General features: G+C 55.5%; 105 protein-coding genes. 38 read left to right on the forward strand and 67 right to left on the reverse strand.

Annotated features, from left to right (window positions below; all coding sequences use genetic code 11):
- The first annotated feature begins 138 nt into the window (after positions 1-138).
- Entirely contained in the window at positions 139-999 is an 861-nt protein-coding gene (gene tesB / locus SPH27_RS09710) for an acyl-CoA thioesterase II (RefSeq protein ID WP_182071804.1), read from the forward strand.
- A gap of 192 nt (positions 1,000-1,191) precedes the next feature.
- Here the strand turns inward: tesB and amtB are convergent, their stop codons facing one another.
- The 5 genes from amtB to SPH27_RS09735 all read right to left on the reverse strand — a co-directional run bounded on the left by amtB (position 1,192) and on the right by SPH27_RS09735 (position 7,111).
- A complete protein-coding gene (gene amtB, locus SPH27_RS09715) occupies positions 1,192-2,481 on the reverse strand; it encodes an ammonium transporter AmtB (RefSeq protein ID WP_094934752.1) in 1,290 nt (429 codons plus the stop codon).
- A 35-nt stretch (positions 2,482-2,516) separates the two neighbouring features.
- Positions 2,517-2,855, reverse strand: a complete 339-nt coding sequence (gene glnK, locus SPH27_RS09720; RefSeq protein WP_008503304.1) for a P-II family nitrogen regulator — start codon at positions 2,853-2,855, stop codon at positions 2,517-2,519.
- Between the two features lie 220 nt (positions 2,856-3,075).
- Positions 3,076-4,857 carry a SmdB family multidrug efflux ABC transporter permease/ATP-binding protein gene (locus SPH27_RS09725; RefSeq protein ID WP_182071806.1) on the reverse strand — a complete coding sequence of 594 codons (1,782 nt, stop codon included), beginning with the start codon at positions 4,855-4,857 and terminating at the stop codon, positions 3,076-3,078.
- Positions 4,850-6,622, reverse strand: coding sequence for a SmdA family multidrug ABC transporter permease/ATP-binding protein (locus SPH27_RS09730; protein WP_047173816.1), 1,773 nt, complete (start codon positions 6,620-6,622; stop codon positions 4,850-4,852). The genes SPH27_RS09725 and SPH27_RS09730 overlap by 8 nt, the downstream gene beginning before the upstream one ends.
- A 30-nt stretch (positions 6,623-6,652) precedes the next feature.
- The gene (locus SPH27_RS09735; protein ID WP_023310581.1) at positions 6,653-7,111 is read right to left on the reverse strand and encodes an Lrp/AsnC family transcriptional regulator; all 459 of its coding nucleotides are present in this window, start codon (positions 7,109-7,111) and stop codon (positions 6,653-6,655) included.
- A gap of 112 nt (positions 7,112-7,223) precedes the next feature.
- Here SPH27_RS09735 and SPH27_RS09740 point away from each other — a divergent pair, with 112 nt between their 5' ends.
- Positions 7,224-8,273, forward strand: coding sequence for a PLP-dependent cysteine synthase family protein (locus SPH27_RS09740; RefSeq protein WP_219773467.1), 1,050 nt, complete (start codon positions 7,224-7,226; stop codon positions 8,271-8,273).
- Between the two features lie 40 nt (positions 8,274-8,313).
- Here SPH27_RS09740 and cof read toward each other — a convergent pair whose 3' ends face one another.
- Positions 8,314-9,132, reverse strand: a complete 819-nt coding sequence (cof, locus tag SPH27_RS09745) for an HMP-PP phosphatase (RefSeq protein WP_047061242.1) — start codon at positions 9,130-9,132, stop codon at positions 8,314-8,316.
- Positions 9,133-9,233: 101 nt separating this feature from the next.
- Between cof and SPH27_RS09750 the strand changes: the two genes are divergently transcribed.
- Positions 9,234-10,934: an SgrR family transcriptional regulator gene (locus tag SPH27_RS09750; RefSeq protein WP_182071808.1), complete on the forward strand. Its 1,701-nt coding sequence runs from the start codon at positions 9,234-9,236 to the stop codon at positions 10,932-10,934.
- A gap of 66 nt (positions 10,935-11,000) precedes the next feature.
- Positions 11,001-11,696, forward strand: a complete 696-nt coding sequence (queC, locus tag SPH27_RS09755; RefSeq protein WP_045143097.1) for a 7-cyano-7-deazaguanine synthase QueC — start codon at positions 11,001-11,003, stop codon at positions 11,694-11,696.
- Positions 11,697-11,698: 2 nt separating this feature from the next.
- On the opposite strand, the gene SPH27_RS09760 is transcribed toward queC, so the two are convergent.
- From SPH27_RS09760 to bolA, 11 genes are all read right to left on the reverse strand, one after another.
- Positions 11,699-12,028, reverse strand: coding sequence for an addiction module antidote protein (locus tag SPH27_RS09760; protein ID WP_048978937.1), 330 nt, complete (start codon positions 12,026-12,028; stop codon positions 11,699-11,701).
- Positions 12,015-12,368: a type II toxin-antitoxin system RelE/ParE family toxin gene (locus SPH27_RS09765; RefSeq protein WP_047061239.1), complete on the reverse strand. Its 354-nt coding sequence runs from the start codon at positions 12,366-12,368 to the stop codon at positions 12,015-12,017. The genes SPH27_RS09760 and SPH27_RS09765 overlap by 14 nt, the downstream gene beginning before the upstream one ends.
- Positions 12,369-12,416: 48 nt before the next feature.
- The gene (locus SPH27_RS09770; RefSeq protein ID WP_023310574.1) at positions 12,417-12,815 is read right to left on the reverse strand and encodes a YbgC/FadM family acyl-CoA thioesterase; all 399 of its coding nucleotides are present in this window, start codon (positions 12,813-12,815) and stop codon (positions 12,417-12,419) included.
- 99 nt (positions 12,816-12,914) lie between these two features.
- The gene (locus tag SPH27_RS09775) at positions 12,915-13,295 is read right to left on the reverse strand and encodes a helix-hairpin-helix domain-containing protein (protein ID WP_064673450.1); all 381 of its coding nucleotides are present in this window, start codon (positions 13,293-13,295) and stop codon (positions 12,915-12,917) included.
- 148 nt (positions 13,296-13,443) lie between these two features.
- Positions 13,444-15,315: a peptidylprolyl isomerase gene (gene ppiD, locus SPH27_RS09780; RefSeq protein ID WP_182071810.1), complete on the reverse strand. Its 1,872-nt coding sequence runs from the start codon at positions 15,313-15,315 to the stop codon at positions 13,444-13,446.
- Positions 15,316-15,527: 212 nt separating this feature from the next.
- Positions 15,528-15,800, reverse strand: coding sequence for a nucleoid-associated protein HU-beta (gene hupB / locus SPH27_RS09785; RefSeq protein ID WP_002444653.1), 273 nt, complete (start codon positions 15,798-15,800; stop codon positions 15,528-15,530).
- A 210-nt stretch (positions 15,801-16,010) separates the two neighbouring features.
- Positions 16,011-18,365, reverse strand: a complete 2,355-nt coding sequence (lon, locus tag SPH27_RS09790; RefSeq protein WP_023334706.1) for an endopeptidase La — start codon at positions 18,363-18,365, stop codon at positions 16,011-16,013.
- A 182-nt stretch (positions 18,366-18,547) separates the two neighbouring features.
- Complete coding sequence (clpX, locus tag SPH27_RS09795) at positions 18,548-19,822, reverse strand: ATP-dependent protease ATP-binding subunit ClpX (protein WP_023310570.1); 1,275 nt, start codon at positions 19,820-19,822, stop codon at positions 18,548-18,550.
- A gap of 126 nt (positions 19,823-19,948) precedes the next feature.
- Complete coding sequence (gene clpP / locus SPH27_RS09800) at positions 19,949-20,572, reverse strand: ATP-dependent Clp endopeptidase proteolytic subunit ClpP (protein ID WP_010428105.1); 624 nt, start codon at positions 20,570-20,572, stop codon at positions 19,949-19,951.
- A 260-nt stretch (positions 20,573-20,832) separates the two neighbouring features.
- Positions 20,833-22,131: a trigger factor gene (gene tig / locus SPH27_RS09805; protein WP_023310569.1), complete on the reverse strand. Its 1,299-nt coding sequence runs from the start codon at positions 22,129-22,131 to the stop codon at positions 20,833-20,835.
- A gap of 330 nt (positions 22,132-22,461) precedes the next feature.
- Positions 22,462-22,779, reverse strand: a complete 318-nt coding sequence (bolA, locus tag SPH27_RS09810; protein ID WP_021241655.1) for a transcriptional regulator BolA — start codon at positions 22,777-22,779, stop codon at positions 22,462-22,464.
- 305 nt (positions 22,780-23,084) lie between these two features.
- On the opposite strand from bolA, the gene SPH27_RS09815 reads away from it, so the two are divergent.
- The 8 genes from SPH27_RS09815 (at position 23,085) to SPH27_RS09850 (ending at position 31,957) form a co-directional block, all read left to right on the forward strand.
- Positions 23,085-23,663 carry a lipoprotein gene (locus SPH27_RS09815; RefSeq protein ID WP_023310568.1) on the forward strand — a complete coding sequence of 193 codons (579 nt, stop codon included), beginning with the start codon at positions 23,085-23,087 and terminating at the stop codon, positions 23,661-23,663.
- A gap of 46 nt (positions 23,664-23,709) precedes the next feature.
- Positions 23,710-25,185 (forward strand): muropeptide MFS transporter AmpG, encoded by a 1,476-nt coding sequence (ampG, locus tag SPH27_RS09820; RefSeq protein ID WP_033144772.1) that lies wholly within the window; start codon positions 23,710-23,712, stop codon positions 25,183-25,185.
- 477 nt (positions 25,186-25,662) lie between these two features.
- The gene (cyoA, locus tag SPH27_RS09825) at positions 25,663-26,610 is read left to right on the forward strand and encodes a cytochrome o ubiquinol oxidase subunit II (protein ID WP_014882770.1); all 948 of its coding nucleotides are present in this window, start codon (positions 25,663-25,665) and stop codon (positions 26,608-26,610) included.
- Positions 26,611-26,626: 16 nt separating this feature from the next.
- Positions 26,627-28,618, forward strand: a complete 1,992-nt coding sequence (gene cyoB / locus SPH27_RS09830; protein ID WP_014168864.1) for a cytochrome o ubiquinol oxidase subunit I — start codon at positions 26,627-26,629, stop codon at positions 28,616-28,618.
- The gene (locus SPH27_RS09835; protein ID WP_023334703.1) at positions 28,608-29,222 is read left to right on the forward strand and encodes a cytochrome o ubiquinol oxidase subunit III; all 615 of its coding nucleotides are present in this window, start codon (positions 28,608-28,610) and stop codon (positions 29,220-29,222) included. The genes cyoB and SPH27_RS09835 overlap by 11 nt, the downstream gene beginning before the upstream one ends.
- The gene (locus SPH27_RS09840) at positions 29,222-29,548 is read left to right on the forward strand and encodes a cytochrome o ubiquinol oxidase subunit IV (RefSeq protein ID WP_006176899.1); all 327 of its coding nucleotides are present in this window, start codon (positions 29,222-29,224) and stop codon (positions 29,546-29,548) included. The genes SPH27_RS09835 and SPH27_RS09840 overlap by 1 nt, the downstream gene beginning before the upstream one ends.
- A gap of 11 nt (positions 29,549-29,559) precedes the next feature.
- Complete coding sequence (cyoE, locus tag SPH27_RS09845) at positions 29,560-30,447, forward strand: heme o synthase (protein ID WP_013095848.1); 888 nt, start codon at positions 29,560-29,562, stop codon at positions 30,445-30,447.
- 148 nt (positions 30,448-30,595) lie between these two features.
- Entirely contained in the window at positions 30,596-31,957 is a 1,362-nt protein-coding gene (locus SPH27_RS09850) for an MFS transporter (protein ID WP_045887932.1), read from the forward strand.
- Between the two features lie 32 nt (positions 31,958-31,989).
- On the opposite strand, the gene SPH27_RS09855 is transcribed toward SPH27_RS09850, so the two are convergent.
- Positions 31,990-32,481 (reverse strand): YajQ family cyclic di-GMP-binding protein, encoded by a 492-nt coding sequence (locus SPH27_RS09855; RefSeq protein ID WP_023334701.1) that lies wholly within the window; start codon positions 32,479-32,481, stop codon positions 31,990-31,992.
- Positions 32,482-32,602: 121 nt separating this feature from the next.
- On the opposite strand from SPH27_RS09855, the gene panE reads away from it, so the two are divergent.
- On the forward strand, positions 32,603-33,514 hold the full coding sequence (panE, locus tag SPH27_RS09860; RefSeq protein ID WP_064673452.1) for a 2-dehydropantoate 2-reductase: 912 nt from the start codon (positions 32,603-32,605) through the stop codon (positions 33,512-33,514).
- The gene (yajL, locus tag SPH27_RS09865) at positions 33,477-34,067 is read left to right on the forward strand and encodes a protein deglycase YajL (protein WP_182071812.1); all 591 of its coding nucleotides are present in this window, start codon (positions 33,477-33,479) and stop codon (positions 34,065-34,067) included. Before panE ends, yajL begins: the two co-directional genes overlap by 38 nt.
- Before the next feature lie 61 nt (positions 34,068-34,128).
- Here the strand turns inward: yajL and thiI are convergent, their stop codons facing one another.
- Complete coding sequence (thiI, locus tag SPH27_RS09870) at positions 34,129-35,577, reverse strand: tRNA uracil 4-sulfurtransferase ThiI (RefSeq protein ID WP_048978945.1); 1,449 nt, start codon at positions 35,575-35,577, stop codon at positions 34,129-34,131.
- A gap of 191 nt (positions 35,578-35,768) precedes the next feature.
- On the opposite strand from thiI, the gene xseB reads away from it, so the two are divergent.
- The 4 genes from xseB to SPH27_RS09890 all read left to right on the forward strand — a co-directional run bounded on the left by xseB (position 35,769) and on the right by SPH27_RS09890 (position 39,836).
- Positions 35,769-36,011 (forward strand): exodeoxyribonuclease VII small subunit, encoded by a 243-nt coding sequence (xseB, locus tag SPH27_RS09875; RefSeq protein WP_008503331.1) that lies wholly within the window; start codon positions 35,769-35,771, stop codon positions 36,009-36,011.
- A complete protein-coding gene (gene ispA, locus SPH27_RS09880; protein ID WP_008503332.1) occupies positions 36,012-36,911 on the forward strand; it encodes a (2E,6E)-farnesyl diphosphate synthase in 900 nt (299 codons plus the stop codon).
- 24 nt (positions 36,912-36,935) lie between these two features.
- Entirely contained in the window at positions 36,936-38,798 is a 1,863-nt protein-coding gene (dxs, locus tag SPH27_RS09885; RefSeq protein WP_207167949.1) for a 1-deoxy-D-xylulose-5-phosphate synthase, read from the forward strand.
- A 63-nt stretch (positions 38,799-38,861) separates the two neighbouring features.
- Positions 38,862-39,836 (forward strand): aldo/keto reductase, encoded by a 975-nt coding sequence (locus SPH27_RS09890; protein ID WP_182071898.1) that lies wholly within the window; start codon positions 38,862-38,864, stop codon positions 39,834-39,836.
- Between the two features lie 61 nt (positions 39,837-39,897).
- Here SPH27_RS09890 and thiL read toward each other — a convergent pair whose 3' ends face one another.
- The 5 genes from thiL to nrdR form a co-directional block, all read right to left on the reverse strand.
- A complete protein-coding gene (thiL, locus tag SPH27_RS09895) occupies positions 39,898-40,869 on the reverse strand; it encodes a thiamine-phosphate kinase (protein WP_033144764.1) in 972 nt (323 codons plus the stop codon).
- A gap of 77 nt (positions 40,870-40,946) precedes the next feature.
- Positions 40,947-41,366, reverse strand: a complete 420-nt coding sequence (nusB, locus tag SPH27_RS09900) for a transcription antitermination factor NusB (protein ID WP_006809908.1) — start codon at positions 41,364-41,366, stop codon at positions 40,947-40,949.
- A 21-nt stretch (positions 41,367-41,387) separates the two neighbouring features.
- Complete coding sequence (gene ribE, locus SPH27_RS09905; protein ID WP_006176874.1) at positions 41,388-41,858, reverse strand: 6,7-dimethyl-8-ribityllumazine synthase; 471 nt, start codon at positions 41,856-41,858, stop codon at positions 41,388-41,390.
- Between the two features lie 87 nt (positions 41,859-41,945).
- Positions 41,946-43,049 (reverse strand): bifunctional diaminohydroxyphosphoribosylaminopyrimidine deaminase/5-amino-6-(5-phosphoribosylamino)uracil reductase RibD, encoded by a 1,104-nt coding sequence (gene ribD / locus SPH27_RS09910; protein ID WP_182071896.1) that lies wholly within the window; start codon positions 43,047-43,049, stop codon positions 41,946-41,948.
- 4 nt (positions 43,050-43,053) lie between these two features.
- Complete coding sequence (nrdR, locus tag SPH27_RS09915) at positions 43,054-43,503, reverse strand: transcriptional regulator NrdR (protein WP_008503337.1); 450 nt, start codon at positions 43,501-43,503, stop codon at positions 43,054-43,056.
- Between the two features lie 152 nt (positions 43,504-43,655).
- On the opposite strand from nrdR, the gene SPH27_RS09920 reads away from it, so the two are divergent.
- The gene (locus SPH27_RS09920; protein WP_048978949.1) at positions 43,656-44,195 is read left to right on the forward strand and encodes a DUF3251 domain-containing protein; all 540 of its coding nucleotides are present in this window, start codon (positions 43,656-43,658) and stop codon (positions 44,193-44,195) included.
- A 267-nt stretch (positions 44,196-44,462) separates the two neighbouring features.
- On the forward strand, positions 44,463-45,326 hold the full coding sequence (locus SPH27_RS09925) for a nucleoside-specific channel-forming protein Tsx (protein WP_028015691.1): 864 nt from the start codon (positions 44,463-44,465) through the stop codon (positions 45,324-45,326).
- 145 nt (positions 45,327-45,471) lie between these two features.
- On the opposite strand, the gene SPH27_RS09930 is transcribed toward SPH27_RS09925, so the two are convergent.
- From SPH27_RS09930 to queA, 7 genes are all read right to left on the reverse strand, one after another.
- Positions 45,472-46,152 (reverse strand): helix-turn-helix transcriptional regulator, encoded by a 681-nt coding sequence (locus SPH27_RS09930; protein ID WP_033144762.1) that lies wholly within the window; start codon positions 46,150-46,152, stop codon positions 45,472-45,474.
- Positions 46,153-46,166: 14 nt separating this feature from the next.
- Positions 46,167-46,532 carry a VOC family protein gene (locus SPH27_RS09935; RefSeq protein WP_182071894.1) on the reverse strand — a complete coding sequence of 122 codons (366 nt, stop codon included), beginning with the start codon at positions 46,530-46,532 and terminating at the stop codon, positions 46,167-46,169.
- 142 nt (positions 46,533-46,674) lie between these two features.
- The gene (gene secF, locus SPH27_RS09940) at positions 46,675-47,646 is read right to left on the reverse strand and encodes a protein translocase subunit SecF (RefSeq protein ID WP_033144760.1); all 972 of its coding nucleotides are present in this window, start codon (positions 47,644-47,646) and stop codon (positions 46,675-46,677) included.
- Between the two features lie 10 nt (positions 47,647-47,656).
- Complete coding sequence (secD, locus tag SPH27_RS09945) at positions 47,657-49,504, reverse strand: protein translocase subunit SecD (protein WP_071884810.1); 1,848 nt, start codon at positions 49,502-49,504, stop codon at positions 47,657-47,659.
- Between the two features lie 27 nt (positions 49,505-49,531).
- Positions 49,532-49,864 (reverse strand): preprotein translocase subunit YajC, encoded by a 333-nt coding sequence (yajC, locus tag SPH27_RS09950; RefSeq protein ID WP_003859109.1) that lies wholly within the window; start codon positions 49,862-49,864, stop codon positions 49,532-49,534.
- Between the two features lie 22 nt (positions 49,865-49,886).
- Entirely contained in the window at positions 49,887-51,014 is a 1,128-nt protein-coding gene (gene tgt, locus SPH27_RS09955) for a tRNA guanosine(34) transglycosylase Tgt (protein WP_003859110.1), read from the reverse strand.
- Between the two features lie 53 nt (positions 51,015-51,067).
- Positions 51,068-52,138 carry a tRNA preQ1(34) S-adenosylmethionine ribosyltransferase-isomerase QueA gene (gene queA / locus SPH27_RS09960; protein ID WP_039263914.1) on the reverse strand — a complete coding sequence of 357 codons (1,071 nt, stop codon included), beginning with the start codon at positions 52,136-52,138 and terminating at the stop codon, positions 51,068-51,070.
- 92 nt (positions 52,139-52,230) lie between these two features.
- Here queA and acpH point away from each other — a divergent pair, with 92 nt between their 5' ends.
- A complete protein-coding gene (gene acpH / locus SPH27_RS09965; RefSeq protein ID WP_182071892.1) occupies positions 52,231-52,812 on the forward strand; it encodes an ACP phosphodiesterase in 582 nt (193 codons plus the stop codon).
- Positions 52,813-53,063: 251 nt separating this feature from the next.
- The gene (locus tag SPH27_RS09970) at positions 53,064-53,666 is read left to right on the forward strand and encodes a peroxiredoxin (protein WP_014168840.1); all 603 of its coding nucleotides are present in this window, start codon (positions 53,064-53,066) and stop codon (positions 53,664-53,666) included.
- A gap of 43 nt (positions 53,667-53,709) precedes the next feature.
- Here the strand turns inward: SPH27_RS09970 and SPH27_RS09975 are convergent, their stop codons facing one another.
- From SPH27_RS09975 to phoB, 7 genes are all read right to left on the reverse strand, one after another.
- Positions 53,710-55,095: a DUF3999 domain-containing protein gene (locus SPH27_RS09975; protein ID WP_182071890.1), complete on the reverse strand. Its 1,386-nt coding sequence runs from the start codon at positions 55,093-55,095 to the stop codon at positions 53,710-53,712.
- Positions 55,092-57,707 carry a DUF2339 domain-containing protein gene (locus tag SPH27_RS09980; protein ID WP_182071888.1) on the reverse strand — a complete coding sequence of 872 codons (2,616 nt, stop codon included), beginning with the start codon at positions 57,705-57,707 and terminating at the stop codon, positions 55,092-55,094. The genes SPH27_RS09975 and SPH27_RS09980 overlap by 4 nt, the downstream gene beginning before the upstream one ends.
- Positions 57,708-57,795: 88 nt before the next feature.
- A complete protein-coding gene (malZ, locus tag SPH27_RS09985; RefSeq protein ID WP_096150004.1) occupies positions 57,796-59,613 on the reverse strand; it encodes a maltodextrin glucosidase in 1,818 nt (605 codons plus the stop codon).
- A gap of 139 nt (positions 59,614-59,752) precedes the next feature.
- Positions 59,753-61,126: a proline-specific permease ProY gene (gene proY, locus SPH27_RS09990; protein WP_029739758.1), complete on the reverse strand. Its 1,374-nt coding sequence runs from the start codon at positions 61,124-61,126 to the stop codon at positions 59,753-59,755.
- Positions 61,127-61,207: 81 nt separating this feature from the next.
- Positions 61,208-62,527 carry a branched-chain amino acid transporter carrier protein BrnQ gene (brnQ, locus tag SPH27_RS09995; protein ID WP_024906795.1) on the reverse strand — a complete coding sequence of 440 codons (1,320 nt, stop codon included), beginning with the start codon at positions 62,525-62,527 and terminating at the stop codon, positions 61,208-61,210.
- Positions 62,528-62,936: 409 nt separating this feature from the next.
- Positions 62,937-64,232 (reverse strand): phosphate regulon sensor histidine kinase PhoR, encoded by a 1,296-nt coding sequence (gene phoR, locus SPH27_RS10000; protein WP_048975262.1) that lies wholly within the window; start codon positions 64,230-64,232, stop codon positions 62,937-62,939.
- Positions 64,233-64,253: 21 nt separating this feature from the next.
- Entirely contained in the window at positions 64,254-64,943 is a 690-nt protein-coding gene (gene phoB / locus SPH27_RS10005; RefSeq protein ID WP_008503265.1) for a phosphate response regulator transcription factor PhoB, read from the reverse strand.
- 187 nt (positions 64,944-65,130) lie between these two features.
- Between phoB and sbcD the strand changes: the two genes are divergently transcribed.
- A complete protein-coding gene (sbcD, locus tag SPH27_RS10010; RefSeq protein WP_182071886.1) occupies positions 65,131-66,336 on the forward strand; it encodes an exonuclease subunit SbcD in 1,206 nt (401 codons plus the stop codon).
- Positions 66,333-69,464 carry an exonuclease subunit SbcC gene (gene sbcC / locus SPH27_RS10015; RefSeq protein ID WP_182071884.1) on the forward strand — a complete coding sequence of 1,044 codons (3,132 nt, stop codon included), beginning with the start codon at positions 66,333-66,335 and terminating at the stop codon, positions 69,462-69,464. Before sbcD ends, sbcC begins: the two co-directional genes overlap by 4 nt.
- Positions 69,465-69,620: 156 nt before the next feature.
- On the opposite strand, the gene mak is transcribed toward sbcC, so the two are convergent.
- Positions 69,621-70,526, reverse strand: coding sequence for a fructokinase (gene mak, locus SPH27_RS10020; RefSeq protein WP_023310541.1), 906 nt, complete (start codon positions 70,524-70,526; stop codon positions 69,621-69,623).
- Between the two features lie 123 nt (positions 70,527-70,649).
- Here mak and rdgC point away from each other — a divergent pair, with 123 nt between their 5' ends.
- The gene (gene rdgC, locus SPH27_RS10025; protein WP_023310540.1) at positions 70,650-71,564 is read left to right on the forward strand and encodes a recombination-associated protein RdgC; all 915 of its coding nucleotides are present in this window, start codon (positions 70,650-70,652) and stop codon (positions 71,562-71,564) included.
- Between the two features lie 48 nt (positions 71,565-71,612).
- Here rdgC and ppnP read toward each other — a convergent pair whose 3' ends face one another.
- The 5 genes from ppnP to SPH27_RS10050 all read right to left on the reverse strand — a co-directional run bounded on the left by ppnP (position 71,613) and on the right by SPH27_RS10050 (position 74,249).
- Positions 71,613-71,900, reverse strand: coding sequence for a pyrimidine/purine nucleoside phosphorylase (gene ppnP / locus SPH27_RS10030; RefSeq protein ID WP_008503270.1), 288 nt, complete (start codon positions 71,898-71,900; stop codon positions 71,613-71,615).
- A gap of 71 nt (positions 71,901-71,971) precedes the next feature.
- Positions 71,972-72,649 carry an AroM family protein gene (locus SPH27_RS10035; RefSeq protein ID WP_182071882.1) on the reverse strand — a complete coding sequence of 226 codons (678 nt, stop codon included), beginning with the start codon at positions 72,647-72,649 and terminating at the stop codon, positions 71,972-71,974.
- Positions 72,650-72,886: 237 nt separating this feature from the next.
- Positions 72,887-73,078 carry a protein YaiA gene (gene yaiA, locus SPH27_RS10040; RefSeq protein WP_032638425.1) on the reverse strand — a complete coding sequence of 64 codons (192 nt, stop codon included), beginning with the start codon at positions 73,076-73,078 and terminating at the stop codon, positions 72,887-72,889.
- A 44-nt stretch (positions 73,079-73,122) separates the two neighbouring features.
- The gene (gene aroL, locus SPH27_RS10045; RefSeq protein ID WP_032639634.1) at positions 73,123-73,647 is read right to left on the reverse strand and encodes a shikimate kinase AroL; all 525 of its coding nucleotides are present in this window, start codon (positions 73,645-73,647) and stop codon (positions 73,123-73,125) included.
- A gap of 143 nt (positions 73,648-73,790) precedes the next feature.
- Positions 73,791-74,249, reverse strand: coding sequence for a YaiI/YqxD family protein (locus SPH27_RS10050; RefSeq protein ID WP_033144747.1), 459 nt, complete (start codon positions 74,247-74,249; stop codon positions 73,791-73,793).
- Positions 74,250-74,346: 97 nt separating this feature from the next.
- Between SPH27_RS10050 and proC the strand changes: the two genes are divergently transcribed.
- Positions 74,347-75,156: a pyrroline-5-carboxylate reductase gene (proC, locus tag SPH27_RS10055; RefSeq protein ID WP_023310536.1), complete on the forward strand. Its 810-nt coding sequence runs from the start codon at positions 74,347-74,349 to the stop codon at positions 75,154-75,156.
- 14 nt (positions 75,157-75,170) lie between these two features.
- On the opposite strand, the gene adrA is transcribed toward proC, so the two are convergent.
- From adrA to SPH27_RS10085, 6 genes are all read right to left on the reverse strand, one after another.
- Positions 75,171-76,274 (reverse strand): diguanylate cyclase AdrA, encoded by a 1,104-nt coding sequence (gene adrA / locus SPH27_RS10060; protein WP_047061223.1) that lies wholly within the window; start codon positions 76,272-76,274, stop codon positions 75,171-75,173.
- 102 nt (positions 76,275-76,376) lie between these two features.
- Positions 76,377-76,697: a phosphate starvation-inducible protein PsiF gene (gene psiF / locus SPH27_RS10065; RefSeq protein ID WP_023334671.1), complete on the reverse strand. Its 321-nt coding sequence runs from the start codon at positions 76,695-76,697 to the stop codon at positions 76,377-76,379.
- An 89-nt stretch (positions 76,698-76,786) separates the two neighbouring features.
- A complete protein-coding gene (gene phoA / locus SPH27_RS10070) occupies positions 76,787-78,202 on the reverse strand; it encodes an alkaline phosphatase (RefSeq protein WP_182071880.1) in 1,416 nt (471 codons plus the stop codon).
- Positions 78,203-78,301: 99 nt separating this feature from the next.
- Positions 78,302-78,562, reverse strand: coding sequence for an anti-adapter protein IraP (gene iraP / locus SPH27_RS10075; protein WP_024906786.1), 261 nt, complete (start codon positions 78,560-78,562; stop codon positions 78,302-78,304).
- A 210-nt stretch (positions 78,563-78,772) separates the two neighbouring features.
- Positions 78,773-79,987, reverse strand: coding sequence for a multidrug efflux MFS transporter (locus tag SPH27_RS10080; protein WP_029739748.1), 1,215 nt, complete (start codon positions 79,985-79,987; stop codon positions 78,773-78,775).
- Positions 79,988-80,155: 168 nt separating this feature from the next.
- Positions 80,156-80,839: an extensin family protein gene (locus tag SPH27_RS10085; RefSeq protein WP_182071878.1), complete on the reverse strand. Its 684-nt coding sequence runs from the start codon at positions 80,837-80,839 to the stop codon at positions 80,156-80,158.
- Between the two features lie 103 nt (positions 80,840-80,942).
- On the opposite strand from SPH27_RS10085, the gene ddlA reads away from it, so the two are divergent.
- Positions 80,943-82,043, forward strand: a complete 1,101-nt coding sequence (ddlA, locus tag SPH27_RS10090) for a D-alanine--D-alanine ligase (protein WP_029739746.1) — start codon at positions 80,943-80,945, stop codon at positions 82,041-82,043.
- Here the strand turns inward: ddlA and SPH27_RS10095 are convergent.
- Positions 82,040-82,267 (reverse strand): DUF2754 domain-containing protein, encoded by a 228-nt coding sequence (locus SPH27_RS10095; protein ID WP_182071876.1) that lies wholly within the window; start codon positions 82,265-82,267, stop codon positions 82,040-82,042. The genes ddlA and SPH27_RS10095 overlap by 4 nt on opposite strands.
- 249 nt (positions 82,268-82,516) lie before the next feature.
- Here SPH27_RS10095 and SPH27_RS10100 point away from each other — a divergent pair, with 249 nt between their 5' ends.
- Positions 82,517-82,816 carry a DUF2755 family protein gene (locus tag SPH27_RS10100; protein ID WP_008503287.1) on the forward strand — a complete coding sequence of 100 codons (300 nt, stop codon included), beginning with the start codon at positions 82,517-82,519 and terminating at the stop codon, positions 82,814-82,816.
- Here SPH27_RS10100 and SPH27_RS10105 read toward each other — a convergent pair.
- From SPH27_RS10105 to SPH27_RS10115, 3 genes are all read right to left on the reverse strand, one after another.
- Positions 82,813-83,910, reverse strand: a complete 1,098-nt coding sequence (locus SPH27_RS10105; RefSeq protein WP_182071874.1) for a DUF1615 domain-containing protein — start codon at positions 83,908-83,910, stop codon at positions 82,813-82,815. The genes SPH27_RS10100 and SPH27_RS10105 overlap by 4 nt on opposite strands.
- 14 nt (positions 83,911-83,924) lie before the next feature.
- Entirely contained in the window at positions 83,925-85,145 is a 1,221-nt protein-coding gene (gene sbmA, locus SPH27_RS10110; protein WP_033144739.1) for a peptide antibiotic transporter SbmA, read from the reverse strand.
- A 115-nt stretch (positions 85,146-85,260) separates the two neighbouring features.
- On the reverse strand, positions 85,261-85,794 hold the full coding sequence (locus SPH27_RS10115; RefSeq protein WP_033144738.1) for an isochorismatase family protein: 534 nt from the start codon (positions 85,792-85,794) through the stop codon (positions 85,261-85,263).
- 204 nt (positions 85,795-85,998) lie between these two features.
- Here SPH27_RS10115 and ampH point away from each other — a divergent pair, with 204 nt between their 5' ends.
- A complete protein-coding gene (ampH, locus tag SPH27_RS10120) occupies positions 85,999-87,159 on the forward strand; it encodes a D-alanyl-D-alanine-carboxypeptidase/endopeptidase AmpH (protein WP_023310524.1) in 1,161 nt (386 codons plus the stop codon).
- Between the two features lie 2 nt (positions 87,160-87,161).
- On the opposite strand, the gene SPH27_RS10125 is transcribed toward ampH, so the two are convergent.
- Together SPH27_RS10125 and SPH27_RS10130 are read right to left on the reverse strand one after the other, a co-directional pair.
- The gene (locus SPH27_RS10125; RefSeq protein ID WP_033144736.1) at positions 87,162-87,785 is read right to left on the reverse strand and encodes a helix-turn-helix domain-containing protein; all 624 of its coding nucleotides are present in this window, start codon (positions 87,783-87,785) and stop codon (positions 87,162-87,164) included.
- A 94-nt stretch (positions 87,786-87,879) separates the two neighbouring features.
- Entirely contained in the window at positions 87,880-90,654 is a 2,775-nt protein-coding gene (locus SPH27_RS10130; protein WP_207167936.1) for an autotransporter outer membrane beta-barrel domain-containing protein, read from the reverse strand.
- 451 nt (positions 90,655-91,105) lie between these two features.
- Between SPH27_RS10130 and hemB the strand changes: the two genes are divergently transcribed.
- Positions 91,106-92,080 carry a porphobilinogen synthase gene (gene hemB, locus SPH27_RS10135; RefSeq protein ID WP_028017695.1) on the forward strand — a complete coding sequence of 325 codons (975 nt, stop codon included), beginning with the start codon at positions 91,106-91,108 and terminating at the stop codon, positions 92,078-92,080.
- A gap of 120 nt (positions 92,081-92,200) precedes the next feature.
- On the forward strand, positions 92,201-93,925 hold the full coding sequence (locus tag SPH27_RS10140) for a lysophospholipid acyltransferase family protein (RefSeq protein WP_182071870.1): 1,725 nt from the start codon (positions 92,201-92,203) through the stop codon (positions 93,923-93,925).
- 69 nt (positions 93,926-93,994) lie between these two features.
- On the opposite strand, the gene tauD is transcribed toward SPH27_RS10140, so the two are convergent.
- From tauD to SPH27_RS10175, 7 genes are all read right to left on the reverse strand, one after another.
- On the reverse strand, positions 93,995-94,846 hold the full coding sequence (gene tauD, locus SPH27_RS10145; RefSeq protein ID WP_058841155.1) for a taurine dioxygenase: 852 nt from the start codon (positions 94,844-94,846) through the stop codon (positions 93,995-93,997).
- Positions 94,843-95,670: a taurine ABC transporter permease TauC gene (tauC, locus tag SPH27_RS10150; protein ID WP_010427972.1), complete on the reverse strand. Its 828-nt coding sequence runs from the start codon at positions 95,668-95,670 to the stop codon at positions 94,843-94,845. Before tauC ends, tauD begins: the two co-directional genes overlap by 4 nt.
- Positions 95,667-96,434, reverse strand: a complete 768-nt coding sequence (tauB, locus tag SPH27_RS10155) for a taurine ABC transporter ATP-binding subunit (protein ID WP_023334655.1) — start codon at positions 96,432-96,434, stop codon at positions 95,667-95,669. The genes tauC and tauB overlap by 4 nt, the downstream gene beginning before the upstream one ends.
- Positions 96,435-96,444: 10 nt before the next feature.
- A complete protein-coding gene (gene tauA, locus SPH27_RS10160; RefSeq protein ID WP_096150022.1) occupies positions 96,445-97,407 on the reverse strand; it encodes a taurine ABC transporter substrate-binding protein in 963 nt (320 codons plus the stop codon).
- A 178-nt stretch (positions 97,408-97,585) separates the two neighbouring features.
- The gene (gene mmuM / locus SPH27_RS10165) at positions 97,586-98,518 is read right to left on the reverse strand and encodes a homocysteine S-methyltransferase (protein ID WP_096150024.1); all 933 of its coding nucleotides are present in this window, start codon (positions 98,516-98,518) and stop codon (positions 97,586-97,588) included.
- Positions 98,505-99,905: an S-methylmethionine permease gene (mmuP, locus tag SPH27_RS10170; RefSeq protein ID WP_023334652.1), complete on the reverse strand. Its 1,401-nt coding sequence runs from the start codon at positions 99,903-99,905 to the stop codon at positions 98,505-98,507. The genes mmuM and mmuP overlap by 14 nt, the downstream gene beginning before the upstream one ends.
- A 253-nt stretch (positions 99,906-100,158) precedes the next feature.
- Positions 100,159-100,542, reverse strand: a complete 384-nt coding sequence (locus tag SPH27_RS10175) for a GFA family protein (protein ID WP_047061215.1) — start codon at positions 100,540-100,542, stop codon at positions 100,159-100,161.
- 168 nt (positions 100,543-100,710) lie between these two features.
- Here SPH27_RS10175 and SPH27_RS10180 point away from each other — a divergent pair, with 168 nt between their 5' ends.
- Both SPH27_RS10180 and SPH27_RS10185 read left to right on the forward strand, forming a co-directional pair.
- Positions 100,711-101,820, forward strand: a complete 1,110-nt coding sequence (locus SPH27_RS10180) for an AI-2E family transporter (protein WP_033144729.1) — start codon at positions 100,711-100,713, stop codon at positions 101,818-101,820.
- Positions 101,821-101,940: 120 nt separating this feature from the next.
- Entirely contained in the window at positions 101,941-103,725 is a 1,785-nt protein-coding gene (locus SPH27_RS10185; RefSeq protein WP_182071859.1) for a diguanylate cyclase, read from the forward strand.
- On the opposite strand, the gene SPH27_RS10190 is transcribed toward SPH27_RS10185, so the two are convergent.
- Entirely contained in the window at positions 103,722-104,015 is a 294-nt protein-coding gene (locus SPH27_RS10190) for a hypothetical protein (RefSeq protein WP_071884809.1), read from the reverse strand. The two genes, SPH27_RS10185 and SPH27_RS10190, sit on opposite strands and share 4 nt — an antisense overlap.
- A 365-nt stretch (positions 104,016-104,380) precedes the next feature.
- Here SPH27_RS10190 and SPH27_RS10195 point away from each other — a divergent pair, with 365 nt between their 5' ends.
- The 5 genes from SPH27_RS10195 (at position 104,381) to catA (ending at position 109,623) form a co-directional block, all read left to right on the forward strand.
- On the forward strand, positions 104,381-105,454 hold the full coding sequence (locus SPH27_RS10195; protein WP_047061213.1) for a catalase family peroxidase: 1,074 nt from the start codon (positions 104,381-104,383) through the stop codon (positions 105,452-105,454).
- Positions 105,451-106,038 carry a cytochrome b gene (locus tag SPH27_RS10200; protein ID WP_182071850.1) on the forward strand — a complete coding sequence of 196 codons (588 nt, stop codon included), beginning with the start codon at positions 105,451-105,453 and terminating at the stop codon, positions 106,036-106,038. Before SPH27_RS10195 ends, SPH27_RS10200 begins: the two co-directional genes overlap by 4 nt.
- A 400-nt stretch (positions 106,039-106,438) precedes the next feature.
- Positions 106,439-106,933: a molybdopterin-dependent oxidoreductase gene (locus SPH27_RS10205; RefSeq protein ID WP_039263874.1), complete on the forward strand. Its 495-nt coding sequence runs from the start codon at positions 106,439-106,441 to the stop codon at positions 106,931-106,933.
- 17 nt (positions 106,934-106,950) lie between these two features.
- A complete protein-coding gene (locus SPH27_RS10210; protein ID WP_087822967.1) occupies positions 106,951-108,882 on the forward strand; it encodes a putative bifunctional diguanylate cyclase/phosphodiesterase in 1,932 nt (643 codons plus the stop codon).
- Positions 108,883-108,945: 63 nt separating this feature from the next.
- The gene (catA, locus tag SPH27_RS10215; RefSeq protein ID WP_182071848.1) at positions 108,946-109,623 is read left to right on the forward strand and encodes a type A chloramphenicol O-acetyltransferase; all 678 of its coding nucleotides are present in this window, start codon (positions 108,946-108,948) and stop codon (positions 109,621-109,623) included.
- 713 nt (positions 109,624-110,336) lie between these two features.
- Here the strand turns inward: catA and SPH27_RS10220 are convergent.
- From SPH27_RS10220 to SPH27_RS10230, 3 genes are all read right to left on the reverse strand, one after another.
- On the reverse strand, positions 110,337-111,776 hold the full coding sequence (locus SPH27_RS10220) for an HNH endonuclease signature motif containing protein (RefSeq protein ID WP_274242185.1): 1,440 nt from the start codon (positions 111,774-111,776) through the stop codon (positions 110,337-110,339).
- 321 nt (positions 111,777-112,097) lie between these two features.
- Positions 112,098-113,963, reverse strand: a complete 1,866-nt coding sequence (locus tag SPH27_RS10225; RefSeq protein ID WP_322435687.1) for a hypothetical protein — start codon at positions 113,961-113,963, stop codon at positions 112,098-112,100.
- 130 nt (positions 113,964-114,093) lie between these two features.
- Positions 114,094-115,308 (reverse strand): tyrosine-type recombinase/integrase, encoded by a 1,215-nt coding sequence (locus SPH27_RS10230; RefSeq protein WP_284593069.1) that lies wholly within the window; start codon positions 115,306-115,308, stop codon positions 114,094-114,096.
- Positions 115,309-115,343 lie beyond the last annotated feature (35 nt).

Raw genomic sequence — 115,343 nt, forward strand, 5'->3', positions numbered from 1 at the left:
ACGTATTCAAGTGTGGCACAGATCACCGATTTATGCCTGAAAACGTGCCGATATTCAGATTATTCTACCCATCGGACCACTTTCATTTCTGCGTTATACTCTGCCTATCTTTCGCTACGGCGTTTATTGAGGACAACTATGAGTCAGGCACTGAACAATCTGCTGACATTACTGAATCTGGAAAAAATTGAGGAAGGACTCTTTCGCGGACAGAGCGAAGATCTCGGCTTACGCCAGGTCTTCGGGGGGCAAGTCGTTGGACAAGCTCTGTACGCAGCAAAGGAGACTGTCCCGGCAGACCGTCTGGTGCATTCGTTCCACAGCTACTTCTTACGCCCTGGCGATAGCGCAAAACCGATTGTGTATGACGTTGAAGTCCTGCGAGACGGCAACAGCTTCAGCGCGCGCCGCGTAGCAGCTATTCAGAACGGCAAGCCGATCTTTTACATGACCGCCTCTTTCCAGGCGCCGGAACCCGGCTACGAGCATCAAAAAGTGATGCCCCCGGCTCCGTCGCCCGACTCTTTAAAATCAGAGACGGATATCGCCCGCGCGCTGACGCATCTGCTTCCGCCGCAGGTCAAAGAGAAATTTCTCTGCGATAAGCCTCTGGAGATCCGCCCGGTTGAGTTCCACAACCCGATGAAAGGCCATACCGCCGAACCGAAGCGCCAGGTCTGGATCCGTGCCAACGGGACCGTGCCGGAAGATTTCCGCGTGCATCAGTATCTGCTGGGCTATGCGTCCGATTTCAACTTCCTGCCGGTGGCGCTGCAGCCGCACGGGGTTGGTTTCCTGGAAAAAGGGATGCAGGTCGCGACGATCGATCACTCCATGTGGTTCCACCGTCCGTTCAACATGAATGAGTGGCTGCTTTACAGCGTGGAGAGTACCTCAGCGTCGAGCGCGCGAGGGTTTGTGCGCGGGGAGTTTTATACTCAGGATGGCGTGCTGGTCGCGTCGACTGTGCAGGAAGGGGTGATGCGTAATCGCGGGTGATTGTGTGCGGCCTGATGCCCTCACCCTGACCCTCTCCCACGGGGAGAGGGAATACACATTAAAAACGGCAACCGAAGTTGCCGTTTTGCTTTTGCCTTGTGCGGCCTGATGCCCTCACCCTGACCCTCTTTCCCAAGGGGAGAGGGGATACACATTAAAAACGGCAACCAAAGGTTGCCGTTTTGCTGTTTATCAGGCGTTATACGCATTCTCGCCGTGGCTGTTGACGTCCAGACCTTCGCGCTCCTGCTCTTCCGGTACGCGCAGACCCACCGTTATATCCGCCAGCTTATAGCCAATGAAGGCCACAACGGCAGACCAGACAACGGTGATTGCAATACTTTCCAGCTGCACCAGCACCTGATGAACCATGGTCACGCCTTCTGCGTAGCCCACGCCACCGAGCGATTTCGCGGCGAAGATACCGGTCATGATACAACCTACGATGCCGCACACGCCGTGAACACCAAACACATCGCATGGGTCGTCAACGCGCAGCACACGTTTCAGTGCGGTCACGCCCCACAGACCCGCCAGACCGGACACCAGGCCGACCAGCAGCGCGCCACCCACGCCGACATAACCACACGCTGGCGTAATGCCAACCAGACCGGCAATGGCACCCGAACAGGCACCCAGCAGAGAAGGTTTGCCGCGTACCGCCCACTCGCCAAACACCCAGGAGAGGATTGCACCCGCCGTCGCCACAACGGTGTTCACGAAGGCCAGCGCGGCGATTTCGTTTGCAGCACTTGCCGAGCCGGCGTTGAAGCCAAACCAGCCAAAGTAGAGGATAGCCGTACCGGTAAACACCATCGGCAGGTTGTGCGGTTTGAACGCTTCTTTACCGAAGCCCACGCGTTTACCAATCAGGTAGGCACCCACCAGACCCGCTACCGCGGCGTTGATGTGTACAACGGTACCGCCCGCGAAGTCCAGCGCGCCGTGCGTTGCCAGCAGACCGCCACCCCAGACCATGTGCGCAATCGGCACATAGGAGAGCGTCATCCAGACCACCACGAAGATCAGCACGGCAGAGAAACGAATACGCTCGGCGAGCGCGCCCACAATCAGCCCGACGGTAATACAGGCGAAGGAGCCCTGGAACGCAACGTGGATGTACTGATAGAAACTGCCCATCAGCGCGGTCAGCTCAATATTTTTCAGCATCACCCAGTCGAAGTTACCAAAGAACGCGTTGCCCGTACCGAACGCCAGCGAGTAACCGTAAACCACCCACAGGACGCAGACCAGTGCGAACGTCACGGCAACCTGCGTCAGCATGGAGAGAACGTTTTTGCCACGGATCAGGCCGCCGTAGAACAGCGCAATGCCCGGAATTGACATGAACAGCACCAGCGCGGTGCTGATCATCATAAAGGCGTTATCGGCTTTGTCGACCACCGCAGGGGTAGCAGCCAGCGCCAGGCCCGGCAGCAGCGCCAGCGAACCCAGACCCGTTTTAAGTGTTGCTATCTTCATTTTCTCGATCCCTATCACTGTGTGCCAGGCGTTATTTACAATGCCGCTTCGTCAGATTCGCCGGTACGGATGCGAATGACGCGCTGCAGTTCGGCAACGAAAATTTTGCCGTCGCCAATTTTGCCGGTATAGGCCGCTTTGCTAATGACATCAATAACTTCATCAAGCTGATCGTCAGCAATCGCGACATCAATTTTTACTTTTGGCAGAAAGTTAACGCTGTATTCCGCCCCGCGATAAAGCTCGGCATGACCCTTCTGACGACCAAAGCCTTTCACTTCGGTGACAGTCAGTCCCTGAATACCCATTGAAGACAACGCTTCACGCACGTCTTCGAGTTTGAATGGTTTGATTACAACCGTAACCAGCTTCATAGATCCCCTCCAGTCAGAATTCGGTAATGGCCGCAGCTTACGCAGAAGGTATTGCAAGGGGTGTGCCAGAAATGAAAACGAGGGGGAACGGCGGCGCACAGAGCATTACGCGGCCGTAATAAACAAACAGGTGAAAAAAAACGCACCATGCCGGTGCAGGGTGCGTTTCAGTTTTGCACCAACAGGAATGACTGTTAGCGCGTCGCCTCATTTTGGTGCATCAGGCGCTAAGCGACTCTTCATCACGCACGCTGGCCGCCAGCTCTTCGCCCGCCAGCTGCAGCTGGTACATCTGCCAGTAGCGCCCTTTGGCTTCCAGCAGTTCACGGTGCGTACCGCGTTCAACGGCCTGTCCGCGATGTAACACCAGAATGGTATCGGCATCGACGATGGTGGAAAGACGGTGGGCAATCACCACCAGCGTCGTATGGTCGCGTACGGCGGCCAGCGCCTGCTGAATGGCCTGTTCGGTGCCGGAGTCAATACTGGCCGTGGCTTCATCCAGAATCAGTATCTGCGGCGTTTCAATCAGCACCCGCGCCAGCGCCAGGAGCTGCTTTTGCCCGACGGAGAGATTGTTCCCCTGCTCGCCCAGTTTGGTATTGATCCCATCGCTAAACCCGCGCGCCAGCTCTGCCAGCTGCACTTTTTCCAGCACGTCCCAGACCTGCTCCTGAGAGTAGTCTCGCCCCAGGGTCACGTTGGCGTAGAAGGTATCGGCCAGTACGACCGGATCCTGCTGCACCATCGCGACGCCTTTACGCAACACGGTGTGGCTGAGAGACGCGAGCGGGCGCCCATCGAGGCGGATTTCGCCGTGCGTGACCGGGTAATAGCCCATCAACAGGCTGGCAAGCGTGCTCTTACCGCTGCCGGTATGCCCTACCAGCGCCACGAAACCGCGCGACGGAACGTCAAGCGTGATGTCCTGCAGCACCAGCCGGTCTTCGCGATAGGCAAACGAGACGTTATCAAAGGCGATAGTCCCGCTTTGCAGAGGTCGCTCGTCATTGCCGTAGGCCTGGCGCGGCCTGTCCATCAGCTCAAACACGCGCTCACCGGCGACCACCGCCTGCTGCAGCATCGATTGCTGGGTGGTAAGCTCGATCAACGGCTCGTTAAGACGCCCGAGATAGCTGATAAAGGCATACAGCACGCCCACTTCAATCGTACCGTTTGAGCTCAGCCCGAAGAGCATCAGCAGCCCGCAAAGCACCAGCGCCGAGAAAAGGCTCAGCAGCGGACGCAGCAGGAAACCATCAAGCCGCAGCGTCTGCATACGCGCCATGTAGTGCGAACGGCTGGCTTCCCCCATGCGTTCGCCAAAGCGCGCCTGCTGGCGGAACTGCTGGATGACGCTCATGCCGTTGATCACTTCGTTGAAGCCATCGTTAATGTCGGCCAGATACGCGCGCACCCGACGCACGATCGGCGTGCTGTAGCGCTGGTAAATGACCATGACAATCAGCACCGCCGGGAAGATGGTGATCGCCACCAGCGCCATGCGCCAGTCGAGGCTGAACATCGCCACCAGCATCGCGCCAATCAGCGCCGCGCTGCGTAACACCGTCGCGACCACGGTAACGTACAGATCGCGGATCACCTCGGTATCGTTGGTCACGCGCGAAATCACCTGCCCGACCGGCTGGATATCAAACTCGCTGAGCGGCTGGCGAAGCGCCGCGTCCATCACATCCGTACGCAGCTGCTGAACGACGCCCACGGCTGCGCGGTTAAACAGCAGCGACTGCGCATAGTGCAGCCCTGCCGCCGCCAGCTGCAGGCCAACGTAGGCCACGCCTAAACCCGCCACTAGCCCCAGCGGAAGGTAGCTTTTGGCGACCATGTTGTCGATAAAATAGCTGATGAGCAGCGGACCGCTCACTTCAGCAATCGCCGCAATCCAGAGTAGAAGCACGGCCACGGAGAGCGGTTTACGCCACGGCGAGCCGTAGGCCAGCAGACGTTTGAGCGTCGGCCACATCGTTCCGATCTTACGCATTGGCGGCCTCCTCATCCTGCTCCGGCGCATCGTCCAGCGCCGCCTCAAGCTGTTGATAGCGGTACATATCGCGATACCAGCCCGGCTGCTCGGCAAGCGTTTCATGCTGCCCGCGCTGGGCAATGTGCCCGTGCTGTAAGACCACAATTTCGCTGGCTTCGGTGAGCGCCGACAAGCGGTGGGCGCTGATAATCACCGTGCGTCCGTCGCCCCACTGGCGCAGGTTATGCAGAATTTGATGCTCGGTACGGCCGTCCACGGCGGAAAGCGCATCATCCAGGATCAGAATTTCAGCATTCAGCAGCAGCGCGCGGGCAATCGAGATACGCTGCTTTTGCCCGCCGGACAGCATGACGCCGCGTTCCCCGACTTCCGTTTCGTACCCCTGCGGCAGACGCAAAATATCATCATGAACGCTGGCCAGACGCGCCACATGTTCAATCTCGTCCTGCGTCGCCCCGGGGCGCCCAAGGGCAATGTTGTTGGCCACGGTGTCCGAAAATAAGAACGGCGTCTGGCTGACGACCGCCAGGCGACCGCGCCACTCGTCCAGCAGCAGTCTGGTCAGGGGAATATCGTGGAAGCGGATATCGCCCTCGGTGACGTCAAAGTGGCGCTGAAGCAGAGAGAGCACGGTACTTTTGCCGGATCCCGTCGGGCCGCAGATGCCCAGCATCTGGCCCGGCTGAAGCGTAAAGCTAACGTTCTCCAGCACCGGATGCTCCGTATGCGGATAGACAAACTTGCGGACGTCGACGGTCATGACGCCGCGCCCTTCCGGTACGGCTTCGCTACCGTCGATGACCACCGGCGCTTCGGCCAGCATGGCGCGAATGCGGCTGTAGGCGGCGCTGCCGCGCTCCACGATGTTAAACATCCAGGCCAGCGCCAGCATCGGCCAGATCATGAGCCCCAGATACATCGCAAAGCTGGTCAATTGCCCCAGGGTAAGCGTGCCCTGCACCACCATCCAGCTTCCGCCGCCAATCGCCAGCATATTTGCCATGCCGATTGCGATATAAATCGTCGGGTCAAAACGGGCGTCGATACGCGCGACGCGCATGTTTTTCGCCCCTGTGTCTGCCGCATCGGCGGCAAACAGCGCAGACTGACGGTCTTCCAGGCCAAACGCTTTGATCATGCGGATGCTGGTCATGCTCTCCTGGGTGCGATCGTTCAGAGACGAAAACGCCGCCTGCGCCAGCTTGAAGCGCTCGTGCAGCTGTTCGCCATAGCGATTGATCGCCAGCGCCATGATCGGCATCGGCAGCAGGGCGAGCAGGGTCAGCTGCCAGCTGATCTGCGTGGACATCACGATCAGCACCGCACAGCCCATCACCAGCGAGTCCACCAGCGTCAGCACTCCTTCCCCGGCGGCAAAGACCACGCGATCGACGTCGTTCGTCGCGCGGGCGATGAGATCCCCGGTGCGATGACGAAGATAAAATTCGGGATGCTGTCGGCTCAGCTGGCGGTAAAAATCTTCACGCAGCTCAACGGCCAGCTGATAGGACGCACCAAACAGCAGCACGCGCCAGACGTAGCGCAGCAGATAAACAATGACCGCCGTCAGCACCAGCGTGCCGACCCACATCAACACCCGTGCGGTGGTGTAATGCTGTTCGGTGACGCCATCCACGACGTACCCCACCACTTTCGGCGGGATCAACTGCAGGATGGCAATAATAATAAGCAGGGCGACTGCACCGAGGTAGCGTTGCCACTCCCGACGAAAGTACCAGCTTAGTTGGGCAAATAATCGCACGCGGTTTGTTCCTGAAGGTATTTTACGAAGTTATTCAATGGGTAATGCTGTGGTGTATTTAATCTGTTCCATGGCGAAGCTAGAGGTGACGTCCGACAAACCCGGGACGCTGTTCACCAGCCGCTTGTAGAAATCATCATAGCGCTTCATGTCGGCCACCTGGACGCGCATCAGGTAATCATACTCTCCGGCCATACGCCAGAAACCGAGCACCTCGGGCATCTCAGACACCTGAGTGACGAAGCGGCAATACCACTCGCTGCTGTGATGCTGGGTTTTTATCAGCACAAATGCCGTCAGCCCAAGCCCCAGTTTTTCGGGATCTAACAACGCGACGCGCCCCAGAAGAATACCGTCATCTTCCAGCTTCTTAAGCCGCTTCCAGCACGGGGTGGTGGTCAGATTAACGGCATCTGCCAGCGCCTGCAAAGAGAGGGTACAGTCATTTTGCAGCAATGAAAGGAGCTTGCGGTCAATTTTATCTAGCATACCCACCTCACAGAGAAAATTTTTCTCTCTTCATTCTATTTTAAAGGCCAGATAGCAACAATTTTTTCTGTGCTTTTCGCTATCCTAGGCACAAAATGACAAACGGATAACGATGATGAATAGCACCTGGGTTAAACATGCGATCAGCGAAATCAATGCCGACTATCAGCGCTCGGCGGATACGCACCTGATTCGCCTTTCCCTGCCGGGATTTGACGGCATTCAGCTCTATCTGAAAGATGAAAGCACCCATCCCACCGGTAGCCTGAAGCATCGCCTGGCGCGCTCGCTGTTTTTATACGGTTTATGTAACGGCTGGATTAAAGAAGGCACCACTATTATTGAATCTTCGTCCGGTTCAACGGCGGTGTCCGAAGCCTATTTCGCCCGCCTGCTGGGCCTGCCGTTTATCGCGGTAATGCCGTCCTGCACCGCAAAACGCAAAATCGAACAGATCGAATTTTACGGCGGACGCTGCCACTTTGTGGAAAGCGCCTGCGAAATCTACGCCGCCTCCGAAATGCTGGCCCGTGAGCTGAACGGTCACTATATGGACCAGTTCACCTTCGCCGAGCGCGCGACCGACTGGCGCGGCAATAACAACATTGCCGACAGTATTTTCCGCCAGATGACCCACGAACCGCATCCGGTTCCGTCCTGTATCGTCATGAGCGCCGGTACCGGCGGCACGTCAGCCACGATTGGACGCTACATCCGCTGTCAGGGATACGATACCCAACTGATGGTGGTTGACCCGCAGAACTCCGTGTTCCTCGACTACTGGCAAAACCGCAATGCGGAGCTGCGCAGCCCGGTGGGCAGTAAAATTGAAGGGATTGGCCGCCCGCGCGTGGAGCCCTCTTTCATCCCCGACGTCGTGGATGAGATGATGCGCGTGCCGGATGCCGCAAGCGTGGCAACGGCGCACTGGCTGGAAACGCAGCTGGGCCGCAAAGTGGGCGCATCGACGGGCACAAATATGTGGGGCGCACTGCAGCTTGCCGCCCGTATGCGCGAAGAGGGCCGTACCGGTTCCATCGTCACGCTGCTGTGCGACAGCGGCGAACGCTACCTTGAAACTTACTACAACGCGGAGTGGGTGCAGGCCAACATCGGCGATATCGCTCCGTGGAAAGCGCAGATTGCAGAACTGGTGAAATAAAAAAAGCCAGACCGAAGTCTGGCTTGCTGGAAGGGTCTCACTATTCGGGGGAATACGGGAGATTGTTGTTGTCCAGCCAATGCGTCAAAAAATGGGACACTGCTTCATTGCGGCAGTGGCCAATAACCGGCAGATGGGGAAGTTCTGCTTTCAGCTGCGCCATCGCATTCCCCATGATCAGACCGCGACCTACGCTACCCAGCATTTCGCGGTCGTTCATGGCGTCACCAAACGCCATACACTCCTTCAGCGTTAAGCCCAGGTGGTCGCTCAGCACCGCCAGAGCGGAGCCTTTGTTACAACCCACCGGCAGCACTTCCAGACAATCCACCGCCGAGAAAGTAAGGTGCGCCCGGTCACCCAGCGCCTCATTCAGCTGAATCCGTAAGCGACACAGATCGTCATGATCGCCGCAGAAGCAGATCTTGGTTACCGCATGAGCGGGGATCCGACGCAGATCGATAAGCTGATATTTGAAACCGCTGTATACATGCGCGTGCAGCAGTTCAGGAATTTCACGTCCGGTAAACCAGCCCCGATCGTTAAAGACGTGGATACTGGCCTGCGTGTCCCAGGTGCTGTGCAGCACGATGTCCGCCACTTCCGGGTTGAGATCCTGCCGGTGCAGCACATCGCCTTCTACGGAGTGAATTCGCGTCCCGTTGCCGGTGATTAGAAAGGCGTCGAGGGAAAACGCGCCCAGCAAATGGCGCATCTCCAGCACATGGCGGCCAGTGGCAAACGTCAGGGTGACATCACGCTCGCGCAGGCGCTTCAGCGTGTTCAGGGTTTTTTCCCCTAAACGGTGATCCGGCATTAACAGCGTACCGTCCATATCAAATGCAGCGAGCCGAGCCATGATTACTCCCGAAATGTGATGCGGTTAACTTGTGCAACAGTATCGTGTGAGATATACGGAAGTAATAGTGAATAGATGAAAATTATTGTTCCGGGTTTCTTATGCGCCAGCTCAATCGACTCAACCAGTATCACCGCCTCTGGCAGCCTTCGCAGGGTGCAACGCAACAGGTCACCATCAGCGAGCTGGCCGCCCGCTGTTTTTGTAGCGAGCGGCATGTCCGAACCCTGCTGCGCCAGGCCCAGGAGGCGGGCTGGCTCAGCTGGCGAGCGCAGTCTGGCCGCGGTAAGCGCGGTGAGCTCACGTTCCATGTCGCCCCGGAGTCACTGCGCAATGCGATGATGGAAGAAGCGCTGAAAAGCGGGCAGCAGCATAACGCGCTGGAACTGGCGCAGCTTGCCCCTGAAGCGTTGCGGTCATTGCTGCACCCTTTTTTGGGCGGGCAGTGGCAAAACGACACGCCGACGCTGCGCATCCCCTACTATCGCTCGCTGGAGCCGCTTCAGCCGGGTTTTTTACCGGGCCGGGCAGAGCAGCATCTGGCGGGAGAGGTGTTCTCAGGCCTGACGCGTTTTAACGGTAACAGCAGTGAACCTACGGGCGATCTGGCGCATCACTGGGATGTCTCTGCTGACGGCCTGCGCTGGCATTTCTACATTCGCTCCACCCTGCACTGGCATAACGGCGATAAAATAGAAACGGCGCAACTCCAGCGAAGTCTGACAGCGCTGTTGACGCTTCCCGCCCTGCGCACTCTGTTTCAGAGCGTCTTATGTATTGAAACAACGCATCCACAGTGTCTGACGTTTACGCTGCATCAACCGGACTACTGGCTGCCGCACAGGCTGGCAACCTACTGTAGCCGTCTGGCGCATCCCGACCATCCTGTGGTTGGCAGTGGCCCGTTTCGGCTGGCCGCCTTTGAGCCCGACCTGGTTCGTCTGGAAAGCCATGAGCAGTATCACCTGAGCCATCCGCTGCTCAAAGCCATCGAATACTGGATCACTCCCCAGCTTTTTGATTACAGCCTGGGCACCAGCTGTCGTCACCCGGTGCAAATCGCAATTGGCGAGGCTGACGAGCTGGAAAGTCTGCGGCTGGTAAGCAGCAGCACCAGCCTGGGGTTCTGTTACCTCACGCTAAAACAGAGCGCGCGCCTGAGTGAGATTCAGGCAAAGCGGCTTATCAATATCATTCATCTCTCAAGGCTTCTTCACACACTTCCGCTAAACGAAGGGCTCATCACGCCCACTCAGGATCTGCTTCCCGACTGGACAATCCCCGAATGGCCTGATTTATCGGACGTCACCCTCCCTGAAGCGTTGACGCTGATTTACCATCTCCCTGTTGAGCTTCACACCATGGCCAGCCAGTTGAAGGCATACCTGGCGCTACAGGGGTGTGAACTGACCGTCATCTTTCACGACGCCAAGACGTGGGACGGATGCCTGGAGCTTGCCGATGCAGACATCATGATGGGGGACAGGCTGATTGGCGAAGCGCCGGAATATACGCTTGAACAGTGGCTGCGCTGCGATGCCCTCTGGCCGCACGTTCTTAGCGCACCGGCTTACGCCCATCTGCAAGCCACGCTGGATGCGGTACAGACTCAGGCCGAGGCTCGGGATAGACACGCGGGACTGCAAGCCATCTTTAACCGGCTAATGGAGAGTGCGGTGCTGACGCCACTCTTTAATTATCAATACCAAATCAGTGCTCCGCCAGGCGTGAATGGTATACGCCTCAACACCCGCGGCTGGTTTGACTTTACCGAAGCCTGGCTGCCCGCGCCCAAATCGTGAAGAAGCTGGTCGCCGTCGTGGTCAGACGGTAACATAACGTTTTTACCGTAACAGTCGAGATGATTTATGAAACGTGCCGTCGTCGTGTTCAGCGGAGGACAAGACTCTACTACCTGCCTGGTCCAGGCCCTTCATCAGTACGATGAAGTTCACTGTGTCACTTTCGATTATGGTCAGCGTCATCGCGCTGAAATCGACGTTGCCCGTGAACTAGCCCTGAAACTGGGCGCACGCGCGCACAAGGTGCTGGACGTTACGCTGTTAAATGAACTGGCCGTGAGCAGCCTCACCCGCGACAGTATTCCTGTGCCAGACTATGAACCCGATGCCAGCGGCATTCCAAATACCTTCGTGCCGGGCCGTAATATCCTGTTCCTGACTCTGACGGCGATCTACGCCTACCAGGTAAAAGCCGAAGCGGTGATCACGGGCGTGTGCGAGACCGACTTCTCCGGCTACCCGGACTGTCGTGATGAGTTCGTAAAAGCATTAAACCACGCCGTCAATCTGGGGATGGCGAAAGAGACGCGCTTTGAAACTCCGCTCATGTGGCTGGATAAAGCCGAAACCTGGGCGCTGGCGGACTACTGGGGCAAGCTGGACCTTGTTCGCAACGAAACGCTCACCTGCTATAACGGCATCAAAGGCGACGGTTGCGGCCAGTGTGCGGCCTGTAATCTGCGCGCTAACGGGCTGAACCACTATCTTGCCGATAAATCCGGCGTGATGGCCGCGATGCAGAAAAAGACCGGTCTTAAATAGGGCTACTTGACCGTGCTGTCGAATAATTTCACACCGGCAGCACGGGTGACTTTCATCAGCGTTGTCAGCGTTGGGTTGCCGTTGTCTGATAAGGTTCGGTATAGCTGCTGACGGGACAGACCTGCTTTGGCAGAAATTTCTCCAATACCGCCTCGCGCTTCAATGACCTGACGGAGTGCAATGAGATAGGCAGGGATTCCCTGCTCTTCATAGATCTCTTCCAGGGCTGTTTGCAGATAACGCTGAGCGTAGGAAGGATTCTCTCGCAGCATTTTCACAACAGCATCATGGTGGCTAACGGAGCTCGAATATTTTCGTTCAGTGGCGCTCATAGGAATGTCCTTTTGTTTGATGATCTTTCCAGTAATCTATTGCCAGTTTGATATCCGCTTTTTGGCTCTTTTTGTCACCACCGATCAGTAACAATAAAACCTGCCGATTCTCTACTGAAAAATAGATTCTGTAGCCGGGGCCACTGTCGACTCGCATCTCCCAAACACCTTCCCTGAGATACCTGTAATCGCCAAAATTACGTTTTATCGCGCGGTTAATCCGCATAAGGATCCGGAAAACCATATCCGGATCCCTTCGATTCATTCTGGCTACCCACTCCTCAAACGGTACTTTCCCGTCACGGGTCCGGTAGCGTTCAACGACATAGTCCCTGTCCATTATTCTATCCCTGAAAAATCCTTTTGTCTTTTATAAAAGACAACCTTTCTAAGCGATCATCAACTCCAGCTTTTCCCGCAATTCCCCTTCCAGCGGCAGCGCTTTCTGCGTTTTCAGATCGATACAGACAAACGTGATCAACGCATCTGCGACCATCTGCCCTTCTGGATCGAGCGTCACCACCTGGCTTAAGACCCCGCTTTTGCCATTGATCTGTTGCACCTGGCTGGTGACCGTGAGCACATCACCCAGCACGGCTGGACGGCGGTAGTTGATGTTGATATTGACAACCACAAACGCGATGTTGTGCGCGGTCAGCCACTGAAAGCTTTCGCTGTTTTCCAGCCCGTCCCAGCGCGCTTCTTCAAGAAACTCAAGATAGCGAGCATTGTTCACATGCTGATAAACGTCGAGATGAAAACCGCGTACTTTGATTTTTGTCTGCATAGCGCAATAGCCTTTACTGTTATTGTAGGAAGAGAGGTCATAACTGGTATGACCTCTTTATCCTGGCAAAATTTTGCCGCAGTGCAAGAAATTGCGTAATTACAGCGTCAGGTGTGAGAGGTTGCGCTCAACCAGCGCGCTGCCCATGCCCGGCACCTGCTTGAGATCGTCGACCGTTTTGAAAGGACCATACTCTTCGCGGTAGCTGACGATGGCCTGCGCTTTTTTCAGGCCCACGCCGTTCAACGCACGGGCGAGATCTTCCGCTGAGGCCGAATTGATACTGACCCGCGTACCGTCATCATCCGCATTTTTACCGGCATCTGTCGCTTTGGTTTGCCCTTGCACCGGCGCTGCCGCATCGGCCTTGCTCTGCGTAGCCTGTGCTTTGGCAGCAGGCGTCGCCGCCAGCGCGCCCGCGCTCATCCCGGTGGTGGCAATAGCCAGCGTAATTAACAGTGCTTTGATTCCACATTTCATGCTGTTATCTCCTTGTTTGTTGACAGCCACGTCACGATAGCCGCCAGTTAAAACCGGCACAAACAGCAGATTGCAGAAATGGAAAAGGCCGCGAAAGCGGCCTTTAGTTTTTGCAGAGCGTTACGAAAATCTGCGAGCAGACACGTAATTACTGCTGCTGAGTCATTACATCACCCAGCTTGATTTTGGCTTCTTTACGCAGGTTGCTCATCATGGCTTCGAAGGCAATCTGAGCATTGTTCTGGGTAATCCCCTGAACCATAGCTTTCTTCTGCGCTTCTGGCAGGGTACCGGCTTTCACTTCATCCAGCGCCAGCAGAACGACGTTACCCTGCGTATCGGTGGTGGTACCAAAGCTTGGCTTGTCCTTCGCAGGCAGAGTCAGACCAAACGCGGCCTGGCTGATTGGGTCCTGGCCGGTACGGCTCAGCGTTTTCGCTTCACCGAAGCTCAGGCCAGCCGCTTTCAGCGCGTCTTCTTTACCCGCTTTCAGATCGGACAGAATCTTCTCAGCATCCAGTTTCGCCTGCTGTTCCGCTTTGTTGTGCTTAACCTGAGCGACGACCTGATCCTTCACTTCCGCCAGCGGTTTGACCGCTTCAGGCTTGTGCTCGCTGACGCGCAACACAAACGCACGATCGCCGTCGACGGTAATGATGTCAGAGTTACTGCCCGGCGTACCGTTCTCGCCCACCAGACCACCGTTGAAGATGGCATCGGAAACCGGTTTGAAATTCAGCGCTTCCGGAAGGTTGTCACGACCAAACCAGCCTGTCTCAACCGCCTTCACGCCAGCCGCCTGCTCTGCGCCTGCCAGAGATTCGTTGTCGTTGCTGGCAGCATCGCTTACCTTCTGCTGCAGCGCGTAGTAGGCATCCAGCGCTTTTTCCTGTTTCACTTTCGCCGCGATATCATCACGAACGTCAGCCAGCGGCTTGGTTTTCGCCGCGGTGATGTCGTCCAGACGCACGACCAGGAAACCAACGGAAGACTTAATGACGCCAGAAAGCTGGCCTTTCTCTTTCAGACCGGCATTTTTCAGCTCGTCAGGCGTGGTCGCATCTTCCAGCCAGCCCATATCACCGCCGTTTTTCGCAGAGATAATGTCGGTGGATTTCGCTTTCGCAACGGTCGCGAAATCAGCGCCTTTGTTCAGCTCATCCAGCGCCGCTTTAGCATCAGCCTCGGTTTTCGTCTGAATTACGCTGTAGCGGTTACGCTGCGGCTGAGTGAACTGATCCTGATGCTGATCGTAGTAAGACTGGATTTCAGCATCAGACGCGGTTTCCTGCAGCGCGGCCGCATCCAGCTTGATGTAGCTCACGCGGAACTGCTCTGGAGAAACAAAGGAATTCTTGTTCTGCTCGTAGTAAGCGTTGACGTCAGCGTCGCTCACCTGCTGTTTCGCCGCCAGGGCGTTCACATCAATGGTCGCTTCGCGTACAACACGCTGCTGCGCCACCAGCGCGGCCAGTTCATCCGTTTCACCTTTGAGCATGAAATCGGTGCCCACGACGGCATTGATGAGCTGCTGGGTGGTCAGCTGGTTACGCAGCGCCTGAGCGTACTGGTCGGCCGTCATCCCCATTTGATTGACGATGCTGTTGTAACGCGCGTTGTCGAATTTACCGTTAGACTGGAAGGCTTGCGTGGAGAAGATGGCTTTTTTCACCTGCTCATCGCTGATGCCAAGGCCCAGTTTTTTGGCATACTGATCAAGCAGCGCTTCGTCGATAAGACGGTTCAGTGTCTGTTGGCGCAGGGTCTTCATGTACCCTTCGTTCGCCGCCAGTTCAGAGAATTGGTCGCCCAGCTGTTGCTGCATACGGTTACGTTCACCGGCAAAAGCATTCTCGAACTGACCACGGCTGATTTCCTGGCCATTCACTTTTGCGGCATAGTTTGCGCCACCGCCAATAAGGTAACTGCTCACGCCGGTCAATATGAACGACACGATAATGATACCGAAAATAATCTTGAGCACGAGACTGTTAGCAGCCGTGCGTAAGCTGTCCATCATGGTGTAACAACACTCCGCTGTAGGTGACTGGTTACCTGACGCTGACGGAAAATCCTGCCCGTCGCGCGTGAAGGCGTATTGTGACAAGAAAACGGGGCGATTGTCAGCCCACAACTCGCATAAACTCGCACAAATCAGGTCTGGACAAACAAAAAAGGCACATCAAATGATGCGCCCTTGTACTTTCCGGCTTCCCTGAAACGGGAAAGCAATCAGTTTACTGCGTCTTTCAGCGCTTTACCTGCACGGAAACCCGGCACTTTAGCAGCAGCAATGGTGATCTCTTTACCGGTCTGAGGGTTGCGGCCAGTACGGGCAGCACGCTCTTTAACAGCAAAAGTACCGAAACCTACCAGTGCAACGTCGTCCCCAGCCTGCAGAGATTCAGTAACAGAAGCAATTAAGGCATCTAACGCACGTCCAGCTGCAGCTTTAGAAATATCAGCACCCGCAGCAATTTTGTCAATCAGTTGAGATTTATTCACTGTTCTCTTCCTCTCTTTATAATTTATATCGCGCCTGAATCCTTCACAACGCGACCGCGCAGCAGTTATATCAGGCCTGCCATGACCTTACAACACCCGTTGTTGATGACGGACCTAATCAGCAATCTAAATTAGCTATACAAAAAAAGGCTGGCAAGTGCGAAATGACTTACCAGCCTTGTTTTTATTGACGCTCTTTGCGCGAGGTCACTATTTTGCTGTTACAACCTGCATTCCGGAGGGTTCATTCTGCAGTGCGAGACTGAGAACTTCCTCAATTCGCTTCACAGGATGGATCTGCAGGTCGGCAATCACATTGTCCGGAATCTCTTCCAGATCGCGTTTGTTTTCGTAAGGGATCAATACGGTTTTGATCCCACCGCGGTGTGCCGCCAGCAGTTTTTCTTTTAAACCACCAATCGGCAGAACCTGACCACGCAACGTAATTTCACCGGTCATTGCCACATCGGCACGCACCGGATTTCCTGTCAGGCAGGAAACCAGAGCGGTACACATCGCAATACCCGCGCTTGGGCCATCTTTCGGCGTCGCCCCTTCCGGAACGTGCACGTGGATGTCGCGTTTTTCGTAGAAATCAGGGTTGATACCCAGTTTCTCCGCGCGCGCGCGCACCACGGTCAGCGCTGCCTGGATGGATTCCTGCATCACTTCACCCAGAGAGCCGGTGTAGGTCAGCTTGCCTTTGCCCGGGACACAGGCGGTTTCGATGGTCAGCAGATCGCCGCCCACTTCCGTCCATGCCAGGCCGGTCACCTGGCCAACGCGGTTTTCGTTGTCCGCTCGACCGTAGTCGAAGCGCTGAACGCCGAGATAGGCATGCAGATTGTCGCCGTTAATCACAATGTGCTTCAGGCTCTTATCCAGCAGCAGCTGTTTCACCGCTTTACGACACAGTTTCGAGATTTCACGCTCAAGGCTACGCACGCCCGCTTCACGGGTGTAGTAGCGAATGATGCCGATAATCGCGCTGTCCTCGACGGTCAGCTCGTTGGCTTTCAGCGCGTTACGCTCAATCTGTTTCGGCAGCAGGTGCTGCTTAGCGATGTTCAGCTTCTCATCTTCGGTATAACCGGAGAGACGGATCACTTCCATACGGTCCAGCAGCGGGGCCGGAATGTTCATGGAGTTGGAGGTCGCCACGAACATCACATCGCTCAGGTCGTAGTCCACTTCCAGGTAGTGATCGCTGAACGCTACGTTCTGTTCTGGATCAAGCACTTCCAGCAGCGCAGACGCAGGGTCGCCACGCATGTCCGACGACATCTTGTCGATCTCATCGAGCAGGAACAGCGGGTTTTTAACCCCCACTTTCGCCATCTTCTGGATCAGTTTACCCGGCATAGAACCGATGTAGGTACGGCGGTGACCGCGGATTTCCGCTTCATCACGTACGCCACCCAGCGCCATACGGATATACTTACGTCCGGTCGCTTTGGCGATGGACTGACCCAGAGAGGTTTTACCCACCCCCGGCGGTCCAACCAGGCACAGAATTGGGCCTTTAATTTTGTTTACACGGCTTTGTACCGCGAGGTACTCAAGAATGCGGTCTTTCACGCGTTCCAGACCGTAGTGGTCGGTATCCAGGATTTCCTGCGCTTGACGCAGGTCTTTTTTGACCTTGCTGCGGGCGTTCCACGGAACCTGCACCATCCACTCAATGTAGCCGCGTACAACGGTCGCTTCAGCCGACATTGGAGACATCATTTTCAGCTTCTGCAGTTCTGCTTCAGCCTTCTCTTTCGCCTCTTTCGGCATCTTCGCCGCGTCGATCTTACGCTTCAGCGCTTCGTTTTCGTCCGGCGCGTCGTCCATCTCGCCCAGTTCTTTCTGAATGGCCTTCATTTGCTCGTTCAGATAGTACTCACGCTGAGATTTCTCCATCTGCTTTTTGACGCGGTTGCGAATGCGCTTCTCAACCTGCAGCAGATCGATTTCAGACTCCATCATCGCCATCAGGTATTCCAGACGTTCGTTAACGTCGGACATTTCCAGCACGGACTGCTTGTCAGCCAGCTTCAGCGGCATATGTGCAGCGATGGTGTCCGCCAGACGCGCAGGATCGTCGATGCTGTTCAGCGACGTCAGCACTTCTGGTGGAATTTTCTTGTTCAGCTTGATATAGCCTTCAAACTGGCTAATCGCGGTGCGAACCAGCACTTCCTGTTCACGCTCATCAAGCTCAGGCGAATCAAGGTACTCTGCCTTTGCAGAGAAGTGCTCGCCGTCGTCTGACAGAGTGGTAATACGCGCACGCTGCAGGCCTTCTACCAGCACCTTTACGGTGCCGTCAGGCAACTTCAGCATCTGCAAAATAGAGGCCACGGTCCCGACGGTGAAAAGATCGTTTACACCCGGCTCATCCGTTGATGCTTCTTTCTGCGCCACCAGCATGATTTTTTTATCATGATCCATGGCGGCTTCGAGGCAACGGATAGATTTTTCCCGCCCTACAAATAAGGGTATGACCATGTGCGGATAAACCACCACATCGCGCAACGGCAATACGGGGATTTCAATGCGTTCAGAACGCTCAGGATTCATAGAGCTCTCTCTTAGTTAGTGTCCGCCAGGTAAGCTGGTCATGTCACTGTGCTTCACATAACCATTAACATGTATCCAGTATATGGGGATGTTTCCCACACATTCAACGCTATGAATACGGAAAAAGTAAAGGGGAGATAAAATCCCCCCTTTTTGATTAACTGCTTGTATGATTTGGTTAATTATTCGCCAGATGCCTGCTGCGCTTCCGGTTTGCCGTAAATCAGCAGCGGCTTGGTTTGACCGCTAATGACGGACTCGTCAATCACCACTTTCTCAACGTCTTCCATCGACGGAAGATCGTACATGGTGTCGAGCAGTGCCGCTTCAACAATTGAACGCAGACCACGGGCACCGGTTTTACGGACCATCGCTTTCTTGGCAATAGCATCCAGCGCTTCGTCGCGGAATTCCAGATCAACGCCTTCCAGGTTGAACAGCGCCTGATACTGCTTGGTAAGCGCATTTTTCGGCTCTTTCAGGATCTGGATCAGCGCGTCTTCGCTCAGCTCATTCAGCGTTGCCACAACCGGCAGACGGCCGATGAATTCAGGGATCAGACCGAATTTGATCAAATCTTCCGGTTCAACCTGAGACAGCAGTTCGCCTTCGTTTGGTTTTTCGGACGTCGATTTCACCGTTGCGCCAAAACCAATGCCGGAGCCGGTTTCAACACGGTGGGAGATGACTTTGTCCAGCCCAGCAAACGCGCCACCACAGATGAACAGGATCTTGGAGGTATCAACCTGCAGGAACTCCTGCTGCGGATGTTTACGACCACCCTGTGGCGGAACGGCAGCAACCGTACCTTCAATCAGCTTCAGCAGCGCCTGCTGTACGCCTTCACCCGATACGTCACGGGTAATGGACGGGTTGTCAGATTTACGGGAGATCTTGTCGATCTCATCGATGTAAACAATCCCGCGCTGGGCTTTCTGTACGTCGTAATCGCACTTCTGCAGCAGTTTCTGAATGATGTTTTCGACGTCCTCACCCACATAACCGGCCTCGGTCAGGGTGGTGGCATCCGCCATCGTAAACGGAACATCAAGCAGACGCGCCAGGGTTTCAGCCAGCAGCGTTTTACCGGAACCGGTTGGGCCGATCAGCAGAATGTTACTTTTACCCAGTTCTACGCCATTGCTGGTGTCGCCGTTACGCAGACGTTTGTAGTGGTTATAGACCGCTACCGCCAGCACTTTCTTGGCCTGCTCCTGTCCGATGACGTAGTCGTCAAGGTGATGACGAATTTCATGCGGCGTTGGCAGCGCGCTGCGCTCACGGTGCGGTGCGACTTCTTTAATCTCTTCGCGAATGATGTCGTTACATAAATCGACACATTCGTCGCAGATATACACGGACGGCCCGGCAATCAGTTTACGCACTTCATGCTGGCTTTTGCCGCAAAAAGAGCAGTACAGCAGTTTGCCCGAACCATCTTTGCGTTTATCTGTCATGAGTCCAAACCTCTTTTTAAGTTCTTTGTGCCGCACATGACGACGCAAATGCCATTCTAAGACGCAAGCTGCAATCAGCAGCGTGCCGCCCTACCTTAGTATAGCGGCACACTCGCGTCGCGGGCATCAATTACGATGGGTCAACACGGAGTCGACTAAGCCGTACTCAACTGCCTCTGGAGCAGAGAGGAAGCGATCGCGCTCGGTATCGCGCTCGATCTGCTCGAGTGGTTGACCCGTATGCTGCGCCATAAGTTCATTCATGCGCGCTTTTACTTTCAGAATTTCGCGGGCGTGGATTTCGATATCCGTCGCCTGCCCCTGGTAACCGCCCAGCGGCTGGTGAATCATCACGCGGGAATTTGGCAAGCAGAAACGCTTACCTTTCGCCCCTGCTGTTAACAGGAACGCGCCCATTGATGCAGCCTGACCCATACAGATAGTGCTTACATCAGGCTTGATGAATTGCATGGTGTCATAAATGGACATTCCTGCTGTAATCACACCACCCGGGGAGTTAATGTACAGGTAAATGTCTTTTTCCGGGTTTTCCGCTTCCAGAAACAGCATCTGCGCCACGATCAGGTTAGCCATGTGGTCTTCCACCTGGCCGGTCAAAAAGATAACGCGTTCCTTGAGCAGACGGGAATAGATATCAAAAGAACGCTCACCACGTGAGGTCTGTTCAATAACCATTGGCACCAGAGCCATATGGGGTGCAAAGTTATCTCGTTCGCCACTGTATGACATTTCCGTCTCCTGGATCAAAATTGAAAACACCTGCTGTACTGATTGTAACCTTACGGACGGATTATCAGCCAGTCTCATTCATCATGATTACGTACTTATGGGGTTCACAGTGCCCTATTTCAAGCATAACAACCTTTTGTTGTTACGCTAACACCGAAAGGGCGTTTTAGCACTCTTCCTGGGCTATCGCTGCGATAAAAAAAACCCGCTGCCGCAAGGCAACGGGTTTTCTGTTCAAACTTTAAACCGTTGGGGCGAAATTACGCCTGCTGGTTCATCAGTTCGTTGAAAGAGGTCGCTTTTTCGGTCACTTTCGCTTTCGCCAGTACCGCTTCAACAGCCTGCTCTTCCAGGGCAACGTTGCGCATGTTGTCCATCAGTTCTTTGTTCTTACCGTAGAACTCGATCACTTCTGATGGATCTTCGTATGCAGAAGCCATCTCTTCGATCAGGCCTTTCACACGCTCTTCGTCAGCTTTCAGCTCGTGGGTACGAATTACTTCGCCCAGCAGCAGGCCAACAACAACGCGGCGTTTCGCTTGCTCTTCGAACAGCTCGCGTGGCAGTTCCATCGCTTGCTGCTGGTTGCCACCGAAACGCTGTGCAGCCTGACGGCGCAGAACGTCGATTTCGCTGTCGATCAGGGCAGCTGGAACGTCGATTTCGTTGGCTTTCACCAGACCTTCGATCGCCTGAGATTTCACGCGGTTACGCACCGCGCCGTTCAGTTCGCGTTCCATGTTCTTACGCACTTCGGTACGCAGGCCCGCTACGGAACCATCTTCCACGCCGAAACGCTTGATGAATTCTTCAGTCAGTTCTGGCAGTTCGCGCTCTTCAACTTTCTTCAGGTTGATAGCGAACTTCGCTGCTTTCCCTTTAAGGTTTTCAGCGTGGTATTCTTCCGGGAAGGTCACGTCGATGGTGAACTCTTCGCCAGCCTTGTGGCCTTTGATACCGTCTTCGAAGCCTGGGATCATACGACCCTGGCCCATCGCCAGTACGAAGTCAGACGCTTTACCGCCTTCGAACTCTTCGCCGTCTACAGAACCGGTGAAGTCGATGGTGACACGGTCTTCAGCGTCAACAGCGCCTTCTTTCTCTTTCCAGTTCGCCTGCTGCTTGCGCAGGGTATCCAGCATGCCGTCAACGTCTTCGTCAGTCACGGAAACAACTGGTTTTTCAACTTCGATAGATTCCAGACCTTTCAGCTCAACTTCCGGGTACACTTCGAACTCTACGGAGTAGGTGAAGTCTTCGCCCAGTTTGTATTCGCCTGGAACGTAGTTAGGCGCGCCGGCCGGATTGATTTTTTCTTTGATGATCGCATCAATAAAGTTACGGCTCATCAGTTCACCCAGCACATCCTGACGCACGGAAGCGCCATAACGCTGAGCAACAACATTCATTGGTACTTTGCCCTTGCGGAAGCCGTCAATACGTACTTTTTTTGCTACGTTGACCAGCTCGCTTTTCACAGCAGTTTCGATGCTGTCAGCAGCGATAGTAATCGTTACACGGCGGCCAAGGCCTTGAGTGGTTTCAACTGAAACTTGCATCTTGTTACCTCAAAAAAATCACAGTGCTCGGTCAACTCTGAATCTGTCTGTTATACCGGGATGCTCTCTTAGTGCAGATTCACATTCCCTGTCGCCAGAATCATCCCGAAGACATTCAATAAGACGCGGCATTATAGCGGCATCACTTAGGTGAGTCGAGAACGGTTGGGGCATGTTGCTGCGGCTTTTTTCACACTTTAAGGCTATTTTTAGTCTTAAAATCGCTCCATTCGCTCAAAACTCAGACAAAACAAAACGGCCCGGAGGCCGTTTTGAGGAAATCTGTAAGCAACATACTGGAAAAGCTCCAGCCGTTGCAAATCCGATTTATCAGGCGATAGTGCCTGCACCGCGACAGGGCGGCGATGCGAAAACCGTATCCTGCAGGCCTTCCCATTCCTTAATGGTGTAGGTATGCAGTGCCAGCGCATGCACGGTCGTGGAGAGCTCTTCCGTCAAGGTGCTGTAGATCAAGCGGTGTCGATTCAGGAAACGTTCTCCCGTGAAGCGATCGCTAACCAGAACCACTTTAAAGTGGCTTTCAGAACCTGCCGGCACGTTATGACGATAGCTTTCGTCGACGACTTCGAGGAACACAGGGTTGAACGCTGCCCTTAATTTATCTTCTATATGCTCACGTATCATCATGAAATTACTCCTCCGACAACGCCAGGATGCCACCCATCCCTTTAAATGTTAGCCGCTTTTACCGTTTCCATTACACCTTGACAACAAATATTTAGCTTTCGTCTGATTTTCTCATTCAAACGAATGAAGTTCACTGTGAGACTCATACGTTTTGTCATACACGGATTGGGAAAAACGGTGAACTGGTCAGTTTTCGGACAAGGCGATGAATTTACATGCGTTGACCACTTCCCCTCGCCGTTGGCGATGTTATGATGGCGGCAATTTTTCTCTTTATATGCTTACGATTCGTTGAGAACCCGAAAATGTTAAAAAAACTCTTCTTTCCGTTGGTAGCCCTTTTTATGCTGGCAGGCTGTGCTACCCCGCCTACCACCATTGATGTCTCACCAAAAATCACCCTGCCTCAGCAGGACCCAAGCCTGATGGGCGTCACCGTGAGCATTAACGGTGCCGATCAGCGTCAGGATCAGGCGCTGGCTAAAGTGACCCGCGATAACCAGCAGGTTACTCTCACCGCCTCCCGCGACCTGCGCTTCCTGCTCCAGGAAGTGCTGGAGAAACAGATGACCGCTCGCGGCTATATGATTGGCCCAAGCGGCGCGGTTGATCTGCAGATCATCGTGAATAACCTGTACGCTGACGTGTCTCAGGGCAACGTGCGCTACAACATTGCGACCAAAGCGGATATCGCCATCATTGCCACCGCGAAGAATGGCAACAAGATGACCAAAAACTACCGCGCCAGCTACTCTGTTGAAGGTGCCTTCCAGGCTTCTAACCAGAACATTGCTAATGCCGTGAACAGCGTGCTGACCGATACCATCGCCGATATGGCGCAGGACACCAGCATTCACGACTTCATCAAGCAGAACGCGCGTTAATCCCGCTCTCTGACCCGGTGTATCACCGGGTCAGTTTTATAAGAACATGTCCAGCCATTACTTACGCATTTTCCAGCAACCGAAATCAGCGATCCTGCTGATCCTCGGCTTCGCCTCGGGTTTACCCCTCGCACTCACTTCCGGCACGCTTCAGGCGTGGATGACGGTTGAGAACATCGATCTTAAAACCATCGGTTTCTTCTCGCTTGTTGGCCAGGCCTATGTCTTTAAGTTCCTGTGGTCTCCGGTCATGGATCGTTACACGCCGCCTTTCCTCGGACGTCGACGCGGCTGGCTAGTGATGACGCAGATCCTGCTGCTGCTGGCTATTGCGGCGATGGGATTTCTTGAACCCACCACCCAGCTTCGCTGGATGGCAGCGCTTGCGGTGGTGATTGCCTTCTGTTCCGCCTCTCAGGATATTGTGTTCGACGCCTGGAAGACGGACGTGTTACCTGCTGAAGAGCGCGGTGCCGGTGCAGCAATCAGCGTGCTGGGCTATCGCCTCGGGATGCTGGTCTCAGGCGGGCTGGCGCTGTGGCTGGCCGACCGTTACCTCGGCTGGCAGGGCATGTACTGGCTGATGGCCGCCCTGCTGATCCCCTGCATTATCGCGACGCTGTTCGCGCCCGAACCGAGTGACGTCATCCCGGTTCCCCGCTCGCTGGAGCAGGCCGTCGCCGAACCTCTTCGTGACTTCTTTGGCCGCAACAATGCCTGGCTGATCCTGCTGCTCATCGTCCTTTATAAGCTGGGCGATGCCTTTGCCATGAGTTTAACCACCACCTTCCTGATCCGGGGTGTCGGTTTTGACGCCGGTGAAGTGGGTGTGGTGAATAAAACGCTGGGGCTGTTTGCGACAATTGTCGGCGCGCTTTATGGCGGCGTGCTGATGCAGCGCCTGACGCTGTTTCGCGCGCTGCTGATTTTCGGCATCCTTCAGGGCGCCTCTAACGCAGGCTACTGGCTGCTGTCGATTACCGACAAACATACGATCAGCATGGCCGCGGCGGTGTTCTTCGAAAACCTCTGCGGCGGCATGGGAACAGCGGCGTTTGTCGCCCTGCTGATGACCCTGTGCAATAAGTCGTTTTCCGCTACCCAGTTCGCTCTGCTCTCGGCGCTCTCCGCCGTTGGCCGCGTGTACGTAGGCCCGATTGCCGGCTGGTTCGTGGAAGCCCACGGCTGGCCAACATTTTATCTCTTCTCGGTCGTGGCTGCCGTGCCGGGAATTTTATTGCTGCTGGTCTGCCGTCAGACGCTGGAATATACCCAGCGGACAGAACATTTTATGCCGCGCACCGAATATCGCCGCGCCTACCGTTTTGCGCTACGTCTGTTAATGGCGGGCTGCATCGCTCTGGCGCTCTGGCTTGTGGTGCTTATTATCAATGCCAGCACCTCTCTGGTACTCCCTTTCGAAGCCCTTCTGCTGGACGCAGGCGCCCTGCTGGCTATTGCCGGGATCCTGACCGGAGGTCTGCTTGATTTCATGGCGTTGCGTAAAACGCAGATGACCTGAAGAAAAATGCGAAAGATTATTTCCCGTTGTAATCACTAACCGAAATTATAACGGCGAAATAGCCGCCAGGCGCAAAAAAAATATTTGTTGTTTTGTGCGGGATAAGATTTGGAAATTATTGGCTCCCATTCCAAAACGCTATTTTTCATTAAACGATTCAGCATACGAGAGTTTGATTTTTCGTTTTTCAGATGTCTTTTTATTGATAATTAATTGTTAATTTTTTGTTTATTTTCAACAATGGTTATACCAATTGCCCCTTTTAGGGTATGCTTGGGGGTCCTTTCGTTATAAAGCCCATGCCATGCGGCTTCGGTCATAAAAACCGACATAATTTGCAACACTTGTGACACGTGCGGCAGAACCCGGTAACACCTTCCTGACACAGGCCTAATGATGTTTACAGTAATGTAACCTTCCCGTAAAATGCCCGCACACTTTAAACGCCACCAGACTCCGTGGAATTGAGGTCGTTAAATGAGACTCGGGAAATACAATAAAAGTTTGGGATGGTTGTCATTATTCGCGGGCACTGTATTACTCAGTGGCTGCGATTCTGCACTACTAGACCCCAAAGGACAGATTGGACTGGAACAACGTTCACTGATATTGACGGCTTTTGGCCTGATGTTGATTGTGGTTATTCCTGCCATTTTGATGGCTGTTGGTTTCGCCTGGAAGTATCGTGCGAGCAATAAAGATGCGAAGTATAGCCCTAACTGGTCACACTCCAATAAAGTGGAAGCTGTGGTCTGGACGGTACCTATTCTGATCATCCTGTTCCTTGCCGTACTGACCTGGAAAACCACTCACGCACTTGAGCCAAGCAAACCGCTGGTTCACGATGAGAAACCTATTACCATTGAAGTGGTCTCCATGGACTGGAAATGGTTCTTCATCTATCCAGAGCAGGGTATTGCTACCGTGAATGAAATCGCCTTCCCGGCGAACACTCCGGTTCAGTTCAAAGTGACCTCCAACTCCGTAATGAACTCCTTCTTCATCCCACGTCTGGGTAGCCAGATTTACGCGATGGCCGGTATGCAGACCAACCTGCACCTGATCGCGAATGAAGCAGGCACCTATGATGGTATCTCCGCCAGCTATAGCGGCCCGGGCTTCTCAGGTATGAAGTTCAAAGCTATTGCGACGCCAGACCGTGCCGCTTTCGACCAGTGGGTTGAAAAAGCGAAGCAGTCTCCAAACACCATGTCTGACATGGCGGCGTTCGAAAAAGTGGCTGCACCAAGCGAATACAACAAGGTGGAGTACTTCTCTAATGTGAAACCTGATTTGTTCAAAGACGTTATTGGCAAATTTATGGATCACGGCAAGAGCATGGACATGACCCAGCCTGAAGGCGAGCACAGCGCGCACGAAGGTATGGAAGGCATGGACATGAGCCACGCGGAAACCGCTCACTAAGGGGCCGAGGAAGAAAATGTTCGGAAAATTGACACTGGATGCAGTGCCCTACCATGAACCGATTATCGTGGTTACGGTGGCTGCAATTATCATTGGTGGCGCGGCCTTACTGGCCCTGATCACTTACTTCGGTAAGTGGAGCTACCTGTGGAACGAGTGGCTGACTTCGGTTGACCACAAAAAACTCGGTATCATGTACTGCATCGTCGGTATCGTCATGTTAATTCGTGGCTTTGCGGATGCGATCATGATGCGTAGCCAGCAGGCACTCGCTTCTGCGGGTGAAGCCGGCTTCCTGCCACCGCACCACTACGATCAGATCTTTACCGCCCACGGCGTTATCATGATCTTCTTCGTGGCGATGCCGCTGGTTATCGGTCTGATGAACGTTGTCGTTCCGCTGCAAATCGGCGCGCGCGACGTGGCGTTCCCGTTCCTGAACAACCTGAGCTTCTGGTTCACGGTTGTCGGCGTTATCCTGGTTAACCTGTCACTGGGTGTGGGCGAATTCGCGCAGACCGGCTGGCTGGCTTACCCGCCGCTGTCAGGAATTGAGTACAGTCCGGGCGTTGGCGTCGACTACTGGATTTGGGCGCTTCAGCTCTCCGGTGTCGGTACTACCCTGACCGGTATCAACTTCTTCGTGACCATTATCAAGATGCGTGCCCCAGGCATGACCATGTTCAAGATGCCGGTATTTACCTGGGCATCTCTGTGCGCCAACATCCTGATTATTGCCTCCTTCCCAATTCTGACCGTCACCATCGCGCTGCTGACCCTGGACCGCTACCTGGGCACCCATTTCTTCACGAATGATATGGGTGGCAACATGATGATGTACATCAACCTGATTTGGGCCTGGGGTCACCCGGAAGTGTACATTCTGGTTCTGCCTGTGTTCGGTGTGTTCTCCGAAATCGCGGCAACCTTCTCGCGTAAACGTCTGTTTGGTTACACCTCTCTGGTGTGGGCAACCGTGTGTATTACCGTTCTGTCGTTCATCGTTTGGCTGCACCACTTCTTCACCATGGGTGCGGGCGCGAACGTAAACGCCTTCTTCGGTATTACCACCATGATTATCGCCATCCCTACCGGGGTGAAGATCTTCAACTGGCTGTTCACCATGTACCAGGGCCGCATCGTGTTCCACTCAGCGATGCTGTGGACTATCGGCTTCATCGTGACCTTCTCCGTAGGTGGGATGACCGGCGTACTGCTGGCGGTACCAGGTGCTGACTTCGTTCTGCACAACAGTCTGTTCCTGATTGCGCACTTCCATAACGTTATCATCGGTGGCGTGGTCTTCGGCTGCTTCGCTGGCGTAACCTACTGGTGGCCAAAAGCGTTCGGCTTCACGCTGAACGAAAAATGGGGTAAACGCGCGTTCTGGTTCTGGATCATCGGCTTCTTCGTAGCATTTATGCCGCTGTACGTGCTGGGCTTCATGGGTATGACCCGTCGTCTGAGCCAGCAGATCGATCCGCAGTTCCACCCAATGCTGATGGTTGCAGCGGGCGGTGCGGTGCTGATTGCCTGCGGTATCGCGTCTCAGCTGATTCAGTTCTACGTGTCTATTCGCGACCGCGACCAGAACCGTGACCTGACCGGTGACCCATGGGGTGGCCGTACGCTGGAGTGGGCGACCTCTTCTCCACCTCCTTTCTATAACTTTGCCATCGTGCCGCAGGTTCATGAACGCGACGCATTCTGGGAAATGAAAGAAAAAGGTGAAGCGTACAAGCAACCTGCTCATTACGAAGAAATCCACATGCCGAAAAACAGCGGTGCGGGCATTGTGATTGCCGCCTTCGCAACGGTATTTGGTTTCGCAATGATCTGGCACATCTGGTGGATGGCGATTGTTGGCTTCGCAGGCATCGTAATCAGCTGGATTGTGAAGAGCTTTGACGAGGACGTGGACTACTACGTACCAGTCCGTGAAGTTGAGAAGCTGGAAAATCAGCATTTCGACGAGATTTCTAAAGCGGGGCTGAAAAATGGCAACTGATACTCTGGCGCACTCAACTGCCCACGCGCATGAGCATGCGCACCACGATACAGGACCGACCAAAGTCTTCGGTTTCTGGATCTACCTGATGAGCGACTGCATTCTGTTCTGCTGTCTGTTCGCGACCTATGCCGTTCTGGTGAACGGCACGGCGGGCGGCCCGGCTGGCAAGGACATCTTTGAACTGCCGTTCGTTCTGGTTGAAACCGCACTGCTGTTATTCAGCTCCATCACCTACGGCATGGCGGCTATCGCCATGTACAAAAACAACAAGAGCCAGGTTGTGTCCTGGCTGGCGTTGACCTGGCTGTTTGGTGCTGGATTTATCGGGATGGAAATCTATGAATTCCATCACCTGATTCTGGAAGGTTTCGGTCCGGATCGCAGTGGCTTCCTGTCCGCGTTCTTCGCGCTGGTCGGTACCCACGGTCTGCACGTGACCTCTGGTCTGATCTGGATGGCGGTACTGATGTTCCAGGTATCCCGTCGCGGCCTGACCAGCACTAACCGTACCCGTATCATGTGCCTGAGCCTGTTCTGGCACTTCCTGGACGTGGTGTGGATCTGTGTGTTCTCTGTTGTATATCTGATGGGGGCGATGTAATGAGTCATTCAAACGATCATGGCGCTTCCCACGGTAGCGTAAAAACCTACATGACAGGTTTCATCCTGTCGATCATCCTGACGGTGATCCCGTTCTGGATGGTGATGAGCGGTTCTGCGTCTAAACCGGTTATTCTGGGTGCAATCCTGGTGACCGCGGTGATTCAGATTCTGGTGCATCTGGTTTGCTTCCTGCACATGAACACCAAGTCCGATGAAGGCTGGAATATGACCGCCTTTATCTTTACCGTGATTATCATCGCTATCCTGGTAGTCGGTTCCATCTGGATTATGTGGAACCTCAACTACAACATGATGGTTCACTAAGAGCGGCGAGTATGTTTAAGCAATACCTGCAAGTAACGAAACCAGGCATCATCTTTGGCAACCTGATCTCCGTGATCGGAGGGTTCCTGCTGGCCTCTAAGGGCAGCATTGATTACACCCTCTTTATCTACACGCTGGTCGGTGTGTCACTGGTTGTTGCGTCCGGTTGTGTATTTAACAACTACATCGACATGGATATCGACAAGAAGATGGAAAGGACCAAAAATCGGGTGCTGGTGAAAGGCCTGATCGCCCCTTCCGTCTCGCTGGTGTACGCCACCTTGCTGGGTATTGCTGGCTTTATGCTGCTGTGGTTTGGTGCTAACCCGCTGGCCTGCTGGCTGGGGGTGATGGGGTTCGTGGTGTATGTGGGCGTCTACAGCCTGTATATGAAACGCCACTCCGTCTACGGCACGCTGATTGGTTCTCTCTCCGGCGCTGCGCCGCCGGTGATTGGCTACTGCGCGGTCACGAACGAGTTCGACAGTGGTGCGCTGATCCTGCTGGCTATCTTTAGCCTGTGGCAGATGCCGCACTCCTATGCCATCGCGATTTTCCGCTTTAAGGATTATCAGGCAGCGAACATCCCGGTTCTGCCGGTCGTGAAGGGCATTTCTGTTGCCAAGAACCACATCACGCTGTACATCATCGCCTTTGCCGTGGCAACGCTGATGCTCTCTCTGGGTGGTTACGCCGGGTATAAATATCTGGCGGTAGCGGCTGCGGTGAGCGTCTGGTGGCTCGGTATGGCGCTGCGCGGTTACAAAGTGGAAGATGACAAAGTCTGGGCGCGCAAACTGTTTGTGTTCTCGATTGTGGCCATCACCTCGCTGTCCGTAATGATGTCCGTGGACTTCATGGTGCCAGATTCACACAACCTGCTGACTTACGTCTGGTAAGCCAAACAGGTCAATAAAAGGGTGCTTCGGCACCCTTTTTTATTCACTGAATCTACTAATAACGCATGTAATATTTGTTAAATAACCCTTTATTTACCACGCCCCTTCCCCGCACTACACTATGGCCTGCTTTTGAACTGAGGTGGTAATGAACGATTATAAAATGACGCCAGGCGAGCTACGCGCGACCTGGGGCTTAGGGACTGTCTTCTCGCTACGGATGCTTGGCATGTTTATGGTCCTGCCTGTTCTGACCACGTACGGTATGGCGCTGCAGGGGGCCAGCGAGGCGCTGATTGGCCTCGCGATCGGCATCTACGGTCTGGCGCAGGCGGTTTTCCAGATCCCCTTTGGCCTGCTGTCTGATCGGGTGGGCCGAAAGCCGCTGATCGTCGGCGGGCTGCTGGTCTTTGTGCTCGGAAGCGTGATTGCCGCCCTCTCCCACTCCATCTGGGGGATTATTCTCGGCCGCGCCCTGCAGGGTTCCGGCGCGATTGCCGCCGCGGTGATGGCGCTGCTGTCCGACTTAACCCGCGAGCAAAACCGTACTAAAGCGATGGCGTTCATCGGTGTGAGCTTTGGCGTGACCTTTGCGATTGCGATGGTGCTGGGCCCCATCATTACGCACACGCTGGGTCTGCACGCCCTGTTCTGGATGATTGCCGTGCTGGCGACCATCGGTATTGCCTTAACCCTGTGGGTCGTGCCGGACAGCAAGAACCACGTCCTGAACCGTGAATCGGGGATGGTAAAAGGCTGCTTCAGCAAAGTGATTGTCGAGCCGCGCCTGCTCAAGCTGAACTTTGGCATTATGTGTCTGCACATCCTGCTGATGTCCACCTTTGTCGCCCTGCCCGGCCAGCTTGCCGCAGCGGGTTTCCCGGCGGCTGAGCACTGGAAAATCTATCTGGTCACGATGCTGATTTCGTTTGTCTCCGTCGTGCCGTTCATCATCTACGCCGAAGTGAAGCGCAAAATGAAGCGCGTCTTCGTGGGCTGCGTGGCGGTCCTGCTGATTGCCGAAATTGTGCTCTGGGGTGCTGGCCCGCACTTCTGGGAGCTGATTGCCGGCGTGCAGCTGTTCTTCCTGGCCTTTAACCTGATGGAAGCGCTGCTGCCGTCGCTGATCAGCAAAGAGTCCCCCGCCGGTTACAAAGGCACCGCGATGGGCATCTACTCCACCAGCCAGTTTCTCGGCGTGGCGATCGGCGGCTCGCTCGGCGGCTGGGTGGACGGCCTGTTTGATTCACAAACCGTGTTTCTCGCCGGTGCGCTATTGGCGACAGTCTGGCTGCTGGTCGCCAGCACCATGAAAGAGCCGCGCTACGTGAGCAGCCTGCGCGTGGAAATCCCGGATGATGTGGAAATCAGCGATGTGCTGAAGCAGCGTCTGGAAGCCAAAGAGGGTGTGACAGAGGTGCTCATCGTCCCGGAAGAGCGCAGCGCTTACGTCAAAATAGACAGTAAAATGACCAACCGCTTCGAGGTCGAGCAGGCGCTCAAAGCGTGAAAAAAAGCCCGGTTAAACCGGGCTTTTTTATATCAATCGCGGAAGTTTTTAAACTGGAACGGTTGCCCCAGATCGCCGCCGCGCACCAGCGCCATTACGGACTGGAGGTCATCGCGGGACTTACCGGTCACGCGAATTTCTTCGCCCTGGATCTGCGCCTGCACCTTCAGCTTGCTGTCTTTAATAAGCTTAACGATCTTCTTCTGCACCGCGCTCTCGATGCCCTGCTTCAGCTTGGCTTCAACAAACCAGTTTTTACCGCTGTGCACAAACTCTTCCGGCACGTCCAGAGACGTCCCTTCGATGCCGCGCTTTAACAGCTTGGCGCGCAGAATGTCGAGCAGCTGATTCACCTGGAAATCAGACTCGCTCAGCACCTTAATGGTCTTATTTGCGTCGTTCAGCTCAAACGACGCCTCAACGCCACGAAAATCGAAACGTGACTCAACTTCACGGGTTGCGTTCTCAACGCCGTTGCGAACTTCCTGGATATCAACTTCGGAAACAATATCGAAAGATGGCATCTTTTCTTCTCCCTTCACTTTTGTTGCGTTGCATAATACCCGCTACGAGGCATAACTCAACAGAAGCTTAGCTGTATAATTAAGCCGTAACACCTGGCGCAGTTGCAGGTGAGGAGGAACAATGAAAATTACGGTGCTCGGATGCGGAGCGCTTGGTCAGCTGTGGCTGACCGCGCTGTGCAAGCACGGACATGAGGTTCAGGGCTGGCTGCGCGTGCCCCAGCCCTATTGCAGTGTAAACCTGATTGGTGAAGACGGAAGCATCTTTAACGAATCCCTCACCGCGAACGATCCTGACTTCCTGGCGCAAAGCGACCTTTTACTGGTGACGCTCAAAGCGTGGCAGGTCTCAGACGCGGTAAAAACGCTGGCCGCGCAGCTCCCCCCCACTTCGCCCATACTGCTGCTGCATAACGGCATGGGAACCCTTGATGAGCTGAAAAGCGTCCCGCAGCCCCTGCTGATGGCGACGACCACGCACGCTGCGCGTCGCGACGGCAACATCATCGTGCATGTCGCCAGCGGCGTGACGCACATCGGGCCCGCCAGAACTCAGGATGGAGATTACAGCTATCTTGCCGATGTGCTGCAGAAGGTGCTGCCGGACGTCGCCTGGCACAACAACATCCGCCCTCAGCTGTGGCGCAAGCTGGCGGTAAATTGCGTGATCAATCCGCTGACGGCGCTGTGGAATTGCCCGAACGGGGAGCTGAAAAATCATCCGCAGGACGTTGCGATTTTGTGTGCGGAAGTCGCGGCGGTCGTTGAGCGGGAAGGCCTGCATACCTCGGCCGACGATTTACGCTGTTATGTCGAGCAGGTCATTGAGAGCACGGCAGAAAACATCTCCTCGATGCTGCAGGATGTTCGGGCTTTACGCCACACGGAGATCGACTACATTACCGGCTATCTGCTAAAACGCGCCCGCGCGCACGGCATTTCCGTGCCGGAAAACGCCCGTCTGTATGACCTTGTAAAACGTAAGGAGAGTGAATATGAGCGCGTCAGCACTGATCTGTCTCGCCCCTGGTAGCGAAGAGATGGAAGCGGTCACCACCATTGATTTGATGGTGCGCGGCGGCATTAAGGTCACCACCGCCAGCGTCGCCAGCGACGGCAATCTGGCAATCACCTGCTCGCGCGGGGTGAAAATCCTTGCGGATGCCCCCCTCGTTCAGGTGGCTGACGGCGATTACGACATCATCGTGCTGCCCGGCGGCTTAAAAGGCGCGGAATGTTTTCGCGATAGCCCGCTGCTGGTCGAGACCGTGCGTCAGTTTCATTTATCCGGCCGCATCGTCGCGGCAATCTGTGCCGCAGCAGGAACGGTTCTGGTTCCGCACGATATCTTCCCCATCGGCAACATGACCGGCTTCCCGGGGTTGAAGGATACGATCCCGGAAGAGCACTGGGTGGATAAACGCGTCGTCTGGGACCCGCGCGTCAACCTGCTGACCAGCCAGGGGCCAGGCACCGCGATTGATTTTGGCTTAAAGATTATTGAACTGCTGGTCGGGCGCGAGAAAGCGTACGAAGTGGCGTCGTCGCTGGTGATGCCGGCGGGGATTTATAATTATTACGAATAGGTGTTCTCCCTATGGGAGAGAGCCGGGGTGAGGGCTTCAGGCCGCACTCCCCGGCAAAAAACTACGGGCGATACACCTTCACGTTCGCAAAGCCCTGTTCGCGCAGATACAGCGCCTGCAGGCGACTCATCACCCCGCGCTCGCACCACAGCAGATACGTTTTGCTCTGGTCGAGATCGCCAAACTTGGTGCTCAGCTTATAGAACGGCAGAGAAACCACGTCGACGCCTTCAACCTGAAGCGGCTTGTCATCCTGCTCGTCAATGGAGCGGATATCCAGAATCGCATCGTTAGCGCCGAAACCGCTCACGGTTTCAACTTCAACGACTTCCTGCTCGGTCTGCTGGGCAATCTCGCGGATGTCGATGTTGGACGCTTCCTCCACCACTTTTTCCAGAATGCTGAAATCGAAGTTCTCTTCTTCCGCTTCGATCTTCGCCTTCACCGCCTTCACCGTTGGGCTTTTTGAGATCACGCCGCAGTATTCCGGCATGGTGCGGGCAAAATCTTCGGTACCGATTTCGCGCGCCAGATCGATGATGTGCTCTTTATCGTGGGAGATCAGCGGGCGCAGGATCAGCGTATCAGACACGTTGTCGATCAGACGCAGGTTGGTCAGCGTCTGGCTGGATACCTGGCCCAGCGCTTCACCGGTGACCAGCGCCTGCACGCCGTAGCGCTCGGCAACTTTGGACGCCGCACGCACCATCATGCGCTTCAGCACCACGCCCATCTGGCCGTCGTCCACTTTTTCGAGGATTTCGCCGACCACAGGTTCGAAGTTGATCGCCACGAAACGCACGCGGTGGGAGCTGCCGAAGCGGTTCCACAGGTAATGCGCGACCTGACGAACGCCGATTTCGTGCGCCGCACCGCCCAGGTTGAAGAAGCAGTAGTGCACACGGCAGCCGCGGCGCATCAGCATATAGCTGGAGACGCCGGAGTCGAAGCCGCCGGAGATCAGGGACAATACGTCTTCCTGGGTTCCGATCGGGAAGCCGCCGATACCTTCATAGCGCCCTTTCACCAGCAGCAGGCGATCGTTTTCGATCTCCAGATTCACGGTCACGTCCGGGTTGGTCAGACGTACGCGCGCCGTCTCAACGTGCTGGTTCAAACCGCCGCCAACGTAACGTTCCACTTCAATGGAGCTGAACTCGTGCTTGCCGCGACGCTTCACGCGCACGCAGAAGGTTTTGCCTTCGATCTGGTCGCGGTACTGCACCAGCGCTTTCTCGAAGATGTCGTGCATATCGCTGAACGGAACATCTTCCACTTCCAGGATATGGTGGATCCCCGGAATACGGGTCAGCGCGTCGCGAATATCCTGACGTTTATTTTCGTCTTTGGCGCGCACTTCAACGTGGTCCCAGTGGCGCACCACGGCGAGGGTTTCGTCGTAGTGCTTTAATACGTTACGAATGTTCCCGGTGAGAATTTTAATAAAGCGCAAACGCACAGATTGGCTTTTGATGGTGATTTCAGGGAACAATTTAATGATAAACTTCATGGCGGCAATGTTTCTTAGGCAAGCGTATTAAGGCTTGTAATGGAAAAGAGTACAGCAGCCCACACCCGTGGCTGCATCCAGGCGCGCAAGTATACCACCATCGCGCCGCTCCTGTGCACATTGCGCGTTATTTGATAATTGCCCTGAGTCCGTTACCATGTCGGGGCTGAGAATATAAGAGTCAATTCACTATGCCGAAGAAGAACGACGCACCGGCCAGTTTCGAAACTGCGCTGAGTGAACTGGAGCAAATCGTTACCCGTCTTGAAAGCGGCGATCTCCCGCTGGAAGAGGCGCTCAACGAATTCGAGCGTGGCGTACAGCTGGCGCGCCAGGGGCAGGTCAAACTGCAGCAGGCCGAGCAGCGCGTGCAGATCCTGCTTTCCGACAGCGAAGACGCGAAAACCACGCCTTTCACACCGGACGCCGAGTAAATGGATTTTGCCAACGAGCTTCAGGCGCGTGTCGTACGCGCCAACGACGCCCTGCGCCGTTTTATTGCGCCACAGCCTTTTCAGAACACTCCTCTGGTTGAAGCCATGCACTATGGCGCACTCTTGGGTGGAAAGCGCCTGCGCCCGTTCCTGGTGTACGCGACAGGCAATATGTTTGGCATCAGCGATAACACGCTGGACGCCCCGGCAGCCGCCGTGGAGTGTATCCACGCCTACTCGCTGATCCACGACGATCTCCCGGCCATGGACGACGACGATTTGCGTCGGGGTCAACCCACCTGCCATATCAAGTTTGGCGAGGCGAATGCCATTCTGGCGGGTGATGCCCTGCAAACGCTGGCATTCTCGATTTTGAGCGACGCGCCGATGGCGGAAGTGGCCGACCGCGACCGCCTGGCGATGATCTCCGAGCTGGCAATGGCCAGCGGCGTGGCCGGCATGTGCGGCGGACAGGCGCTGGATCTTGAAGCGGAAGGACGTCAGGTTAATCTGGAACAGCTGGAGCGTATTCACCGCCATAAAACCGGGGCGTTGATTCGTTCCGCCGTTCGCCTGGGCGCGCTGAGCGCGGGTGAACAAGGGCGCAAAGCCCTGCCGATTCTGGACAGATACGCAGAAAGTATCGGTCTGGCGTTCCAGGTTCAGGATGACATTCTGGATGTGGTGGGCGATACTGCAACATTGGGTAAACGTCAGGGTGCGGACCAGCAGCTTGGCAAAAGTACCTACCCCGCCCTGCTGGGTCTTGAGCAAGCCCAACGTAAAGCCCGGGATCTGATTGACGATGCCCGCCAGTCGCTAAATGAACTGGCCGCGCAATCGCTGGATACCTCGGCACTGGAAGCGCTAGCGGACTATATAATCCAGCGTGATAAATAAACTATATATCTCGATGAGCCTTTGATGAGTTTTGATATTGCCAAATACCCGACACTGGCGTTAGTTGACTCCACCCAGGAGTTACGTCTGTTGCCGAAAGAGAGCCTGCCGAAGCTGTGCGACGAGCTGCGTCGCTACCTGCTCGACAGCGTAAGCCGCTCCAGCGGCCATTTCGCCTCCGGGCTTGGCACGGTAGAGCTGACCGTGGCGCTGCACTACGTCTATAACACGCCGTTCGATCAGCTCATCTGGGACGTGGGGCACCAGGCCTATCCGCACAAAATTCTGACCGGACGTCGCGATAAAATTGGCACCATTCGTCAGAAAGGCGGCCTGCACCCGTTCCCGTGGCGCGGTGAGAGCGAGTATGACGTGCTGAGCGTCGGCCACTCCTCCACCTCCATTTCTGCGGGCATCGGTATTGCCGTTGCCGCCGAGAAAGAGAACAAGCAGCGCCGCACCGTCTGCGTGATTGGCGACGGCGCCATTACCGCCGGTATGGCCTTCGAAGCCATGAACCACGCGGGCGATATCAAGCCGGACATGCTGGTTATCCTCAACGATAACGAAATGTCGATCTCCGAGAACGTCGGCGCGCTTAACAACCATCTGGCCCAGCTGCTCTCCGGCAAGCTTTACTCCTCGCTGCGCGAAGGCGGCAAGAAAGTCTTCTCCGGCGTACCGCCGATTAAAGAGCTGCTCAAGCGTACCGAAGAACACATCAAAGGCATGGTGGTGCCGGGCACCCTGTTTGAAGAGCTGGGCTTTAACTATATTGGCCCGGTTGACGGTCACGACGTGCTGGGCCTGGTGACCACGCTCAAGAACATGCGCGACCTGAAAGGCCCGCAGTTCCTGCATATCATGACCAAAAAAGGGCGCGGTTACGAACCGGCGGAAAAAGATCCGATCACCTTCCACGCGGTACCGAAATTTGACCCGTCCAGCGGCTGTCTGCCAAAAAGCAGCGGCGGCATGCCGAGCTATTCCAAAATCTTCGGCGACTGGCTGTGCGAAACCGCAGCCAAAGACAACAAGCTGATGGCGATCACCCCGGCCATGCGTGAAGGCTCTGGCATGGTGGAGTTCTCCAGAAAATACCCTGACCAGTATTTTGACGTCGCCATTGCCGAGCAGCATGCGGTGACGTTTGCTGCGGGCCTGGCCATTGGCGGCTACAAGCCGGTTGTCGCGATCTATTCCACCTTCCTTCAGCGCGCCTACGATCAGGTGATCCATGACGTGGCGATTCAGAAGCTGCCGGTACTGTTTGCTATCGATCGTGCGGGCATCGTCGGTGCCGACGGCCAGACGCACCAGGGCGCGTTTGATCTCTCCTTCCTGCGCTGTATTCCGGATATGGTTGTCATGACGCCAAGCGACGAGAACGAATGTCGTCAGATGCTGTTTACCGGCTATCACTATCAGGATGGCCCAAGCGCCGTCCGCTACCCGCGCGGCAATGCGGTAGGCGTTGAGCTGCAGCCGCTGGAAAAACTGCCGGTCGGTAAAGGTCTGGTGAAGCGTCGCGGTGAGAAAGTGGCAATCCTGAACTTCGGCACGCTGATGCCAGAGGCGGCTAAAGCGGCTGAAGCGCTGAATGCCACCCTGGTGGACATGCGCTTTGTGAAGCCCCTCGACGACTCTCTGATCCTGAGTATGGCTGAGACCCACGACGTGCTGGTCACGCTGGAAGAAAACGCCATCATGGGTGGCGCGGGCAGCGGCGTGAATGAGGTGCTGATGGCGAACCGTAAAGCCGTGCCGGTGCTGAACCTCGGCCTGCCGGATCGCTTCATTCCGCAAGGTACTCAGGACGAAGCCCGTGCGGCGATTGGCCTGGACGCCGCCGGTATCGAAGCCAAAATCCGTACCTGGCTGGACTGACCCCTCCCCCTTTTCCGCTCCTGCTATGCTTAAACCTGGTGTTTAAACAGCAGGAGCGGAACCGTGCAATACACAACATTAGGAAAAACGGACCTTAAGGTTTCCCGACTTTGTCTGGGATGCATGACCTTTGGCGAGCCCGATCGGGGAAACCACGCCTGGACGCTACCGGAAGAGAGCAGCCGTCCGATTATCAAACGCGCCATCGAGGGCGGCATTAACTTCTTTGACACCGCCAACAGCTACTCCGACGGCAGCAGCGAGGAGATTGTCGGCCGCGCCCTGCGCGATTTTGCCCGTCGTGATGATATCGTCGTCGCCACCAAGGTCTACTACCCGGTGGGCGACCTGGCTGAGGGCCTTTCTCGCGCGCAGATCCTGCGCTCCATTGATGACAGCCTCAGACGCCTGAACATGGATTACGTCGACCTGCTGCAAATTCACCGCTGGGATTACAACACGCCAGTCGAGGAGACGCTTGAAGCACTGAACGACGTGGTCAAAGCCGGGAAAGCTCGCTACATCGGCGCGTCGTCTATGCACGCGTCGCAGTTTGCCCAGGCACTGGATCTCCAGGCGCAGCACGGCTGGGTGCGATTTGTCACCATGCAGGATCACTACAATCTGATCTATCGTGAAGAAGAACGCGAGATGCTGCCGCTGTGCCATCAGGAGGGCGTGGCGGTGATCCCGTGGAGCCCGCTGGCGCGCGGCCGCCTGACCCGTCCATGGGGTGAAACCACGGCTCGCCTGGTATCGGATGAAGTGGGAAAAAATCTCTATGGCGGTACAGAAGCCAGCGATGCGCTGATTGCCGAACGTTTAGCCGGGATCGCCGACGATACCGGTGCCACTCGCGCCCAGGTAGCGCTGGCGTGGCTGCTGGGCAAGCGCGGGGTCGCAGCGCCGATTATTGGAACGTCGCGGGAAGAACAGCTGGATGAGCTGCTGAATGCGGTGGATATCACGCTGACGCCGGAGCAGATTGCCGAGCTGGAGACGCCGTATCAGCAGCATCCGGTGGTGGGGTTTAAATAAGCCCATCTTTTGTAGGCCGGGTAAGGCGGAGCCGCCACCCGGCAGTACAGCGCGCATAAACTTACGCGAAGTGATCGTATCCTTTCCAGTCCAGCGTAACGGGCGCACCGTCTTTCACAAACTTCAGCCCTTCACTCTCCGGCATGATCTGACCGATGCAGGTAAACTTCGCGCCGAGATGCGCTAACGCCACGTCCAGCGTTCCACGGTTGAGCTCAGGCACCGTGAAGCACAGCTCGTAGTCTTCACCACCGGACAGCGCCCAGCGCAGGGCCTGCTCAGGCTCTACATGGCGAAGCAGTTGCTCCGACAGCGGGAACAGATCCAGGTCAACGCGCGCGCCTACGCCGCTGGCCTTCAGGATATGCCCGAGATCCGAGATCAGCCCGTCAGAGAGATCAATAGCCGAGCTTGCCCGTTCGCGCAGCGCCTGGCCGTGCAAAATACGCGGCGTTGGCCGCAGATGGCGTTTCACCAGATACGCCGCGTCGTCAGCATCTTCAACCGTTAAACGGTTCTGCAGGATCGCCAGCCCTGCCGCGCTGTCGCCCGGCGTACCGGTCACGTAGATCCAGTCGCCCGGTTTTGCGCCCGAGCGCTTCAGCGCGCGGCCGAGCGGCACGTAGCCGTGGATCGCCAGCGTCATCGACAGCGGCCCGGCAGTGGTATCACCGCCAATCAGCTGCATATCGTAATAGCTAAGCTGCTCAAAAAGCGCATCGCTAAAGGCTTCCAGCCAGGCTTCATCCACCTCTGGCAGGGTCAGAGCCAGCGTCAGCCACGCGGGATCGGCACCCATCGCCGCCAGATCGCTGACGTTAACCGCCAGGGCTTTATACGCCAGATCGGCAGGATCGATATCCGGTAAGAAATGACGGCCGCACACCAGGGTGTCGGTGCTGATTGCCAGCGTCTGTTTTTCGGGAATATTGAGAAGTGCACAGTCATCGCCAATGCCGGTTTCAACATCAAGACGAGAGGTTCTGACACGGTCGAAATAACGGGCAATCAGGGAGAATTCGCCGCATGCCATACGTTATGCCTCAGCAAATAAAAGAAAAAACCGGAGCCGCACTGCCCGTCAGGCAATGCAGGACTCCGGTTTGCGGATCACTTTTTGTGGGGACGGATCGCAGGTGCTGCTTTATCAAGTACGCCGTTTACAAACTTGTGGCTGTCTTCAGCGCCGAAGGTTTTCGCCAGCTCGATCGCTTCGTTGATGGCCACTTTATACGGCACATCATCACGTTTAGACAGCTCAAACAGCGCGATACGCAACACTGCTTTTTCCACCTGGCCCAGCTCTTCGAGCAGACGGGACAGGTATGGCTTCATCAGGCCATCGAGATACGCGCTATTAGTCGCCACTCCCGACAGCAGTTCGCGGAAGTACAGAACGTCAACGTCTTTTACGTCCTGTTCTGACAGGAACTGGTATTCAACATCAGCGATGTCGTTCTGGGACAACTGCCAGGAGTAAAGTGCCTGGACGGCACATTCACGGGCGCGGCGACGAGCAGCAGGTTTCACGGAATTCCCCTTACAAAAAAATCAGGCCTTGATGGCTTTCAATACATTGATCATTTCAAGCGCGGTCAGTGCAGCTTCTGCACCTTTGTTACCGGCTTTGGTGCCAGCACGTTCGATGGCTTGTTCAATACTTTCGGTGGTCAGCACGCCGAACGCGACAGGAATTTCAGCATCCTGCGCAACGTGTGCCAGACCGTTGCTTGCACCGCCCGCAACGTATTCGAAGTGCGCAGTGCCGCCACGAATAACGGTACCCAGCGCAATCACCGCGTCGTATTTACCGGTTTTCGCCAGCGCGCCCGCCGCCAGTGGCAGTTCGTAAGCGCCTGGAACCCAAACAACGGTAATGTTGTCATCTTTAACCTGGCCGATACGTTTCAGGGCGTCAATCGCACCTTCCAGCAGGCTGTCGTTGATGAAGTTGTTGAAACGCGCAATGGTGATGGCGACGCGAGCGTCCGGGGTAGCTACAGCAGCTTCAATAATGTTCATACTCTTCCTTTACGGGTTCATTTGGCCCCGCAGGGGGGCGGATTTTATCATAATACTTTGCGCACTGCTTCCCTATTTCAGGAGCAATTACGCTGTCGTTAAGTGGAGGCAGACATCCGGGCCTACCGGACGAATCTCGCTAAATTTGAGTTGCGGTGCGTCGGCCAGTTTTTCAAGGCCGGGCAGCACAAACAGGCCGCGCGCGTCGTGACCTAACAGTTTAGGCGCAACGTAAACAATCAGTTCATCCACCAGTCCGGCCTGTAAAAGCGCACCGGCGAGCGTTGGCCCCGCTTCAACCCAGATGCTGTTCACCTGCTGCTTGCCGAGCAGCATCATCAGCACTACCAGATCCAGATGACCGTTATGCTCCGGCACCATAATGCTGCGCACGCCTTCCGGCCATTCGCGCGCATCTTCTTTAGTGCGGGCAATCCAGGTTTCACCCGGCTGCTGCACGATGCGGTGCTCCGGCGTCACGCGGTTCTGGCTATCAATGATAATACGCAGCGGCTGGCGCAGGTTCTCCTGCGGGTACAGCGCCTGGGTATCGGCATTCAGTGCGTCCCAGCGCACGGTCATGGCCGGATCGTCAGCCAGAACGGTTTCACTGCTGGTGAGAATAGCATGGCTTTGCGCGCGAAGACGTTGCACATCGCGCCTTGCCTGTGGTGAGGTTACCCACTGGCTTTCGCCGTTTGCCATCGCCGTACGACCGTCCAGCGAGGCGCCCAGCTTGAGCTGAATATACGGGAACCCCGTGCGCATGCGCTTCAGAAAGCCTTTGTTGATCGCTTCCGCGTCCTGCATCATCAGCCCATGGCTGACGTCGATGCCTTCCTGCTGCAGGCGATACAGACCTCGTCCGGCAACCTGCGGATTCGGGTCCTGCATCGATGCGACCACGCGTGAAACGCCTGCCGCGATCAGCGCTTCGCAGCACGGCGGCGTACGCCCGTGATGGCTGCAGGGCTCCAGCGTGACGTAGGCTGTGGCGCCGCGCGCCTTCTCACCCGCCATGCGCAGCGCATGAACCTCGGCATGCGGCTCGCCGGCACGATAGTGAAACCCCTCCCCTACGATCTCGCCATCTTTAACGATAACGCATCCGACGTTCGGGTTGGGATGGGTGGTAAAACGACCGCGCTGCGCCAGCTTCATGGCTCGCGCCATGTAAATCTCATCCTGCATGAGCTTAATCCTGTAAGCGGGCGATCTCTTCGCCAAACTCTTTGATGTCTTCGAAGCTGCGGTAGACCGAGGCGAAGCGGATATAGGCAACCTTATCGAGCTTTTTCAGCTGCTCCATCACCAGGTTACCGATCATTTTGCTCGGCACTTCACGCTCACCCAAACCACGAAGGTAAGATTTTATGTGGTTTAACGCCATCTCAACGTCATCCGCGCTGACGGGACGTTTTTCCAGGGCCTTCAGCATCCCGCTGCGCAGTTTCTCTTCGTTAAACGGCTCGCGCACGTCGTTGCTTTTCACCACGCGCGGCATTACCAGCTCTGCAACCTCAAAGGTCGTGAAACGCTCGTTGCACACCAGACACTGCCGACGACGGCGTACGGATGACCCTTCGCCCACAAGACGAGAGTCGATGACTTTGGTATCCACAGCGGAGCAGAATGGGCAATGCATACGGTATCCCTGTTATGTGGTTAACTAATTTTCATTTTACCCTGATCTGGCCTGACAACAAAGGAAGAGCTTTTTGAGACAAAGGATCTATGTCTGACACGTTGAGGCTGGCTACCATTAAGGCGATCCGTTATTTCAAGGAAATAAACGCAATGACAAGACGTTACCTTAAAATTTTGCTGGTGGGGAGCCTCTTCACCCTTAGCGCCTGTGCACAGCAAACCGAAGTCCGTCAGATGAAACAGAGCGTGAACACGCTCAATGCGGCGATGGACAAACTGAACAAAGAAACGGTGAAGATCACCCAGCAAAACGCGCTAAATGCCAAATCCAGCAGCGGGGTTTATCTGCTGCCGGGAGCGAATACGCCTGCGCGTCTCAATAGTCAGATTGGCACGCTAAAAATGTCTCTGGTGAATGTGGCGGCGAATGCAAATGGTACTCGCGCAACATTACGCATCCAGGGCGAGTCCAACGATCCGTTGCCCGCCTTCAGCGGCACCGTCGAATGGGGACAGATTCAGGGCACCACTGAGAGCTACCAGGAGGTGAATGTTAACAGTCAGCTGTTCACCGCTCCGGCCAGCGTGCTGGCACCAAGCGATGTTGACATTCCGCTGCAGCTTAACGGACTGACTCCGGATCGGTTAGATTTCATCCGCATTCACGATATCCAGCCCGCCGCGCAATAACCCTCCCTTTAGCGGAGTGAAATGTCACTCCGCTAACATTTACATTTCGTATGGATTGGCAACATAAATGATTGCCGCTACAATCCCGCCCGTTTAAAGTACGCAAACGTGAACGCAATCGATTACGCGTGTGAGAGATATGTGAAACAACACATATTTTTGTGAGCAGGGATTCCTATAATAGGCACCGCAGAAACACGAAATATTTAGAAACGCAATTCGCGCATTTTTCACTCCCGGAAGGGAATTTCAATCAGTGGCATGATTATGAAAAAAACATTACTCGCAGCCGGCGCCGTGCTGGCACTTTCTTCCTCTTTCACTGTTAACGCAGCGGAAAACGATAAACCACAATACCTCTCCGACTGGTGGCACCAGAGCGTTAACGTGGTCGGCAGCTACCACACGCGCTTTTCTCCAAAGCTGAACAACGACGTCTACCTGGAATACGAAGCGTTTGCTAAAAAAGACTGGTTTGATTTCTACGGCTACATCGATATTCCTAAGACCTTTGACTGGGGCAACGGCAACGATAAAGGTATCTGGTCAGACGGTTCCCCGATGTTCATGGAAATCGAACCGCGTTTCTCTATCGATAAGCTGACGGGCACTGATCTGAGTTTTGGTCCGTTCAAAGAATGGTACTTCGCCAACAACTATATCTACGATATGGGCGATAACAAAGGCAGCCGTCAGAGCACCTGGTACATGGGTCTGGGTACAGACATCGATACCGGTCTGCCTATGGGACTGTCCCTGAACGTGTACGCGAAATACCAGTGGCAGAACTATGGCGCTTCCAACGAAAACGAGTGGGATGGCTACCGTTTCAAAGTGAAATACTTTGTGCCAATCACTCAGGTTTGGGGTGGCCAGCTGACCTACATCGGCTTCACCAACTTCGACTGGGGCTCAGATCTGGGTGATGACAAGAACCGTACCAGCAATTCTATCGCGTCCAGCCACGTTCTGGCTCTGAACTACGATCACTGGCACTACTCCGTAGTCGCGCGTTATTTCCATAATGGCGGCCAGTGGAAAGGTGGAGATACCGTGAACTGGGGTGATGGTGATTTCACGTCAAAATCAACCGGTTGGGGTGGCTACCTGGTTGTAGGTTATAACTTCTAACCTGTTCGGGACTGTGCGGGCTGATGCCCTCACCCTGACCCTCTCCCACAGGGAGAGGGAACAAATACAAAAAACGGCAACATTCGTTGCCGTTTTACTTTTACCTCGCCGCCGGGCAAAAAAAGCCAGCTCAAGCGCTGGCTTTTTACTGCTTAACCTTCCGCAAAAAATCCGCCAGCGATCTGTCCGCACTCTCGCTAAACCGCCTCTCCGTCTGCACAATATTGAGACAGCGGTCGAGCCGGAAACAGCGATAGTCGTCGCGCCGTTCGCACCACGCCGCCAGCAGCCAGCGCTCCCCCCAGAAGAACAAGCCCAGCGGCTGGACCTCGCGTTTAGAGAGCTGCCCGGCCTCATCACGGTAATGCAGCGCCAGCACGCGCTGGGCGGAAATCGCCTGATGGATCCTGTCAAAATCGCTGCGGGAGTGGCTTTGCATGCAAAAATCCGGGGCGTAGATCCGCGTCTGCTCTGCCTTTCGACGACTCTCCTCGGACAGGATAGCCAGCACCTTCTCCTGAGCCGACTCCAGCTCGCGCGAAAGCGATTCCCCTCCCCAGGTTTTGAGCAGGCGAATCGCGACGATCAGCGCCTCTGACTCCTTATTTGTCAGCATCAGCGGCGGCAGGTCAAAACCCGACATCAGCCGATATCCGCTCCCCGCCTCACCTTCCACCGGCACGCCGGAAAGCGACAGATCGCGGATATCGCGGTAGACCGTGCGCTCGGACACGCCAAGCCGGTCCGCCAGATGCGCTGCCGTTGTCAGACGCCTGCCCCGCAGGATCTGCACAATCTGAAACAAACGGTCAGCGCGTCGGGTCATCTCTTATTCCGCTCTCAGGCAGGTTGATGGAGGCCGACGCGGTTACCCTCGCTGTCGGTAAACAATGCGATAGTGCCAATACCATGCGGCAGTTCCAGCGGGCCAAACACGCACTCGCCGCCCGCGGAGGCGATGCGATCGAGCGTGACAGCCAGATTGTCAGTATGCAGGTAAATAATAGCGCCCTGCAAAGACGGTGTAACGCCGTCAAATTTTGCCAGCGCCCCGCCGGTATACTGATCCTCATGCGGGAAAACGGCCAGCTCCGCACAGTCCATTTTCTCGCGACGCAGCGCGAGCTGCATCACCGGTTCATAAAATTTGATGGCGCGATCCATATCCGCGACCGGAATTTCAAACCAGTTAATGACGCTTTTCATACATCCTCCTGCCTGTTGTTTGGGTTCAGAAGGAGTCTACGACAGGGCTCCTGACAGCATACTGTCAGGAGTGTTTGTCAGGAGCAGATAAAAAAAATCCCGGTCAACAGACCGGGATTTCGATAACGCGCTAAAGGTCGCCTTACGGCAGAATGGACGGCTGATCCGCCCCTTCTTTCTCGACTTTCTGCTGGAGCAGGTGCTCGCGCTTCATGCCGAGTTTCAGTGCCAGAGCGGATGCGACGTAGATAGACGACGCCGTACCGATGGTGACACCAATCAGCATGGTCAGCGAGAAGCCTTCCAGTACCGGACCACCGAAGAGGAACAGCATCAGGATCACCATCAAAGTGGTACCGGATGTGATCAAGGTACGGTGCAGCGTCTGGGTCAACGACACGTTAAAGATTTCGTACGGCGTACCGCGACGGATCTTACGGAAGTTTTCACGGATACGGTCAGATACCACGATACTGTCGTTCAGTGAGTAACCGATAACGGACATCAGGGATGCCACAATCGTCAGGTCAATCTCAATGTGGAACAGCGACAGTATGCCCATGGTGATCACCACGTCGTGCGCCAGAGCGATAACCACACCGGCCGCCAGTCGCCACTCAAAGCGGAAACCGACGTACACCAGGATGGAGATCAGCGCTACCAGCAGCGCCATCGCACCGGTCTGCGCCAGGTCAGCACCCACGCTTGGGCCGACGAACTCAATACGCTTGACCGCCGCGTTCTGGCTGGTTGTTTCGTTAATCACGCTAACAACCTTGCTGCCCAGCTCCTGGCTGCCGTTGGCATCGTGCACCGGCGGCATACGCACCATGATGTCGCGGCTGCTGCCGAAGTTCTGCAGCAGCGGCTCTTCAAAGCCCGCTTTCTGCAGCGATTCGCGCATCTGGTCCATATCGACCGGTTTTTCCAGGGAGATCTCGATGACCGTACCGCCTGTGAAATCCAGCCCCCAGTTAAAGCCTTTCACGCTCATAATGCCGATGGACAGAATCAGCAGGAAACCTGAAATGCCGAAGGCCCAGTAGTCCCAGCGCATAAAGTCCCAGACTTTACGGCCGTGGTTCAATTGTTCAACAGTATATTCCTGTGCCACAACGCACTCCTCAGATAGACAGCTTTTTGACGCGCTTGCCGCCGTACAGCAGGTTCACGATGGCACGGGTGCCGACAATAGCGGTAAACATTGACGTTGCGACACCGATACCGGTTGTAATCGCAAAGCCTTTGATCGCGCCAGTACCCACTGCATACAGGATAAGAACCTTAATCAGTGTTGTTACGTTCGCATCGAAGATGGAGCTGAACGCGCCTTTATAGCCTTCGTCAATCGCCTGCTGAACAGAGCGACCGTTGCTCAACTCTTCTTTGATACGTTCGTTAATCAGTACGTTGGCGTCGACCGCCACCGCAAGGGTAAGAACGATACCTGCAATGCCCGGCATGGTCAGCGTCGCCCCCGGCAGCAGGGACATAATGCCGATGATCAGCACCAGGTTGGCGATCAGCGCGGAGGTCGCAATCAGACCAAACTTCTTGTAGAAGAAGATCATGAAGAGGATAGAGACCACCAGACCGGCCAGACACGCTTCCAGACCCTGCTGGATGTTTTGCATACCCAGAGTTGGACCAATGGTACGTTCTTCAACAATCTGAATTGGCGCAATCAGCGCACCGGCACGCAGCAGCAGAGAAAGCTGACGCGCTTCGTTCGGGTTGTTGATACCGGTAATACGGAAGCTGTTACCCAGACGAGACTGGATGTTGGCGATGTTAATCACCTCTTCCTCTTTCACCAGCACCGCACGACCGTTTGCATCTTTCTTACCGCTGTCTTTGTACTCCACGAACAGGGTCGCCATCGGTTTGCCGATGTTGTCCTTGGTGAAGTTAGACATGATGTTACCACCCGCGCTATCCAGCGAGATGTTAACCTGCGGCTGGTTGTATTCGTCCTGGCTCGACGTGGAGTCGGTGATGTGGTCACCGGTCAGAATCACGCGTTTGTACAGCACCACTGGCTGACCTTCGCGGGTCTGTTTCACTTCGGAGTCACCCGGAATACGCCCTGCGGCGGCAGCGGACTGATCGACGTTGGAGTTCACCAGACGGAATTCCAGGGTTGCGGTCGCACCCAGAATCTCTTTCGCACGCGCGGTATCCTGGATACCCGGCAGTTCAACCACGATACGGTCAGCACCCTGACGCTGCACCAGCGGCTCAGCCACGCCCAGCTGGTTTACACGGTTGCGCAGAATGTTGATGTTCTGCTGAACGGCATATTCACGCGCTTCTTTCAGACGCGCATCGGTCATCACCGCGCGCAGCTGGTTGCTGCCCTGAGAGGTGATCACCAGGTCACGGTGACGTTGGGTCAGGTAATCTACAGCCTGATCGCGCGCCGCGCTGTCGCGGAACGTGATGCTCATGCCGTAGTTATCTTCTTTACGCACGGTGGTGTAAGCGATGCCTTTATCACGCAGATCGCTGCGCAGGCTGTCGATATTCTGTTCCTGCAGCTTGCCAAGCGCGGTATCCATATCCACTTCCATCAGGAAGTGAACGCCGCCACGCAGGTCAAGACCGAGTTTCATTGGCTCTGCTTTCATCGCAGCCAGCCAACGCGGGGTTGCAGGGGCAAGGTTAAGCGCCACGACGTATTTGTCACCCAGCACGCCCATCAGCGCTTCGCGAGCGCGGAGCTGCGTGTCGGTGGTGTCGAAGCGAGCAAGAATTGCACCCTCTTCCAGAGCCACAGACTTAGCGGTAATTTTTTCTTCTTGTAACGTTTTCTGGACCTGGATCAGCGTTTGCTCACTGGCGGCAACACCGCGCGCGCCAGTGATTTGAACAGCCGGATCCTCACCATACAGGTTGGGAAGCGCGTACAGCAGGCCGACGAGAATCACGACGACCAGCATGATGTACTTCCACAAAGGATAACGGTTTAACACGGCAGTTCCCTTTGGGAAAAGTTGGGATTACAGCGCCTTCATGGTGCCTTTCGGCAGAACGGCAGCTACGAAGTCACGTTTGATGACCACTTCAGTGGTGTCGTTCAGGGCGATAGCAATGTAGCCGTTTTCAGCCACTTTGGTTACGCGACCCACCAGACCACCGTTAGTCAGTACTTCATCGCCTTTGGCAATGGAGTTCATCAGGTTTTTGTGCTCTTTGGTGCGCTTCTGCTGTGGACGCAGGATCATGAAGTAGAAGATCAGACCGAACACAACCAGCATCAGAATCAGAGACATCGGGCTGCCCTGCGCTGGAGCACCTGTTGCCGCTACCGCATCAGAAATAAAAAAGCTCATTCAAATTCCCTCATTATTAAAATTAATCAACGTTCAACGGTGGAACATCCCGCCCCTGACGTTGGTAGAAATCGGTCACGAAGCTCTCTAATTTACCCTCTTCGATAGCCTTACGTAAACCAGCCATTAAGCGCTGATAATAACGAAGATTATGAATGGTATTGAGACGCGCGCCCAAAATCTCGTTGCAACGATCGAGATGATGCAGATACGCGCGAGAATAATTGCGACAGGTGTAGCAATCGCACTCGGAATCGAGCGGGCTGGTGTCACTCTTATGCTTCGCGTTACGGATTTTCACCACGCCATCGGTAACGAACAAATGGCCGTTACGCGCGTTGCGGGTTGGCATGACGCAGTCGAACATATCAATGCCGCGGCGTACGCCTTCAACCAGATCTTCTGGTTTACCCACGCCCATCAGGTATCGTGGTTTATCCGCCGGGATTTGCGGGCAGACATGCTCCAGAATGCGGTGCATGTCTTCCTTCGGCTCACCCACAGCCAAACCGCCGACAGCGTAGCCATCAAAACCTATCTCTACCAGACCTTTAACAGAGATATCGCGTAAATCTTCGTAAACGCTGCCCTGGATAATGCCGAACAGCGCATTTTTGTTCTGCAGCGAGTCAAAACGGTCACGGCTACGCTTCGCCCAGCGCAGAGACATCTCCATGGAGCGTTTTGCGTAATCCCAGTCGGCCGGATACGGCGTACATTCGTCGAAGATCATTACGATGTCAGAGCCGAGATCGTACTGAATCTCCATCGATTTTTCGGGATCGAGGAAAATCGGATCGCCGTTGATCGGGTTACGGAAGTGTACGCCCTGCTCGGTGATCTTGCGGATATCGCCCAGGCTGAAGACCTGGAAGCCGCCGGAGTCGGTCAGGATTGGGCCTTTCCACTGCATGAAATCGTGCAGGTCGCCGTGGAGCTTCATGATCTCCTGACCCGGACGCAGCCACAGGTGGAAGGTGTTGCCGAGGATAATCTGTGCGCCAGTGGCTTCTACTTCTTCCGGCGTCATCCCTTTTACGGTGCCGTAAGTGCCCACAGGCATAAACGCGGGGGTTTCCACCACGCCGCGATCAAACACCAGGCGACCGCGACGCGCGCGGCCATCGGTGGTATCGAGTTCAAATTTCATTTTTTCTCCGACGTCAGAAAAACAGTCCAACGTTGTAAAACGGTGCCGCGGACTTATTCCCCGACACGCTCATTCAAAGCCAGCGGATTGTACGTGATAAACATCGCGTCCCCGTAGCTAAAAAAGCGATATTTTTGTTCTACCGCAGACTTGTAGGCCGCCATCGTATTCTGATAACCGGCAAATGCCGACACCAGCATAATCAGCGTCGATTCAGGCAGATGGAAGTTGGTCACCAGCGCGTCAATCACTTTGTACTGATAGCCCGGATAGATAAAGATCTGCGTATCGCCAAAGAACGGCTCGATAAGATTGCGCTTCGCCGCCTGCGCGGCGCTCTCGAGTGAGCGCACGGACGTTGTACCGACCGCCACGACGCGGCTACCGCGCGCTTTCGCCGCCAGCACCGCGTCCACCACATCCTGAGGCACTTCGGCATACTCAGAGTGCATGATGTGATCTTCAATGCTGTCCACGCGCACCGGCTGGAAGGTTCCCGCGCCGACGTGCAGCGTCACGAACGCCATCTCCACGCCCTTCGCGCGCAGTTTCTCCAGCAGCGGCTCATCAAAATGCAGGCCCGCGGTCGGCGCAGCGACGGCGCCAGGCTTCTGGCTGTAGACGGTCTGGTACAGCTCGCGATCGGCCTCTTCGTCCGGACGCTCAATATACGGCGGCAGCGGCATGTGGCCGATGGCGTTCAGGATATCGAGCACCGTGCGTTCGTCATCGAACGCCACCTCAAACAGCGCATCGTGGCGCGCGGTCATGGTCGCTTTGATGCTCTCATCATCGCCCAGCAGCAGTTCAGCGCCCGGCTTCGGCGCCTTAGACGCGCGAATATGTGCCAGAATACGTTTATCATCGAGCATACGTTCGACCAGCACTTCAATCTTGCCGCCGCTGGCTTTACGGCCAAACAGGCGCGCCGGGATCACGCGGGTATTATTAAAGACCAGCAGATCGCCAGGGTTGAGCTTGTCGAGCAAATCGGTGAAAGTACCGTGCGTCAGCTCGCCCGTTGGCCCATCCAGTGACAGTAAGCGACAGCTGCTGCGCTCAGGCATGGGATAGTGAGCAATCAGGGATTCAGGTAGTTCAAAGGAGAAATCGGCGACGCGCATGACGTATACTCGTGACTTAAAAACAGGCGGCATAGTCTAGTGCTCACACCCTTTTGCTGCAACAACTAGCCGCCCCCGGACAAATAAAACGCATGAATTTTCTCGCTCACCTGCATCTCGCTCACCTCGCTGACAGCTCCCTGTCCGGCAATTTGCTGGCCGATTTCGTACGCGGCAACCCCGCTGAGGACTATTCCCCGGAGGTTGTCGACGGGATTTTCATGCACCGCCGCATCGACGTGCTGACGGATAAGCTGCCGGAAGTGACGGAAGCCAAAGCGTGGTTTCGCCCTGAAACGCGCCGCGTTGCGCCGATCACGCTCGACGTGATGTGGGATCACTTTCTGTCGCGCCACTGGGAACAGCTGTCGCCGGAGATGCCCTTGCCGGCGTTTGTGCGCTATGCCCACCAGCAGGTGTCGATCATTCTGCCCGACTCGCCGCTGCGCTTTGTGAATCTGAATAACTATTTATGGTCGGAACGCTGGCTGGAGCGCTATCGCGAGATGGATTTCATCCAGAACGTGCTGAACGGGATGGCGAGCCGCCGACCGCGACTGGATGCGCTGCGGGATTCCTGGTATGACCTGGATGAACATTACGATGCCCTGGAAGCGCGTTTCTGGCAGTTTTACCCGCGGATGATGGTACAGGCGAAAAACAAACAGCTTTAAATACACGTCATCCTTCAAGCTGCCTCTGCGTTGGCTACGTCTGCTCACCCCAGTCACTTACTTCAGTAAGTTCCCGGGGATTCCCAGACTTGCCGCCTTGATGCAACTTGAATGATTTTGTGTATAAAAATGACATTGATAGGTAAAAGCTGGCGGAACGATTGTCACCACCTCTTTGTCTTATCCATGAACACTCTCTATACTGGCTCGCGTTGCGTTCCAAATAACCTTAGTATCTACAGGAGAATCATATGGTTCTGGTAACTCGTCCGGCTCCGGATTTTACAGCTGCAGCAGTTCTGGGCAACGGTGAAATCGTTGAAAACTTCAACTTCAAACAGCACACCAACGGTAAAGCGACCGTTCTGTTCTTCTGGCCAATGGACTTCACTTTCGTTTGCCCGTCCGAGCTGATTGCCTTCGACAAACGTTATGAAGAATTCCAGAAGCGTGGCGTGGAAGTTGTTGGCGTCTCCTTCGACTCTGAATTTGTACACAACGCATGGCGTAACACTCCTGTCGACAAAGGCGGCATCGGTGCGGTGAAATACGCAATGGTTGCGGACATCAAACGCGAAATCCAGCAGGCTTACGGTATCGAACATCCGGACGCTGGCGTTGCGCTGCGTGGTTCCTTCCTGATCGACGCAAACGGCATCGTTCGTCACCAGGTTGTGAACGATCTGCCGCTGGGTCGTAACATCGACGAAATGCTGCGCATGGTTGACGCGCTGCAGTTCCACGAAGAGCACGGCGAAGTGTGCCCGGCTCAGTGGGAAAAAGGTAAAGAAGGCATGAACGCGTCTCCAGACGGCGTTGCTAAATACCTGTCTGAGAACGTATCCAGCCTGTAATCGGCACGGTTTACGAAAAAGGCCCGCTTATGCGGGCCTTTTTTTATGCCTTACGCTGCGTCTCTCGCCAGATGCGCCAGGCCATGCCCGCCAGCAGAATCACTCCCGCAATCAGCACGCCCCATACCAGCAGCGTGTTCATCCTGCTCTCCCGCTCGGCCGCAGAGGTAGCGGTCAGACGCCCCTCGCCGCCTAACGCGACATCATCCAGAATGTCGGCCTGCGGCAGGTTCGCCATATCATAGGTCTTGCGCAGGTCGGCCGGGATCAGCATGCCGGGCTCCACGCTGGCAGGCTTCGCGGCGCCGTTGCCCCAGGCGAGCAGGTACGGCGCTTTCCCCTGCGCGTTGAACACCAGGTCATAGCGGTCGCGATGTCCCGTGACGCCCGGCAGGTATTCTGGCAGACGCGCATTCAGCGTCGTGATTTTCACTGCCTGCACCAGGCCCCCGTTAAGCGAGACCGGTGGCGACGTTTTACCCTCAAGACGGTAAAGGACCTCTTTCTTCAGAGGATGCCATGCGTCTTTTTCCGTACTCCGCCACGCGATCTCAACGGGAAGGACGCCATCGCCATTCAGTGAGAGGCTGACAGCACTCAGCGGCTGCGGGCGCGCCCAGTGCCACTGCGCTTCGCTTGTCGATAGCTGCTCCCCTTCGCCCTCAAGGTCGATTGCTTCCGGGGCTGCCTGCGCAGGTGCGCTGATTGCGTTTACGCCGGTCAAGGTTATCCCCTGGCTCTGCGCATTCAGCACCACCATGAGATAGCGATTCGCATCGGGATATAAAACGGTATCGGTATCGATCCGATCGAGCTTAAGACGGTCCTGGCCGCTGACGACGTCCAGCAATGGCATATCCTCGCGCAGGGTATACCAGCGCTTAAGATCCTCGCTGTAATAGACCGACGCCGTTCCCTGCCACGGCGTCTGCGGAGTATTCCAGAGCAGCTGCAGCTGGGATATAGCGATCTCGCCCGTCGCCTGTTCCGGCAGGGTCAGCAGATAATGTTGCCCGGCTGCGGCAGCTTTTTGCCCCTCCAGCACAATCTCAACGCCGTTTCCGGAACGGAGCAGGATCTTATCGCTGTCACCGGATCCTTGCGAAGCCGCTAGCGGCGAGGCGTCCAGCGGGAAGAGGCGCAGCGCGGTGGATTGCGCTGGCGTCTGCGGACGCGTCGCGCTGACCAGGCTGAAGGGAACCGGCTCGCCCGACTGGTTAAAGACGCGGACATCATGCAGATCCGGCGACGTGCTTTGCTCATAGACGGCGAGCGGCAGCATCACCCGATACCACTGGGAAGGAACAGACGTATCCAGTGAAAGACCAAAGGCATAGTCCCGGGGCGATTCCGTTTGTCCCTCGTCGCAGAACGCCGGGCCGGAAAGCGCCAGCAGTGCGGTACAGGCTACCGCTTTCATCCATTTCATTTTTCATCTCCTGTTTTGGGCGGTAGCGGTGAGAAATACCCCACGATCAGAACCAGTATCGCCACGCCGATAAACGCCACCGCACGCGACAAACCGCCTCCGCCCGCGCTGTCCACCAGCATCAGTTTAACCATCACCACGCCCAGCAGCACGGCACCGCAGAGCCACTCCTGCCGGGAAGCCCGACGGGTGGCATGGATCATGACCACCAGCGCGCTCAACATCCAGAACAGAGCAAAACTGGTCTGGATAAGCCGCGAATCCCACAGCGATGCCATATTCCAGGCCACGTCGCCGTACCAGGCCAGGGCGCGCATCAGCGCACCGTTAAGCCACCAGAAGCCAAACGCCATCATCGCGACGGCAGGCCACGGGCGGGCCTGCGAGAGCCACGCCGGGTAGTAGCGATCCACTGCCCGATAAAAGACCACCAGCCCCAGCAATGCGAACGCCGCGCCTTCCTCAAGCGGGTTTATCAGCGGCAGCCAGGTCTGACGATAGACCACGCCGTCCTGGAAATTGGTCACCACCAGCAGTACCAGCAGCGCCACGACCACGGGGATCGGTGCCAGGCAGGCGTAGAGCGCAGGCCACTCCCGGAACGGCCACCCCCGACGCCGTACGGCTGCAGAGAGCCCCATAATCACCCCGCCGCCTGCTGCCATCGCCAGTCCGCTGCCCCAGGCCGCCATGCCCCACGGCAGCGAACGGGTAAACCAGTAAAGCTCCGCGGCCAGCGCCAGCAAAATCATCCAGAACAGCGACAAATGCAGCCCCATCGCGATGCGCGGCAGGAGTCTTTCACCGTCGCGCCGCAGCAGCATCAGCGCGGCAGGAAGCACAACGCACCAGGCGAGATTTGACCAGCCGGCGGCAACGATCTGCTGGTGCCAGAGCTGATAACCCACCATCAGCAGCATAACCGGCCACAGCAGCCATTTGCTGGCATCCAGCTCCCGCCACGCCAGACGAGCCGCCGCCTGCCGCCAGCCCCAGACCGACGCCGCCGTCAGCGCCAGCACGCCCGCCAGAATGGGTAATTCCTTCGTCAGTGCCAGCCGCGATGCGCCCAATAGCGCCACGAGCCAGAACAGCAGCCCACCTGCCAGCAGCGCCCGGCTGACCGGCAGAAAGAGAGTCCGCCACAGCCAGGCCGCAGCCAGCCAGCAAAGGCTGAGGATGGTGAAGATCAGCAGCAGGCTGAGGGACGTAACGCCGTTCGTCTGCGCCCACAGCGCGCTGCCGAGCGCCAGCACCAGCAGCGCCGTCCCGCTATAGTACATGCGACGCTGGTGCTGCTGTACGCCCAGCCAGAGGATACCCAGCCCTTCCAGCGCCCAGGCCATCGCCGTCCAGCGCGCCGACAGCGCCAGCGGAATGGCGAGCGTGGCAAATCCGCCGCCGATGGCCAGCGCCGCCATGACCAGCGGTCGTCCGATGGAGGGATAGCGCCGCAGCGCAAGGAACGCGAGGGTAAGATAAAATGCGCCGTATCCCAGCGCGCTCAGGGCCGGGCCATACTCCCAGTGCCGGGTCATGCCGTACTGCATCCCGAAACCGATCAGCGGCGGGGCAAACAGCAGCACGCCGTCGATAATCTGCTTCCCTTTCTCCTGCGCCCGCAGCGACAGCGCCACGCTCAGGACGCCGAATATCAGCGTATTGGCAATCAGGAACAGCTGGCAGATCCAATAGTCTTCAGGCTGGTAGTCATTCAGCCCCCACAGGCCGCCCACGCCGAACGTAAACAGCAGCCCGAGCAGGTTCAGCTCGCGCCAGTGCTGCCAGATGCTGATAGCGAGAATCCCGATGGAAAGCAGGAGATAGAATGAGAACAGCGCCACAAAGCTGCCGCCCCCGGTGGACAACAGCAGCGGCGCAAGATACCCGCCGAGGCTCGCCAGCATGGCCAGGCTCAGCGCTTTCTGCAACACGGCCAGCCCAACGCTCGCGGCGCAAATCACCACCAGAAGCGCAAAGGCCAGCGTCATCGGCAGCATTTGCCAGAGCCGGAATGCGCCAAACACCGTCAGGTAGAGCACGCCGGTCGCCCCGCCCTGGAGGATCAGCGCATAGACACGCTGCTTATGCCGCAGCCGCCACCCCACCGCCAGCAGAACGATGGCAAACAGCGCCGTTGCCACGAGGCGCAGCTCAAGCGGGAACAGGGAATGTTCAACGGTATAGCGCAACAGGAATGAAAGACCGAGGAAAAGCAGCAGGATCCCAAGCTTCGCCAGCGGATTACCCTGCATAAACCAGCGCGCCAGCGACGTCAGGATACCGCCAAAGGCAGAAGGCTGTTTTGCCGCAGGCGTCGGGGCCGGAGCGGGTTCTGCCACGGCTGCGGGAGTATCGGAACGCCAGGGGTCGACAGGCGCGGGAGCGTCTTCAACCACCGGCGCGGTCACAGCCACTGGCGCGGTAGGCTGCACGGGCTCCGGCGCGCTTTCAGGTACGTCGCGCTGCTCAAGCGCCTCAATGCGCTGGCGTAGCCGGGCGATCTCCTGTCGCGCCGCCGTACTTCGATTAAACCCAATAACCGCAAGCACGGGCGCAACCACCAGCGCAAAAACCAGGAACAAACAGCCAAGGATGTAAAGCTCGTCCATGTTTCCACCTTCACCGTAAACGATCCGTTAAGATTGACACAAATAGTTGCATTTGCGCCATCTTAAAAGGTGGAAACATTAACAGGTCTTAACTGCCGAACCAGATCGTCGCGGATACCGCAGGCAGCGCCAGCACGCCGTCCTGTATCGTCGCCTTGCCCTCTTTATTCTTCCACGTAGCCACCTTCAGCAGCGGTGAATCATCCAGCACCACTTCGCAGGCCTCGCCCCGGTTGATCGCCACGAGCACGCGCTGCTGGTTATAGACGCGAGCAAACACCACGACGTTATCGTGCGCATAGACCACCTGACAGCCGCCGTAGCGCAGAGCGAGACTCTGCTTACGCAGCTTCGCCAGCCGCTGATACAGGCTGAACAGCACCTTGTCATGCTTCTCTGGCTCCCACGGGAAGGTTTTACGGCAGAACGGATCGTTGTTGCCGTCCAGCCCCACTTCGTCTCCATAATAGATGCACGGCACGCCCGGCCAGGTGAAGAGCCAGGTCACCGCCAACGGCAGACGCGCCACATCCTTGCCGAGCAGGGATTTAAAGCGGGCGGTATCGTGGCTATCGAGCTGGTTGAACATCCGCAGCTGCTGCTGATGGGACAGACCGGCGCGATAGTTCTCCATCCACGCCATGCAGGTTTCAGCGTCGATATGATTCGGATCGTAGGAGATGTCGGTGTTAGCGAGGAATCCCCACAGCGGGAAGGTAAAGCCGCGATAGTTCATCGCCGCATCTTCCGCATCGTTCTGCAGCCACTGGCGCGCGTCGCCAAAGTGCTCGCCAAAGACGAACGCCTCCGGCTGGGCCGCTTTCGCCGAGCGCGTAATCCCGGCGACGTGCTGAAGGTTATTCCGCGCCCCGCCCGCTTCACCGAGCATATGCACCACGTCCAGGCGCCAGCCGTCCATATTCCACGGCGCCTTCAGCCAGTGACGGACGATGCTGTCTTCACTGCCGTAGATTTCATTCACGAGCGTTGGCGACTGGAAATCCAGCTTCGGCAGGCTCGCGTAGCCCAGCCAGTCCAGCGCACGGCCCTCCTCGTTAAAGGAGTACCAGTCGCGCTGCGGCGAGTCCGGGTTATGACATGCCCCGCCCATCGACTGGTTATGGCGGTCAAACCAGGCGTGCGAATCTCCACTGTGGTTGAACACGCCGTCCAGAATCAGGCGCATGCCTTCGTTTTGGGTATTCTTTCGCAGGCGCAGCAGCGCCTCGTCACCACCAAACTGTTCGTCAACGTGGCGATAATCTTCGGTATCGTATTTGTGCACGCTCGGGGCTTTAAACACCGGGTTGAGATACAGCGCCGTCACGCCGAGCTTTTTCAGGTACGGCAGCTTTTCGCTGATGCCGTCGAGATCGCCGCCGTAAAAAGTGGATCCACCCGCCTGCGCGGTTAACGGCTCGTCCCACGCTTTCAGGATAATGTCGTGGCCTGCCGCATGGTGGTGATAGATCTTATCCTGGTCGGCGGTGCGTTTTTCGCTGCGCGCAAAACGGTCCGGGAAAATCTGGTAAAACACCTGATCGTTAACCCACTGCGGGCCGTTATCCGGGTAATCGACCGCAAACTGCTCCAGCCGTGCGGGCGGGAAACGGCTAAACCCCTGCGGGGTAAACCACAGCTGGCGGTTATTCCACAAAAGCTTAAAGCTGTAACGGCGGCGCGGCTGCCCGCTATTCAGGTCGATATTCGCCCGCCACGCCGTGATCCCCGGCTGCGGCTGGCTGCGCAGCTTGTGCATTTTCAGGCCGGTCTCTTCGTTATCTATTTCGGCGCGGAGCGTCACGCGTTCAGGCTGATTTTCCCCCGCCAGCCAGAGCGTAATCACAAGGTTGTCTTTGTTTTGCTTAACAAATGGGGCAACCGGAAGGTGCCAGGCGTTTAACATCACGAATCCCCTCTGATGAAATTGACGTCACCTTGCCACAGGGTGGTTAAGGATAGCTCATCGCGTTCGGGATTATTGGGGGAGGAGAAAGGAGGATGAGGCAAAATTCCCTCTCCCAAGGGGAGAGGGGAAAAGGATATTACTGCGCTTCCGCCAGCTGACGGTCACGGCGGCATTTAAACACCCACCCCACCAGCAGCAGGACGATCCACGCGCAGCCCACGTACAGGGAAATGCGGGTATCCGGATGGTAGCCAATCAGGGCAATGATAAACACCAGGAAGATCAGCCCGACGACGGTCGTCGCAACGCCGCCCGGTACTTTGAACTTCAGCGCTTTCGCCTCATCCGGCGACAGACGACGGCGGAACGCAATCTGCGACAGCAGGATCATAATCCACACCCACACCGTCGCGAAGGTCGCCAGCGATGCGATCACCAGGAAGACGTTCTCCGGCATGATGTAGTTCAGGTAAACCGAGAACAGCAGCGCCACGGTCATCACCACAACGGTTACCCACGGCGTGCCGCGGCGTGAAGTTTTGGCGAACACCTTCGGCGCACTGCCCTGCTCCGCCATGCCGTGCAGCATACGGCCCACGCCAAAGACGTCACTGTTGATCGCGGAGAGTGACGCGGTGAGCACCACAAAGTTCAGAATGCTGGCCGCAAAGGCAATTCCCATATGCTGGAAGGTCAGAACAAACGGGCTACCGTTGGTGCCGACCTGATTCCACGGGTAGATGGACATAATCACGAACAGCGTGCCCACGTAGAACACCAGAATACGCATCGGCACCGAGTTGATGGCGCGCGGAATGGATTTCTCCGGATCTTTCGCTTCCCCGGCGGTGATACCGATAATCTCGATGCCGCCGTAGGCGAACATCACCATCTGCAGCGACATGACCATTCCGAGCCAGCCGTTACTGAAGAAGCCGCCGTTGCTCCAGAGGTTATGGATGCCGGTCGGCTGCCCGCCGTTGCCGATTCCCCAGATGATGATGCCGAAACCGGCCACGATCATGATGATGATGGTGGCGACCTTGAAGAAGGAGAACCAGAATTCGAGCTCGCCGAACACCTTCACGCTCATCAGGTTGACGGCGCAAATGATCAGCACCACGCTCAGCACCCAAATCCAGTGCGGCACCGCCGGGAACCAGACGCCCATATAGATGCCAAACGCCGTCACGTCGGCAATCGCCACAATCAGGATTTCAAAGCAGTAGGTCCAGCCGGTGATAAACCCGGCCAGCGGGCCGAGGTTTTCCTGCGCGTAGCGGGAGAAGGAGCTGGCGGACGGGTTGTGAACCGACATTTCGCCGAGGGCGCGCATGATGATATACGCCGCCACGCCGCCGATGATGTACGCCAGCAGAACGCTGGGACCGGCCATTTTGATGGCATCTGCCGAGCCATAAAAAAGACCGGTGCCGATAGCAGAGCCCAGCGCCATAAAGCGGATGTGGCGCGTGCTCAATCCACGTTTAAGTTTGTTAGTGCTTTCCATTTAAATCTTGCCATTCAACACGAAAAAAACAAAAAACCACGGGGCCTTAAGCCCCGTGGTTAAACAGTTTGTTGCCGTTGATTAATGAGCGTTCGATGCGACCTGACGCCCTGCAGCACGGTCCCAGATAATCGCCAGAACCAGTGCAACAACGGTAGGCATCAGCCAGGCCAGACCCTGCTCGGACAGCGGCAGACGCTGTGTCCATGCCGGCAGTATGTGCGCGAAAGCTGATGCTTTAATCCCGTCAAGGATACCAAAAATCAGGCTGATAAACATGGCTGGCGCAATAATTCGTGAAGAGTTGTTCCACCACGGGCGAGTAAAGCTCAGCACCACCAGCACGATACACGGCGGGTAAATCGCCGTCAGCACCGGAATAGAGACCTGAATCAGGTGGCTCAGACCGAGGTTGGACACCGCCATGGAGAAGATACCGAGGATAAACACCAGGGTGCGGTAAGAGAGCGGCAGATACTGTGCAAAGAACTCTGCGCAGGCGCAGGTCAGGCCAACCGCCGTCACCAGACAGGCAAGGAAGATGAGCGCAGCCAGCAGCATACTGCCCGCACCGCCGAAGGTGTGCTGAACGTAGGCGTGCAGGATAGCCGCACCGTTGGCGTTTTGATCGACCAGCATGGCGCTGTCGGAGCCCAGACGGAACAGCGCCAGATAAAGCAGCGTCAGCCCCACGCCGGCCATCAGGCCAGCCCAGATGGTATAGCGGGTCAGCAGACGCGCTTCGGTCACACCGCGGGAACGCGCGGCGTTAACGATAACGATACCAAACACCATCGCGCCCAGCGTATCCATCGTCAGGTAGCCGTTCACAAAGCCGTTAGAGAACGCGGCATTTTTATAGGCGTCCATCGCGTCGCTAATCGGGCCCGCTGGCCAGACGATGGCCGCAACCGCCAGAACAATCAGCGCCACAATTTTCAGCGGAGCCAGGAAGTTACCCACGGTATCCAGCAGCTTGCCCGGATAGAGGGAAACCAGAATCACGATCGCGAAGTAGATCAGGCTGTAGATAAACAGCGGCATCGCGCCGTCACCCGTCAGCGGAGCGATCCCCACTTCAAAGGAAACGGTTGCCGTACGCGGGGTCGCAAACAGCGGGCCAACGGCGAGATAGCAGACGGTTGCCAGCAGAACGCCCGCCACTTTGCCAATCGGGGTGCTGAGGCTATCCACACCGCCGCCGACTTTCGCCAGCGCGACGACGGTCAGAACCGGCAGACCCACGGCAGTAATCAGGAAACCAAACGCGGCGGTCCAGACGTGTTCACCCGCCTGTAAGCCAACCATTGGAGGGAAAATGATGTTGCCTGCGCCAACGAACAGCGCAAATGTCATAAAGCCCAGCGCGATGATGTCACGCGATTTTAAGTGATGGGTCATAAAACCTTACTGCCTGTGGATGTGGTGTTGAAAACATTGAGATTTTCGATATCCCTGACGGGACGATACAGCCGAAAATTTGCTCAATTTCAGCGGGAAATGCTCCCGTCCTGGCGTGGAGAAGAATAGTTTTTCGATTTACCACGCAAATACAGTCGGTCTGACAGTATCTGGGGCGCAATTTAAACGCTTATAACGTTTAAAGGCAAGGTGGGATCGTAAAACCAGAACAATATGCCAGCATGAAAATACAAGTCAGAACAATACGCTATTTATAAGAAAAACCCATGGCTAATCATGCGAACAAAAAACAGTCAGCCGTATAAAATTCATCCGCGTTTCGCTTGACTGCAAAGCAAACGGGCCAGCAGACGCTGACCCGTGGAAAGGTAAAATGACACGCCTGCCGTCAGGCGATCTTTTTGGCAATTAATCGTTCCGGAATAACGAAACTGAAGCGGGTTCCTTTACCCAGCGTACTCTGAATATCGAGACGGCTTTCATGGTGATTCACCGCGTGTTTCACAATTGCCAGCCCCAGGCCGCTTCCGCCTGTTTGCCGGGATCGCGCTTTATCCACACGGTAAAAGCGCTCGGTCAGACGCGGAATATGCTCAGGCGCGATCCCCGGCCCGTTGTCTTCCACGCTAAACTCAGCCCCCGTTGGGGCATGGTGCCAGCGCACCACGATATTCGTCCCCTCCGGCGTATGATTCACCGCGTTATACACCAGGTTGGAAATGGCGCTCCGCAGTTCATCTTCGCTGCCCAGCACCTTCAGCGTATTGTCGACCTCAAAGGTCAGGTGATGCTTTTTGTGGCTTAGCGTCTGCGCTTCACGCTCAACGACCCGCAGCATCATCGGGACATCAATGGTCTCATTTAGCGCGAGCGTTGGCGCCGCTTCAATCTTCGAGAGCGTCAGCAGCTGCTTCACCAGCCCTTCCATCCGGTGCGTTTGCTCGCGCATGGTGTGCAGCGCTTTTTCACGCGGCGCGCCTTCAAGCGTTTGCTCCTGCATCATCTCCAGGTAGCCCTGAAGCACGGTCAGCGGGGTACGCAGTTCGTGACTGACGTTGGCGAAGAAGTTGCGACGCGCCCCTTCCAGCTGGTGCATTTGGGTGACATCTCGCGCCACCATCAGCCACTGCTTATCGCTGTAGGGCATCACGCGGATTTCCAGATGGCGACCATTATTGAGCTTCAGATTGTGCGGGCGGGTAAAATCACGCTTTTTCAGATACAGCGTGAACTCGGGATAGCGCAGAAGGTTGAGGATATTCTGACCATTATCATCGGGCCAGCGCAGGCCCAGCAGCTGTTGCGCAAGGCCGTTACACCAGAAGATCGTCCCTTCTTCGGTCGTCAGAATAACGGCATCCGGCAGCGACTCTGCACCGCTGCGAAAACGCTTAATCAGGCTTCCCAGCTCGCGGCGACGCTTTTTATTACGCATCTGCATCTGATGCAGTCCGTACAGCAGCGGCTCCCAGCTGCCGCTTCCCGGCGGCGGCGTCATACTTCGGTCAACCCACAGCCACCAGGAGAGGCGCAGCAGGTTCCAGAAATGCCAGATCAGCAGCCCGGTGACCGACGCCAGCAGAAACCACGGCAGGTGTCCAAGAAAGGCCCCCAGAAGGAAGGCCGGAATACAGCATAAGATCAGTTCAAAGACGAGCCTTTTCCATGACAGACGTTCCAGCACGCGTCACACTCCTGTCATTGTTCAGAAACGGGTAGAAAAACGATAACCCGTGCCGCGGACCGTCTGCACCATGCGATCGTGGCCGCTCAGTTCCAGTGCTTTTCGCAGGCGGCGAATATGTACGTCAACCGTCCGGTCTTCGACATACACGTTAGTTCCCCAGACGTTATTCAGCAACTGCTCGCGGCTGTAAACGCGTTCCGGGTGGGTCATAAAGAAGTGCAGGAGTTTAAATTCGGTAGGCCCCATGTCGAGGGGATTTTCACCGGTCATGACGCGGTGTGAGGTGGGGTCAAGGCTCAGCCCCTGCATCTCTATCACCTCTTCCACCGCCATCGGCGAAATACGGCGCATCACGGCTTTAATGCGGGCAACCAGCTCTTTTGGAGAGAACGGTTTAGTAATGTAATCGTCCGCGCCGGTCTCCAGACCGCGAACGCGATCCTCTTCTTCTCCGCGCGCCGTGAGCATCACAACCGGGATGTCGCGAGTCAGCGCTTCACGCTTCAGGTGTTTAATAAACTGCAGTCCGGAGCCGCCGGGCAACATCCAGTCCAGCAGAATCAGATCGGGCCAGGGTTCATTCAGCTGGTTCACTGCGCTGTCATAATCTTCCGCTTCAACCGGCTGGAAGCCGTTTTGCTCGAGCACGAAGCACACCATTTCACGAATTGGAGCTTCATCTTCTACGACCAGAATACGTCTCGCCATACTTTGCCCTGTCTTATCTTATTTAAGTTACAAGTTTGTAATTCGGCGCCATTATGCGTCAGATTTATGACAGATTTATGAAAAACAGTACCACGATAACGGGCAAACCGTTGTTTTATTACAGCGGTTATTTTCCCGTCTCTGAACGTTTATAATCCTGCTTTCTCTTTTTTGCCACGGATCAGCTATGCGCATACTTCACACCTCGGACTGGCATCTGGGTCAAAATTTTTACAGCAAAAGCCGTGCGGCTGAACATGAAGCTTTCCTGAACTGGCTGCTGGAAACGGCCCGGACGCACGAGGTGGACGCGATTATTGTGGCGGGTGACATCTTTGATACCGGCTCGCCCCCCAGCTATGCGCGTGAACTGTACAACCGCTTCGTGGTGAATTTGCAGCAAACCGGCTGTCATCTGGTGATTGTCGCCGGTAACCATGATTCCGTCGCGACGCTCAATGAATCCCGCGACATCCTGGCATTTCTCAATACCACCGTCGTCGCCAGCGCCGGGCACGCCCCGCAGATCCTGAAAAAACGCGACGGCACGCCGGGGGCGGTGCTGTGCCCCATTCCCTTTTTGCGTCCGCGGGACATCGTGCAAAGTCAGGCGGGGCTGTCGGGCGCGGAAAAACAGCAGCATCTCCTGCAGGCCATCACCGACTATTATCACCAGCAGCACGCCGATGCCTGCGCCCTGCGCGGCGACCAGCCGATTCCGGTGATTGCGACCGGGCATCTCACCACCGTCGGGGCCAGTAAAAGTGACGCCGTACGCGACATCTATATCGGCACGCTGGATGCCTTTCCGGCGCAGAACTTCCCGCCAGCCGACTACATTGCGCTCGGACATATTCACCGGGCGCAGATCGTCGGCGGCAGCGAGCACATCCGCTACTGCGGCTCGCCAATTTCGCTCAGCTTTGACGAAACGGGCAAGGCCAAATCCGTCCATCTGGTGAGCTTCTACGAAGGGAAACTTCACGCCGTCGAGACGCTGGAGGTCCCGGTCACCCAGCCGCTGGCGGTGCTGAAGGGCGATCTTGCCGCCATTACCGCCCAGCTTGAGCAGTGGCGCGGAACAGCGCTTAACCCGCCCGTCTGGCTGGATATCGAAATCACCACCGACGACTACCTGCACGATATGCAGCGTAAAATTCAGGCGCTGACGGAAGATTTACCCGTCGAAGTCTTACTGGTACGCCGCAGCCGCGAGCAGCGCGAGAAAATTCTGTTAAGCGCTCAACGCGAAACGCTCAGTGAGCTTCGGGTTGAAGAGGTGTTTGAACGCAGGCTCTCGCAGGAGGAAATTGACGACGCGAAGCGCGCAAGACTCAGCGAACTGTTCAGCCATACCCTGCATGCGCTCAATAATGAGGAAGAAAACGCATGAAAATTTTGAGCCTGCGCCTGAAAAACCTCAACTCCCTCAAGGGCGAGTGGAAAATTGACTTTACCGCGGAGCCCTTTGCCAGCAACGGGCTGTTTGCCATTACCGGCGCGACCGGGGCAGGTAAAACCACCCTGCTCGACGCCATCTGTCTGGCGCTTTATCACGAAACGCCGCGCCTGCAGAAGGTCTCTCAGGCGCAAAACGACCTGATGACGCGCGACACCGCCGAGTGCCTGGCGGAAGTGGAGTTCGAGGTAAAAGGCACCGCCTATCGCGCATTCTGGAGCCAGAACCGCGCGCGCAACCAGCCGGACGGCAACCTGCAGGCGCCGCGCGTGGAGCTGGCGCGCTGCGAAGATGGCAAAATCCTGGCCGACAAAGTGACGGATAAACTGGAGCAAACCGCTGCGCTCACCGGGCTGGACTATGGCCGCTTCACCCGCTCGATGCTGCTCTCACAGGGGCAGTTTGCCGCCTTCCTTAATGCCAGGCCGAGCGATCGCGCCGAGCTGCTGGAAGAGCTGACCGGCACCGAGATCTACGGACAGATTTCCGCCATGGTGTTTGAGAAACACAAAGCCGCCCGCAGCGTGCTTGAAAAGTGCGAGGCGCAGGCGGCGGGCGTCGTGCTGTTGAGCGAAGAGCAACAGCAGCAGTTGCAGCAAAGTTTGCAGGCGCTTACTGACGAAGAGAAAACCCTGCTGGTTCAGCAGCAAAGCCAACAGAAAGATTTTCAGTGGCTTACGCGCCATGATGAGCTCGTGCTTGAGCAACAGCGCGTCACTGTGATGCAGCAGCAGGCGCAGCAGGCGCTGACGAACGCTGCGCCAGAGCTGGCAAAGCTCCAGCTTGCTCTGCCCGCCGCCCAGCTTCGACCGCTTTGGGAGCACCAGCAGGAGCAAACCGCGCGCCTGACGCAAACCCAGCAGCGAATTCTCGAAGTAAATACTCGCTTACAAGCCAAAACCGCACTGCGCGCGCGGATCCGTCATACCGCCCAGCGGAATCATGAGCAGCTTCAGACCGAACTGACGGCGCTGGCGCGGTGGCTGGCGGAGCATGAGCGCTATCGCCTGCTGGGGCAGGAGATTGCCGGCTGGCGTGCCCAGTTCTCACAGCTTAACCGCGACAAAACGCAGTTAGCCTCGCTTGCTGCGCGAATGGGTGAACTACGCAACAGGCTGGCTGAGATGCCGGAAAATGCGCTGACGCTGACGGCGGATGAGGTCAGCGCGGCCATGGAGCAGCAGTCCCGGTCACGCACGCTGCGCCAGCGGCTGACGTCGCTGCATGCCCGCTATCAGCCGCTGCAAAAGCGCCTGCGCCAGAGCGGTGAAAGCGTGCAGAAGGCCCAGGCCGATCAAAACAAACTCAACGAAACGCTGACGCTGCGTCGCCAGCAGTACAAAGAGAAACACCAGCACTATCTGGATCTTAAAGCCCTCTGCGAACGCGAAGCGACGATTAAAGACCTGGAAAGCTATCGTTCCCGGCTTGAGGCCGGCAAACCCTGTCCGCTGTGCGGCTCCAGCGAGCATCCCGCCGTTGCGCAATACCAGTCGCTTGAGCTGACGGATAACCAGCGCCGCCGCGATACCCTGGAAAAAGAGGTCGCCGCGCTTAAAGAGGAAGGCCTGCTGGTGCTGGGACAGGTTAATGCCCTGACGCAGCAGATCCAGCGCGAGTCAGACGAAGCGCAGACGCTCTCTCAGGAAGAGCAAGCGCTCACTAAAGAGTGGATGGAGGCCTGCGCTTCCCTGAACATCGCGTTGAATATTCAGGAAGATATCACGCCATGGATGAACGAGCAGGAACAGTACGAGCGCCAGCTTTATCAGTTGAGCCAGCGTCTGACCCTGCAAAACCAGCTAAACGAGCAGGAAGTGCTGGAGCGACAGTATCAGCAGCAGCTGACGGCCGCGCGCCAGGCGCTGGAAAACACCCTGCTTTCGCTATCGCTTAACGTACCTGAAGACGGTAATGAAGCCGCCTGGCTGCACGCCCGCGAAGCGGAATTCGCGCAGTGGCAGGAGAAACAAACGCAGCACGGCGTGCTTCTGGAACGCATAAACGCGCTGAAGCCGCTGCTCGACACGCTTCCGGAAACGAACGGCGAAGAGGCCGAACCGGCCATTCCTGACGGCTGGCGCGACGTTCACGATGAATGCGTGTCGCTACAAAGCCAGCTCAGCGCGCAGCAGCAGCAGGAAAAGCTGGAGCAAGAGCGCCTGCAGCAGTCGCAGACGCAGTTCACCGCGGCGCTCGCAGCGAGCTGCTTTGCCGATCGGGACGCGTTCCTTGCCGCGCTGCTGGATGACGACGCTATTCGCCACCTCGTACAGCTGAAGCAGTCGCTGGAAAGCCAGATACAGCAGGCCGCGGCCCTTTCCGGCCAGGCTAACCAGCAGCTGCAGGCTCATCTGTCGCTGCGGCCGGAAGGGCTCAACGCAGATGCTCCTGCGCTGCAAAGCCAGCTGCAGCAGCTGGCGGAAAGGCTTCGCGAGAACACCACGCATCAGGGCGAGATCCGCCAGCAGCTTAAGCAGGACAGCGATAACCGTCAGCACCAGCTGGCGTTGATGCAGCAAATTGAAGAGGCCGCGCGCCAGGCGGACGACTGGGGTTATCTGAACGCGCTGATCGGCTCCAGCACCGGCGACAAGTTCCGTAAATTCGCGCAGGGGCTGACGCTGGACAATCTCGTCTGGCTTGCTAACCAGCAGCTTAACCGTCTGCACGGACGTTATCTGCTGCAGCGCAAGGCCAGCGACGCGCTGGAGCTGGAGGTGGTCGATACCTGGCAGGCGGATGCAGTTCGCGATACCCGCACGCTCTCGGGCGGCGAGAGCTTCCTGGTCAGCCTGGCGCTGGCGCTGGCTCTTTCCGATCTGGTGAGTCATAAAACGCGAATCGATTCCCTGTTCCTGGATGAAGGATTCGGCACGCTCGACAGTGAAACGCTGGATACCGCGCTGGATGCGCTCGACGCGCTGAACGCCACCGGGAAAACCATCGGCGTGATCAGCCACGTAGAGGCGATGAAAGAGCGCATTCCGGTACAGATCAAGGTGAAGAAAATTAACGGGCTGGGTTATAGCAGGCTGGATAAGGAATTTGCGGTGGGCTGAATGGTAGGTCGGTGCGGTCTGATGCCCTCACCCTAGCCCTCTCCCACAGGGAGAGGGTAAAAACACCAAAAACAGCAACTTGCGTTGCTGTTTTGCTTTTACCTTGCCCCACCCAGGCCCTCTCCCACAGGGAGAGGGAATAAACATTATTTGCTTTTATTCCGGCCACAGCCACGCCGCGCCGCGCACGCCGCTGGAGTCACCGTGGACAGCTTTGCGGATCGGGGTTTCACACTCGCCGCCAAACACCCACTGTTTCACCAGATTCGGTACCGTGGCGTACAGCCGGTCAACGTTGCTCATGCCGCCGCCGAGCACAATCACGTCCGGATCGAGAATATTCACCACGTGCGCCAGGGATTTCGCCAGCCGCATTTCGTAGCGGCTAAGGGCCAGCTCGGCGACCGGATCCTGTTCTTCGACCAGACGCATGATTTCGTTGCCCTTAAGCGGCTGGCCGCTTAAGCGGTGGTAGTCGGTCGCAAAACCGGTGCCGGAGATAAACGTCTCAATACAGCCCTGCTTTCCGCAGTAGCACGGCACCTCAGCGCGGTATTTAAGCTCGTCTTCATCCATCCACGGCAGCGGGTTGTGTCCCCACTCGCCCGCGGTGCCGTTACCGCCGATATGGGCGCGTCCGCCGAACGCCACGCCCGCGCCGCAGCCGGTACCGACGATCACGGCAAACACGGTCTGAGCACCGGCCGCCGCGCCGTCGATGGCCTCAGAGACCGCCAGGCAGTTGGCGTCGTTGGCCAGACGCACTTCCCGGTTCAGACGCTGGCTCAAATCTTTATCAAACGGCTGACCGTTGAGCCAGGTGGAGTTGGCATTTTTAACCACCCCGGTATACGGCGAGATCGACCCCGGGATCCCCATCCCGACGCTGCCGGTTTGCCCTGTCGCCTGCTCTGCCATCTCAACCAGGCTGGCAATCGTCTCGATAGTCTGGTGATAATCATCGCGCGGCGTCGGCAGACGGTGGCGGAACAGCTGCTCCCCCTGCTCGCTCAGTGCGATAACTTCTGTTTTGGTGCCGCCCAAATCGATCCCAATACGCACAAGACTCTCCTCATTATTTTGATTATCAACAGAGTAGAAGCACGCTTCCCGATTAGCAATGCAAGCGATGCGACAATTCGTTATCATGCCCGCTGATTTAACGACAAGGCCGTGGAAATTATCATGCTGTGGTTCAAAAATTTGATGGTTTACCGTCTCAGCCGCGACGTTTCGCTGCGTGCAGAAGAGATGGAAAAACAGTTAGCCGCTTATACCTTTTCCCCTTGCGGTAGCCAGGATATGGCGAAAACCGGCTGGGTTCCGCCAATGGGTTCACAAAGCGATGCACTGACCCACGCCAGCAGCACGGGTCAAATCATCGTCTGCGCCCGTAAAGAAGAGAAAATCCTGCCGACGCCGGTGGTTAAGCAGGCGCTCGAAGCGAAAATTTTCAAGCTGGAAGCCGAACAGGGCCGCAAGCTGAAAAAGACCGAAAAAGATTCGCTGAAAGACGAAGTGCTGCACTCCCTGCTGCCGCGCGCCTTCAGCCGCTTCAGCCAGACCATGATGTGGATCGACACCGTCAACGGGCTGATCATGGTGGACTGCGCCAGCGCCAAGAAAGCAGAAGATACGCTGGCCCTGCTGCGTAAAAGCATCGGATCTTTACCGGTCGTTCCGCTGGCGCTGGAAACGCCGATCGAGCTGACGCTGACCGAATGGGTACGCAGCGGCGCTGCGGCTCAGGGTTTCCAGATCCTTGATGAAGCCGAGCTGAAAGCCCTGCTGGAAGATGGCGGCGTGATCCGCGCGAAGAAGCAGGATCTGGTGAGCGACGAGATCGCCGTCCACATCGAAGCGGGTAAAGTGGTTACTAAACTGGCGCTCGACTGGCAGCAGCGCATTCAGTTCGTGATGTGCGACGACGGCTCCGTGAAGCGTCTGAAGTTCTGCGACGAGCTGCGCGATCAGAACGAAGATATCGACAGGGAAGATTATGCCCAGCGCTTTGACGCGGACTTCATCCTGATGACCGGCGAGCTGGCCGCGTTGATTCAGAATCTGGTGGAAGGTCTCGGCGGCGAAGCGCAGAGATAACAGGCAAAACGCAGGCCGGGTAAGCGTTAGCGCCACCCGGCTTATTTTTTATTTCAGGTAGCGGCACAGATAAGAGGTAGGTTCAGCGACCTGCAAATGGAACTCGCTGTGGCCAGGGACGTTGAAAACTTGCCCGGCAGCGTAAACTTTCCATTCCGTTTCACCCGGCAGTAAGACGTTCAGCGCACCGCTGACGACCGTCATTTCTTCAGCTTCCGCCGTGCCAAAGGTGTATTCCCCTTCCGCCATAACGCCGACACTGGCGCGGCCAGTGCTGCTGCTGGTAAAACCAATGGATTTCACTTTACCGGAAAAGTATTCGTTACTTTGAAGCATGAACTGGCCCTTATATTTATAGATAAAAATTCACTATAGGGGCCATGCTCATCACCTGTCACGCAAAATCATTACATGAGCAGTTCCGAGGCCAGGCGAGCCATCAGAACGTTGGATAACAGCACGGGCACATCCAGCGCTTTTTGCAGCAGATCACGATGGTGCTGATGGAAACCGAGGCAGTCCAGAATCAAGACATCTGCTCCTCTCTCAAGCAGTTCCTTCCCGGCAGCAATAAGTTTTGCCTCACTGTCCCAGAACGGATTTGCCAGCGCATACAAGGGCACTTTTTCCAGCACGTGCCATTTTGCTTCCTGGTTATCCATGAGCTCCTTAATGGGCACAATCACCCCCACCTGATGACCATCCACGATGGAGGCCACCAGCGGTGGAATGATCCGCATCGGCTCAAGCAAAATCGCATTACGCGCCGTAAGCCCCTTAATGGGCGCGGTGCTCATCAGCAAAATAACGTCATAACCTTGATTATCGAGCACTTCTATTACGCCCTGCAGCGAGCGCTCGATTTTCTGACGCGAAACGTGCGCCAGTTTACCGTCGCTTAATAACGTCGCCAGGGGATCCTCCCCCGCCTCGACAGCGTAGTCTTCCATGACCTCTTCCCGACTCATCTTCCCCAGCAGGCTAAGATGCGTTATCTGTTGTTCAGATACATGCTCGGTTAAGAGCGGTAACACTTCGCTTACAGGGACCACACCAATGGTGAGGATCGCCAACGTTGCCTTCATCTTGATCGCCTTCCATTACTCCAACATCGTGCACACAGGTACAGGCTCACTACGCTGCACAGTTCATTTTTTCAACAAAACAGCACCAAGCGTAGCAGGTGATCCCGACATCGAAATGTAAAGATCGCCTGCCGATACCGGAGTTACTTGTAATAACTAAATATTAACTCCTGCTTAACTTTCCCGATGAGTAAAAAGTGTGATTCAGGCACGATACTGGAACGTTTAGGAAAAGGGTCAGGTTTTATCGGGATCTTCATAGCGCCGTTTCGCATCCAGCGCTTCCTGTTCAGTCTCGTGTTCACTGATCAGCGAGTCCGGCTTGGGGTGATCGGCACGCAGTTGATACCAGGTCACGGTATGACCCGTCTGGCCTTTTTCAACGGTAACAATACGTGCTTCACGCGGATAGGGAGGTCTGGTTGGCATAGCTCATCCTTTTTTTATGTCTGAGCTATAAGTATAGACGCCGGTTAGCTGGCACAAGCCAAACGCAGGGCGGTAATAATCTGAATCACAACGTCTTCGGGAGAGGCTGACGCATCCACCACGTGGTGAGCCGCTTCGCGGTATAGCGCATCGCGTTCGGCCAGCACTTCGCTCACCTCTTCGTTGAGCGGCCTGGAGGTCAGCGCGGGGCGTTGCCCCTCTTCCGGAAAGGCTTCCAGCCGCCCTACCAGAGCCGACACCGGCGCGCTGAGATAAATCACAATCCCCTTTTCGCGCATAAAGTGGCGATTACACTCCGCCAGAACAATGCCACCGCCAGTGGCGATCACGGCAGACGGGGTGGTGACCGCTTTCAGCGCGGCGGTTTCGCGCGCGCGAAAGCTCTCCCATCCCTCTTGCTCAACAATCTCGGCGATGGTTTTTCCGGCCTCGGTTTGCAGCCAGTGGTCGGTATCAACAAACTGGCGATGACACACGCGTGCCAGCTCCAGGCCAACGGTGGTTTTCCCACAGCCGCGGGGGCCAACTAAAAAGATGGGTTGGGTCATGCCAGGTGTTCCCCTTGATGCCGAATGGCTGAAGAGTGTAAAGAAATAATTGCAGAAGATGTTGCGATTACTTTACTGCAAAGCGGTACGGGATGACAACCCTGTGGAGGCCACACTGTACCACAAATTGACAATAATTATCATTACGCTGTGCGGCGCTTCACTTCCAGCAGCCATTTATCCAGCTCGGCAGCGAACTGCTGGCGATCGCGCTGGGAGAGGCTGTCCGGTCCACCGGTCTGCACGCCGCTGGCCCGCATCGTATCCATAAAATCGCGCATGGTGAGCTTCTCGCGAATGGTCGAAGGCGAGTAACGCTCCCCGCGCGGATTGAGCGCCGCCGCCCCTTTCTCCAGCACTTCGGCAGCCAGCGGAATATCCGCCGTGATCACCAGATCCTCCACGCTGCACAGGCGAACAATTTCGTTATCCGCCACGTCGAACCCGGCCGGCACGCGCAAGGAGCGGATGAACCGCGAAGGCGGTACGCGAATATTCTGGTTCGCCACCAGCGTCAGCGGCATCTGAACGCGCTCGGCGGCGCGAAATAAAATCTCTTTAATCACGTTCGGACACGCGTCCGCATCAACCCAAATCGCCATATTGTCTCCCCATAATGACTCTGCCGACTATTGTCGCCTGCATTTCGTTGTTAAGCTATCAATCAGAGAAAACAACGCATAATGACGGAGAATCGTGATGGACAAGAAAATCGGGTTTATCGGCTGCGGTAACATGGGCAAAGCCATCCTGGGCGGTCTGATCGCCAGCGGGCAGGTGCTGCCGGGTCAGATTTGGGTCTATACCCCGTCACCGGACAAAGTCGCCGAGTTGCGCGATCAATACGGGATCAACGCCGCCGAAAGCGCGCAGGAAGTCGCCCAGGTCGCCGATATCGTCTTTGGCGCCGTCAAGCCGAACATCATGATCAAAGTGCTGAGCGATATCACCTCCAGCCTGAATAAAGAGACGCTGGTCGTGTCGATTGCCGCGGGCGTCACGCTCGATCAGCTGGCGCGCGCGCTGGGTCACGATCGTAAAATCGTCCGCGCCATGCCCAACACCCCCTCTCTGGTCAATGCCGGCATGACCTCCGTCACGCCTAACGCGCTGGTGACCACAGAAGAAGTGGCCGACGTGCTGAATATTTTCCGCTGCTTCGGTGAGGCAGAAGTGATTGCCGAATCGATGATCCATCCGGTTGTCGGCGTGAGTGGCTCAGCCCCTGCCTATGTGTTCATGTTTTTAGAAGCGATGGCCGACGCCGCCGTGCTTGGCGGAATGCCGCGCGCGCAGGCGTATAAGTTCGCCGCGCAGGCCGTCATGGGCTCCGCCAAAATGGTGCTGGAAACCGGCAAACACCCGGGTGAACTGAAAGATATGGTCTGCTCCCCGGGCGGTACCACCATCGAAGCGGTGCGGGTGCTGGAAGAGCGCGGATTCCGCTCGGCCGTCATTGAAGCGATGGCAAAATGCATGGAAAAATCAGAGAAGCTGAGTAAATCCTGATTTCTGACCGGGCGTCAGGCGGCCACTTCGGTGCGGCCGCGCCCGGCATTTTTCGCCCTGTACAGCGCCACGTCCGCCGCCTTTAGCCACTCCCGATAATGTCCAAACTGCGGCCCCCAGGGGGCAACGCCTACGCTGATGCGCAGCGCTTCTTTTGGCGCGCACGGCAACGTCAGTTTTTCCAGCCGCTCATGCAGTCGCGACATCACGGCGATGGCGCTTTCCGCCGCGGTCTGCGACATAATCACCGCAAACTCATCCCCGCCAAACCGACCGATCGCATCGCCTGACCGTACCGACCGCTGGAGCTGACGCGTAATAGCAATGATCGCCTCGTCGCCCACGTCGTGCCCCCAGGTGTCGTTGATGTTTTTAAAGTGGTCGATATCAATCAGCAATATCGTGGCGGTGCTGTGGTCGCGCCGACAATGCTCAAATTCATTTCGCAGCAGCATTTCCCAGTGCCGACGGTTAAAGACCCCGGTCATCCCGTCGCGGGTGCTCATCATTTCCAGCCGCTGCTTATGTTCCGCAAGCCTGACGGCGGTTCGGTGGCTGAGCCAGGCAAACAGCATGGGATACAGCACGAGCACGGGTAACGTTAAGCCCCACTCCACGAGGTCGGGGTTGAAGACGGCCACTTTCCCGACGAGTGGCAGGGTCACCAGCGCGGAGAGCAGCGTCAACGCGATCCCCGGGATAAACAGACGACAGCCGCCGGAACCCATCATATTCATCCCCACCATCATCACCAGCGCTGCGGTGGGTAACGCATTCATCCCCATCACGCCTATCCAGAGCCCGGCGATAATGGCATCGATTTTAAGATTGAAAATTTCCTGCTGATGAGGTGAAGCGGCACGGCAGGACAGCTGCCAGGCAAAATGGGGCCAGACGAACGACCACCCCACCAGTAAAAGCCACCAGCCACCGGGTAAAAAATGGGTGACCAGCATCCCCGCAACGGGGAAAAACATCGCCGCCAGCCCGACGGCGCGCGCCAGCCGAACTCGCCGGGCAAACTGAATGCCGGCGCGGTGAGGGTCATCCTGAGAAAGGGTTAGATTCCACTCTTCCCGAATGCGCTTTTTGTTGTAATACGTTTCATCATTCATCATTTTTGGGAATATTCTGAAACATTTTCCCAAATTATAGAGAGGGGGTCTGCGGGGAAAGTATGAAATTTCGGGTGAGCCGCCGAAGCCGCTCACCCGTTTGAACTACACTTTTTTCTTCAGGCACGCGCTCATGAACTTGCTGCGGTCGTCCCCCTTCAGGGACTGTTCGGTTGCTTTCGCATTACACTCGCGCATTTTTTGCTGCTGCGGCGTCAGGCTTTTTTCAGCCGGCTTCGCGGCGCCATTTTTAAGGCAGTCGCTCATGTAGGTCTTGCGGGCATCTCCCTTCAGACTCTGCGACGTCGCCTGTTGATTACAGGTGGTCATACGCTGTTGTTGCGGCGTTAGCGTCTTCTCTTCCGCGTTCGCCGATGCGACCAGGAACAGGCCGGAGAGCAGAGTAACCAGTAATGTTGTTTTCATTGCACCATCCTTTTGTGAACATTCCCTGTAAGTCTGGTTCGTGACAGGAAAAAAACCAGCCGACAGATGTGATTTCCGCCGGGATTTTATCATTTAAGACCCAGCGCCGCCTTCATGGTGTAGAACAGATCCGTTTGATCGGTCAGGCCTACCACGTTTGCCGCGTGCGGGCCGTAGGCCGCAATGCGCAGCTGGGTGCCCGTGTGCTCCATGGACTCTTCCTCAGAGTTGCCGTAGCTCAACACCATAACGGCGCCATCTTTGGTATTCAGCGCCTGCGTCAGGCCCGGGGCTTTGGTATCTGGCGGGATGATCTGGCTGGCATGGGCATGGTCCGCGGTGACGATCACCAGGGTGTTGCCGTCTTTTTTCGCGAACTCAAGCGCCTTCTGCACCGCTTCGTCCAGATCGACGGTTTCGCCAATCTGGCCGCACGGATTCGCCGCATGATCCTGCTTATCGATCGACGCGCCCTCAACCTGCAGGAAGAACCCTTTTTCGCTCTTGCTCAGCAGAGAGATGGCTTTATCAGTCATCGCCGCCAGCGTCGGTACGCTGTCAGTGCGTTTCGGGTTAGGCATACAGGTTACGACAGGTTTATCGATATTGCCGTGATAAGAGGCTTTTGGTCCTTCCCAGCGCACGGGCATGTTGCCGTCAGAGAATAGCCCCAGCAGCGGCTTGTTCTGGTTCGCCTCGGTGATGGCTGCCAGCGAATTTGCATCACTCACCAGCTGATAGCCGCGGGCCTGCGCCTGCTCGCGCAGCGTTTTGCCCTGCCACTCACCCGCCGTTGCGGTTTCTGCGAAGGTTTTCGCGCCGCCGCCGAGGGTCACGTCAGGACGCGCGTTCAGCAGCTGTTCCGTAATAGAGCCTTTGCCGCCTTTTTCCAGCGCGTTCGTCGGGCATTTTTCGCTGGTCACTGACGGACCGTAGCATTTACGCGAAGTCACGTGCGCCACCAGCGCCGCAGGCGTTGCATCCTGAAGTTCAGCGGTGGAGACGTTGCCGGTCGCCAGGCCCGCCGCTTTTGCCATTTCCAGAAGGGTTTGATGATCTTTTTCGTGAATATCCACACCCAGCGCGCCATTATAGGTTTTCACGCCGGTGGACCACGCCGTAGCAGAGGCCGCGGAGTCCGTGACGTAATCCGGTTTACCGGTTTTTTTATCCAGCGCGTAATGGGTATATTGTCCGGTCAGCGGTAATGCGTCGATGCCTTTAAAAAAGCCGCCCGCACCCTCGGCATAATTTCGCGCCGCCGTGATTTCGGAATCTCCCATTCCATCGCCAATAAGCAGAATAATATTTTTCGCCGGCTTATCATTCAGCGAAGCGCGAATAGCGGCAGTTTGATCTTCTGATAAACGGCGTGCGCCGCCAGGCTGGGTGATATCCCCTTTTGCCGCGCGATTATCCAGCACGCTGGTTTGGGCAGTATCGGCATAAACGGCAGGGGTAATTAACAGGGGAAGTAATGCGATGAAAAGTGCGCTCTGTTTCAATTTATTTTCTCCATGTACAAATACATAAAAATAAAAACAGAGCGACTATAGGCATCCTGCATGACAATTCTATGACACGTCGTTACGTCCTGTGACGGTTTAGCTGCGCGGATGCCTTAACAGCTTCTTTACGTACTGGTGGAGCATCTCGGCATCCTCAACCGGAACCTGCGATTCAGGCCTGACGCTGTCCAGCGCGCCTTCCACGCTCTCAATCAACGCCTGTTGATCGGTTTTCGCCATTTGTCGCAGCAGCGCGGTGACCACAATTTCCAGCGCTTCGACCTGAGCAACCAGCTCTTTTGACTCCTCTTCCTTTTGCGCCAGCTTGACCAGCAATTCAGCAATGAGATTTTTCATCGTGCCAGTTCCTTTTTCAGTTTTGTCTGAAGTTAGCATTCTGAATCCATAATGCAAAGAGAAGAAATTTATTATGGTATGCAAAAGTGATGCAGGAATGAAAATAAAGGACCGCCGCGGTGAGCGAAACGTTTTTCTATAAAGAAGCGCCGCATTTTGTTATATAAAAATGCGGCTACCATAAGAATATATAATACATCAACGAAACGATTATCTCGACGATTTCGCTTCCGCCATTTGTCTGCGGCGACGCAGCGCAATAGCCAGCTGGATAATATTGATTAAAACGACAATCGCCGTGGCGGCAAATACCCAACGAAAACCGGCCATCGCGGAAACGGATGCGCCAATAAGCGGACCGGCAACATTCCCCAGATACATAAATGACTGGTTATATCCAAAAATACGCCCCGTCACCTGATCGCTGGAATATTTAACCAGCAGGGTCTGTACCGCAGGCAACATTGCACCATCAGCAAACCCGAGCAGGAATCGCAATACGCCAAGCTGAAGCGGAGAGGTGACAAACGACATCGCGAAGAAGAGCACAACCGCAAAGATCAGCGTCGCCATCAGGATACGCGCCGTGCCGATCCTGTCACCCAGTTTTCCCAGACGCGGCGCGGAAATCAGAGCGGATACGCCCGGCACGGCGGCGATCATGCCGCTCAGAAAAGCGATATTTGTACTTTCCGGCTCCATCGACTTGATAAACAACGCCAGAATCGGACCGACCGAACCGTTACAGAGCTGGATAACCATAGTGGTCACAAACAGGCTGATCATCAGTCCAGGATAGGGCAGCGAGGCGAAGACGGCCTTGCCGCTCAGGCGTTCAGATTTACTGATAACCGGGCGGCCCCCCTCTTTGATAAGAAAGAGCGTGACCAGAAAACTGACCACCAGCAGGATCGCGGTGATGATAAATACCGCGCGCAGCCCGACGTGGTCCGCCAGAAAACCGCCCAGCAGCGGACCGCCGATGACGCCGCTGATCTGTGCCGTGGAGAGCGTACTCAGCGCCCAGCCGCTACGCTCGCGCGGCACCTGAGAGGCGACCAGCGCCATCGCATTCGGAATGTACCCTGACGTCAGCCCCATCACCGCACGCAGGAAAAACAGCTGCCAGACGTTGGTGGCGAAGGCCTGGAGCAGAATGGCAATCGCCATCCCGAGCGAGGCGCGCAGCAGCATCAGTTTTCGGCCTTTACGATCCGCCAGGCTGCCCCACATCGGTGACACAATGGCGGAGACCAAAAACGTGACGCTGAACGTCAGGCCGGACCACATGGAGAGCGCTTCATGCGAGGTCACCCCCAGCTGCGAGACGTACAGCGGCAGGAACGGCAGGATCTGGCTGATGGCCAGCCCGGTAAAGAAGCAGCCGAACCAGACCGAGATGAGATTAACTTTCCAGGATTCCATAAAGAAATAGTCTTCATTTTTAGGCGAATTCGCCTACAGATTAGCAAGTTACGCGTTTTGACGTCGCACCAGAGATGCGGCCCGCCTGACTTTGGTGTTTTATCTTCCCAGTCATCATATTTGTGAAATAAGTCACAATTCATCCATTTTCTGGCGGAATATTATGCTTCACCGACAGAGTCCGAAACCGCGCATTCCCAGATGAAAATGGTTGGCATGCGCCGCGTTATACTCCGGCCCCAGGCCGTTTCCGTAGTAGCCGCAGCTTGCCGCCAGCATGGCCTTCAGCCATGGCTGCGTTGTTGTCGCCTTCCAGCCGTTCAGTACCGTGACGCGTTCCCCGTTCGCCAGCCGAAAGGCGGCGATATCCAGCGCCTCAGCCGTGGCATGCTCACTGCGTCGCGCGTCGGGGCGGTGGTAAATATTGCGGCAGGCAAAGCTGCCGAGGTGGTCGATACGCGCCAGGTCGCTGCCCGTATAGCGTTTTGTCAGCGGCCGGGCCTGCTGGCTGATAAACAGCGCAGAGCTGAGCGCCAGCGGACAGCTGGCAAGGAAACTGCTGTTCAGGCTGACCGGGCCGAAATCACGCACGCGCACGACGTTGTTGAGCGGGCACGCGCCGCCGCTGTCGGCCACCGGCTGGGTGCGGATGAGATCTCTTTGGTTAGCCTGCGAAAGCAGGCTCGCGCACGCCTCGGGGGTTAAGCGCCGGAGCTTATACTGGGTGATACGGCCCGGCGGGTCGTCAAGCGTAAGCGGCATAAAAGGGTTGTAGTAAGGCGGCAACCAGCGGTAACCCACCGTTGCAACGGCCACAATGATGAAAATGGTCAGCAGCGTTTTTCCTTTCACTCTCCCCCCTCAAGATTCCCCAAAACATTATGGCAGAAGGCCGCGAAACCCGCCGGGCATCGTGGTATGTTATTGGCTTTTCGTCAGACTGGAAGAGAGTGAGATGGCTAAGCAGCGCGTAGGTATTGTCTTTGGGGGAAAATCAGCGGAGCACGAAGTGTCATTGCAATCGGCCAAAAATATCGTTGATGCGATCGATAAAAGCCGTTTCGACGTGGTGCTGCTGGGCATTGATAAACAGGGGCAGTGGCACGTTAACGATGCCAGCCAGTATCTGCTGAATGCTCACGATCCGGCGCATATTGCCCTTAATCCTTCGGAAGTAAGCGTCGCCACCGTACCCGGCGTCGTGAAGGGGCAGCTCATCGACGCCGGCAACGCGCAGGCTCTCGCCCAGATCGACGTTGTCTTCCCTATCGTTCACGGCACCCTGGGCGAAGATGGTTCCCTGCAGGGCATGCTGCGCATGGCCAACCTGCCGTTCGTTGGCTCGGACGTCCTCGGCTCTGCCGCGTGCATGGACAAAGACGTCACCAAACGCCTGCTGCGCGATGCCGGGCTGAACATTGCGCCATTTGTGACCCTCACCCGCGCCAACCGCGACAAGCACAGCTTCGCGCAAATCAGCGGAGAGCTGGGTCTGCCGCTGTTTGTGAAGCCGGCAAACCAGGGCTCCTCCGTGGGCGTCAGCAAAGTCACCAGTGAAGCAGAGTTCACGCAGGCTGTCCGTCTGGCGTTTGAGTTCGACCATAAAGTGGTGGTTGAGCAGGGCATCAAAGGCCGTGAAATTGAGTGCGCCGTGCTGGGCAATGATTTTCCACAGGCGAGCACCTGCGGCGAAGTGGTCTTAAACAGCGACTTCTACTCGTACGACACCAAATACATTGATGACAAAGGCGCGCAGGTTGTCGTTCCTGCGGATATTGATCCGGCGATTAACGATAAGATCCGGGCGATCGCCATTCGCGCTTATCAGACGCTCGGCTGCTGCGGCATGGCGCGCGTGGATGTGTTCCTGACGCCGGAAAACGAAGTGGTGATCAATGAAATCAACACGCTGCCGGGGTTCACTAACATCAGCATGTATCCGAAACTGTGGCAGGCCAGCGGCCTGAGCTACCCGGAACTGATCACCCGCCTGATCGAACTGGCGCTGGAGCGTCACGCCGCCGACAGCGCGCTTAAAAGTTCCGTAAACGGTTAATCGGCGCGCTTCGCCTCATCCGCTGCCGTCTCTTCAGGACGACGGCGGATAATCAACCCCGCCAGCCAGAAACTTATCACCCAGGTCACCAGCCCGACGGCATAGGTTTGCCATCCTTTTGCTTCAAACCCCAACAGGCCCACGACACCATTAAGAATAAAGATCAGCCCGATAGCAAAGGCGTAGTAGTGCCAGTCACGGCGTAGTTTGGACGTGAGCTTCATAACAACTCCGGCAGGAAAAAAAGACATCCTCTCACAGTTTTACGGCCAGGTCTGTGGCAGATACGGAAATTCTGAAACGCGACGCAATTTCACTTAAGTGATGAAATTGTGATGTGCTGCAGAAATCGACAATCCAGGAGGATTCCGGCGCGTAAATTACCACGATTCTGATATTGACAAATGCGATGACCTGTCAAACTCACCCCGTAAGACGCGTATTAAAACAGAGTGATACCACGGGAGGTCAACATGGCTGACTTTACATTGTCGAAACCGATTTTTGGCGGCAAACCAAAAACCTCCACGGCGGGTAATATCGCTTATGCCCTGTTTGTCCTGTTCTGCTTCTGGGCCGGCTCACAGCTGCTCAATATGCTGGTCCATGCGCCGGGCGTTTATGAACACCTGATGCAGGTGCAGGATAACGGACGCCCGCGAGTTGAGATTGGCTTTGGCGTCAGCACCCTGTTCGGCCTGATCCCCTTCCTCGCGGGATGTATGATTCTGGGCGTTGTGGCGTTAGTTCTGCGCTTTCGCCGTCGCCGTTAAAGCCCCATACAGCGCGCCCGGCGATCGTCCACGCGTTTTGCGAACCATGCGGTGGTCAGGTTACGCGTGATCTTCGGGCTTTCCAGCTGGATCCCCGGCAGGATAGCCCTCGGTAACGCTTTCCCACTCTTCTTCTCTGCAAGCGCAAACACCTTCTTGTACAGATCCGTTTTCTCAAATGCCAGGCTATCGCCTTTCTCAAGCTGACGACGAATGTCGCTATTGCTCAAGCCAAGCGTGGTAGATAATTTCCGTACTGCCAGCTCGGTGCTTCCCGCCTCGCTGCTGCCGTAAGCGATGAGATCGCCGTCCAGCGCGAGCTTAACGCCGCTTGCGCGGCTGACTGCACTCTGGAATGCCGCGTTACGGCTGGCGTACCAGCCCGCGTTAAAGTCGGCAAAGCGGTACAGCGGCTCATTGTAGTTCGCCGGATAGTTCAGCAGATGATACGTGCCAAACCACAGCCCACCGCGCAGGGAGAAGACCTCCTGACGTACCGTACCGTCGATTTTCCACGGGTAGCCGTCGGTATGCTTCTCCGCGAACGCAATGCTCACCTGCATCGGGCCACCGGTATGTACCGGGTTCAGCGAGCCAAACAGCTTCTGCCCCATCGGGACCATACTGATGAAATCATCAAAGATGGCGCTGAGCTGTTTTTCGGTTTTCACCGCGTCCAGCCGTTCGCTGTAGCTTTTGCCGTTCGGCGAGGTGATTTTAAGCGCGGTATGCACGAGGAAAACCGGGATATGCATGGACTCCGCGCGGCGGTCGATCTCTTTCCAGGCAATTTTGTTCAGGCCCGGCACCACCGGGTCTGACTGGTACATCGACTCCTGCTGCGCCACCGCCAGCACCGAGCAGATATTCTCCTCGGTCGGTGCAATCTTTTGGCTTTCAAAGGTTTTTGCCAGCGCATCTGCCCACGCGTTGCGATCCTTCACGCTGGCGGACATTTTCTGCCGCACAACGCTCGCCACATCGACGGGCTTCTCCCCCTTTTTGAGCGGAGCGGCCCCTTTTTCGGCACAGCCTGCCAGCACAAGAGCGGCCAGCAAGGACAACGGTAACGCGCGCGGTACGGCAAAAGACATAGCAACTTCCTGTATTAGCTAAATGTGTTAGTGACTTCCTGCAGGTCACGATCGTCCAGCTCACGTTCAAAACTGCGCAGACGTTTGTAGATGGACATCAGTTCTACCAGGGTGGTCCAGGAGCTGATCAGGTACTGGAACGAACCGCGAACCTGACCGAAAACGTTGGTGATCTGCGTCATCAGACCGAGCGTAATCGTACCCGCAACAATCGACGGGAACAGCAGGAACAAACCGAAAACGTTATCCACCTGCAGATACAAAATACGGGCAATGTTGAAATACATATAGTGGAAGTAGAGTCGGAAGTAGTTACGACGCACGGCGCCAAACAGCTCGCGGACGGTTGGCGGCGAGGCGCGGTTGGCATCGTCTTCACCGTAAACCAGCTCTTTACGGTAAGCGGCTTCCACGCGTTGATTTTTAAACTCCAGTCCCGGCAGTTTGATCCCGACCACCGCCAGCAGGCCCGTGCCCATCAGCGACCAGACGATCGCGGCAATCACCAGACCATAAGGAATATGGCCGACAATCGGCAGATCCGGCACGTGCGCCGAGAGCGTCACCAGCACAGGCAGGAAGGCGATTAGCGTCATGATGGCGTTGATAAAGCTGACGCCCATGTCTTCAAGGGTGGAGGCAAAACGCATGGTGTCTTCCTGCACACGCTGTGCGGCACCTTCGATATGGCGCAGGTGCTGCCAGTGCGCCATATAATGTTCGTTCATCGCGGTACGCCAGCGGAAAACGTAGTGGCTGACGAAGAAGTTGTTCATCACGCCGATAATCACCGCAATAAGGGCGATACCGAGGAAGACGCCGACTTCATGATAGAACTGGTTGATGGTCACCTTATGCGGCGAGCTCAGCGCGGTCTGGATCAGATCGTAGAACGGCGCATACCAGGCGTTAACCGCCACGCCCACCTCCACGAGGAACCAGGTTACAAAGATAATTAGCGATGTGCCGAGGATAGACCAGTACTGCCAGCGGTGCGGAGAATACATAAACCAGAACAGGGCAAACAGCCCTACGCACACCGTGTAGTAGGCGTAAAACAGCAGATAGCTGAGCGACCAGAAGCGCGCCGCGCTAATCGGCACCTCGCCCGTTGCTCCCGTGATGCGCGTCAGCCATGCGCCGCCGCCCGCCTGCCAGAAAATGACAGCGATGAGTGCCCAAATAAATGCCGACAGGAAAAAAGGCCCCGGCTTTGGGAAAAAAGACTTAAACATAATGCTTCCTTCTTGTTGTTATGGCTGTTGCTGTGCACAACACGTTACCACACGAAAAACCTGCCCAGGCCAGCCTCCCGACTCAGGCAAAAAGGTCAGACCCGAGGGTTGATTATTAGTTCGCTTTCCAGTTTTCGAGAATTGTTTCGGTGCGTTTCACCGCGAGAGGATTCGCCGGCGCGATGAAGTTACGCCAGACGTCGTTGTGGTGGTTAATCAGGATCCGCGCATCTGCCGCCGGGCGATTGGCGGTAGTATGGGCATCTTCCGCCACGGTGATGTGATAACCCCGGCTGACGCCGTTCTTGATCGTCGCATCGACGCAGTAATCGGTGGCGCAGCCGCAGATGACAAACTCGCGAATGCCCTGCTCACGCAGCAGCGCCTCAAGCACGGTGTTATAGAAGGCATCACAGGCGGTTTTGGTCACATATAGCGCGTCAGCTGGCTGATGGAGTTCAGGCAGTAGCGCAAACCCTTCACTTCCCTCTTCCAGGCCCCCTGCCTCGGTATGCTGAATAAAAATGACCTTGTCGGCTGCCTGCGTAAGCTGGTTGATCAGAGAGACACATTTTTCGCGCTGATGACGAGGGGTTTCAAATACCCCGTTCTGCATATCGACAACCATAACCACACGCTTCTCAGACATACCGTTCTCCGTAAGATTGAGTGACACTGGTGCCTATCATAAGCCCGATGTCACAAAATGGGAGATGGCTCGTAAGTAAATTGTTCATATTTACCCATGGTTACGTTTTTCTCGCTATCGTTATGCAATTCGGGGCATTGCGCGGTACCGATTAGTAGTATAAATACCCATTACTTTCTTCATTCACTTCATGGATGCTTTTCGTTGAAACGTTGTCTGCTCTCTTTTGCCGCGCTGTGTGCGGTGAGCTTTTCTACCGCCCAGGCAGCCCAACCGCTGACGGCGCCCGTTTTAGCTTCAGATATTGCCGACCGCTACGCGAACCTTATCTATTACGGCAGCGGTGCGACCGGGATGGCGATGGTCGTCATCGACGGCAACCAGCGTGTGTTCCGCAGCTTTGGCGAGACGCGCCCAGGAAATAACGTTCACCCGCAGCTGGATTCCGTTATCCGCATCGCGTCCTTAACCAAGCTGATGACCAGCGAAATGCTGGTGAAACTGCTCGATCAGGGCGTGGTAAAACTCGACGACCCGCTCAGCAAATACGCGCCTCCAGGCGCCCGGGTTCCAACCTATCAGGGTACGCCGATTCGGCTTGTGAACCTTGCCACCCACACCAGCGCCCTGCCGCGTGAGCAGCCAGGCGGGGCGGCGCACCGTGACGTATTTGTCTGGCCAACGCGCGACCAGCGCTGGAGCTACCTGAGTACCGCCACGCTGAAGGCGGCGCCGGGTTCGCAGGCCTCTTATTCAAACCTGGCCTTTGACCTGCTGGCGGACGCCCTTTCAACGGCGGCTGGCAAACCCTACACGCAGCTTTTTGAAGAGCAGATAACCCGTCCGCTGGGTATGAAAGACACCACCTTTACCCCATCTCCGGATCAGTGTCGTCGCCTGATGGTGGCGGAGAAAGGCGCTAGCCCCTGTAATAATACGCTCGCGGCCGTGGGCAGCGGCGGGGTCTATTCCACGCCTGGCGACATGATGCGCTGGATGCAGCAGTTCCTTTCCTCAGATTTCTACGCACGCAGCAGCCAGGCCGATCGCATGCAGACCCTGATTTATCAGCGCACTCAGCTGCAGCGCGTCATCGGGATGGACGTGCCGGGTAAAGCCGACGCGCTCGGTATGGGCTGGGTCTATATGGCTCCGAAAAATGGCCGTCCGGGTATTATTCAGAAAACCGGCGGCGGCGGCGGATTCATCACCTATATGGCCATGATCCCGCAGTCAAACGTGGGCGCATTTGTGGTGGTCACCCGCTCCCCGCATACGCGTTTCGTCAATATGAGTGACGGGATTAATAACTTAGTGGCTGAACTGAGCGCCAATAAAGCCCAGGTTCTCACCGCGTCTAACTAATTTTAATATTCCGTGGGCAAGCGGTTGATGCTGACCAGCTTGCCCCGGCTCATGTTGATATAGTTTCCCTGCCTCAGGGCGGCAAGCACCTCGGCAACAACGGAACGTGAAATTCGTGTGCTCTGTTGAATATGATTCATCACACCGATTTTTGAACGCAGCGTTTCATCCCATTCCGCCATATTCAGCAGCATCGAGCGGATCTGGTGATAGGAATTATTTCCCACCAGCTGCTTATCGCGTTTCTCAAGAATGTAAGTTATCCAGGATAACCAGCAGAAGGCCTCTTTCCAGAGTGAATACTGCTGGATGAGTTGACGGGTGGTTTCCGTGGGCAAATAAAAACCGGTACAGGCCGTTTTAGCAATCACCCTGTATTCGTGAGAGTGATTAATCACCACCGTAGACAGCCCGAATATAAAAGGGGCAGTCGCAATCCCCACCAGCAATTCATCAGAAGTTCGATAAACCTCAATAACGCCGGTTTGTAATACGATCGTACAAGGCTCATTCCATTCGCCTGACGTAATTAATTGCTGGGGCGCACATGTAAAAGGGGTACTGGCCGCTGTTAAATACTGTTCGAGCCGGCGTAATTCAGAAAGCGGTTTCGCATTAACGTTCATGCAGACCTCAAGTCATCCGTATTTGTCGGTCCAATATTATTTTTATTGCTTCTATAAAAAGCGGGGGAGATAACCACTCCCCCGCTTTTATTCATTACCAGGTATATTTCACGCCCAGATTTGCGCCCCAGTTCTGATCAACGTCGCCGCCGCCCAGATAAGTGGCATCGGTGTACGCACTGAAGTTCTTCGTGAAGCTAAACTGGGTGCCCAGCCCTACCCGCACAGCGGAGCCTTTCACGCCGTTATCAATGCTGTCACCGTTAATATCGGCATTGTTATCGGCGTCGTCATAGACGTAGGCAAGTTTGAAGTAAGGCGTCAGAGCCTGTTCGCCGCCGTAGTTGAAGGTGTAACCCGTATCAACGCCGAGTTCATAACGCAGGCTATCGTAAGATTGCCCATCGACGCGCATGTCATTGCTCAGACGATAATCATCGCCAGACTGGAACAGGCCAGATACGGCTGCATATGGCGTAACGTAGCCAGAGAGGTTTGGTTTCCAGTCATAGCCCAGCTTCAGCCCAAAACCAACAGCATCATTCGTGGTATTGCCGTCAACGTACTGACCGTTGCTCATGTTGGCAGAGAGATCGCTGTTGAAGCGGGTGTAGCTCAGGGAGCTGTCGAGGAACAGATCGTTCATGAACTTCGCTGACGCATAGATCATCGCAGTCTGGCTATCCTGATCGACCTGACCGGTACGATCGCTGGTATCACCCTTCGCGAAACCTGCCGCCCCACCGACGATCCATTTTGCATTATTACCGTCAATCTGGGTGTCCAGACCCACCATAATACCGCTCACGTCCTGCTCGTAGCTGATAACGCCATTGTCACTGTCGAAGTTGCCACCGAAGTAGCTCACCCACGCCCCGCCGTTATCCGCCAGGCCGTGACGGCTGTTGGTCAGACGCGTGCCGACGGTATCCTGCTGCAGATTCCAGATATTGGTATTGGCAGATGGGATGCTCAGCGCCATATTGGCAGAGTCGGTCAGCTCTTTCTGCTGAAGGACAACGGCGTCACCCTGCTGCTGCGCCTGATAGGTGTAAGCACCTAAATCGGCTTTGTTTGCGGCAGTAAAGCTGGCTGTGGTATCCGCGTTATTGTCATAGACGCGAATAATCTCTTTATTTTTGTAATCGGCAACGGAACCGGCACCGGTCGCATCGTCGATGCGCACCTGGTAGTTACCTGCAACATCACCGTTCACTGACAGATGGCCATCTGAGTTAATCGCCACAACACCATAGTCGTAATCGGCATTGTACTTATCGTTAGTGATATAGCGTGCGTTGTTCAGATCGCTGTTCAGGACGTAATCACGACTGGCAACGTTCAGCACCCCGCCATCGGTCAGTTCCATATTATGCGTATCAACCTGACCCAGCCCCAGCGCCAGCTCAGCACCGTTATCCACGGTGATGGTGTTGGCATACAGTTCGGCCGTTTCTTCCGTCAGTGCCGCACGGCTATAGCTGTCCAGATACAGATGGTCGGTCGCCACAGCACCGCTGTCTCCAATATTCATTGATGAAGCATTGGTCAGGGTGATGGAGTCCGCCAGCAGATCAGAGTCTTCAACGTTAACCTGAGACTGGTTGTTTACCGTCAGCGTGTCGATGTTTGAAAGCTTGCGGGTATCCCACTCAGAGCCGTTATCCAGCGCGATGTTAAACAGCCCGCTCTGATACACAGCTTCACCCGCAACGTGTCCGTTGCTGTCATAAATGGAATCCGGCCAAATGCTGTTAGGGGATAAGCTACTCCAGTCTACGTTGCTGTAGCCCAGTCCATACATCTGCGCTGGGCCGATAGCCTCGACGCTGGACTGTGCTGCGCCGACCCATTTGCTGCCGTTGGTCAGGGTGACATCCAGCTTATCGGTGCCATCCCAGCCGTTGGTGGTTGGGTTATAGACACCGTCTGCAGTCGTATCCGTTGCCGGATCGCCGTTCGGATAGAAGTTGTTGTCGAAGGTGCTGGAGAACAGAATATCGCCAGTAACGGTGGAATGATCGAACGTGGCAGTGGTCTGCATCGCGTTATCAGACGCGCTAGCGGCAACGATCAGCGCCGCATCATCTGCTGCCGTGGCATTCGTTTCACCGTAGTCGCTCGGCTTCGCGGTTTGACCGTAGAACCCGCTGGTCCCCAGATCGCGGTACGCGCCTGAGGTCAGAACGGAGTCTTTCACCACCAGCGTGTCGGTAAATACTTTGCTGCTGTTGGCTACGCCTTCCACACCGTCGTAAGGGGTATTATCCGGCTCCTGATAACCCTGCGTCAGGGTAATACCGGCAATGTGGGAATTGTTCTGGATAACAATATCGGACTCCACATCCAGGGTAATCGCATTACCCAGATTATACGTATCCAGATAGTGTCTTTCCGTATTTTCCCCATTCACAACATCATACGCATAATGCTCATAGGTATCGTTAATGGTGGAATTATCTACGGTCAGGCTAAAACGATCGTATTGAGAATGGTTGGTGCCATCGGTATCCAGGCCGTCAGCACACGAGGGGGTCATACATTCAGAGGTAATCATGCCATTAATGGTACTGTTGGAAATGCTTAACGCATTCGCCCGACCATTGATGCCATCATCCAGATAGTATGTTGAAATAACACCATTCACGGTGCTTTTATTAATCACCGGATAAATATCACCGTCATGGGTAGCGCCTGAGTAATCCCAGTCGGCATAGCCATAATACCAAGGGGTGGAAGCGGTATTATCGTATCCGAATGTATTATATGTCGTACCGGAAATATCCTTCGCATTTGCCTGAGAAGCGATAGCCAGGGTGCAGGCTAATGCAAGTTGAGATACAACGAGTTTCTTTTTCCATGTTTGCATTGGGTCATCCCTCCTCAGGGACGTAAGCAAGTTTGTCCATCAATGATTTTGCAATGTTTAATTGCGGAGGGAATTATGCATTTTCATTTCGAAAAGGTTCAATGAATGTTTCCATTAAGTCCGTATCCAGACTAATAACACATCAAAACCGAGAAAGCATCTGTCACTACAGATAAATATTATAAAAACAAAGCATTAAAATACAGACACAACAATAAGACACATATAAAAATATATAATGAATCATTTTCAATGATGTTTTCTATTTAATATAAAAACAATATGAATAACTCATCTCCATTTCGGCGTTATACTGCCCTGCATTATATATTGATGCCAGAAAGGCAGACCCATCACATTTTACAAAAATAAAATGCCCACTTTTACCAAAACACCTGTCTTCACTTTGAGGTACACTAGCCTTCTTTGTTCCACAAACATCAGGCATACCATGACCGATTTAATTGCACGTCCCCGCCGCCTGCGCAAGTCACCTGCACTGCGCGCTATGTTTGAAGAGACAACCCTGACCTTAAACGATCTGGTGTTGCCGATTTTTGTCGAAGAAGAGATCGATGACTACAAAGCCATCGAAGCCATGCCGGGCGTAATGCGCATTCCGGAGAAATATCTGGCGCGTGAGATTGAACGCATCGCCAACGCGGGGATCCGCTCGGTGATGACCTTCGGCATCTCTCACCATACCGATGCCACCGGCAGCGACGCGTGGAAAGAAGATGGCCTCGTTGCCCGCATGTCGCGCATCTGCAAAGAGACCGTGCCGGAAATGGTGGTAATGTCAGACACCTGCTTCTGCGAATATACCTCTCACGGCCACTGCGGCGTGCTGTGCGATCACGGTGTCGATAACGATGCCACCCTGCTGAACCTCGGCAAACAGGCGGTCGTGGCTGCCGCTGCGGGTGCGGACTTCATCGCGCCCTCTGCCGCAATGGACGGACAGGTTCAGGCGATCCGTCAGGCGCTGGACGCGGCGGGCTTTACCGACACCGCAATCATGTCTTACTCCACCAAATTTGCCTCCTCATTCTACGGCCCGTTCCGCGAAGCGGCCGGTACGGCGCTGAAGGGCGATCGTAAAACCTATCAGATGAACCCGCTGAACCGTCGGGAAGCGATTCGCGAATCCCTGCTCGACGAAGCCCAGGGCGCAGACTGCCTGATGGTGAAACCAGCGGGCGCGTATCTCGATATCCTGCGCGACATCCGCGAGCGCACCGAGCTGCCATTGGGCGCTTACCAGGTCAGCGGCGAGTACGCGATGATCAAATTCGCCGCGCTGGCCGGTGCGATTGACGAAGAGAAAGTGGTCCTCGAAAGCCTCGGCGCCATCAAACGCGCAGGCGCGGATCTGATCTTCAGCTACTTCGCGCTGGATCTGGCCGAGAAGAAAATTCTGCGTTAATCCGCTCTAGCGCCGGGTAGCGGCTTCACCTTACCCGGCCTGCTCTAATCTTCACCAAACTGCAATACAACCGACATCTGCGCCTTCTACTGTCTTCGCAAGACGGCAGGAGGAGTAACCATGTTTAGCCTCGATAGCGTTCTCGACGATCTTTGGCCTCAGGCGAGGCCTGCACCCTGGCAAAAAAGTCTGTTAAAAAGACTGTTTTACGAAGACGAATTTCAGCAATTTGCCGCAGCACACCGCCACCTGAAAGGACTGGATATGGTGGAGCAAGTTCTGGAACACCTTGATATTCTCTGCACCGTTTCCGCCCGCGATCTTGAACAAATCCCCGAACATGGCCCGCTGGTCATTATTGCCAACCACCCGACGGGTACGCTGGACGGCCTGGCGCTGATGTACGCCGTCTCCCGCGTGCGACGCGACGTTAAAGTCGTGACCAACCGGATGCTGACCCACCTTGAGCCCCTCAGCTCGCTGTTTATTCCGGTGGACAATATGGGCGGCAGGACGGCGAAATCGTCCCTGGTGCAGATGGAACAGCATCTGCAAAACGCAGGCGTGCTGATCTTCTTCCCGGCCGGAGAAGTTTCCCGCCCCACGCGCAAGGGCATTCGCGATAAAAAATGGCACTCTGGCTTTATCAAACTCGCCAGCAAGCTGCGCGCCCCGCTGCTGCCGGTGCATATTCAGGCGCATAACAGCCTGCTCTTCTATGCCAGCACGCTGGTCTCCCCGACGCTGTCCATGCTGCTGCTGATGCAGCAGATGTTCCGCCGCCGCCATAGCCAGCTGCCGATTAAAATCGGCCAGCAGATTGCCTGGCATCACTGGCACAGCGCCACCCTTTCGTCGCGTGAGATGGCCGAACAGTGCCGTCAGCATGTGATGCGTCTTGGCAAGGGATTGCCTGGCGTCTTTAAAACCCAGTGCGCCATTGCCCGTCCGGAAGACCGGGCCACCCTGAAACGCGCGCTGGCGCGGGCCGAATGTCTGGGCAATACCAGCGACGGTAAAACCATCTATCTTTGGCAGCGCAACGGTCAGGAAGACGCCCCGCTGCTGCGCGAGCTGGGCCGCCTGCGCGAGATTGCCTTTCGCGCGGTCGAGGAAGGGAGCGGCAAACGCCGTGACACCGACTGCTACGATGATGATTATCTGCACCTGATCCTGTGGGATGATGAGGATCTGGAGATCGTCGGCGCGTATCGCTTTATGCCGACCGCCAGACAGGTTGAACGTCGCGGTCTGGAAGGGTTGTATAGCTATAGCCTGTTCCACTACGACGACAAAATGCAGGACGTGCTGGAGCACGGTATTGAGCTGGGGCGCAGCTTTATTCAGCCGCGCTACTGGGGACGCCGTGGCCTGGACTATTTATGGTCCGGCATTGGGGCCTACCTGGCGCGTTATCCGAACTACCGCTACCTGTTTGGCCCGGTCTCCATTTCCGGCGGCTTACCGCCTGCCGCGCGGGATCTGCTGGTAGCCTTTTACCGCCTGTGGTTCCCGGCAACGCATCCGCTCGCCGCGTCACGTCAGCCGTATCCCGCATCGCTGCCGGACGTGCTCGCGCAGTTTGGCGGCATGGATTACGTGGACGACCTGACAAAGCTGAAATCCCTGCTCGGCAATCTGGGCTGCGGCATTCCGCCGCTCTACAAGCAGTATTCCGAGCTGTGTGAACCCGGCGGCGTGCAGTTTATTGATTTTGGCAGCGACCCGGCATTTAACGACTGCGTCGACGGACTGGTGCTAGTGGATTTGTGTTACCTGAAGGCGAACCGGTATCAACGGTATATAGAGGCGCATTTAATACCCTCACCCCAGCCCTCTCCCTAACAGGGAGAGGGTGAAAACCGCACCGGGCAGTCCCCTCGCCCCTTTGGGGAGAGGGTTAGGGTGAGGGGATCATGGCGCACGGTAGAACGGCTTATCCCCCAGGATCGTCGCCCGCTGCATAATCCGGCGCTGCGGAAGATAGTCCGCATTGGCGTAGTGCTGCGTCACGCGGTTATCCCAGATCGCCAGGTCATTCTCCTGCCAGCGCCAGCGCACCTGAAACTCGGGCTTGGTGATATGCGCGAAGAGGAAGCTTAACAGCGCCTCGCTCTCTTTCTCGGACACGTCCACAATGCGCGTCGTGAACCCTTCGTTCACGAACAGCGCCTGCTTGCCGGTGACCGGATGGGTCCGCACCACCGGGTGCAGCAGCGGAGGATGTTTCGCAACCGCCTCCTGCCAGCGCTGATGTTCCTCTTCCGTTTTACGGTACTTGTACTCCTGGAACGATTTTTTGAAGTCGTGCTCCGCCCGCAGCCCGCTCAGCAGCGTCCGGAACGGCGCGGAGAGCGCCTCATACGCCGCAATCCCGCTGGTCCACAGCGTATCGCCGCCGGTTTCCGGCAGCAGCTTCGCCGCCAGAATCGCCCCGGCGGGCGGCGTCTCGATAAAGGTCACGTCGGTGTGCCAGTTGTCGTTGTCCGGCGGGTTATCGTTGTGGGTGTCCAGAACGATAATCTCCTCCACGCCTTCTGCATGCGGATAGACGGGGTGGATATGCAGATCGCCAAAGCGCAGAGCCAGCGCGCGCTGCTGCTGCGGGGTGATCGCCTGTTCGCGCAGGAAAACGACCTGATGGCGCAGCACCGCGTGGTACAGCTGCTCGAACTGGTTATCGCTCAGCGGACGGGTCACATCCAGGCCCGACACCTGCGCGCCAATATACGGCCCCAGCGGGGTAATGGTCAGACGTTCACTCATTGTATTTCTCCATGCCAGGGCGTCAGGCGACGCTGTAACGCGCGCAGCCCCAGTTCTAATCCGAAGGCGATCGCGGCGATCACCGCGATCCCTGCCAGCACCACGTCAGTCGCCAGGAACTCTCCCGCCGACTGCACCATAAAGCCAAGGCCGCGCGTGGCCGCAATCAGCTCTGCCGCCACCAGCGTGGACCAGCCCACGCCGAGGCCGATGCGCAGCCCGGTTAAAATCTCCGGCAGCGCGCCCGGTAAAATCACGAACAGCAGCACCTGCGTACGGCTGGCACCCAGCGACTGCGCCGCGCGGATCCGCACCTGCTGGGCGCTCTTCACGCCCGCCAGCGCCGACATGGCAACCGGGGCGAAAATGGCCAGATAAATCAGCAGGATTTTTGACGTTTCACCGATGCCAAACCAGATCACCATCAGCGGCAGATAGGCCAGCGGCGGCACCGGACGGTAAAGCTCAATCAGCGGATCGAGAATACCGCGCACCGTCGGGCTTAAGCCCATCGCGATCCCGACCGGTATCCCGATAATTACCGCTGCCAGCAGCGCCACCAGAATACGCGCCAGACTGGCTCCAAGGTGCTGCCAGAGCGTGGCATCCATAAAGCCCTGCGGCCCGGCGATGGTAATGAGTTTGGCCAGCACCTGGCCCGGCGGCGGCAGAAACAGCGGGCTGACCCACTGCTGGGCAGCAACCGCCCACCACACCGCCAGCAGCACCAGCAGCGTACCGACGCTCAACGTGATTTGGCGCGAGAAAGGCCAGCGCAGCGCCAGACGCGTGCGGCGCGTTTTTTCACTGAAGACGATGCTCATGAGAAAGCCTCCCGTTGTTCAAACACGCGGCTTAAGACGTATTCACGCTGTTCGATAAACAGCGGATCGGATTTGATGCTGCGCACGGGCTCTCCCGCGACGTAGCGGCGGGCGAAATCCAGCGGCAAGCGCTCCAGCACGCGGCCCGGCCCCGGCGAGAGCAGCACCAGCTCCGTCGCCATAAACACCGCCTCTTCGATATCGTGGGTAATCAACAGCACCTGCTTGCCCGTCTCGTGCCACAGGCGCAGCAGCAGGGTTTGCATCTGCTCGCGGGTGAAGGCATCCAGCGCCCCGAACGGCTCATCCAGCAGCAACAGCTGCGGATTCGCGGCCAGCGCGCGGGCAATACCGACGCGCTGACGCTGACCGCCGGAAAGCTGCCAGATAAAGCGTTTTTCAGCCCCTTCCAGCCCCACTTTTTTCAGCATCGCCCGCGCCGTTTCCAGCCGCTGTTCGCGGTTGATGCCCGCAAGCTGTAGCCCAAACGCCACGTTTTCCTGCACGTTGCGCCAGGGAAGCAACCCTTCGTTCTGGAAGACCACGCCGCGCTCGGCGCCCGGGCCTTCCACCTTTTTGCCTTCCAGTTGAATGGTGCCATGCTGATAAGGGACAAACCCGGCGATCAGATTCAGCAGCGTGGTTTTTCCGCACCCGGACGGGCCCAGCACCACCAGCAGTTCACCGCTGTCCAGCGTCAGGTTGATATCCTCCAGCGCGGGTTTCCCGCCGTAATCGGCGTACAGGTTCGTAATATTCAGCATGGCGGACTCCTTATTTCACAAAACGATCGGTCACGTACTGGCTGTAATCCGGGGCTACCGCAGGCACTTTGCCCTGCTCTTTCAGGAAGGTGGCGGTATCCACAATCGCTTTGTTCACCGGCCCGGTCAGCTGCTGCACCTGCTGCGCGGGCGTCAGATAGGTATTGCCTTTCACCAGCCCCGGCACGTCCGCTTCCGGCACGCCGCTCAGGCGGGAGAGTTTTTCCAGGTTGGCGGGCTGCTTCAGCCATTCATCCGGGTTGCTGATATACGGCTGCTGGGCGTCAATCGCGCTTTTGGCGAAGGCTTTCACCACTTCGGGATGTTTCTCGGCGAAGTCCTTGCGCACGACCCACACGTCGAGGGTTGGCGCGCCCCACTGGCCCACTTTTTCAGAGTCGGTCAGCACGGTGCCGTCTTTTTCCAGTTCGTTCACTGCCGGAGCCCAGACGTAAGCCCCGTCAATATCCCCGCGCTGCCAGGCGGCGATAATCGCCGGCGGCTGCAGGTTGATGATTTGTACCTGACCCGGCTTGATGCCCCAGTGTTTGAGCGCCGCCAGCAGGCTGTAGTGGGTGGTGGAGATAAACGGCACGGCGATACGTTTGCCGATCAGATCTTCCGGTTTGGTGATGTTCTTCTTCACCACCAGCGCTTCAGAGTTACCGAGCTGCGAGGCGAGCAGGAAAACCTCGATCGGCACCTGCTGGCTGGCCGCAACCGCCAGCGGGCTGGAGCCGATATTGCCGATCTGCACGTCGCCGGAGGCTAACGCACGCACGACGGACGCCCCGCTGTCGAACTTGCGCCAGTCGACTTTCGCGCCGCTCTCTTTCGCAAAGATGTTGTCCGCCTGCGCGACTTTCGCCGGTTCCGCAGAAGTTTGATACGCGACGGTGACGTCCACCGCCTGCGCCTGAAATGCCCACAGCGCCAGTGCGCCGAGAAGTGTGATTCGCGATGAAATTGCCATAATGTCTGCTCCCCTTGTTGTTATGAGGGCAGTATTTCCGGCGCGGGAATTTTGATAAAGGAATAAAAATGAATCGCTCATAACGATTCGTTTTTAGATAAAAAGCGGGAAAGGATAGTTGGTTTTGTGCGGTTCGTTTTTTCCCCTCTCCCCGTGGGAGAGGGTCAGGGTGAGGGCATCAGCGCTGCGCGTTCAGCTCAGCAATGTCTTTCGGCGTGGTGCGACAGCATCCGCCAATCAGCTTCGCGCCGGCTTCCAACCACTGCGGCAGATACCCTACCAGCGTCTCGCACGCTTCACCGTGGTGGTGCCAGGTTTTGGTTACCGCGTCATAATGCTCGCCCGAGTTCGGATAGACCACCAGCGGCAGCGACGTCAGGCTTTGCAGATGCTTCAGCGCCGCCGTAGTGTTTTCCAGGGCGATGCAGTTAATGCCCAGCGCGACAATCTGCGGAGAGTTTGCCAGCGCGCTGACCACCTCGCGCAGCGGCGTGCCGTCGCTCAGGTGTTCGCTGTCGCGCAGGGTAAAGGAGAACCACGCCCGGGCGCGGGGGTACCCGGCCAGAAGCGCCGCCAGCGCCTTGATCTCCACAAACGAAGGCAGCGTTTCGCAGGCCAGCAGGTCAGCGCCCGCATCCAGCAGCGCTTCCACGCGCGGACGGTGGAAGGCAGTAAACTCCTCGATGCTGCGCACGTAGTCGCCGCGATACTCTGATCCATCCGCCAGATACGCGCCGTACGGCCCCACGGAGCCCGCCACCAGCAGCGTGCCCGCATGCGGGTTTTCAGCCAGATACGCTTCGCGCGCCTTACGCGCCAGCTCCACGCTTTTACCGATCAGCGCGCGGGACTGCGCCTCGTCCAGACCGCGCGCCGCAAAGCCCGCAGGCGTGGCCTGATAGCTGGCGGTGATCGCCACCTGTGCCCCCGCGCGGTAGTAATCGAGATGCACTTCGCGAATGAGTTCCGGGTTTTCCACCAGCACTTTGGCTGACCAGAGGCTGTCTGCCAGGTTACAGCCGCGCGCTTCCAGCTCCGTCGCCATCGCGCCATCCAGCACCACAAACGGCTGTTTTTCGAGGATGGCGGTAAGCGGGTTATTCTGCGACATGTTCAGGCTCCTGCGATGTCATATTTCGGGTCAGGTAGTACGCACCATAACACAGGGCGACAAACGGAAGCCCGCAATAAAGGGCAATGCGCTGGCTCGGGTCAAACCACAGGCCGACACAGGCCACCACGCAGAGGATAAAACCGAGCACCGGCACCAGCGGATACCACGGCGCGCGGTACTGCAGCGCAGAGAGCGGCTGGCCGGACTGCAGATGACGGCGACGGAAAACGAAGTGCGACGCGCAGATGCTGATCCACACCGCCACCACCGCAAAGCCAGAAATCGCCGAGAGCGCGACAAACACCGTGTCCGGGGCCACGACGCTTGAGAACAGCGCCAGCACGCCGCCGAGCATAGAGACCGAGAGCGCCGTCAGCGGCACGCCGTTTTTGTTCACGCGGGCAAAGCAGCGCGGCAGCGTTTTCTCGTTCGACAGCGACCACAGCATGCGCCCGGAAGCGTACAGTCCCGAGTTCGCCGCCGAGAGGATCGCCGTCAGGATCACGAAGTTAACGATGTCTGCCGCGTAAGGAATACCAACCTTTTCAAACACCAGCACGAACGGGCTCTTTTCCACGCCCGCCTGCTGCATCGGGATCAGCGCCGCCAGCACAAACACGGTACCGATAAAGAAGATAATCAGGCGCGCAATGGTGGTGCGGATCGCAACCGGAATCACCTTGTGCGGATTTTCCGTTTCGCCCGCCGCGATGCCGATGAGCTCCGTCCCGGAGAAGGCAAAGTTCACCGCCACCATGGTCATCAGGATCGGCAGGCCGCCGTGCGGGAACCAGCCTTCGGCGGTGATGTTGCTTAAGCCCGGCGCGGGGGAACCGTCCTGCATCGGGATAAAGCCAAAGACCGCCGCCCCGCCAAGGATAATAAAGGCGATGATGGTGATGACTTTCACCAGAGAGAACCAGAATTCGCCTTCCGCAAAAAAGCGCGTAGAGATGACGTTCAGGCCAAAAATCACCACGCAGAAGACCACGCACCACGCCCAGACGGGCACCTGCGGGAACCAGTACTGCATGCAAAAGCCCGCGGCGGTGAAGCTAGAGCCGAGCGCCACCGTCCAGGTGAGCCAGTAGAGCCACGCCACGGTGTAGCCCGTCGCCGGGCCAAGATAGCGGGCGGCATAGACGTGGAACGCGCCGGTTTCCGGCATCGCTACGGAAAGCTCGCCCAGACACTGCATCACCAGCCAGACCACCAGCGCGCCTATCAGGTATGCCAGCAGCGTGCCCGCCGCCCCGGTCGTTGAAATGATGTATCCGGTATTGAAGAATAACCCTGTCCCAATCACGCCACCCAGCGAGAGCATAATCAGGTGGCGTGTTTTCATGGTGCGCTTAAGCTGCCCATTTTCTTGTTGTGTTTGCATATTACCTTCTATACGTATGGACATCTAAACATCCAAAGAAGGTGTGTTATACCGCGATTGTTAATAAAAAGCTAGATGACCAGACGCAAACGGGCACGCCTCGCGCTGAGTCTGGGGTGGGTCGTGAGGATCACATAGAGAATCGGACGCCAGGCCATAAGCACCTCCGCAAGCAGATACTTACAGCATGGTGCGGGAAGCGGCGATCTTCGGTCAGTCGAAAGTGGTAACGATGAACCCTCGGATCATACTTTTACGCTTCCCTCATGGTATGTCGCCACCAGGCAGGCATCATGTCGTCGAAGGAGTGATTTTCCGGGGCAAACTCCGGCTGGTCCGGATCGTCAAACACGCCAGTAAATAAGGCAACGGTGGGTGAATCATCAATCGCGCCAATTGAACTGCCGCAGGTGGGGCAAAACGCCCGGCTGGAGTAGTCCGACGATCGCCATGTCGCCGGACGTCCGCCCGGACCGATCCACTGCACGTTTTCCGCCGGAAACTCAATCCATACGACGGTTTGTGCGCCGGTGTGTTTCTGACAGATATCGCACGAGCAGGTGTGCACATTGCCCCCATTCGCAGCGGTAAAGCGAACCGAGCCGCATAAGCACCCACCTGAAAAGACCTTTTCCATGCTGTCGTCCTGAGCTGTTTAAAATCTCATCAAAACATAACACATTATTGAGGTCTGTATGCCGGGTCAGACGCGAAGCCATCGCCCAGCACGCCAGCGGCAGAATTATTGGTAAATCCTCAAATCAGTTCTATAGTCGACTCTGCTTATTCGTTACCAGGAATCACTATGCGCTTTAATGGACTGACCAAAGGTTTCTTCATTTTTATTCTCGCCCTCGTCACCTGGGCCTTCTTCGACATACTGTCGCCCTACTTCTCCGCGATACTGTGGGCCGCCATTCTGACCGTCATCTTCAATCCGGTAAAAAACAGGCTGCGCGCCGCGCTGGGGGATCGCAACGGGCTCGCCTCGCTGTTGACCATTGGCATTATCTGCCTGATCGTTTTTATTCCGTTGATGGTGATCCTCTCCTCGCTCGCCATTGAGCTGAACGTGGTTTACACGAAGCTTCAGGAGAACAACACCCAGTTCCCGGAAGTGGTGGCGAGCATATTTAACCATCTGCCTGACTGGGCCAGCGGCTTCCTGGCGGATCACAACCTGACCAACGCGGCGCAGATCCAGAAAAAACTCTCTGATGTCGCCCTGCAGGGCGGGCAATATCTCGCCGGCAGCGCGTTCCTGATTGGCAAGGGCACGTTTGGCTTTGCGATTAGCTTCGGCATCATGCTTTATCTGCTGTTCTTCCTGCTGAAAGACGGCCCGTATCTGGTGCGCCAGATCCTTGACTCCCTGCCGCTGTCTGATTTCGCCAAGCAACACCTATTCGCCAAATTCGTCGGCGTGTCGCGTGCCACGGTAAAAGGAACGGCGGCGGTAGCGGTGGTTCAGGGCATCCTCGGCGGGATTGCGTTTGCTATTGCCGGTATTGACGGCAGCGTGCTCTGGGGGGCGCTGATGGCCTTCCTCTCGCTGGTGCCCGCCATCGGCTCGGCGATTGTCTGGGTGCCCGCCGCCATCTTCCTGTTCGCCACCCATCAGCTTTGGCAAGGGCTGTTTATTGTCGGCTTCTTCGTGATTATCGTCGGGCTGGTGGACAATATCCTGCGCCCGCTGCTGGTCGGGAAAGACACCAAAATGCCGGACTACCTGATTCTGATCTCCACCCTCGGCGGCATGGAGCTGTACGGCATTAACGGCTTTGTGATTGGGCCGCTCATTGCCGCGCTGTTTATCGCCTGCTGGAACCTCTTCTCAGGGCGCGATCACGAAGGTAACGCCGAAGAGCTGGACCCCGACTTCATCGAAGAAGGAAAAAATCCTCCAGAATTGTGAGGATGTGACGATATAGACCACACCAGGCGGCGCTGTGCCGCCTTTTTTTTCGCCTTAAATCAAACGTTTTCTATAATTTGAAAGAACGCCATCCTACTCATGTCGTAAAAGGATCATCAGGTGCGAATCGCGACGATAACAAACTGGGCCTATGGTGCCACGGTCTGCCTGACCATCGCCTCCGGCATCATCATGCTGATGGCGTCCAGCGCTGATACCCTCGAGCGTCAGGCCGTTGAACAACGGCAGAAATTTGATCAGCTCACGGAAGATATCGAAACCGATATCTGGGCCCAGTCTGATTTAGCACGGCTGTACGTCATTAAAAAAGATCCTCAGGTTCTCAAGGAATATAACCAGGCGGAAAACAGCCTGAAGAGCATCGAGCTTCGGCTGGAAAAGTTGCAGGATAACGGCGCATCGGATGAAGAACTGGCCCTGCTGCATGAAGGAATAAAGATCGTCGATGAGCTGCAGGACGAGCAGCAAACCGCCCTTTCCAGCCTTGAGCGAGGAGAAGACGCGCAGGCCGTTGCGCTACTCTACGGTGCGCCCTATGAGCAGGAGCTGGAGCGCGCGCAGAACCAGATCGATCACTTCCGCCAGATACTCGACAAACGCGTCATCGCCTCCGTTCAGGACGCGACAAAAAAATCGAAAGCGCTGCGTACGGCCTCTGAGCTGATGGTCGGCCTGACCGCCCTGCTGTTCCTGTTTGTTCTCGGCTTTATATTAAAGCGCCGCGTGCTGCGTCCCGTGGTGCGCCTGAGCGACGTGGTGCACCGCCTGGCATCCCAGGATTACGCGGTTGAAACGCCCAATTTCAACCAGATTGATGAGATTGGCGACATGGCCCAGGCCATCCGCATCTTCCGCGAAAACGGCCTGGCGCGACAGCGTCTGGAAAAAGAGCGCGATGCCGACTGGGCCATCCGCGAGCTGCTGGCGCGCATGACCCAGCGGCTGCAGGGGTGTGAGAACTTTAACGATGTGATTAACGTGGCGGAGCTGTTTGCGCCTAATATCGCGCCGGGTATCGCGGGCCGACTTTACGTCCTTGACCGCGATCCGTGGCAGATGCGCTGCGTCGCGCAATGGCTTTCACCGGTTGGTGAAGAGACGACGTTCCACCCGGACGAGTGCTGGGCCGTGCGCCGCGGGCAGAGCCACCCGCCGGTAAACGGTGAGCCGGATATCGCCTGCTACCATCTTCCGGCATCGCAAGCTGAAAGCTCGCTGTGCGTGCCGCTTATCGCCCAGGGCGAGGCCATTGGCCTGCTCTCATTCCAGAATATTACGGCGGACAACGCCCCATCCCGCGCCTATCTGGAACTGATGGCCGAAGCGCTCGGTCTGGCGCTGGCCAACCAGCGTCTGCGCGACGCGTTGCTGGAAAAAGCCTTGTTCGACCCGCTCACCGGCCTGCGTAATCGTCATCATCTGGAAGATACCCTGCAAACCCAAACGGCACAGGCGTTGCGTACCGGCGAGCCGTTAAGCTGCATGATGATCGACATCGATCACTTCAAGAGCATCAATGACCGCTTCGGCCATGAAGCGGGCGATCAGGTGATTAAAAGCGTGGCGTCAATTGTTCAGCGGGCCGCACATGACAACGGACTCGCATTCCGCTACGGGGGCGAGGAGTTTCTGGTCCTGCTTCCCGGTGCCGATGAACCAGAGGCGCACGCCTGCGCGCAGAAGATTTACAATAGCGTGCATGAGCTGTCGCTTCGCTACGGGCTGACCGAGATTGGGCCGGTGGATGTGTCGATTGGCATTGCCAGCTACCCGCAACATGCCCAGACTGACAACCTGCTGCGCGCCGCGGATGTGGCCTTGTACCGGGCGAAAGAGCTGGGCCGCGCGCGGATTGTGAGCTTTGGGATGCTGGAGGCGGGTTAGCTATTATTTTCACGCCACTGCTTTACCATCTCATCCGTAACTTCATTTTTATAACAAATGGGAGCATAGCCTCCCGCTTTACTCCATGCGCTGCGTCTGCCGCAGGCGCTTCCGTTTCTGGCCCGGTTAAAAGGACAGGCGCATACTCCTGGATAAGATGCGATCGACTCTGCAATAACGTTCTCTTTAACCTGTTCACTGGAAACTGAACTGTTTTTTGCCATAGCGATGTCCGCAACAAAAAAGCAGCACACAGCGCAAAGCACCATCAAGAATGGTCTTTTTTTCATTTTTTGATTCGTTTTAAGGAAAGGTGTGCACACGATAAGCGGCGAATGAAAGAGATAATCTGATTTACATCAATGAATCTAATTCGTCAGGAACAACAAACCTTACACGTTCTCGCTTGAGAAATAGAAAACTTTAAATTACATATTTCGTCGCTATTTCTCAGTAAGAACCTGTCCTGCCACAATTACCGTTGTGATAAGTAGCCCTCCTTTGTGACGGCGAAAAGGTTTAAACTTTTCGTGATATTCTTTCTTTACGCCCCTTAATTTTTATACTCAAACCATATTCGCCACTGTATTAACACATGTCACGCGCAATACGTTGTGCATGACATGTGAAGATATTTTGTTATGGAAAAACGTCTATGTCGAAACTGGATTTGAGATCCAAAAAAACCTGGGGCGCGCTGGCATCGATCGCCGTTGTCGCCGGTACGCTGGCATTTGCTTTTGCATGGACGGCGGGCTGGCTTGGTTCACGCACGGTCAGCCAGGCACTGGTGGGTGAAACACCGAAACCCTTCCCGCCGGGTTTTCGCCGCGCGCATGGAAAAGGCATCTGCTTTGCTGGCACCTTTACGCCAAACGGCTCGGCAAATTCTCTTTCAACCTCCCGCCTCTTCTCACAGCAGGAAGTGCCCGTGGTGGGCCGATTCTCTATTGGTACTGGCGATCCCCATGCCCCGGATAGCACGACCAAAACCCTGAGCATGGCGCTGCTGCTGAAGACAGATGACAAGCAGCAATGGCGAATGGCGATGAACAACGAGCCTTTCTTCGCCACGCACAGTCCGGAAGGTTTTCTGGCCTTGCGAAAAGCCACGGCTGTCGATGCAGCCACTGGCAAACCGGATCCACAGCGTCTCGCAGACTTTTTGAAAGCGTACCCGGAGGCGGAGAAATACCTTAAATGGGCGGCACAAAAACCCGCGCCCGGCAGCTTCGCGGGCGCGACGTTTTACAGCATTAACGCCTTTTATCTTGTGAACTCGCAGGGAGATCGCCAGGCCGTTCGCTGGATGATGCGTCCGCACGAGCCTTTCCTTTCTATGAGCGATGAACAACGACAGAAAGCCGATGACAACTTCCTGTTCGAAAACCTGCGTCAGCGCCTGGCGCAGAAGCCACTCTATTGGGATTACGTTTTGCAGCTCGCACAGCGGGGCGATCCGGTGGATGATCCTTCCCAGCCATGGCCGGACGATCGCAAACAGATGGTTGCCGGCACGCTGGAAGTGACGCGTGTCGAAGCACAATCCGAGGGCGCGTGCCGCGACGTTAACTTTGACCCTTCGATTGTTCCTGCAGGCGTTGCGGTGTCTGATGATCCCATCTTAAACGCCCGTTCCGCTGCCTATTCCCACTCTTTCAGTCGCCGTGAGCGGGAAATCGGCTACGGCAAGGCCACCGAAGCTGTGCAAAAGCAGGAGGTAAAATGAGCTCGAATAAAGATATGCGAGAGCATGCGCCGCAGCATTTCAATATCCTGGCGCGAAGCCTGCATTGGCTGATGGCGGTGATGATCCTGGCCATGCTTTTCATCGGTGCCGCAATGATGACGTCGTTACATCACCGGATTTGGTTAATCGACCTGCACCGGCCGCTGGGTGTCGCCATTTTACTGCTGGCACTGGTGCGTCTGGTCAACCGGCTCCTTAGCCGGACGCCCCCACTTCCTGCTGATTTGCCCGTCTGGCAGGTGCTTGCAGCAAAGGCATCACACTGGATGCTGTATGGGTTAATGCTGGCAATGCCGCTGCTGGGCTGGGCGCAACTGTCGGCAGCCGGGCTGCCGATTGTGATGTTTAGTGGCCTCAACCTGCCGGCGATTGCCCCGAACAGTCCAGCACTGTATGCCTGGTGTCACGACGCCCATAGCCTTCTGGCAAAGTTGCTTTTTGCTGTGGTGCTGGTCCATATCTCTGCCGCACTCGTTCATGCGTGGATCTACCGGGACGCAGTGTTTTCCAGCATGGCGAAAGGGGGGAAGTCGGCGTCAGCCATCCAGGATGACATGAAGTAAGGCAAGCGATATGGGACACGCACCATCAGAATGGTCGTGTCCTCGCTTATCGTCGTCATCCTGAAACAACGGACACAACCGGGGTGCGTATTTAGTCTCCAGATTCGCGCCCCAAAAAGCCAAGGACATCCTAAAATTGTCGCGGAAGTTAATATCCATCAATTAAAGCGATTATTTTTTAAACAGAAGAGCATTTATGCCCGCAATTTTAGCTTTTATCAAAAAGTTAAGCGTCGCTCTAGTATCAAACACCCTGTCACCCGCAACACCTAACCCATTGATTAAAATGGGTTTATATCAACAAAAACGATAAAACCCCTTACTCCTCAACAAAATATATAAACTCGTGTGATATCTAAATTATAATTCTTATACTTATGTTCAAAAGGTGGAGGTCAAAATGCGATTAACCCTACTGCTGTTATGCTGTCTCGTACAAAGTGTAACCTGGGCTGGCGACCTGCCAAAACCAGTTGGTAAACCCATTTTAACGATTTACGGTAATATAGAAAATACCAATGAAAATGGAAAAGCAGTGTTTGATCTCGCCAGCCTTGAAAAACTCGGAGTAGTGAGTTTCGAGACGACATCTCCCTGGTATAATGGTCGTACGAAGTTTGAGGGTGTTCCAATGAACAAACTCATGGAGTATGTGGGTGCGAAGGGAACTAACGTTAATGTTATTGCGCTCAATGATTACTCTACCGTGATCCCTCTCAGTGACTTTAAAAAATACAACGCCATACTTGCCTTAAAGGTCAATGGCGAATATATGCGCATCCGCGATAAAGGCCCATCGTTCATTGTATACCCCTATGACAGTCTTCCTGAGTTGAATAATCAGATTTATTACTCACGATCAGCATGGCAGGTTAGCAAAATGAAGATTGAGTAGTCGTTCAGGAGAACATAATGAACAGGATACTGGTTGGTATCATTTTTTCTCTTTTTATCACGACAGGATATATTGCATTCCTTGTTTACGATCGCCAGCAGGAATTGCAAAAACTGACTCAATACACTGAGTCCTGGTCCGTGGCACAACTGGTATCAGAGTATTACCGTTTTGAATCATGGCTTGGTCTATACGCAACCGATACCGATGACGTTACGATAGACCAGGTCCGCATGCGTCTTGAAATTATGCTCAGCCAGAGCGATTTAATGAAAGGGGGTGATTTAGGTCGCTATATTGACAGTGATAAAGCGCATCAGGAGCTCGCTTTGCGCTTAGAGAAAATACTGGCCTATCTGGATAGCCATCTTGAAAAAATGAGCCACCCAGAACTACAGGCATACCTGACAAATATGCATGACCTTGATGCGCCGCTGAGCCAGCTTTCTGCAACGGCATTGACGAAAGATATTAACACGGTTAATGAATCCAACCATAAAATACAAATCCTGTATTATATTTATTCGGTACTTTCATTATTACTGGTGATATTAAGCTTTATTCTGGGTTTCTTAATGATCTACCAGAATAAAAACATTCTCAAAGCGCACATGCAGGTTAAAAGCCTTGCTGACGAACTGCAAATATCAAAAGAAACGCTGCAAATTCAGAACTCGAAGCTGGAATATGATGTTTATCATGACTCCCTCACCGGCATGAAAAACCGCCTTTTCTTCTGGGACGATCTCAACAAAATTAATCTTCAGGCAGATAAAAACCATATCCCCGTCACGGTGATGTTATTTGATTTAGACCGCTTCAAAGAGGTCAACGATACCTATGGCCATGATGCCGGAGATTTGCTGTTGAATCAGGTATCCAGACGCCTCACCTCAATGAGCAGCGCCACTGATACGTTTTACCGTTTGGGCGGAGACGAGTTCGCCCTTTTGTCCAGTGGCCTCACTGAAGCTGCCGCCGTTTCGCGTGCCAAAGAAATCAGCGAACATATCAGCCAGCCCTATACGATTAATAACCAGCTGATAAAAATCGCCACCTGTGTGGGTATCGTTTTATCTGATAATGAACGGCGCTCTGACTACCTTTATAAATTTGCCGATCTGGCGCTCTACGAAGCCAAAAAAGAGGGCTCACAGCAGATAAAAGTCTTCCGTCAGTGGATGCTGCAAAAGTTGCAGGAAAGCAGAACCCTTGAACATGATATGGCACTGGCGATCGATAACCATGAATTCGTTGTTTATTACCAGCCTATTGTCGATTCATTCAGCAATGAAATTTACGGCTATGAAGCGCTTATTCGATGGATACACCCGGTGAAGGGGCTACTGTCACCCGATTACTTTATTTCCGTCGCTGAAAAAACGGGGATGATCAACCAGATCGGCAAAACCGTGCTGGAGCTTGCCTGCCGGGAAGCGGTTTCCTGGGCGGTTCCGGCAAGGATCTCTGTGAACGTCTCACCCGTTCAGCTGGGCACGAAATCCTTTACGGCAATGGTACAGTCCATCCTGAAGGAGACAGGACTTCCGGCGAACCGTCTTGAATTAGAGGTTACGGAGTCATCGCTCTTCAGCGACAGCAACACGCCGATCACTATTCTCAAAAAGCTGAGAACGCTGGGTGTAAGAATTTCAATCGATGATTTCGGGACGGGTTATTCGTCGCTCTCACGTCTGAGTGAACTGAATTTTGATAAAATTAAAATCGACAAATCCTTTGTGAACCCGATATCCACGCAGGATGATGCCCTTAATATCGTTAAATTGATAACCGGCATGGCGAAGAGCCTCAATATGAGGGTCATTGCAGAAGGTGTTGAAACCGAAGCGCAGCTTGAACGTCTTCAGGCGCTAGGCTGCGATCTCGTGCAGGGATATCTGTTCGGAAAACCACAGGCTGAGATTGACAGGAAGATTAGATACGGTTGAAATGGTTGCGCGGCTTTTTCTGGCCCAAAACCCTTTAATCGATTGATAATCAAAGGTTAAACAATGAAAAAAACAGCCCCGGAATATACGCCTGTTGATTTATCTCGTTGGGCCAGGAAGGAGCATTTTGAAGTATTCCAGTCATTTGCTGAGTGTACAATTAACCAAACGGTTCTGATCGACATCACCGCGCTGCGAAAACATATCAAAAAAGTCGGCTGGAAGTTTTATCCGACGATTATTTTCCTCCTCTCTAAAATCATGAACCGGCATCCGGAATTCCGTATGGCCGTGAAGGACAATGAGCTTGTCATATGGAATGAAATTCATCCCAGCTATACCATTTTCCACCCTGAAACAGAGACCTTTTCTTCATTGTGGAGTCACTTCGACGGCAATATTCATCACTTCCAGAACACCTATGCAGAAGATGTTGCGCGCTATGGCAATAACCTTTCTTATTGGCCGAAAGAAGAGTCCCGGGAAAATGTCTTTTTCGTATCGTCTATTCCCTGGGTGACGTTTACGAACTTTACGATGAACATTGCGCACATGAAGAACTTCTTTTCCCCTATGTTCACGTTTGGAAAATACTACGAGCAGGATGGGAAAGTGTTGTTGCCTATGGCGGTACAGGTACATCACTCGGTGTGCGATGGTTTCCATGTGGCAAGGATGTTTAATGAGTTGCAGGAGATGTGTGATGGTTTGCCGGAGCTGTCGGAGGAATGTAATGGCTGATGCACAAGGGACAAATGTTGTTTATTTGATTGTCGGAAGACTGCTTTAAAATATGGTGCGATAATAGGAACAAAATCATCAACACAAAGGCATTGATTTTTAATCACTTTACTTAATTCGATCTTTTAACATACCCCCATAAGTACCCCCAAATGTTTGCATGTATGACTTAATTGCAGATCAGAACAACAAGATCAATCACTGCAATCGGCTCTGATTAAGTGCCTTATCTACAAAGGATGCTATTCAGGCCTTTTTTTAGTAGCGCTCAAAAGTATCAGGTATCAGCCTCATAGCCGAGCTCATTCACTGTAGTGATGTGATGCCCCCTTCCCTGAAGCAGGCAGTGCCATACTTTACTGTCTCCGTTTGCTACGAGAGTATATAACATGAACCTGGGCAGACTTGCCCACACAGATTTAATCACGTCGTTTGCCTCGCGCCGACTAGGCCGCACTAGTAGATCTGGGTTTATTTTAAATGACACTAAACGCCTTTTACTATGCTGGCGCATTTCAGTCCACTTCGGAATGGTTCGATTGACCGACGTTGCACTGCTCGCACATAACCTGCAGGTTAGACAGTTTTTAACACCAGAGACGGGTATTTGCTACGTGGCTTGATATGACGTTGGTCGTAGTTGCTTTCAGAAGTAAGTCACGCTTGAAATATTAGGCTGCCGCTTGCCAGGAACGCAGTCAGGTGTTCAAATTTTATGCGGCAGTGTCGACTTCCATATAAGCCGTCAGAAATATCGTCCAACGTTCGTCCAAGTTGGTGGAGTTAATCGGCTTAACTGTCTTGATAGTCTTACCTTCATAAGCAGCCAGATCAGGATCGCTTTCCAAGATGGTGAGACTAAAATGTATTGTCATGGCCAGCGGATCAATCGCGCACATTCCAGCGTCAAACAAAGTATGCAAGTCGGCACGGAGCAGCAGGCCGTTTTTAAAGCTCGCACCACCTTTGCGGGCGTGCGCCAACAGGTGAGCCGCTTCGCAACGCATCAGGCTTGCACCGGAAATCACGCAGCGTTCAAAACAGTTCAACGCCACGTCAACACGGAATTGTGCCTGTGTACGGCGGCGCATACCGTAAAACGGTATATCGCCTTTAGCGTCGCGTTCCACCAGCTGACGAATTCGCGATTTACGTGGTTTGCGTACTCCCGATATGCGCTGTTTTGACTGGCTTGGCTCCTCTTCTTTTGGACTTGAAATAACGACATCAGGCGCTGTTTCGGTAACTAATACCGCTTTTGTTGTATCAGAAACACCCTCAACTGGATCGGCACCGTAAATTTTGTTGTAAAACGGTTTTGTATATTCCAGCTCGTTCTCCAATTCAAGTTTAGGATCCGACTCAGGCACTAGCAGAACCAGTTTAGGCGTGGCCAGCAGAAGGAATTCAGGCATTGGAGCGAACATTTGCGCCACCGCTAGCAACTCATCCTCGGTTAACGATGCAGTAGCTAAAAAAAGCGCTATGCGTTCTTTCTCGGGAATTCTGTTGAGTTTCTTATGGTTCATCCCTACCCAGCGGCGATACGATAGCACTCTCATATGTGGGAGGCCTTGAGCAATTTCCAATGGGTATTTTGGATAAAGCATCTGCGGTAAATTTTTCGCTGAAACTGATGTAATTTTCTCTTCTGTAAGAGTTGTGTCTTTACGCATTAGTTTTGCTGTACGTGCAACCGCGGCTGCACGCTTTGCCTGTAATGCCTCAGATTCTGCCTTTTGCTTATTGATCTTCGCTATCTTGCGATCTGCGTCGGCGTTACCATATAGCTCCAACTGTTTGAGAGTGGCGATCACCTTGCTCTTATCCATCCCACGAGTGAAGGTATATGTCTTACCCTTCCAGTTAAAGCGCACGTCATGCTGTTCAATGTGCACGCTCGCATCACCCTGATCAGTTTTTTCAAAGAAAAATTGAAACTCGGCGCGGCTTATCTTCATGATTTCGCATGCTGCTACCGTGGCCTGTGAGTGAGCTAGCATGTACGTAGAATCACGCGGACCGCAATGAACGGTGTTCCAACAACCCGGAGTCCAATTTCCGAAAGCGTAGTGATTTGCCTTCCAAACTCGTCGAGTATAATTAGCACGACTAATGACGTGCTTATAACCGTTGTGTTCACGAATAATCATTTCATTTCCCCGCTCGGCACGGCGATATTTTGGCCTGCCAGCTGTTGTCAACTTCCGCGCAAACGGCGTTATATTAACGGCGAACGGCCTTACAAGTACTTATGTAGTCTTCCAGTTCTCGCGAGGCTATCAGTTCGCAGCCTTCCAAATCACGGTGTTGGCTTCAAACGGTAAGCTTCGTACCAGGAGCTGACTTTCAACGCCGCAAATCACGGCAGACAAAAGTTACATTGCGAGGTCCGAGCAGCGCAGCTTTTTGGCTGTCCGTGTGTATTTGCCTTGCTAAACCCCGTTGTTCAAATGGCTCGACGCCCATCATTTTTACACGCCACGCCTTCGAGAGTATTCACTTAATCGCTGGTAACGGGCGTCTTGTTCTAGCTGTGCATCAGCTTGCACTATTTGATCCAAGCATTGCCCCAACTCCTGAGGGCCCCACTGTTGGTCGACAATTACGGCATTCAGTAGGCCCAGTGCGTCCGCTGGATACCTGCTGCACATACCAGATTCGTGCAATAGGTGAACAACGTAGTGCGGGTGTTCGATCGGTTGCAGCCAGTCCTGCACCGCAGTCAAAGCCACCGGGAATTCACCTCGGGCGGCAATCACCATACGAGTCAAAGACTCGGAGATACGTGGGGTGGCCAGACCGCGAGATTTTGGCCAGATCTGTTGCCAGAATGGCTGGGCACGGTTTTTCCAATAGTCCTCACTCTGATCGGCCGTACCTTCAAGCGCTTGAGAGAGTGCCTGCGCGGACTCCTCCAGACCCTCTTGTGGGAGCGCGCCAATTGCCGATCGGAACTCCTCCACGGTGTATCCCTCGATTGGGCCCAATGCTGCATAAGTCAGAAAGGTTGCGAATTGCTGGCGGTGCTCACCAAGATCCACATAGTGGTTTGCGCTCTCCAATAACTGTGACTTGAAAGCTGTCAGCAACGGCTGGTACAGACGCGGCGACCAGAGGAAGCCTTCCCACACGGCTTTTGCTTCGATGGGATTGCTCCAGCTAAATAAGGGCAACAGGTTCTGTTCAGTCCAAGGGCGATCCACGCGGAAAAATGTGATCAGCCACGAACTCAGCAGTACCCGGGCATGGCGAAATCGATCTATCCGCACGTCACACAGTGTGGTGAAGATGGGCTTCAAGTCAGCAGGAAGCAGATCATTGTCGTTCGGGTTCTGCTTGAACCACAGGGAGATCAGTGCCTGCGTGACGTGCCCTATGGGATGGTTGATCGCCGAGCCGACAGGGTCATAGGTCTCGATTCCGTTTTTGATGGTGCGAGACTCAGCTCCTGTTTCCAGTGCTAGGACACGGCGACAAAGGTTCAGCAGGATGTCCTCTTGGTGTTGGTGGCTAATCTTTGAGGCTACCCTCATCCACCAAGTGACAGCATGGTCAATCTCCTGAAGTACTGCATCGGGCATAGTCTGTACCAGCGGTGCGGCGTATCGCCAAGAACGCAACACCATCCCTTCTTCGGCCCAAGTCTGCAAAGCTTCACGCCACCGGTCCAGAGGCCACACTCCATCTTGTGATAGCTCACGTAATGCGAACAGACTATGAAAAAAACGCGTGCGGCAAACATCACGCCACGTGTCTTCGTAGAAAGGCCGGCTTTCTGGCATTGGCTTTGCGAGCCATTGCACCAGTTCCTGCCGCTTACGGGGTGCAATATCGACATCTCTGCTGTCCTCGTAGTCTGGATCACCGGTGCCGCTCATCCAGTGAGAGAACTCGTCTCGCTCGTTGGTTGCCAACTGCCATTGTGGGTAGGCAGTAGAAATTTCCGCCAGGCGTGCCGCCGCCGACAGCCCCAAAACGAGGCCCGATGTACTGAGCTTGGCAAGATGTAGCCAGACGGAACGTGCCACTAAGTCTTTCCAACGTTCGGCTTCCAAGTCATCCCGGTACATCTCGCGCGGAGGTCCAGCCAAGATGGCTGCTTCCAGACGGTCTTGTGCAATTCCTGCTAAATTACGCCCCTGCAAAACAAACAGCCTGAATACCTCCCGTCCGGTATTTGTGGACCACAGCCACCACGCACCTTCCTCCAGCAACCAATTTACCCACCTTTCGGGCGGTATGCTGTCGTCTTGGCTCGCTGCAAACAGAGCCAGACGTTTAAAGGTAGGGTAAGTAGGAATAGAAAAATCTAAGGGAAGAGTGTGTTGTTCAGACATGGTTACGTCAGCTACGCCATCTTTGATAGGGAGCTATGCCAACCCGCAAATGCATTACTGTGGCATAGCCCTGTGTTTTATACGTCTACTGCAGTCTACTCTTTTTTAGTTAAAACACTTATCCGAGCAGCTAAGCTGACTTTCCGAACCTGCCATGGACGAGATTTCCATTCTTCTCAAGGCTGTCTATGTAATCCGCATACCACTGCAACATCTCCCTGCGACCTTCCAGATACTGAGCGTGATTGTAGGTACCACGAATCGAGTTTTTATCGACGTGTGCAAGCTGTGTTTCAATCCAGGCGGTGTTGTATCCCTGCTCGTGGAGGATGGTACTCATGGTATGTCTGAAGCCGTGGCCAGTAACACGACCGGTATAGCCAATACGCTTAAATACCTGATTGATACTAGCTTCACTCATGGTCTTTCGTGGGTCATTACGACCCGGAAAAATCAGAGGATAACGCCCCGTCATTTCGCGGATGCGCTCAATGATGGTTAGTGCCTGTCTGGATAAAGGCACAATATGTGGGCGGCGCATCTTCATACGTTCTGCCGGGATGATCCACACCGCAGATTCTGTGTCGATTTCTTGCCATGTAGCACCTCGTAGTTCCCCCGTTCTTACGCCAGTGAGAATCAACAAGCGCGCGGCCAAAACGATTAAAATACTGCCCGAGTACTGGGAAAGAGACTCGAAAAATGCCGGAAGCTCGGAAGTGTTCAGGAAAGGATAATGGTTGGACTCGTGTCCTTGCATTGCACTGGTAAGATCAGGGGCTGGATTGTATTCGGCTCGACCAGTAACGATCGCATAGCGGAAGACCTCGCCACAGCGCTGTCTGACCTTTTTTGCCTTCTCTGTTGCTCCCCTGCTTTCCATGCGGCGAAGCACATTCAGTAATTCGAGTGGTTTGATGTCCGCAATAGGCTTTTTGCCGATGTAAGGGAACACGTCTTTGTTGAAAGCTTCCATAATGTCCGAAGCATATCCTTCAGACCATTTATAAAGCTTGCTGGCATGCCATTCACAAGCGATTTCCTGAAAGGTGTTTCGGACACTAGCCTCTCGGGCTAGTTTCTCTTCTCTCTTCACTACATTGGGGTCAATCCCACCAGCAATGCCCCTTTTAGCCTCTTCACGTTTACTACGAGCTTCAGCCAAAGTTACGTCGGGATAAACCCCAAGAGCAAGCAACTTCTCCTTACCGGCAACACGGTACTTAAGTCGCCAATAGCGTTTTCCATTAGAGTTAACCAGAAGGTAAAGTCCACCGCCATCAGAGAGTTTGTAAGGCTTATCTTTTGGCTTTGCGGTATCAACCTGGCGTGCGCTAAGTTTCACTGGGGGTATCTCCATAAGACCGAACAGCATATACC

The sequence above is a fragment of the Enterobacter sp. A103 genome (assembly GCF_034427535.1).
GTDB lineage: Bacteria > Pseudomonadota > Gammaproteobacteria > Enterobacterales > Enterobacteriaceae > Enterobacter > Enterobacter asburiae_B.

Bases quoted from the DNA above. Each gene is read 5' to 3' on its own strand.
- tesB (WP_182071804.1), top strand. From the start codon at position 139: ATGAGTCAGGCACTGAACAATCTGCTGACATTACTGAATCTGGAAAAA.
- amtB (WP_094934752.1), bottom strand. From the start codon at position 2,481: ATGAAGATAGCAACACTTAAAACGGGTCTGGGTTCGCTGGCGCTGCTG.
- glnK (WP_008503304.1), bottom strand. From the start codon at position 2,855: ATGAAGCTGGTTACGGTTGTAATCAAACCATTCAAACTCGAAGACGTG.
- SPH27_RS09725 (WP_182071806.1), bottom strand. From the start codon at position 4,857: ATGCGTAAGATCGGAACGATGTGGCCGACGCTCAAACGTCTGCTGGCC.
- SPH27_RS09735 (WP_023310581.1), bottom strand. From the start codon at position 7,111: ATGCTAGATAAAATTGACCGCAAGCTCCTTTCATTGCTGCAAAATGAC.
- SPH27_RS09740 (WP_219773467.1), top strand. From the start codon at position 7,224: ATGATGAATAGCACCTGGGTTAAACATGCGATCAGCGAAATCAATGCC.
- cof (WP_047061242.1), bottom strand. From the start codon at position 9,132: ATGGCTCGGCTCGCTGCATTTGATATGGACGGTACGCTGTTAATGCCG.
- SPH27_RS09750 (WP_182071808.1), top strand. From the start codon at position 9,234: ATGCGCCAGCTCAATCGACTCAACCAGTATCACCGCCTCTGGCAGCCT.
- queC (WP_045143097.1), top strand. From the start codon at position 11,001: ATGAAACGTGCCGTCGTCGTGTTCAGCGGAGGACAAGACTCTACTACC.
- SPH27_RS09760 (WP_048978937.1), bottom strand. From the start codon at position 12,028: ATGAGCGCCACTGAACGAAAATATTCGAGCTCCGTTAGCCACCATGAT.
- SPH27_RS09765 (WP_047061239.1), bottom strand. From the start codon at position 12,368: ATGGACAGGGACTATGTCGTTGAACGCTACCGGACCCGTGACGGGAAA.
- SPH27_RS09770 (WP_023310574.1), bottom strand. From the start codon at position 12,815: ATGCAGACAAAAATCAAAGTACGCGGTTTTCATCTCGACGTTTATCAG.
- SPH27_RS09775 (WP_064673450.1), bottom strand. From the start codon at position 13,295: ATGAAATGTGGAATCAAAGCACTGTTAATTACGCTGGCTATTGCCACC.
- ppiD (WP_182071810.1), bottom strand. From the start codon at position 15,315: ATGATGGACAGCTTACGCACGGCTGCTAACAGTCTCGTGCTCAAGATT.
- lon (WP_023334706.1), bottom strand. From the start codon at position 18,365: ATGAATCCTGAGCGTTCTGAACGCATTGAAATCCCCGTATTGCCGTTG.
- clpX (WP_023310570.1), bottom strand. From the start codon at position 19,822: ATGACAGATAAACGCAAAGATGGTTCGGGCAAACTGCTGTACTGCTCT.
- clpP (WP_010428105.1), bottom strand. From the start codon at position 20,572: ATGTCATACAGTGGCGAACGAGATAACTTTGCACCCCATATGGCTCTG.
- tig (WP_023310569.1), bottom strand. From the start codon at position 22,131: ATGCAAGTTTCAGTTGAAACCACTCAAGGCCTTGGCCGCCGTGTAACG.
- bolA (WP_021241655.1), bottom strand. From the start codon at position 22,779: ATGATGATACGTGAGCATATAGAAGATAAATTAAGGGCAGCGTTCAAC.
- SPH27_RS09815 (WP_023310568.1), top strand. From the start codon at position 23,085: ATGTTAAAAAAACTCTTCTTTCCGTTGGTAGCCCTTTTTATGCTGGCA.
- ampG (WP_033144772.1), top strand. From the start codon at position 23,710: ATGTCCAGCCATTACTTACGCATTTTCCAGCAACCGAAATCAGCGATC.
- cyoA (WP_014882770.1), top strand. From the start codon at position 25,663: ATGAGACTCGGGAAATACAATAAAAGTTTGGGATGGTTGTCATTATTC.
- cyoB (WP_014168864.1), top strand. From the start codon at position 26,627: ATGTTCGGAAAATTGACACTGGATGCAGTGCCCTACCATGAACCGATT.
- SPH27_RS09835 (WP_023334703.1), top strand. From the start codon at position 28,608: ATGGCAACTGATACTCTGGCGCACTCAACTGCCCACGCGCATGAGCAT.
- SPH27_RS09840 (WP_006176899.1), top strand. From the start codon at position 29,222: ATGAGTCATTCAAACGATCATGGCGCTTCCCACGGTAGCGTAAAAACC.
- cyoE (WP_013095848.1), top strand. From the start codon at position 29,560: ATGTTTAAGCAATACCTGCAAGTAACGAAACCAGGCATCATCTTTGGC.
- SPH27_RS09850 (WP_045887932.1), top strand. From the start codon at position 30,596: ATGAACGATTATAAAATGACGCCAGGCGAGCTACGCGCGACCTGGGGC.
- SPH27_RS09855 (WP_023334701.1), bottom strand. From the start codon at position 32,481: ATGCCATCTTTCGATATTGTTTCCGAAGTTGATATCCAGGAAGTTCGC.
- panE (WP_064673452.1), top strand. From the start codon at position 32,603: ATGAAAATTACGGTGCTCGGATGCGGAGCGCTTGGTCAGCTGTGGCTG.
- yajL (WP_182071812.1), top strand. From the start codon at position 33,477: ATGAGCGCGTCAGCACTGATCTGTCTCGCCCCTGGTAGCGAAGAGATG.
- thiI (WP_048978945.1), bottom strand. From the start codon at position 35,577: ATGAAGTTTATCATTAAATTGTTCCCTGAAATCACCATCAAAAGCCAA.
- xseB (WP_008503331.1), top strand. From the start codon at position 35,769: ATGCCGAAGAAGAACGACGCACCGGCCAGTTTCGAAACTGCGCTGAGT.
- ispA (WP_008503332.1), top strand. From the start codon at position 36,012: ATGGATTTTGCCAACGAGCTTCAGGCGCGTGTCGTACGCGCCAACGAC.
- dxs (WP_207167949.1), top strand. From the start codon at position 36,936: ATGAGTTTTGATATTGCCAAATACCCGACACTGGCGTTAGTTGACTCC.
- thiL (WP_033144764.1), bottom strand. From the start codon at position 40,869: ATGGCATGCGGCGAATTCTCCCTGATTGCCCGTTATTTCGACCGTGTC.
- ribE (WP_006176874.1), bottom strand. From the start codon at position 41,858: ATGAACATTATTGAAGCTGCTGTAGCTACCCCGGACGCTCGCGTCGCC.
- ribD (WP_182071896.1), bottom strand. From the start codon at position 43,049: ATGCAGGATGAGATTTACATGGCGCGAGCCATGAAGCTGGCGCAGCGC.
- nrdR (WP_008503337.1), bottom strand. From the start codon at position 43,503: ATGCATTGCCCATTCTGCTCCGCTGTGGATACCAAAGTCATCGACTCT.
- SPH27_RS09920 (WP_048978949.1), top strand. From the start codon at position 43,656: ATGACAAGACGTTACCTTAAAATTTTGCTGGTGGGGAGCCTCTTCACC.
- SPH27_RS09925 (WP_028015691.1), top strand. From the start codon at position 44,463: ATGAAAAAAACATTACTCGCAGCCGGCGCCGTGCTGGCACTTTCTTCC.
- SPH27_RS09930 (WP_033144762.1), bottom strand. From the start codon at position 46,152: ATGACCCGACGCGCTGACCGTTTGTTTCAGATTGTGCAGATCCTGCGG.
- SPH27_RS09935 (WP_182071894.1), bottom strand. From the start codon at position 46,532: ATGAAAAGCGTCATTAACTGGTTTGAAATTCCGGTCGCGGATATGGAT.
- yajC (WP_003859109.1), bottom strand. From the start codon at position 49,864: ATGAGCTTTTTTATTTCTGATGCGGTAGCGGCAACAGGTGCTCCAGCG.
- tgt (WP_003859110.1), bottom strand. From the start codon at position 51,014: ATGAAATTTGAACTCGATACCACCGATGGCCGCGCGCGTCGCGGTCGC.
- queA (WP_039263914.1), bottom strand. From the start codon at position 52,138: ATGCGCGTCGCCGATTTCTCCTTTGAACTACCTGAATCCCTGATTGCT.
- acpH (WP_182071892.1), top strand. From the start codon at position 52,231: ATGAATTTTCTCGCTCACCTGCATCTCGCTCACCTCGCTGACAGCTCC.
- SPH27_RS09970 (WP_014168840.1), top strand. From the start codon at position 53,064: ATGGTTCTGGTAACTCGTCCGGCTCCGGATTTTACAGCTGCAGCAGTT.
- SPH27_RS09975 (WP_182071890.1), bottom strand. From the start codon at position 55,095: ATGAAATGGATGAAAGCGGTAGCCTGTACCGCACTGCTGGCGCTTTCC.
- SPH27_RS09980 (WP_182071888.1), bottom strand. From the start codon at position 57,707: ATGGACGAGCTTTACATCCTTGGCTGTTTGTTCCTGGTTTTTGCGCTG.
- malZ (WP_096150004.1), bottom strand. From the start codon at position 59,613: ATGTTAAACGCCTGGCACCTTCCGGTTGCCCCATTTGTTAAGCAAAAC.
- proY (WP_029739758.1), bottom strand. From the start codon at position 61,126: ATGGAAAGCACTAACAAACTTAAACGTGGATTGAGCACGCGCCACATC.
- brnQ (WP_024906795.1), bottom strand. From the start codon at position 62,527: ATGACCCATCACTTAAAATCGCGTGACATCATCGCGCTGGGCTTTATG.
- phoB (WP_008503265.1), bottom strand. From the start codon at position 64,943: ATGGCGAGACGTATTCTGGTCGTAGAAGATGAAGCTCCAATTCGTGAA.
- sbcD (WP_182071886.1), top strand. From the start codon at position 65,131: ATGCGCATACTTCACACCTCGGACTGGCATCTGGGTCAAAATTTTTAC.
- sbcC (WP_182071884.1), top strand. From the start codon at position 66,333: ATGAAAATTTTGAGCCTGCGCCTGAAAAACCTCAACTCCCTCAAGGGC.
- rdgC (WP_023310540.1), top strand. From the start codon at position 70,650: ATGCTGTGGTTCAAAAATTTGATGGTTTACCGTCTCAGCCGCGACGTT.
- ppnP (WP_008503270.1), bottom strand. From the start codon at position 71,900: ATGCTTCAAAGTAACGAATACTTTTCCGGTAAAGTGAAATCCATTGGT.
- SPH27_RS10035 (WP_182071882.1), bottom strand. From the start codon at position 72,649: ATGAAGGCAACGTTGGCGATCCTCACCATTGGTGTGGTCCCTGTAAGC.
- yaiA (WP_032638425.1), bottom strand. From the start codon at position 73,078: ATGCCAACCAGACCTCCCTATCCGCGTGAAGCACGTATTGTTACCGTT.
- aroL (WP_032639634.1), bottom strand. From the start codon at position 73,647: ATGACCCAACCCATCTTTTTAGTTGGCCCCCGCGGCTGTGGGAAAACC.
- SPH27_RS10050 (WP_033144747.1), bottom strand. From the start codon at position 74,249: ATGGCGATTTGGGTTGATGCGGACGCGTGTCCGAACGTGATTAAAGAG.
- proC (WP_023310536.1), top strand. From the start codon at position 74,347: ATGGACAAGAAAATCGGGTTTATCGGCTGCGGTAACATGGGCAAAGCC.
- adrA (WP_047061223.1), bottom strand. From the start codon at position 76,274: ATGATGAATGATGAAACGTATTACAACAAAAAGCGCATTCGGGAAGAG.
- psiF (WP_023334671.1), bottom strand. From the start codon at position 76,697: ATGAAAACAACATTACTGGTTACTCTGCTCTCCGGCCTGTTCCTGGTC.
- iraP (WP_024906786.1), bottom strand. From the start codon at position 78,562: ATGAAAAATCTCATTGCTGAATTGCTGGTCAAGCTGGCGCAAAAGGAA.
- SPH27_RS10080 (WP_029739748.1), bottom strand. From the start codon at position 79,987: ATGGAATCCTGGAAAGTTAATCTCATCTCGGTCTGGTTCGGCTGCTTC.
- ddlA (WP_029739746.1), top strand. From the start codon at position 80,943: ATGGCTAAGCAGCGCGTAGGTATTGTCTTTGGGGGAAAATCAGCGGAG.
- SPH27_RS10095 (WP_182071876.1), bottom strand. From the start codon at position 82,267: ATGAAGCTCACGTCCAAACTACGCCGTGACTGGCACTACTACGCCTTT.
- SPH27_RS10100 (WP_008503287.1), top strand. From the start codon at position 82,517: ATGGCTGACTTTACATTGTCGAAACCGATTTTTGGCGGCAAACCAAAA.
- SPH27_RS10105 (WP_182071874.1), bottom strand. From the start codon at position 83,910: ATGTCTTTTGCCGTACCGCGCGCGTTACCGTTGTCCTTGCTGGCCGCT.
- sbmA (WP_033144739.1), bottom strand. From the start codon at position 85,145: ATGTTTAAGTCTTTTTTCCCAAAGCCGGGGCCTTTTTTCCTGTCGGCA.
- SPH27_RS10115 (WP_033144738.1), bottom strand. From the start codon at position 85,794: ATGTCTGAGAAGCGTGTGGTTATGGTTGTCGATATGCAGAACGGGGTA.
- SPH27_RS10125 (WP_033144736.1), bottom strand. From the start codon at position 87,785: ATGAACGTTAATGCGAAACCGCTTTCTGAATTACGCCGGCTCGAACAG.
- SPH27_RS10130 (WP_207167936.1), bottom strand. From the start codon at position 90,654: ATGCAAACATGGAAAAAGAAACTCGTTGTATCTCAACTTGCATTAGCC.
- hemB (WP_028017695.1), top strand. From the start codon at position 91,106: ATGACCGATTTAATTGCACGTCCCCGCCGCCTGCGCAAGTCACCTGCA.
- SPH27_RS10140 (WP_182071870.1), top strand. From the start codon at position 92,201: ATGTTTAGCCTCGATAGCGTTCTCGACGATCTTTGGCCTCAGGCGAGG.
- tauD (WP_058841155.1), bottom strand. From the start codon at position 94,846: ATGAGTGAACGTCTGACCATTACCCCGCTGGGGCCGTATATTGGCGCG.
- tauC (WP_010427972.1), bottom strand. From the start codon at position 95,670: ATGAGCATCGTCTTCAGTGAAAAAACGCGCCGCACGCGTCTGGCGCTG.
- tauB (WP_023334655.1), bottom strand. From the start codon at position 96,434: ATGCTGAATATTACGAACCTGTACGCCGATTACGGCGGGAAACCCGCG.
- tauA (WP_096150022.1), bottom strand. From the start codon at position 97,407: ATGGCAATTTCATCGCGAATCACACTTCTCGGCGCACTGGCGCTGTGG.
- mmuM (WP_096150024.1), bottom strand. From the start codon at position 98,518: ATGTCGCAGAATAACCCGCTTACCGCCATCCTCGAAAAACAGCCGTTT.
- mmuP (WP_023334652.1), bottom strand. From the start codon at position 99,905: ATGCAAACACAACAAGAAAATGGGCAGCTTAAGCGCACCATGAAAACA.
- SPH27_RS10175 (WP_047061215.1), bottom strand. From the start codon at position 100,542: ATGGAAAAGGTCTTTTCAGGTGGGTGCTTATGCGGCTCGGTTCGCTTT.
- SPH27_RS10180 (WP_033144729.1), top strand. From the start codon at position 100,711: ATGCGCTTTAATGGACTGACCAAAGGTTTCTTCATTTTTATTCTCGCC.
- SPH27_RS10190 (WP_071884809.1), bottom strand. From the start codon at position 104,015: ATGAAAAAAAGACCATTCTTGATGGTGCTTTGCGCTGTGTGCTGCTTT.
- SPH27_RS10195 (WP_047061213.1), top strand. From the start codon at position 104,381: ATGTCGAAACTGGATTTGAGATCCAAAAAAACCTGGGGCGCGCTGGCA.
- SPH27_RS10200 (WP_182071850.1), top strand. From the start codon at position 105,451: ATGAGCTCGAATAAAGATATGCGAGAGCATGCGCCGCAGCATTTCAAT.
- SPH27_RS10205 (WP_039263874.1), top strand. From the start codon at position 106,439: ATGCGATTAACCCTACTGCTGTTATGCTGTCTCGTACAAAGTGTAACC.
- SPH27_RS10210 (WP_087822967.1), top strand. From the start codon at position 106,951: ATGAACAGGATACTGGTTGGTATCATTTTTTCTCTTTTTATCACGACA.
- catA (WP_182071848.1), top strand. From the start codon at position 108,946: ATGAAAAAAACAGCCCCGGAATATACGCCTGTTGATTTATCTCGTTGG.
- SPH27_RS10220 (WP_274242185.1), bottom strand. From the start codon at position 111,776: ATGATTATTCGTGAACACAACGGTTATAAGCACGTCATTAGTCGTGCT.
- SPH27_RS10225 (WP_322435687.1), bottom strand. From the start codon at position 113,963: ATGTCTGAACAACACACTCTTCCCTTAGATTTTTCTATTCCTACTTAC.